The sequence below is a fragment of the Methylobacterium sp. J-067 genome, assembly GCF_022829465.1.
Taxonomy (GTDB): Bacteria; Pseudomonadota; Alphaproteobacteria; order Rhizobiales; family Beijerinckiaceae; genus Methylobacterium; species Methylobacterium litchii.
The window spans coordinates 55,728-147,235 of the sequence record NZ_JAKSXZ010000081.1 but is presented as its reverse complement, the minus strand read 5'-3'; the positions used below and the strand labels follow the sequence as shown (position 1 = coordinate 147,235).

92 protein-coding genes and 1 pseudogene (1 of these 93 only partly in view) are annotated in these 91,508 nt (G+C 70.8%); 32 read left to right on the top strand and 61 right to left on the bottom strand.

Annotated elements, in window-relative coordinates; translation table 11 throughout:
* The 8 genes and pseudogenes from MKK52_RS08695 to MKK52_RS08660 form a co-directional block, all read left to right on the top strand.
* Positions 1-268: pseudogene (locus MKK52_RS08695) on the top strand (hypothetical protein); the annotation flags it as partial.
* 11 nt (positions 269-279) lie between these two features.
* On the top strand, positions 280-2,493 hold the full coding sequence (locus MKK52_RS08690; RefSeq protein WP_243953401.1) for a response regulator: 2,214 nt from the start codon (positions 280-282) through the stop codon (positions 2,491-2,493).
* Between the two features lie 61 nt (positions 2,494-2,554).
* Positions 2,555-3,607, top strand: a complete 1,053-nt coding sequence (cheB, locus tag MKK52_RS08685) for a chemotaxis-specific protein-glutamate methyltransferase CheB (protein WP_243953409.1) — start codon at positions 2,555-2,557, stop codon at positions 3,605-3,607.
* The gene (locus MKK52_RS08680) at positions 3,595-5,310 is read left to right on the top strand and encodes a response regulator (RefSeq protein ID WP_409564634.1); all 1,716 of its coding nucleotides are present in this window, start codon (positions 3,595-3,597) and stop codon (positions 5,308-5,310) included. Before cheB ends, MKK52_RS08680 begins: the two co-directional genes overlap by 13 nt.
* On the top strand, positions 5,303-7,195 hold the full coding sequence (locus tag MKK52_RS08675; protein WP_243953399.1) for a response regulator: 1,893 nt from the start codon (positions 5,303-5,305) through the stop codon (positions 7,193-7,195). Before MKK52_RS08680 ends, MKK52_RS08675 begins: the two co-directional genes overlap by 8 nt.
* A 23-nt stretch (positions 7,196-7,218) precedes the next feature.
* Positions 7,219-8,361 carry a DNA replication/repair protein RecF gene (gene recF / locus MKK52_RS08670; protein ID WP_243953398.1) on the top strand — a complete coding sequence of 381 codons (1,143 nt, stop codon included), beginning with the start codon at positions 7,219-7,221 and terminating at the stop codon, positions 8,359-8,361.
* Positions 8,362-8,418: 57 nt separating this feature from the next.
* A complete protein-coding gene (locus MKK52_RS08665; RefSeq protein ID WP_243953397.1) occupies positions 8,419-8,814 on the top strand; it encodes a VOC family protein in 396 nt (131 codons plus the stop codon).
* A gap of 43 nt (positions 8,815-8,857) precedes the next feature.
* A complete protein-coding gene (locus MKK52_RS08660; protein WP_243953396.1) occupies positions 8,858-9,448 on the top strand; it encodes a histidine phosphatase family protein in 591 nt (196 codons plus the stop codon).
* Between the two features lie 9 nt (positions 9,449-9,457).
* Here MKK52_RS08660 and MKK52_RS08655 read toward each other — a convergent pair whose 3' ends face one another.
* The 9 genes from MKK52_RS08655 to bchO all read right to left on the bottom strand — a co-directional run bounded on the left by MKK52_RS08655 (position 9,458) and on the right by bchO (position 18,028).
* Positions 9,458-10,201, bottom strand: a complete 744-nt coding sequence (locus MKK52_RS08655) for an SDR family NAD(P)-dependent oxidoreductase (protein ID WP_243953395.1) — start codon at positions 10,199-10,201, stop codon at positions 9,458-9,460.
* Positions 10,198-11,145, bottom strand: coding sequence for a 3-hydroxyacyl-CoA dehydrogenase family protein (locus tag MKK52_RS08650; RefSeq protein ID WP_243953394.1), 948 nt, complete (start codon positions 11,143-11,145; stop codon positions 10,198-10,200). Before MKK52_RS08650 ends, MKK52_RS08655 begins: the two co-directional genes overlap by 4 nt.
* 13 nt (positions 11,146-11,158) lie before the next feature.
* Positions 11,159-12,187: a cyclase family protein gene (locus MKK52_RS08645; protein ID WP_243953393.1), complete on the bottom strand. Its 1,029-nt coding sequence runs from the start codon at positions 12,185-12,187 to the stop codon at positions 11,159-11,161.
* 76 nt (positions 12,188-12,263) lie between these two features.
* Positions 12,264-13,373: an aldo/keto reductase gene (locus MKK52_RS08640; RefSeq protein ID WP_243953392.1), complete on the bottom strand. Its 1,110-nt coding sequence runs from the start codon at positions 13,371-13,373 to the stop codon at positions 12,264-12,266.
* A gap of 75 nt (positions 13,374-13,448) precedes the next feature.
* Positions 13,449-14,135: a nickel pincer cofactor biosynthesis protein LarB gene (larB, locus tag MKK52_RS08635; protein WP_243953391.1), complete on the bottom strand. Its 687-nt coding sequence runs from the start codon at positions 14,133-14,135 to the stop codon at positions 13,449-13,451.
* Entirely contained in the window at positions 14,132-14,938 is an 807-nt protein-coding gene (locus MKK52_RS08630; RefSeq protein WP_243953390.1) for an adenine nucleotide alpha hydrolase, read from the bottom strand. The genes larB and MKK52_RS08630 overlap by 4 nt, the downstream gene beginning before the upstream one ends.
* Positions 14,935-16,230 carry a LarC family nickel insertion protein gene (locus tag MKK52_RS08625; RefSeq protein ID WP_243953389.1) on the bottom strand — a complete coding sequence of 432 codons (1,296 nt, stop codon included), beginning with the start codon at positions 16,228-16,230 and terminating at the stop codon, positions 14,935-14,937. The genes MKK52_RS08630 and MKK52_RS08625 overlap by 4 nt, the downstream gene beginning before the upstream one ends.
* 50 nt (positions 16,231-16,280) lie before the next feature.
* Positions 16,281-17,054 (bottom strand): gamma-glutamyl-gamma-aminobutyrate hydrolase family protein, encoded by a 774-nt coding sequence (locus MKK52_RS08620; protein WP_243953388.1) that lies wholly within the window; start codon positions 17,052-17,054, stop codon positions 16,281-16,283.
* Between the two features lie 65 nt (positions 17,055-17,119).
* Positions 17,120-18,028 carry an alpha/beta fold hydrolase BchO gene (bchO, locus tag MKK52_RS08615; RefSeq protein ID WP_243953387.1) on the bottom strand — a complete coding sequence of 303 codons (909 nt, stop codon included), beginning with the start codon at positions 18,026-18,028 and terminating at the stop codon, positions 17,120-17,122.
* Positions 18,029-18,270: 242 nt separating this feature from the next.
* On the opposite strand from bchO, the gene MKK52_RS08610 reads away from it, so the two are divergent.
* The gene (locus tag MKK52_RS08610; RefSeq protein ID WP_243953386.1) at positions 18,271-18,414 is read left to right on the top strand and encodes a hypothetical protein; all 144 of its coding nucleotides are present in this window, start codon (positions 18,271-18,273) and stop codon (positions 18,412-18,414) included.
* Positions 18,415-18,419: 5 nt separating this feature from the next.
* Here the strand turns inward: MKK52_RS08610 and MKK52_RS08605 are convergent, their stop codons facing one another.
* From MKK52_RS08605 to bchF, 16 genes are all read right to left on the bottom strand, one after another.
* Positions 18,420-20,066 carry a magnesium chelatase subunit D gene (locus MKK52_RS08605; protein ID WP_243953385.1) on the bottom strand — a complete coding sequence of 549 codons (1,647 nt, stop codon included), beginning with the start codon at positions 20,064-20,066 and terminating at the stop codon, positions 18,420-18,422.
* On the bottom strand, positions 20,063-21,073 hold the full coding sequence (gene bchI / locus MKK52_RS08600; protein ID WP_243953384.1) for a magnesium chelatase ATPase subunit I: 1,011 nt from the start codon (positions 21,071-21,073) through the stop codon (positions 20,063-20,065). The genes MKK52_RS08605 and bchI overlap by 4 nt, the downstream gene beginning before the upstream one ends.
* A gap of 158 nt (positions 21,074-21,231) precedes the next feature.
* Positions 21,232-22,449: a 5-aminolevulinate synthase gene (hemA, locus tag MKK52_RS08595; RefSeq protein WP_243953383.1), complete on the bottom strand. Its 1,218-nt coding sequence runs from the start codon at positions 22,447-22,449 to the stop codon at positions 21,232-21,234.
* A 134-nt stretch (positions 22,450-22,583) separates the two neighbouring features.
* On the bottom strand, positions 22,584-23,372 hold the full coding sequence (gene puhE, locus MKK52_RS08590) for a putative photosynthetic complex assembly protein PuhE (RefSeq protein WP_243953382.1): 789 nt from the start codon (positions 23,370-23,372) through the stop codon (positions 22,584-22,586).
* Position 23,373: 1 nt separating this feature from the next.
* Positions 23,374-24,438, bottom strand: coding sequence for a magnesium-protoporphyrin IX monomethyl ester (oxidative) cyclase (gene acsF, locus MKK52_RS08585; RefSeq protein WP_243953381.1), 1,065 nt, complete (start codon positions 24,436-24,438; stop codon positions 23,374-23,376).
* A complete protein-coding gene (locus MKK52_RS08580) occupies positions 24,435-24,731 on the bottom strand; it encodes a hypothetical protein (protein WP_243953380.1) in 297 nt (98 codons plus the stop codon). Before MKK52_RS08580 ends, acsF begins: the two co-directional genes overlap by 4 nt.
* Entirely contained in the window at positions 24,731-25,225 is a 495-nt protein-coding gene (puhC, locus tag MKK52_RS08575; protein ID WP_243953379.1) for a photosynthetic complex assembly protein PuhC, read from the bottom strand. The genes MKK52_RS08580 and puhC overlap by 1 nt, the downstream gene beginning before the upstream one ends.
* 10 nt (positions 25,226-25,235) lie before the next feature.
* The gene (puhB, locus tag MKK52_RS08570; RefSeq protein ID WP_243953378.1) at positions 25,236-25,886 is read right to left on the bottom strand and encodes a photosynthetic complex putative assembly protein PuhB; all 651 of its coding nucleotides are present in this window, start codon (positions 25,884-25,886) and stop codon (positions 25,236-25,238) included.
* The gene (puhA, locus tag MKK52_RS08565) at positions 25,883-26,662 is read right to left on the bottom strand and encodes a photosynthetic reaction center subunit H (RefSeq protein WP_243953377.1); all 780 of its coding nucleotides are present in this window, start codon (positions 26,660-26,662) and stop codon (positions 25,883-25,885) included. The genes puhB and puhA overlap by 4 nt, the downstream gene beginning before the upstream one ends.
* Before the next feature lie 18 nt (positions 26,663-26,680).
* On the bottom strand, positions 26,681-28,072 hold the full coding sequence (locus tag MKK52_RS08560; RefSeq protein ID WP_243953376.1) for a BCD family MFS transporter: 1,392 nt from the start codon (positions 28,070-28,072) through the stop codon (positions 26,681-26,683).
* A complete protein-coding gene (gene bchM, locus MKK52_RS08555) occupies positions 28,069-28,779 on the bottom strand; it encodes a magnesium protoporphyrin IX methyltransferase (protein WP_243953375.1) in 711 nt (236 codons plus the stop codon). Before bchM ends, MKK52_RS08560 begins: the two co-directional genes overlap by 4 nt.
* The gene (bchL, locus tag MKK52_RS08550) at positions 28,779-29,672 is read right to left on the bottom strand and encodes a ferredoxin:protochlorophyllide reductase (ATP-dependent) iron-sulfur ATP-binding protein (RefSeq protein ID WP_243953374.1); all 894 of its coding nucleotides are present in this window, start codon (positions 29,670-29,672) and stop codon (positions 28,779-28,781) included. Before bchL ends, bchM begins: the two co-directional genes overlap by 1 nt.
* Positions 29,669-33,373 (bottom strand): magnesium chelatase subunit H, encoded by a 3,705-nt coding sequence (locus tag MKK52_RS08545; protein ID WP_243953373.1) that lies wholly within the window; start codon positions 33,371-33,373, stop codon positions 29,669-29,671. The genes bchL and MKK52_RS08545 overlap by 4 nt, the downstream gene beginning before the upstream one ends.
* On the bottom strand, positions 33,348-34,919 hold the full coding sequence (bchB, locus tag MKK52_RS08540; protein WP_243953372.1) for a ferredoxin:protochlorophyllide reductase (ATP-dependent) subunit B: 1,572 nt from the start codon (positions 34,917-34,919) through the stop codon (positions 33,348-33,350). Before bchB ends, MKK52_RS08545 begins: the two co-directional genes overlap by 26 nt.
* 4 nt (positions 34,920-34,923) lie before the next feature.
* A complete protein-coding gene (locus MKK52_RS08535; protein ID WP_243953371.1) occupies positions 34,924-36,198 on the bottom strand; it encodes a ferredoxin:protochlorophyllide reductase (ATP-dependent) subunit N in 1,275 nt (424 codons plus the stop codon).
* Positions 36,195-36,713: a 2-vinyl bacteriochlorophyllide hydratase gene (gene bchF / locus MKK52_RS08530; RefSeq protein WP_243953370.1), complete on the bottom strand. Its 519-nt coding sequence runs from the start codon at positions 36,711-36,713 to the stop codon at positions 36,195-36,197. The genes MKK52_RS08535 and bchF overlap by 4 nt, the downstream gene beginning before the upstream one ends.
* A gap of 311 nt (positions 36,714-37,024) precedes the next feature.
* Between bchF and MKK52_RS08525 the strand changes: the two genes are divergently transcribed.
* The 8 genes from MKK52_RS08525 (at position 37,025) to MKK52_RS08490 (ending at position 45,344) form a co-directional block, all read left to right on the top strand.
* Positions 37,025-37,843 (top strand): B12-binding domain-containing protein, encoded by an 819-nt coding sequence (locus MKK52_RS08525; RefSeq protein ID WP_243953369.1) that lies wholly within the window; start codon positions 37,025-37,027, stop codon positions 37,841-37,843.
* Positions 37,844-37,872: 29 nt separating this feature from the next.
* Entirely contained in the window at positions 37,873-39,318 is a 1,446-nt protein-coding gene (gene ppsR / locus MKK52_RS08520; protein WP_243953408.1) for a transcriptional regulator PpsR, read from the top strand.
* Positions 39,319-39,441: 123 nt separating this feature from the next.
* Positions 39,442-40,326, top strand: coding sequence for a chlorophyll synthase ChlG (chlG, locus tag MKK52_RS08515; RefSeq protein ID WP_243953368.1), 885 nt, complete (start codon positions 39,442-39,444; stop codon positions 40,324-40,326).
* Positions 40,326-41,648 (top strand): BCD family MFS transporter, encoded by a 1,323-nt coding sequence (locus MKK52_RS08510; RefSeq protein ID WP_243953367.1) that lies wholly within the window; start codon positions 40,326-40,328, stop codon positions 41,646-41,648. The genes chlG and MKK52_RS08510 overlap by 1 nt, the downstream gene beginning before the upstream one ends.
* Positions 41,649-41,651: 3 nt before the next feature.
* Positions 41,652-42,869 (top strand): geranylgeranyl diphosphate reductase, encoded by a 1,218-nt coding sequence (locus tag MKK52_RS08505; protein WP_243953366.1) that lies wholly within the window; start codon positions 41,652-41,654, stop codon positions 42,867-42,869.
* Positions 42,866-43,357, top strand: coding sequence for a TspO/MBR family protein (locus MKK52_RS08500; protein WP_243953365.1), 492 nt, complete (start codon positions 42,866-42,868; stop codon positions 43,355-43,357). The genes MKK52_RS08505 and MKK52_RS08500 overlap by 4 nt, the downstream gene beginning before the upstream one ends.
* Positions 43,357-43,677, top strand: a complete 321-nt coding sequence (locus tag MKK52_RS08495; RefSeq protein WP_243953364.1) for a hypothetical protein — start codon at positions 43,357-43,359, stop codon at positions 43,675-43,677. The genes MKK52_RS08500 and MKK52_RS08495 overlap by 1 nt, the downstream gene beginning before the upstream one ends.
* 89 nt (positions 43,678-43,766) lie before the next feature.
* A complete protein-coding gene (locus MKK52_RS08490) occupies positions 43,767-45,344 on the top strand; it encodes a c-type cytochrome (protein WP_243953363.1) in 1,578 nt (525 codons plus the stop codon).
* A gap of 15 nt (positions 45,345-45,359) precedes the next feature.
* On the opposite strand, the gene MKK52_RS08485 is transcribed toward MKK52_RS08490, so the two are convergent.
* Both MKK52_RS08485 and MKK52_RS08480 read right to left on the bottom strand, forming a co-directional pair.
* Positions 45,360-45,758 (bottom strand): type II toxin-antitoxin system VapC family toxin, encoded by a 399-nt coding sequence (locus MKK52_RS08485; RefSeq protein ID WP_243953362.1) that lies wholly within the window; start codon positions 45,756-45,758, stop codon positions 45,360-45,362.
* Entirely contained in the window at positions 45,755-46,021 is a 267-nt protein-coding gene (locus tag MKK52_RS08480; protein WP_243953361.1) for an AbrB/MazE/SpoVT family DNA-binding domain-containing protein, read from the bottom strand. The genes MKK52_RS08485 and MKK52_RS08480 overlap by 4 nt, the downstream gene beginning before the upstream one ends.
* Before the next feature lie 132 nt (positions 46,022-46,153).
* On the opposite strand from MKK52_RS08480, the gene MKK52_RS08475 reads away from it, so the two are divergent.
* A complete protein-coding gene (locus tag MKK52_RS08475; RefSeq protein WP_243953360.1) occupies positions 46,154-46,327 on the top strand; it encodes a YqaE/Pmp3 family membrane protein in 174 nt (57 codons plus the stop codon).
* Positions 46,328-46,339: 12 nt separating this feature from the next.
* Here MKK52_RS08475 and MKK52_RS08470 read toward each other — a convergent pair whose 3' ends face one another.
* The 5 genes from MKK52_RS08470 to MKK52_RS08450 form a co-directional block, all read right to left on the bottom strand.
* Complete coding sequence (locus MKK52_RS08470) at positions 46,340-47,827, bottom strand: murein L,D-transpeptidase family protein (protein WP_243953359.1); 1,488 nt, start codon at positions 47,825-47,827, stop codon at positions 46,340-46,342.
* Between the two features lie 144 nt (positions 47,828-47,971).
* The gene (locus tag MKK52_RS08465; protein ID WP_243953358.1) at positions 47,972-48,703 is read right to left on the bottom strand and encodes a DUF1796 family putative cysteine peptidase; all 732 of its coding nucleotides are present in this window, start codon (positions 48,701-48,703) and stop codon (positions 47,972-47,974) included.
* Positions 48,700-49,662: an acetyl-CoA carboxylase carboxyltransferase subunit alpha gene (locus tag MKK52_RS08460; protein ID WP_243953357.1), complete on the bottom strand. Its 963-nt coding sequence runs from the start codon at positions 49,660-49,662 to the stop codon at positions 48,700-48,702. Before MKK52_RS08460 ends, MKK52_RS08465 begins: the two co-directional genes overlap by 4 nt.
* Positions 49,663-49,770: 108 nt before the next feature.
* Positions 49,771-51,144 (bottom strand): PleD family two-component system response regulator, encoded by a 1,374-nt coding sequence (locus tag MKK52_RS08455; protein ID WP_243953356.1) that lies wholly within the window; start codon positions 51,142-51,144, stop codon positions 49,771-49,773.
* An 84-nt stretch (positions 51,145-51,228) separates the two neighbouring features.
* Positions 51,229-51,600, bottom strand: coding sequence for a response regulator (locus MKK52_RS08450; protein ID WP_243930743.1), 372 nt, complete (start codon positions 51,598-51,600; stop codon positions 51,229-51,231).
* A 91-nt stretch (positions 51,601-51,691) separates the two neighbouring features.
* Here MKK52_RS08450 and MKK52_RS08445 point away from each other — a divergent pair, with 91 nt between their 5' ends.
* Positions 51,692-51,976 carry a DUF3572 domain-containing protein gene (locus tag MKK52_RS08445; RefSeq protein ID WP_409564633.1) on the top strand — a complete coding sequence of 95 codons (285 nt, stop codon included), beginning with the start codon at positions 51,692-51,694 and terminating at the stop codon, positions 51,974-51,976.
* Between the two features lie 3 nt (positions 51,977-51,979).
* Here MKK52_RS08445 and MKK52_RS08440 read toward each other — a convergent pair whose 3' ends face one another.
* The 6 genes from MKK52_RS08440 to MKK52_RS08415 all read right to left on the bottom strand — a co-directional run bounded on the left by MKK52_RS08440 (position 51,980) and on the right by MKK52_RS08415 (position 60,258).
* Positions 51,980-52,852, bottom strand: a complete 873-nt coding sequence (locus tag MKK52_RS08440) for a cell envelope integrity EipB family protein (RefSeq protein WP_243953354.1) — start codon at positions 52,850-52,852, stop codon at positions 51,980-51,982.
* Between the two features lie 98 nt (positions 52,853-52,950).
* Positions 52,951-54,072 (bottom strand): DUF4167 domain-containing protein, encoded by a 1,122-nt coding sequence (locus MKK52_RS08435; RefSeq protein WP_243953353.1) that lies wholly within the window; start codon positions 54,070-54,072, stop codon positions 52,951-52,953.
* Between the two features lie 493 nt (positions 54,073-54,565).
* Positions 54,566-55,441 carry a peptide chain release factor N(5)-glutamine methyltransferase gene (gene prmC, locus MKK52_RS08430; RefSeq protein ID WP_243953352.1) on the bottom strand — a complete coding sequence of 292 codons (876 nt, stop codon included), beginning with the start codon at positions 55,439-55,441 and terminating at the stop codon, positions 54,566-54,568.
* Positions 55,438-56,523 carry a peptide chain release factor 1 gene (gene prfA, locus MKK52_RS08425; protein ID WP_243953351.1) on the bottom strand — a complete coding sequence of 362 codons (1,086 nt, stop codon included), beginning with the start codon at positions 56,521-56,523 and terminating at the stop codon, positions 55,438-55,440. The genes prmC and prfA overlap by 4 nt, the downstream gene beginning before the upstream one ends.
* A 95-nt stretch (positions 56,524-56,618) precedes the next feature.
* A complete protein-coding gene (ptsP, locus tag MKK52_RS08420) occupies positions 56,619-58,880 on the bottom strand; it encodes a phosphoenolpyruvate--protein phosphotransferase (protein WP_243953350.1) in 2,262 nt (753 codons plus the stop codon).
* 142 nt (positions 58,881-59,022) lie between these two features.
* Complete coding sequence (locus tag MKK52_RS08415; protein WP_243953349.1) at positions 59,023-60,258, bottom strand: aspartate kinase; 1,236 nt, start codon at positions 60,256-60,258, stop codon at positions 59,023-59,025.
* Positions 60,259-60,480: 222 nt separating this feature from the next.
* Here MKK52_RS08415 and ubiG point away from each other — a divergent pair, with 222 nt between their 5' ends.
* Both ubiG and MKK52_RS08405 read left to right on the top strand, forming a co-directional pair.
* Positions 60,481-61,236, top strand: a complete 756-nt coding sequence (ubiG, locus tag MKK52_RS08410; RefSeq protein WP_243953348.1) for a bifunctional 2-polyprenyl-6-hydroxyphenol methylase/3-demethylubiquinol 3-O-methyltransferase UbiG — start codon at positions 60,481-60,483, stop codon at positions 61,234-61,236.
* 46 nt (positions 61,237-61,282) lie between these two features.
* Positions 61,283-61,828, top strand: coding sequence for a YbhB/YbcL family Raf kinase inhibitor-like protein (locus MKK52_RS08405; protein WP_243953347.1), 546 nt, complete (start codon positions 61,283-61,285; stop codon positions 61,826-61,828).
* A 3-nt stretch (positions 61,829-61,831) separates the two neighbouring features.
* Here MKK52_RS08405 and MKK52_RS08400 read toward each other — a convergent pair whose 3' ends face one another.
* Together MKK52_RS08400 and gntA are read right to left on the bottom strand one after the other, a co-directional pair.
* Positions 61,832-62,461 (bottom strand): DUF1989 domain-containing protein, encoded by a 630-nt coding sequence (locus MKK52_RS08400; protein ID WP_243953407.1) that lies wholly within the window; start codon positions 62,459-62,461, stop codon positions 61,832-61,834.
* A gap of 5 nt (positions 62,462-62,466) precedes the next feature.
* Positions 62,467-63,222, bottom strand: coding sequence for a guanitoxin biosynthesis heme-dependent pre-guanitoxin N-hydroxylase GntA (gntA, locus tag MKK52_RS08395; RefSeq protein WP_243953346.1), 756 nt, complete (start codon positions 63,220-63,222; stop codon positions 62,467-62,469).
* A 238-nt stretch (positions 63,223-63,460) separates the two neighbouring features.
* On the opposite strand from gntA, the gene pyk reads away from it, so the two are divergent.
* The gene (pyk, locus tag MKK52_RS08390) at positions 63,461-64,897 is read left to right on the top strand and encodes a pyruvate kinase (RefSeq protein ID WP_243953345.1); all 1,437 of its coding nucleotides are present in this window, start codon (positions 63,461-63,463) and stop codon (positions 64,895-64,897) included.
* Between the two features lie 4 nt (positions 64,898-64,901).
* Here pyk and MKK52_RS08385 read toward each other — a convergent pair whose 3' ends face one another.
* The 7 genes from MKK52_RS08385 to MKK52_RS08355 form a co-directional block, all read right to left on the bottom strand.
* Positions 64,902-65,213, bottom strand: a complete 312-nt coding sequence (locus tag MKK52_RS08385) for a BrnA antitoxin family protein (protein WP_243953344.1) — start codon at positions 65,211-65,213, stop codon at positions 64,902-64,904.
* Complete coding sequence (locus MKK52_RS08380; RefSeq protein WP_313898739.1) at positions 65,200-65,487, bottom strand: BrnT family toxin; 288 nt, start codon at positions 65,485-65,487, stop codon at positions 65,200-65,202. Before MKK52_RS08380 ends, MKK52_RS08385 begins: the two co-directional genes overlap by 14 nt.
* A 39-nt stretch (positions 65,488-65,526) precedes the next feature.
* On the bottom strand, positions 65,527-66,537 hold the full coding sequence (locus MKK52_RS08375; RefSeq protein WP_243953343.1) for an alpha/beta fold hydrolase: 1,011 nt from the start codon (positions 66,535-66,537) through the stop codon (positions 65,527-65,529).
* 31 nt (positions 66,538-66,568) lie between these two features.
* Positions 66,569-67,204, bottom strand: coding sequence for a tetratricopeptide repeat protein (locus MKK52_RS08370; protein WP_243953342.1), 636 nt, complete (start codon positions 67,202-67,204; stop codon positions 66,569-66,571).
* 137 nt (positions 67,205-67,341) lie between these two features.
* Complete coding sequence (ykgO, locus tag MKK52_RS08365; protein WP_238207227.1) at positions 67,342-67,467, bottom strand: type B 50S ribosomal protein L36; 126 nt, start codon at positions 67,465-67,467, stop codon at positions 67,342-67,344.
* Between the two features lie 152 nt (positions 67,468-67,619).
* Positions 67,620-68,090, bottom strand: a complete 471-nt coding sequence (locus MKK52_RS08360; protein ID WP_243953341.1) for a DUF1036 domain-containing protein — start codon at positions 68,088-68,090, stop codon at positions 67,620-67,622.
* Positions 68,056-69,363: a glycerate kinase gene (locus MKK52_RS08355; protein ID WP_243953340.1), complete on the bottom strand. Its 1,308-nt coding sequence runs from the start codon at positions 69,361-69,363 to the stop codon at positions 68,056-68,058. The genes MKK52_RS08360 and MKK52_RS08355 overlap by 35 nt, the downstream gene beginning before the upstream one ends.
* A 256-nt stretch (positions 69,364-69,619) precedes the next feature.
* On the opposite strand from MKK52_RS08355, the gene MKK52_RS08350 reads away from it, so the two are divergent.
* From MKK52_RS08350 to MKK52_RS08320, 7 genes are all read left to right on the top strand, one after another.
* On the top strand, positions 69,620-70,375 hold the full coding sequence (locus MKK52_RS08350; protein ID WP_243953405.1) for an N-formylglutamate amidohydrolase: 756 nt from the start codon (positions 69,620-69,622) through the stop codon (positions 70,373-70,375).
* Between the two features lie 23 nt (positions 70,376-70,398).
* Complete coding sequence (locus MKK52_RS08345; RefSeq protein ID WP_243953339.1) at positions 70,399-70,704, top strand: DUF1244 domain-containing protein; 306 nt, start codon at positions 70,399-70,401, stop codon at positions 70,702-70,704.
* Between the two features lie 105 nt (positions 70,705-70,809).
* A complete protein-coding gene (locus MKK52_RS08340) occupies positions 70,810-71,088 on the top strand; it encodes a DUF2312 domain-containing protein (RefSeq protein WP_243953404.1) in 279 nt (92 codons plus the stop codon).
* A 263-nt stretch (positions 71,089-71,351) separates the two neighbouring features.
* The gene (locus tag MKK52_RS08335; protein WP_243953338.1) at positions 71,352-72,578 is read left to right on the top strand and encodes an ABC transporter substrate-binding protein; all 1,227 of its coding nucleotides are present in this window, start codon (positions 71,352-71,354) and stop codon (positions 72,576-72,578) included.
* An 84-nt stretch (positions 72,579-72,662) separates the two neighbouring features.
* A complete protein-coding gene (locus MKK52_RS08330) occupies positions 72,663-73,535 on the top strand; it encodes a branched-chain amino acid ABC transporter permease (protein WP_243953337.1) in 873 nt (290 codons plus the stop codon).
* A gap of 5 nt (positions 73,536-73,540) precedes the next feature.
* Positions 73,541-75,595 (top strand): ABC transporter permease subunit, encoded by a 2,055-nt coding sequence (locus MKK52_RS08325; RefSeq protein ID WP_243953336.1) that lies wholly within the window; start codon positions 73,541-73,543, stop codon positions 75,593-75,595.
* Positions 75,588-76,307, top strand: a complete 720-nt coding sequence (locus MKK52_RS08320) for an ABC transporter ATP-binding protein (RefSeq protein WP_243953335.1) — start codon at positions 75,588-75,590, stop codon at positions 76,305-76,307. The genes MKK52_RS08325 and MKK52_RS08320 overlap by 8 nt, the downstream gene beginning before the upstream one ends.
* 48 nt (positions 76,308-76,355) lie before the next feature.
* Here MKK52_RS08320 and MKK52_RS08315 read toward each other — a convergent pair whose 3' ends face one another.
* Entirely contained in the window at positions 76,356-77,390 is a 1,035-nt protein-coding gene (locus MKK52_RS08315) for an aspartate-semialdehyde dehydrogenase (protein WP_243953334.1), read from the bottom strand.
* Positions 77,391-77,719: 329 nt separating this feature from the next.
* On the opposite strand from MKK52_RS08315, the gene MKK52_RS08310 reads away from it, so the two are divergent.
* Together MKK52_RS08310 and MKK52_RS08305 are read left to right on the top strand one after the other, a co-directional pair.
* Positions 77,720-78,505 carry a hypothetical protein gene (locus MKK52_RS08310; protein WP_243953333.1) on the top strand — a complete coding sequence of 262 codons (786 nt, stop codon included), beginning with the start codon at positions 77,720-77,722 and terminating at the stop codon, positions 78,503-78,505.
* A 137-nt stretch (positions 78,506-78,642) separates the two neighbouring features.
* Positions 78,643-79,065, top strand: a complete 423-nt coding sequence (locus tag MKK52_RS08305; protein ID WP_243953332.1) for a hypothetical protein — start codon at positions 78,643-78,645, stop codon at positions 79,063-79,065.
* 62 nt (positions 79,066-79,127) lie between these two features.
* Here the strand turns inward: MKK52_RS08305 and MKK52_RS08300 are convergent, their stop codons facing one another.
* The 12 genes from MKK52_RS08300 to MKK52_RS08245 all read right to left on the bottom strand — a co-directional run bounded on the left by MKK52_RS08300 (position 79,128) and on the right by MKK52_RS08245 (position 89,158).
* Positions 79,128-80,162 (bottom strand): biotin-dependent carboxyltransferase family protein, encoded by a 1,035-nt coding sequence (locus tag MKK52_RS08300; protein ID WP_243953331.1) that lies wholly within the window; start codon positions 80,160-80,162, stop codon positions 79,128-79,130.
* Positions 80,159-80,887 carry a 5-oxoprolinase subunit B family protein gene (locus tag MKK52_RS08295; RefSeq protein WP_243953330.1) on the bottom strand — a complete coding sequence of 243 codons (729 nt, stop codon included), beginning with the start codon at positions 80,885-80,887 and terminating at the stop codon, positions 80,159-80,161. The genes MKK52_RS08300 and MKK52_RS08295 overlap by 4 nt, the downstream gene beginning before the upstream one ends.
* Positions 80,884-81,645 carry a 5-oxoprolinase subunit PxpA gene (locus MKK52_RS08290; protein ID WP_243953329.1) on the bottom strand — a complete coding sequence of 254 codons (762 nt, stop codon included), beginning with the start codon at positions 81,643-81,645 and terminating at the stop codon, positions 80,884-80,886. The genes MKK52_RS08295 and MKK52_RS08290 overlap by 4 nt, the downstream gene beginning before the upstream one ends.
* A gap of 14 nt (positions 81,646-81,659) precedes the next feature.
* The gene (locus MKK52_RS08285; RefSeq protein ID WP_243953328.1) at positions 81,660-82,931 is read right to left on the bottom strand and encodes an MFS transporter; all 1,272 of its coding nucleotides are present in this window, start codon (positions 82,929-82,931) and stop codon (positions 81,660-81,662) included.
* 175 nt (positions 82,932-83,106) lie between these two features.
* Positions 83,107-83,928 (bottom strand): putative hydro-lyase, encoded by an 822-nt coding sequence (locus MKK52_RS08280; protein ID WP_243953327.1) that lies wholly within the window; start codon positions 83,926-83,928, stop codon positions 83,107-83,109.
* A 102-nt stretch (positions 83,929-84,030) separates the two neighbouring features.
* The gene (locus MKK52_RS08275; protein WP_243953326.1) at positions 84,031-84,924 is read right to left on the bottom strand and encodes a LysR family transcriptional regulator; all 894 of its coding nucleotides are present in this window, start codon (positions 84,922-84,924) and stop codon (positions 84,031-84,033) included.
* A gap of 65 nt (positions 84,925-84,989) precedes the next feature.
* A complete protein-coding gene (locus MKK52_RS08270; protein ID WP_243953325.1) occupies positions 84,990-85,943 on the bottom strand; it encodes a hypothetical protein in 954 nt (317 codons plus the stop codon).
* A 102-nt stretch (positions 85,944-86,045) separates the two neighbouring features.
* Complete coding sequence (locus tag MKK52_RS08265; protein ID WP_243953324.1) at positions 86,046-86,696, bottom strand: alpha-ketoglutarate-dependent dioxygenase AlkB; 651 nt, start codon at positions 86,694-86,696, stop codon at positions 86,046-86,048.
* Positions 86,693-87,328: a 2,3-bisphosphoglycerate-dependent phosphoglycerate mutase gene (locus MKK52_RS08260; protein WP_243953323.1), complete on the bottom strand. Its 636-nt coding sequence runs from the start codon at positions 87,326-87,328 to the stop codon at positions 86,693-86,695. Before MKK52_RS08260 ends, MKK52_RS08265 begins: the two co-directional genes overlap by 4 nt.
* 123 nt (positions 87,329-87,451) lie before the next feature.
* Positions 87,452-88,249, bottom strand: coding sequence for a 4-hydroxy-tetrahydrodipicolinate reductase (gene dapB, locus MKK52_RS08255; RefSeq protein WP_243953322.1), 798 nt, complete (start codon positions 88,247-88,249; stop codon positions 87,452-87,454).
* Between the two features lie 80 nt (positions 88,250-88,329).
* Positions 88,330-88,827 carry a bacterioferritin gene (bfr, locus tag MKK52_RS08250; RefSeq protein ID WP_243953321.1) on the bottom strand — a complete coding sequence of 166 codons (498 nt, stop codon included), beginning with the start codon at positions 88,825-88,827 and terminating at the stop codon, positions 88,330-88,332.
* 43 nt (positions 88,828-88,870) lie between these two features.
* The gene (locus MKK52_RS08245) at positions 88,871-89,158 is read right to left on the bottom strand and encodes a bacterioferritin-associated ferredoxin (RefSeq protein WP_243953320.1); all 288 of its coding nucleotides are present in this window, start codon (positions 89,156-89,158) and stop codon (positions 88,871-88,873) included.
* A 312-nt stretch (positions 89,159-89,470) separates the two neighbouring features.
* On the opposite strand from MKK52_RS08245, the gene MKK52_RS08240 reads away from it, so the two are divergent.
* Positions 89,471-91,108: a sensor histidine kinase gene (locus MKK52_RS08240; RefSeq protein ID WP_243953319.1), complete on the top strand. Its 1,638-nt coding sequence runs from the start codon at positions 89,471-89,473 to the stop codon at positions 91,106-91,108.
* Here MKK52_RS08240 and ruvA read toward each other — a convergent pair.
* Positions 91,105-91,508, bottom strand: the 3' portion of a protein-coding gene (ruvA, locus tag MKK52_RS08235; RefSeq protein WP_243953318.1) for a Holliday junction branch migration protein RuvA. Its footprint extends 214 nt past the window's final position; only the last 404 of its 618 coding nucleotides appear in the window; the start codon falls outside the window, past its right edge; it ends in the stop codon at positions 91,105-91,107. The genes MKK52_RS08240 and ruvA overlap by 4 nt on opposite strands.

Sequence of the window (91,508 nt, the reverse complement as noted above, 5' to 3'; positions counted from 1 at the left end):
GGTGGGCAAGACGCGCTCGGACACGACGCAGCGGACCATCGAGGAGATCACGGCGCGGTTCGAGGAGAACGTGCAGACGTTCCAGCAGATCGTGGCCTCGACGAACCAGCAGCAGCTCGGGATCGAGCAGGTGATGGGGGCTTTGCAGAACATCCGTCAGGCGAGCCAGCAGACGGCGGCGGGGACGCGGCAGGTCGAGACCGCCTCGGCCAACATGACCGAGCTCGCGCAGGCGCTCATCGCGCTCGCGGAGCGGTACCGCACCTGAAGGCGTAACCCATGGCGACGGACATCCGCCAGCTGCTCCTCGCGGCCTTCGACGTCGAGCACCGGGAGCATATCACGGCGATCCGGGCGGCACTCCGCGCCGACGCGCCCGACTGGAACGACGTGTTCCGCCGGGCGCACAGCCTCAAGGGCGCCTCCCGCGCCGTCGACCTGCCCCCGGTGGAGGCGGTCTCGCACCGGCTGGAGACGCTGTTCGAGCGCGTCCGCACCGGCGGCATGGCGCTGGACCGCGAGGCCGCCTCGGCGGTGGAACTCGCCCTCGACCGGATCGAGGCCTACGTCGCGGGCCTCGACGGCGGAACCGGCCCGGACATGCCGGGCGACGGCCTCGACGCGCTGGGCCGGCTCCTCGGCATGACCCCGAGCGCGCCCCCGGCCCCCGCCGCCCCGGAACCGCCGCCTCCCCCGCCTGCGCCCCCGCCTCAGCCCGCTCCTGCGCCCGCCCCGAAGAAGCCCGCGCCGGAGCGTCCGGCCGAGCCGCAGGAGCCCGCCACCGCCTTCCTGCGGGTGCCGGCGGAGACGGTGGCCGCGCTCCTGCGGGCCAGCGCCGACCTCTCCACGACCCTCTCCGCCAAGGCCTCGGTGGCCGAGGGGATGGGCCGGATCGCCGCCGCCCTGCGCGACCTTCAGGCCAAGGCCGACGCCCTCGATCAGGCCGGGCCGGGGCAGCGGGCGGTGGCCGCCGGCCTCGCGACCCTGGCGCGGGAGGCCGCCGAGCACGCACGGCGGCAATCGGCCTCCCTCGGCGCCGTCGAGGGCGCGGCGGCGCGGGTGCGCGCCGAGACGGAACGCCTCGCCCTGGTGCCGGCCGAGACGGTGCTCGGCCCCCTCGCCCGCACGATCCGGGACACCGCGCGGGAGCAGGGCCGCGAGGTCGATCTCGCCGTCACCGGCCTCGACATCCCGGTGGAGCGCGCGACCCTCCAGGCGCTCAAGGACCCCCTCCTGCACGCGCTTCGCAACGCCCTGAGCCATGCATGGCAGCCGCCGGAGATCCGTCGCGCGGCAGGCAAGCCGGACACCCTCGGCCTCGTGCTGGAGGTCGCCCTGCGCGGCGGGCGGCTGCGGGTGGCGGTCCACGACGACGGGCCGGGGCCGGACCTCGGCCGGATCGAGGCGGTGGCGCGGGAGCGCGGTCTCCTCGCCCCCGAATCCACCCCCGACGCGGAGACGCTGCTGCGCCTCGTCTTCGAGCCGGGCTTCTCCACGGCGGACGCCGTCGACACCCTGTCGGGCCGGGGCTACGGCCTGTCCGTCGCCGCCGACGCGGCGCGCTCGCTCCAGGGCAGCGCCCGGCTGGAGCCGCGCTCCCCCGCCGGCACGAGCCTCGTCTTCAGCCTGCCCCTCTCGGCGGCGCGGCGCAGCCTGCTCCTCGTGGAGGCCGGCGGCCATACCTGCGCCCTGCCCTCGGCGGCGGTGGAGCGGCTGGTGCGCCTGCCCCGCGCCGACCTGCCCCAATCCATGGGCCGCACCGTCCTGCCCGCCGAGGGCGACGGCGAGGCCCTGCCCATCGCCGACCTCGCCGCGATGCTCGGCGCCGCGCCCGATCCCGACGCCGCGCGGCTGACCGCCATCGTCCTGCGCTCGGAGCATGGGCGGGCGGCGATCACGGTCGACCGCCTGAGCGACGTGCGCTCCCTCCTCGTCCTGCCCGCGCCCGAGGTCGGGGGCGATTCCGGGTTGATCGGCGGCACCGCGATCCTGCCGGGCGACCGGCCGGTCCTCGTCCTCGATCCGGACGGCCTCGCCGCGCGCGCCGGAGCCGCCGGAACCCAGGGGCAGGCGCCACGTTCGGACCCGAACACCACGCCGAAACCCGGCGGGCGTGCCACCGGGCGCACGACGATCCTCGTCGTGGACGATTCGATCACCACCCGCACCTTGGAGAAGGGCATCTTGGAGGCGGCAGGCTACCGTGTCGTCGTCTGCGTGGACGGGCAGGACGCCCTCGACCGGCTTCGCGCTGAGGTCGAGCCGGTGGACCTCGTGCTCGCCGACGTGGAGATGCCCCGCCTCGACGGGTTCGGCCTGCTCAAAGCCCTGCGCGCCGACGAGCGCTTCGCCCGGCTGCCGACGGTGCTGATGACCTCGCGCGGCGACGCCGAGGACGTGGCGCGCGGTCTCGATCTCGGGGCCGACGCCTACCTGACCAAGCAGAGCTTCGACCAGCGCAAGCTCCTCGACACGATCGGACAATTGCTGTGACCCGGCCCGCTTTCGCCCGAGACGTCCCCGAAGGAGACCTGCCGTGAGTCCCGTCCGGGTGATGATCGTCGAGGATAGCCTCGTGGTGCGGGAACTGCTGCGCTACATCGTTTCGCGCGATCCCCGGCTCGAACTCGTCGCGGCGGTCGCCTCCGGCGAGGAGGCCCTGGCGTCGATCGCCAGCGCCCGTCCCGACGTGATCTCGATGGATATCCGCCTGCCCGGCATCGACGGGCTGGAGACGACGCGGCGGATCATGGCCGAGCGGCCGACACCCATCGTCGTCATCGCCGACGCGGTGGAGGATTCCTCCCTCCACATCTCGATGAATGCGCTCCGGGCCGGCGCCCTCTCCGTGGTGGAGAAGCCCGTCGCCACGACCCATGCGGGCTACGAGGCGGTGGCGGGCGAGATCTGCACGCAACTGCGCATCATGGCCCAGGTGCCGGTGATCCGGCGCCGGCCGATTGGCGCGGAATGGGCCGGACGCACCGCGCCCGCCGCCGCCCCGTCGCCCATGCCCATCGTCCCGGGCCAGTCGCCCAGCGTCTTCGGCATCGCCGCCTCGACGGGCGGGCCGCCGGCGCTCGCCAAGGTGATCGGCGCGCTGCCCGAGACCTTCCCCCTGCCGATCCTGCTGGTGCAGCACATGGGCCCGGCCTTCATGGAAGGCTTCGCCGCGTGGCTCGACAGCGTCGTCGCCCTGCCCGTCGGCCTCGCCCGCGACGGCGAGCGCGCGGAGCCCGGCCGGGTCTACGTCGCCCCCGGGGATCGCCACCTCGAACTCGGCTCGAACCGGGTGCTGCGGGTGGTCGACACCCCCGCCGTCTCGGGCCAGCGCCCGGCGGCGACGGTGCTGTTCCGCTCCATGGCCCGGCAGGCGGGCGCCTCGGCCATCGGCGCGCTCCTCACCGGCATGGGCGAGGACGGCGCGGCGGGGCTCCTCGACATGCACGGGGCCGGCGCCCAGACGGTGGCCGAGCACGAGAGCACGGCGGTGGTCTACGGGATGCCGGCGGCGGCGGTGCGCCTCGGCGCGGCGCGGGCGGTGCTGCCCCTCGACCGGATCGCCGCCCACGTCATGCGCCTCGCCGTGCCGGGTTGGGTGCCGTGACGGCGCCTGCCGCGGGCGAGCCGGCGCGGATCCTCCTCGTCGAGGATTCCGAGACGCAGGCCCTCGAATTGCGGCTGTTCCTCGAAGCCAACGGCTTCGGCGTGTCGCGCTGCGCCAGCGCCGAGACGGCGCTCGACGCCCTCAACGAGGCGCAGCCCGACCTCGTGGTGGCCGATTACCACCTGCCCGGCATGAACGGCGACGAGCTGATCCGGCAGATGCGCCTGTCGCTGCGCACCCGCGCCCTGCCGGTGCTGATGCTGACGGGCGGCAACGGCGGCGAGCGCCAGGGGCTGGAGAGCGGCGCCGACGCCTACCTGCCGAAATCCGCCGACCGCGACCTGATGATCCTGCGCATCCGCGCCCTGCTGCGCGAGCGCCGGGCGGGGGACGACAACCCCGGCGCGGCGGCGTTCCGCCGGGGCCGCGTCCTCGTCATCGACGCCAGCGCCACCTACCGCACCTTCCTCGCCGGCCTCCTCGGCCAGGACGGGCATCAGGTCACGGTGGCCGCAAGCGCCTCGGCGGCCCTGGCCGCCCTCGACGGCGACGGCAACGCCTTCGATTGCGTGACCCTCGACCTGCTGGGCCACGATTACGACGGGCTGACGCTCTGCGCGGAGATCGGCCGGCGGCGGGAGGGCGCGGCCGGGGCGGGCTTCCACCTCGTCGCCATCTCCGGCAGCGATCCGGCCAAGGACTTCCTTGTCCAGGCCTTCGCGGCGGGTGCCGACGACGTCATTTCGAAGACCGACGCGGAGGTGCTGGCGCTGCGGGTGCGCGGCTACGTCCGCCGCCGCCTACTCGAAGAGGACGACCGCCGCATCGCGGGGGAGTTCGGGCAGCGCGAGCGCGCCGTGGAGCGGGCGCTGGCCGAGGCCGAGGCCGCCGAGGCGCGGGCGAGCCTCGCCGACGCCCTGGAGCGGGCGAACCGCGACCTCGCCGACGCCAACCGCCGCCTCACCGATGCGCAGGCGAAGCTGGTCCAGGCCGCGAAGATGGCCTCCCTCGGCGAGCTGGTCGCGGGCATCGCGCACGAGATCAACAACCCGCTGGCCTTCATCCTGGCGCACCAGGGTACGGTCGAGCGCGTGCTGGGCGAACTCCCCACCACCGGAGATCCCACCGCCGCCCGCTCCATCGAGAAGGCCCGCAGCCGCGTCGGCGCCATGCGGCTTGGTCTGACGCGGATCCAGGACCTCGTCCTGAACCTGCGCAAGTTCTCGCGCCTCGACGAAGGCGAGCGCTCCCTGGTGAACGTGCCCGAGGCGATCGAGACCGTGCTCGCGCTCCTGCAGCACAAGCTCGGGGACCGGATCGCGGTGGAGCGCACCTTCTCCGGGCGGCCGGAGATCCACTGCACCCCGGCGCTGCTCAATCAGGTGGTGATGAACATCCTCGGCAACGCCGCCGACGCGATGCCGGAGGGCGGCACGGTGCGCGTGGCCACCCATTCCGACGACACTTGCGACGAGATCCGCATCAGCGACACCGGCCCCGGTATTCCCGAAGATCTGCGCGAGAAGATCTTTGAGCCGTTCTTTACCACGAAGCCGGTCGGGGCCGGGACGGGCCTCGGTCTGGCGATTGCATACAGCGTCGTTCAGGCGCATAGCGGCTCGCTGACCGTGGAGACGGCCCCAGGGGGAGGTGCCTGCTTCGTGATCGGGATTCCGCGGCAGGCGGCGCGCGCTCATGAGTGACATCGGGGGAGGTCTTTCGGCTCGCACGGGCACGATTCTGGCTGTCGATGACGAGCCCGATATCCTCATCGCCCTCGAGGACCTGTTCGAGGATTCCTACCGCGTCCTGACCGCGAGCCGGCCCGCCGACGCCCTGGACATCCTCCGCGCCGAACCGGACATCGCCGTCATCGTCTCCGACCAGCGGATGCCCGGCCTGACCGGCGACGCCCTGCTCGCCGAGGCCCGCGCCTTCCACGATGCGCAGGCGATCCTCCTCACCGGATATGCCGACATCACCGCCGTGATCGCGGCCCTCAACCGGGGCGGCATCGTCGGCTACGTGACCAAGCCGTGGGACCCCGGCATCCTGCGCGGCACCGTCGCCCAGGCCTACCAGCGCCACCAGCTCGGGCGCGACCTCGCCACCGAACGGGCGCTGCTGCGCGGCCTCCTCGACCACGCCGCCGACGCGATCAGCTTCAAGGACGCGGACGGGCGCTTCGTGCGCCTCAACGCGCGCAAGGCCACCCTCCTGAAGCGCGACCTGCCCGATTGCCTCGGCCTGCGCGAGGCCGACCTGCCCGAACCCAAGGCCCAGGCCGAGGCCTCCGCCGACGACGAGGCGATGCGCCTCGGCACGGTGGCGGAGACCCTCGTCAGCGAGGGGCCGCCCGGCGCCGAGACGTGGAGCCACTTCACCCGCGTGCCGATCCGCGACGCCAGCGGCGCGGTCTCGCATCTCGCGGTGATCGAGCGGGACGTCACCGAGCAGAAGAGCCTGGAGGCGCGGCTGCGCCAATCGGACAAGATGCAGGCCCTCGGCACGCTCGCCGGCGGCATCGCCCACGACTTCAACAACCTGCTCACTGCGATCCTCGGCAGCCTCGAACTCGCGGCGCCGAAGGTCGCCGACCTGCCGCGCGTCCAGCGCCTCATCGAGAACGCCCGGGGGGCGGCCGAGCGCGGCGCGTCCCTCACCAAGCGGCTCCTCAGTTTCAGCCGCGCCCACGACCTTCAGGCGCGGGCCACCGACGTGAACGCCCTGATCGAGGGCATGAGCGAGCTGTTCAAGAGCAGCCTCGGCGGGCTCGTCACCGTGTGCACCGACCTCGCCCCCGACCTCCCCGCCGCGCAGGTCGATCCCGACCAGCTCGAACTGGCGGTGCTCAACCTCTGCATCAACGCGCGCGACGCGATGCCGGAGGGCGGCCGCATCACCATCGCCACGCAGCGGATGGCGATCGACGGCGATCCCGAGATCGGGGACGGGGCCTACCTCGCCATCCGCGTGAGCGACGAGGGCACCGGCATCCCGGAGGAGATCCTGCGCCGGGTCTGCGAGCCGTTCTTCACCACCAAGGCCGTGGGCCAGGGCACCGGCCTCGGCCTCGCCATGGTGTTCGGACTCGCCCAGCAATCGAAGGGGCGGCTCGTCATCGAGAGCGAGGTCGGCAAGGGCACGCGGGTCGAACTCGCCCTGCCCTTCGCCGCCTCGGCGCCGGAGGTGGACAAGGCCAGTGAGCCTGCCGCGCCCGCCGCCGCCCGCCCGGCCCGCATCCTCGTGGTCGATGACGACCCGGAGGTCCGCCACGTCACCGCTTCGTTCCTGTCGGGCTTCGGCTACGACGAGACCGAGGCCGGCAACGGCCACGCCGCCCTCGACCTGCTGACGCGGGAACGGTTCGACCTCGTGGTCGCCGACCTCGCCATGCCGGGCATGAGCGGGGTCGAACTCGCCTCCGAGGTGAAGGCGCGGGTGCCCGGCATGCCGGTGCTGATCCTCACCGGCCATGCCGAGGCGATGCAGATCCCGGCGGACCTGCCGGTGCTGGCCAAGCCGTTCCGCTCGGCGGACCTCGCCACCCGCGTCTCGGCCTTGCTCGATCCCGGCCGGGCGGCCTGACGGCCGGTCTCGGCGCGCCCCGCATGTCCGACGAGTCCCCCTCGGCTGTCCCCGATCAGCGCCTCAGCCGCCTGATCGTGCGCGACTTCCGCAACCACGCCGACCTCGACCTGAAGCCGGCGGCGCGCCTCGTCGCCCTGGTGGGGGAGAACGGGGCGGGCAAGACCAACATCCTGGAGGCGATCTCCCTCTTCGCCCCCGGGCGGGGCCTGCGCCGGGCCGAGTTCTCGGCCATGGCGCGCAACGGCGGGCCGGGGGGCTTCGCCGTCTCCCTCACCCTCGACCGGGACGGGGCCGAACACCGCCTCGGCACCGGCATGGAGCCGCCGGGCTTCGACGGCCGGGCGAGCCGCCTGTGCCGGGTCGATGGCGCCGCCGCCTCCTCGCCCGTGGCGTTCAGCGAGTTCTTCCGGGTGGTGTGGCTCACCCCCGATTTCGACGCCCTGTTCCGGGGACCGGCGGGCGACCGCCGCCGCTTCCTCGACCGCCTGGTGCTCGCCGTCGATGCCGGTCACGGCACGCGGGTCTCGGCCCTGGAACGGGCGCTCCGCTCCCGCAACCGCCTCCTGGAGGAGCCGGGCCAGGATGCCCGCTGGCTCGATGCCATCGAGCGGGAGATCGCCGAACTCGGCGTCGCGGTGGCGCTGGCCCGGCGGGAGACGGTGGAACGCCTCGACCGCCTGATCGCCCAGAGCCGCGACGACGCGCAGCCCTTCCCCTGGGCCTCGGTGCGCCTCGAAGGGGACCTCGACGATCTCGTCGCCGTCTGGCCCGCCATCGAGGCCGAGGACCGCTTCCGGCAGGCCCTGCGCCAGGGCCGCCCCCGCGACCGGGCGGCGGGGCGCACCCTCAGCGGGCCGCAGACCAGCGACCTCGTGGTCCGCCACGGCCCGAAGGACGTGCCAGCGGGCACGGCCTCCACGGGGGAGCAGAAGGCGCTGCTGATCGGCCTCGTCCTCGCCCACGCGCGGCTGGTGCGGGCGATGAGCGGCATCGCCCCGGCGATCCTGCTGGACGAGGTCGCCGCCCATCTCGACCCGCGCCGCAGGCTCGGCCTGTTCGAGGCGCTGGACGCCCTCTCCGGCCAGGTGTGGATGACCGGCACCGACCCGGAGGCCTTCGCCCCGGCGGGGGCGATGATCGAGACCGTCCGCATCGGCCATTGAGCCGCCGGGCGACCGCACCACATTGGCATCAAACCCGACCACGGAAGCGACGAGACCATGGCCAAGCCCGTCCACAGCATGATCCGCGTGCGCGATGAGGCGCGTTCCCGCGACTACTATGCCCGCGCCTTCGGCCTGGAGCCGTCCGACCGCTACGACTTCCCGGATTTCACCCTGCTCTACCTGAAGGATCCGTCCTCGCCGTTCGAGCTGGAGCTGACGGTCAACAAGGATCGGGAGAAGCCCTACGACATCGGCGACGGCTACGGGCACATCGCCTTCGTGGTGGAGGATCTCGAGGCCGAGCACGCCAAGCACAAGCAAGCGGGCTTCACCGTCACCGACGTGAAGACCCTCAAGCACGGCGAGACGCAACTCGCGACGTTCTTCTTCGCCACCGACCCGGACGGCTACAAGATCGAGGTCATCCAGCGTGGCGGGCGCTTCTCGTAACGCCTTCCACCCTCACACGTTTCACAGGCCAGCTTCAGGTACCATGAGAGAGACCACGCGCATCGTCTGCCTCCGGCACGGAGAATCGACCTTCAACGCCGCCCACCGGGCGACGGGGATCGACCCGGACCACCGCGATGCGCGTCTCACCCCCAAGGGTGAGGCCCAGGCGCGCGCCGCCGCCGCCGCGCTTCGGGACATTCCCTTCGACCTCGTGGTGGTCTCGCCCCTCACCCGGGCGATCCAGACGGCCGCCCTGGCGTTCGAGGGGCACCCGAGCGAGCCGCGCATCCTCGTGGAGGTGCTGCACCGGGAATGCCAGGAGAGCAGCTGCGACGTCGGCCGGGCGGCCTCCGAGCTGGCGGCGGATTTCCCGCATCTCGACATCGGGCACTTGCCGGAGGTGTGGTGGCACGCCGAGGACGGTGCGGAGACCACCTTCGGCCTGCCGATCGAGCCCCGGCACCTGTTCGACGACCGGGTGGTCGCCTTCCGGGAATGGCTGCGGGCGCGGCCGGAGCGCACCATCGCGGTGGTGGGCCACGGCACGTTCTTCTACCACCTGACCGGCACGTTCCTCGAGAACTGCGCGACGATCGAACTGGACCTCGACGCGGAGCCCGCCGTCGCCTGAGCGGCGGCGCTACTTCGCGCCGCCATCTACGGTCAGCGTCTCGCCGGTGATGTAGGCGGCACCGGCGCCGAGGAAGAAGATCGCCTCCGCGATGTCCTCCGGCGTCGCCAGTCGCGCGAGCATGGTCCGGTCGAGGGTGGCGGCCTTGCGCTCGGCGGGCCATGCGCTGGTCCAGGGCGTCTCCACGAGGCCGGGCGCCACGGCGTTCACGCGGATCTCCGGCGCCAGCGCCCGCGCGAGGCTGCGGGTGAGGTTGATGAGCCCCGCCTTGCTCGCCGAATAGGCGATGGACGAGCCCCGCCGCCCGAGACCCGCCACGGAGGCGGTGTTGACGATGGCCCCCCGCGTCGTCCGCAGGGCCCCGGCGGCGGCGCGGGCGCAGCGGTACGGCCCGACGAGGTTCGTGGACAGGATCGTGTCCCAGAACGCCTCGGTCATCGCGTCGAGATCCTCGAAGGCGATGGGCGCCGTGGTGCCGGAGGTGCCGGCGTTGTTCACGAGCACGTCGAGCCCACCGAGGCGGTCGATGGCCTGCGCCACCATCGCCTCGGCCTCGCCGGGCTTCGAGACGTCCCCCGGCACGGCTAGCACCGACAGCCGTTCCGCCTCGGCGGGGCCGCGCGCATCGTCGGGCAGGTGGTTGAGGGCGACCCTCGCGCCGTTGCGGGCGAACAGGGCGACGGTGGCGAGCCCGATGCCGGACGAGGCGCCCGTGACGAGCACCCGCTTGCCTGAGAGGTCGGCGCCGATCATGTGCCCTCCATCCGGCCGATTCCGGCCATGGCCGCCTTGAGCGCCAGGAGCTTGCGGTCACGCTCGCGGAACAGGTCGGCCGGGTCGCGGCCGCCCCAGTCGAAATAGCCCTTCCCCGCCATCACCCCCGTCCGCCCCTCGGCGCAGAGGGCGTCCAGGGTCTCCGAGCGGTCGCGCTGCGGTGGGGGCGCGTAGCTGCCGTTGGCGAGCGCCCGCTGCGTGAGTTCGAGCCCGGTGAAATCCGCCTTGGCGAGGTGCCCGAGGATCGGGATGCGCAAGGACAGACCGTGGATGATCGCCTCGTCGACCTCGTGGGGGCTGGCGTAGCCCTCGTCCAGCAGGTGGAACACCTCGGCGCTGATCGCCTGCTGGATGCGGTTGGCGATGTAGCCCGACACGAAGCGCTTCAGCACCACCGGCTTCTGGCCGAGGCCGAGCACGAGGTCGCGAATCGCCGCGATCACCGCCGGATCGGTACCGGGGCCGGGCACCACGTCCACGAGGTCGATGATGTAGGGCGGGGTGTACCAGTGCATCACCAAAGCCCGCGTCTGCCGGGATTCCGGCATCAGCGGGAAGACGTCGAGGTAGCTCGTGTTGCTGGCCAGGATCGTCTCCGGTCCGCACAGCCGGTCGAGTTCGGCGAAGAGGGCGCGCTTGGCCTCCGGGTTCTCGGTGATCGCCTCGATGACGAGGCCCGCCCCCGCCACCGTGGCCGCGAGATCCGCCTCGATCCGCACCGCTTGCGACAGGCGAGCCTCGTCCCAGCCCTCCGGCGCGGCACCGGCTTCGCGGAGCGTCGCGAGGGCGGAGGCCATCAGGCCCGGCACCGCCGCGCGGGTCTCGGGTCGGGTGTCGGTGAGGCGCACCCCGTGCCCGGCGAGGGCGAGGACCAGGGCGATGCCGTGGCCCATCAGCCCGCCGCCGACGACAGCGATCTCCATGGCGCTCTACTCCTCAGACGGTGGCGATGGGGGTGGCGGGCGAGCCGACGGCGCCGGGTAGGCGCAGGGGCGGCGCGGTGAGCAGGAAGCGGTGGCGTCCGTGGGCGCGCAGCCAGTCGGCGAGCGGCGTGAGGTGCCACAACTCGCCGAGATTCACCCCGAGCTTGAACAGGCAATGCTGGTGCAGGGGCAGGATGGCGCAGCCCTCGCCCCTGGCCGGGCGGGCCGGATAGGCCTCGACGGCGTAATTGTCGGCGATGAGGGCGACGAGGCCGGAGCGGGTGATCCAGTCGAGGATGCCGGGGTCGCGTCCGTCGAGCGCCGCGCAGAGGTTGTGCACGAGGTCCGGATCGGGGTTCCCGCCCATCTCCACCAGGCGCTGCGCGAAGCCGGTATGGAGGCAGACCATGTCGCCCTCCTCCACGGTGATCCCGTCCGCGTCGAGGATGCCGCGCAGCATCTCCCAGGACACGACCGTCCTGGCGTCGCCCAGATGGGCGCGCAGGTCGATCATCAACGCCCTGCCCTGCATCCCGGCCTCGGCGAGGCGTTCGATGCCAAGATGCTTCGCCCGCGAGGGATTGTTCGCGTCCTCAGCACTGGTCGGGCCGACGATGTCCCGCCCGCCTCGGAAGCCGTTGTAGAAGGTCGGCCCCGCGCCGCGCCCGTCCGGATCGAAGAGGCAGCCGACATGGGCGAGGGAATCCCACTGCGTCGAGTATTGCAGGTGGATCACTGCGAGGTCGTCGCAGATCACGTCGCTCGCACCGTCCACCTCCTCGCAGACGAGGAAGTTCGTCACCGGCTTGCCGTTGGCGCGCTTCGTCGGGGTGATGCGCGGTGGGTGGCGGCGGGCATTCAGGACGTTGCCGCCTGGCAGGTCGAGGGGCAGGCTCAGGCAGAAGGTCAGGCCCTCGCGTACCTCCGCGACGCCCTGGAGCACCTTCTGCGGCGTCATCAGGTTGAGCCGGCCGCGCTCGTCATCGGGGCCGAAATCGCCCCAGGTCGAGCCCTCCGGCCGGCGGGTCCAGCGCGGGTTCATCGGCGTCTCCCCTCGCGCGCCGTCTGTGCGGCGTCACGGGCACTGTCCCGCGCCCGGAGGCGCGGGACAAGGGGCCTCACTCCATCGTCGGCGCAAGTTTCTGCACGCTTTCGACGTCCTCTCCCAGCCACGCCGCGTTCTTGGCGGTGCCGTCGAAGGTCGCGCTGGTCTTGAACAGCTCGTACTTGCCTTCGAGGGCATAGGGCTTCGAGCGCGACAGCAACTCGGCCACCTTCGCCTTGTCCATCGGCTGGAAGGTCTTCACCGCCTCGAAGGCCTGATCCAGGTCGCGCTGGTTCTGGATGCCGGTGATCACCACCGAGACCGGCAGGTTCAGGGAGAAGTGCAGGTACTCGATCGGCTTGATCGGCGCGTCCGACTTCAGGATCACGCCGTCGCCGAAGGTCTTCATGGCGAGCGGCGCGATGCCCTCGCGCACCAGATGCGGCAGCACGAGGTGGCCGAACGAGCGGAAATGCGCGTCCATCACGTTGAGCGGCATCTGGCAGGAATCGAAGTGGAAGCCCCGCTCCTGCGCGACCGACAGCATCTGCAGGTGGATGCGCGGGTCCTTGTGGCCGGTGAAGCCGATGTAGCGAAGCTTGCCCTGCTTCTTCGCCTCCATGAACCCTTCCATGGCGCCGCCCTCGGCGAAGACACGGTCGGGATCGTCGAAGCGCAGGATCTCGTGGTGCTGCACGAGGTCGATATGGTCGGTGCGCAGGCGCCGCAGGGATTGCTCGATCTGCTTGAGGGCTTCCTCCTTGGTCCGCCCGTCCATCTTGGACATCAGGAAGACCTTGTTGCGGTAGCCGTTCTGCTCCAGGGCGATGCCCATCCGCTCCTCGGAGCGGCCCTGGTTGTAGTCCCAGCAATTGTCCATGAAGGTGATGCCGCGGTCGATGCCGGCATGGACCAGCCGGGTCGCCTCGTCGTCGGTCACGGCGCTCTTGCCGAGGTGGAACCCGCCCATGCCGATGGCCGAGATCTTCTCATCGGTCTTGCCGAAGGTCCGGTAGAGCATCTCGCCCCGGCGCTCACCCGGATCGGTGATGAGCGGCAGGTCGGCCGGGTCCTGCGGGCGGGTGTTGGGCAGTCCGGGGTCGCTCACGGCCGCCCCCGCAGGGCTCGCAGCAGCGAGGCCGGCGCCGAGGGCAGCGCCCTTGAGGAAGTCGCGGCGTTCCATGTCGGTCTCCGTGAGGGTCGCTTCGGGTCTGTCATCGGGGCGCTCCGGGGTGTGGGGATCAACCGCCGCAGGGCGTCATCGTTCGGCGGCGCGGGCGAGACGCTCCGCCGCGTGCAGGAGGCGGAGCGCCGCGCAGGCGGCGCCGTAGCCGTTGTCGATGTTCACGACGGTGATGCCGGGGGCGCAGCTCGCCAGCACCGAGTTCAGGGCGGTGTGCCCGCCCTCCGCGACGCCGTAGCCGACGGAGGTCGGCACCGCGATGACGGGGGAGGCGACGAGGCCGCCGACGACGCTCGGCAGGGCGGCATCCATCCCCGCCGCCACGATGACGATGGGGTGGGCGCGGATCTCCTCGACCCGCTGGGTCAGCCGCCACAGGCCGGCGACGCCGACATCGGCGATGAGGGTCGCGCCCCGGCCCTGGTAGTGCAGCGTGCGCAGGGCCTCGCGGGCGACGGGCACGTCCGAGGTGCCGGCCGCCACGACCGCGACGGTGGGCACCGCCTCCACCGGGCGCGGCTCGCCGAAGAAGGCGGTGCGCGAGACCGGGCAGTAATCGAGGGCCCGGCGGTGGTGGCCCGGCAGGGCGTCGAGCTTGTCGGTATCCAGGCGGGTGAGGAGGAAGCGGGCGCCCCGCTCGGCGGCGGCGTCGAGGATGGCGTCGATCTGCGCCGCCGACTTGCCGGCGCAGTAGATCGCCTCTTCGAGGCCGATCCGTTCGGCCCGGCCGAAATCGAGGAGGAATTCGTCCTTGGTGCTCACGCCGCGTCTCCGGTGAGGAAGGCGCTGCCGACCTTGTAGGGCAGGAAGCGTACGCCGCCGCCGACGAGGCCCGCAGGGGCCGCCGCCGCGATCCGGCCGGCCAGGTCGTCCCGCGTCGATGCGTCGAGGGCGGCGAGGCTCGCGGGGTCGAGTTCGATCGCCACCCCCGCCGCGCGGACGCGGCAGCGCACGGCCCGGCGGGCATCGCTTGCGCCAAGGGCGCCGCCGACCATCCCCTCCACCGCATGGATGAAGGCCAGCATCTCCGGCTCGATCCGCAAGCCAGTCTCGACGCGGCTCGACAGGCAGGGCGCGGAGGGCAGCTCTGCCACGTCGCCGAGGCCGAGATCGCGGGCGAGCGCCCGCACGGCGGCCTTGTCGAGCCCCGCCTCAACATAGGGGTGGCGCACCCCGTGCTCGCGGGCGGCATCGAGGCCAGGGCGGTACTCGCCGAGGTCGTTCAGGTTCGCGCCCGACACCATCTGCCGGTCCGTCACCGTGCGGATCGTGCCGTAGAGGTTCGTCTTGCAGAAGAAGCAGCGGTTCACCGGGTTCGCCCGGTAGCGGGGATCGTCGAATTCCCCGGCCTGCACGACGGTCAGCGCCCAGCCTTCCCGCTCGGCCTCGCGCCGCACCCGCGCCGTCGCCTCGGCGGGCACGGCGGGCGAGGCGGCGTGGACCATGGCGGCGCCGTCCCCGAGCACCCGGTGGCTCAAGGCGGCGAGCGTCAGGCTGTCGACGCCGCCGCTCACCGCGACGGCCAGAGGGCCGATGCCGGCCAGCACCTCTTCGAGACGTGTCATTTCCCGTCTCCCTGGTCGAGGGCGATGCGCTCGGCCGTCCGGCGCAGGCGGGCGCGGGCGGCGTGATCCTCGCCCGCAAGAGCGTCGTCGGCCTCGGCCTTGGCGGTGCGCCCGCCCGGCCGCGCCACCCGCTTCACCCTGACCTCCCGGCCCTCCGCCTCGACGCTCACGCTGTCCCGCTCCAGGGCGATGCCGGCTTCCTTGCGGTAACGCAGGCCGATCGTCGTGGTCTCGCGGAAGCAGGCGCCGATGGCCGCGTCGAGGGCGTCGGCGCGGGCGAGCACGCGGACATGGGTCATCATCCGGCCCTTCTTGCCGAAGACCGGCATCTGCACCGCGTCGAGCACCGCCTCGTGAGCGCGGATGCGGTCGAGGCCCTGCGCCAGATCCTCGGCGGTCTGGTCGTCCACCTCGAACTCGACGATGCCGATCTCCCGCGCTCCGGCGGGCTGGTGCGCGGCGCCTTCCTCGAAGGCGAGAACGCGCAGGCAATTGCTGATGCCCGGCAGGCGCCGTGTGCCGAAGCCGGTACCGGAGCGGGCGAGCACCCGCGCCCCCGGCGCCCGCATGGTCCCGCCGCCGCAGAGATGGCGCAGGATCGCGGCGCCGGTCGGCGTCACGCGCTCGCCGTGGATGCCGTCATCGACCAGGGCGAAGCCGTCGAGGAGCAGCGTCGTGGCCGGCGCCGGGACCGGCAGGGGGCCGTGCTGCGTCTTCACCCGCCCGCCGCCGAGCGGCAGGGCCGAGACGGTCCAGGCGCTCGCACCGAGGGCTGCCACGATATGGGCGGTGGCGACGATGTCGGCGATGGAATCCCACGCGCCGACCTCGTGGAAGGCGACGTGATCCACCGGGATGCCGTGGACCCGCCCCTCGGCCTCGGCGAGATGCCCGAAGATCGCCAGGGCGTGCCGCGCCACCTCCGGCGCGAGGTCGGCCCGGCGCAGGCTATCGCGGATCTCGGCCCAATGCCGGTGGGCGTGATGGTGGTGATGCCCGTGATGGGCGTGATCATGGTGATGGCTGTGATCGTGCCCGTGATCGTGGTGGTGTCCGTTCTCCTCGGCCGGGCGCCCGTCGCGCGTCACCGCGAAGCGGCGGCCGGTGAGGATGCCGTCGGAATGCGCGGAGAGGTTGCAGGCGACGCCGCCAGCCGCATCCGGCGCGGCCTCGGCCAGCGCGGCGCGCACGCTGCGGGCGACCCCGGCCTCGTGCTCGGGGAAGGCGTCGAGGAGAGCGGCCACGACCATGTCGCCGGCGACGCCGCCCAAGGCATCGAGATGGATCTGCATCCCGCCAGAGGTCGGGCGCGCGGCGGTTTTGTCGAGGGCGACATCGCGCCCTATCGGTGCGTTCGTGCCTTCTCCGCCACGGCTTGGCCGAAGGCCGCCACAAGGGGCCGGTTGACGTCGCTCGTGGCGGTGCCGTGCTCGGCATGCCACTGGACGCCCAGCGCGAAGCCCGGCGCCCCGTCGATGCGGATCGCCTCAATGGTCCCGTCCTCCGCGATGCCCTCGACGACGATCCGCTCGCCCTTCTCGCGGATGCCCTGCCCGTGCAGGGAATTCACGCGGATCCGGTCGCGGCCGATCAACTGGGCGAACACGCCGCCCTCCGTCAGCGTCACGTCGTGGCGATCCGCGAACAGCACCTCGAAATCCGGATGCAGCTCGCCGTTCGGCAGGCGCGGCATCCGGTGGTTGAGCCGCCCCGGCAGGTCGCGGATCTCCGGGTCGAGGGTGCCGCCGAAGGCGACGTTCATCTCCTGGAAGCCCCGGCAGATGCCGAACAGCGGCACGCCGCGCGCCACGCAGGCCTCGACCAGCGGAAGGGCCAGGGCATCGCGGGATTCGTCGTAGGGCTCGTGGGCGGGGTCCGCCGGCAGGCCGAAGCGGCGGGGGTGGACGTTCGCCCGGCCCCCCGTGAGCAGCACGCCGTCCACCGTGTCGAGGAGGTCGCCGAGGTCCGTCACCTGCGGGCAGCCGGCGAAGACCAGCGGCAGGGCACCCGCCACCTCGGCCAGGGCGCGCAGGTTGTTGATGCCCACGATCTGGGCCGGGAAGCGGTTTTCGAGCAGGCGCGCATTGCCGATCACGCCGATTACGGGCCTGCCCATCCTCGCACCGCTCTCCCCGTCGCCTGTATTTCGGATACGGAGGTAAGCGCGCCGGGGTTCGGGCGCTACCCCGGGGCCGACACGATCCCGAGCGCCCGCGCTTCCTCAAGCAGGATCTCGGCCACACACTCAGGCGCTTCCTCGTGCGCCAGATGGCCGAGGCCGCGCACCAGCTTCACCCGCGCATCGGGCAGGCGCTTCACCAGGGTGAAGGCGGTGTCGGGCGAAATCGCCTTGTCGTCGCCGCCGACGATCAGGAGCGTCCGCGTCGCGAGCCTCGGCAGGTCGCGGTGCAGCCGGTCGAGATCCCAGTTCGCCATCATGCCGAGGGCCCCCCGCACGTGCCCGGCGCGGGCGAAGAGCCGCCGGTAGAGATCGAGCCCCACCGGGTCGAGGCGCGAGCCCGTGCCCTCGATCAGCCGGCGCACGGCGGCGCTGTCGGCGGTCCAGGCGAAGAAACGCGGGGTGAAGGGGTTCAGGAAAAGCAGCCGCGCCATGCTCGGGAACAGGAAGCTCGCCGCCCCCGGCAGCGGCGCCAGCGCCCCGTTGAACGCCGCGAACAGGCGCGGGGCGACCATCCCGTCGAGGCACATCCGCGCCAGGATCGCCGCCCCGGCCGAATGACCCGCCACGATGGCGGGCGCCACCCCGAGACCCTGCACCAAAGCCGAGACTGCCTTCGCCATGCCCGGCAGGGAGAGCGTGCCGTCCGGCAGCGGATCGGTGAAGCCGTGGCCGGGCAGATCCGGCGCGATCACCCGGAAGGAGCCGGCGAGCAGCGGCGCGAAGCCCCGCCAGGAATGGTTGGCCGCCCCCGTGCCGTGCAGGAGCAGGAGCACAGGCGCGTCGGCCGGGCCGAATTCCTGGACGTGCCAGGAGAGGCCCCCGGCCGTCACGAAGCGGCTCGCCGCGCGGTGGGGCCAATCGTGGCCGTCCCGCTCCCAATCCGGCCGGTCTCGGGTATCGACGCTCACAGCACGGGCCTCGCAAAAATCGCCGGGTGGACCGCCCGATCTTGCCGCATCGCAGCATGGCGGGGCAAGGCGACCGCAGGTCCGGCTTTATCGTTCATGGGCGGAAGTATTTCGTAAGGTATTGGCAAACCATGCGATCTCCGCATGGCACGGGTGATCTGCGGGTGCTTGTTGCGATGCGGGATGAGGCGCACCCTACGGTCACTCAACAAGAAGACGCGCACCCACCTCAGGAGCAGGTCATGATACCTCTCGTCCCCACCAGCCCGCACGCCGCCGCCAGCTTCGCCGGCTGGAACTTCGCCGCCCTCCTGCGCGGGGCGTTCGAATCCTGGATCGCCCATCACCAGCGCCTCGCCGATCTCGGCATCGCCAGCGAGCCGTAGGCCCCTCACCGGATCGCCTTCACGGCGGCGCCGATGGCGCCGCTGTCGAGCCGGGGCAGCGCGAGGTAGCGCGCCGCCATGGCCTCGGCCATGGCCTTTGCGCCGCCGCCCCGGGCGCCGGTATCGACCACCAGGGCCGGGAGCCCCGCCTGCCGGAGGGCGCGGGCCGCCTGCAACGCCTCGTCGCCGGCCCTCGCCCGTCCGCCCGCCCCGTCGCGGGCGACGTTGGCCCGCCCATCCGTCAGCACCACCACGACGGCGTTGCCCCCGCCCCGGCGCACGCCGAGCGCCACGGTGAGCGCGGCGTCGAGCCCGGAGGCCAGGGGCGTGCCCCCGCCGCCGGGCAACCCCGCGAGGCCGCGCTTCGCCCGCGTGAGCGAGCGCGTCGGCGGCAGGACGAGATCCGCCCCCGTGCCCCGGAACGCCACCAGCGCGACCCGGTCCCGCCGGACATAGGCTTCCGCAAGCAGCGCTTCGACGGCACCCTTCGCCTCCGCGAGCCGTTCGAGGGCGGCCGAGCCCGAGGCATCGACGCAGAACACCGTGGTCGTCTCGACCCGGCGGCGCAGCTTGCGGATGCGCAGGTCGTCCCGCCGAATTGCGAGGCGTCCCTCGCCCTGACGCAGGCGCTGCCAGGGGGCGGCGGCGCGCAACGTCGCCAGGAGATCGAGGCGGCCCCGTCTCGGGTCGCCGGGCCGGTGGCCGACCGGCCGCCCGGTCCGCGACACCGCCTCCGGTCTGCCGCCCCGCCCCGCCCTCGCGTCCGACCGGCGCAAGCCGCCGGCGAGCAGCAGGTCGAGGAGGCGCGGGGGAATGGCCGCGCGCACGGCATCCAGCACCACATCCTCCGGCGGCGCGGGCTCGCGCTCCTCGCCCTGCCCGGGCGGGGTTTCCTCGCGCTCGTTCTCCGGCGGTGCCTCCGGCGGCGGCGGGGGTTCGGGCAGGCGCTCGGCGCGGGGGGCGAGGACGAGCCGTGCCGCCGTGACGGCCGCGTTGTCCGTGGCCAGCGCCCGCGCCACCCGCAGGGCCAGGATCGGCGCGCGGGGTGAGGCGATGCCGAAGGCCGACGCGAGGCTGCACAGCATCGCAACCGGATCGGCCTCCTCCACCTCCGGTTCCTCAACCGCGCGACCCTCGGTGAGGGCGACGCGCGGCGGCACGGAATCGAGGTCGATGCGGAAGGCGAGCCTGTCGGCGAGGGCGACGGGCGCGGCCTCGTCGTCCCGGCCTTCGTCGAGGAGCACGAGGCCGAACCGGGCCGATGCACCCTCCGGCCCCGCGCGGCCGGTATCGAGGGCGGCGGCGAGGCGCGCGGCGGTGCCGGGCTCCAGCCGCTCGGCCATGGGCACGACGATCACCCCGCCATCGGCCGCCGCGAGGAGGCCCGTCCGCGTCACCGGCCGCCCGGCGGAGAGGGTCGCGGCGAGGTCGAGCCCGCCGAGCAGCCCCTCGTCGCCGATGCCGGGGGGCATCCGGCGGAATGGGCGCTCCGGCCCGAGGGCGTCGCGCAGGCGCTCGATCCAGGCATCGCGCACGGGGCCAGGCCCGGCGCGGACCACGATGCCGCCGAGGCCATGCGGGTCCTGGGCGAGGAGACGGAGGGCGAGGAGGGCGTCGGCCCAGATGCGCTCCGGCTCGCCGGCCGTGGTCACGCAAACACCTCGGCCAGCGCCCGCTCGACGCGCACCGTCGAGCCCGATTCATCGAGCGGGTTGCGGCGCAGCCGGTGCCGCAGGGCCGCCGGGGCGATCCGGCGCAGATGGTCGTCGGTGACGGTCCCGGCGCCGTCGAGGGCGGCGAGCGCGCGGGCGGTGCGCATCAGCGTGAGTTCGCCGCGCAGGCCGTCCGTGCCCAGCGCGAGGCAGAGGCGGGCCGCCTGTTCCAGGGCCGCATCCGGCACGGTGACGGCGGGAAGCCGCTTGCGCGCTGCCTCGATCCGCTTGCGGATGGCGGTGTCCTCCTTCGCATGGGCGGCGCAGAAGGCGTCCGGGTCGCGCTCGTAGGCGTCGCGGGCGCGGACCACGGCGATGCGGGTGGCGATGTCGGTGGGGGTGGCGACCTCGCAGGCGAGGCCGAACCGGTCGAGGAGCTGCGGGCGCAACTCGCCCTCCTCCGGGTTGCCGGAGCCGACGAGGACGAACCGCGCCGGATGGCGCAGGGACAGGCCCTCGCGCTCCACGGTGTTCACGCCGGAGGCCGCCACGTCGAGGAGCAGGTCCACGAGGTGGTCTTCCAGCAGGTTCACCTCGTCGATGTAGAGGAAGCCCCGGTTGGCGCGGGCGAGCAGCCCCGGCTCGAACGCCTTCACCCCGGCGCCGAGCGCCCGTTCGAGATCGAGGGTTCCGACCACCCGATCCTCGGTGGCGCCGAGCGGCAGGTCCACCACCGGCACGGGCTTCTTTTGGGCCTTGCGCGGGCCTCCTTCCGCGCAGTGCGGGCAGAGGTCCGCCGGGCTCGCCGGATCGCAATTGTAGGGGCAGCCGGCCACCGCGTTCATCGGCGGCAGGAGGGCGGCCAGCGCCCGGATGGCGGTGGACTTGCCCGTCCCCCGGTCCCCGAAGACCAGCACGCCCCCGACCGCAGGATCCACCGCCGCGATCAGCAGCGCTTGGCGCATCTCGTCCTGGCCGACGATGGCCGAGAAGGGAAAGGGGGGCACGTCGGTTCCGGGTTCGGGTCTTGGGACGGGGCGACCGCACCCTGTCTTTGCGAGCGAAGCGAAGCAATCCAGGGATGCGCCACCATGGGTGGCGTCCCGCTGCCCTGGGTCGCTTCGCTGCGCTCGCGATGACGGCGGTGGGTGGGGGGCGGAGAGCCCTACTCCGCCGCCTTCTGCCGGAGGCCGATGCGGCCCCAGATGGTGGAGAGCGCATCGACCAGATGGCCGATATCCTCGTCCGTGTGCAGGGGCGAGGGCGTGATGCGCAGGCGCTCGGTGCCGCGCGCCACGGTCGGGTAATTGATCGGCTGCACGTAGATGCCGAACTCGTCGAGCAGCGTGTCCGAGATCCCCTTGCACAGCACGGGGTCGCAGACCATCACCGGCACGATGTGGCTGTCGTTCGGCATGGTCGGGATGTCGGCGGCCTCCAAGGCCGCGCGGGTCTTGGCGACGCGCTCCTGATGGCGGGCGCGCTCGACGCCGCTCTCCTTCAGGTGGCGGATCGAGGCCGCCGCGCCCGCCGCCACCGAGGGCGGCAGGGAGGTGGTGAAGATGAAGCCCGAGGCGAAGCTGCGCACGAAGTCGCACAGCTTCTCGGAGGCCGTGATGTAGCCGCCATGCACGGCGAAGGCCTTGCCCAGCGTGCCCTCGATCACGTCCAGGCGGTGGGCGACGCCGTCGCGCTCGGAGATGCCGCCGCCGCGCTCGCCGTAGAGGCCGACCGCGTGGACCTCATCGAGATAGGTCAGCGCACCGTGCTTCTCGGCCACGTCGCAGATCTCGCCGATCGGGGCGATGTCGCCGTCCATCGAATAGACCGACTCGAACGCCACCAGTTTCGGGCGGGAGGGGTCGATCAGGGAGAGCTTGCGGTCGAGGTCTTCCGGGTCGTTATGGCGGAAGATGTGGCGCTCGGCCCGGCTGAAGCGGATGCCCTCGATCATCGAGGCGTGGTTCTCGGAATCGGAGAACACCGCGCAGTTCGGCAGGCGGGAGGCGAGCGTGCCCAGAGCCGCCCAGTTCGAGACGTAGCCCGAGGTGAAGAGCAGCGCCGATTCCTTGCGGTGAAGGTCGGCGAGTTCCCGCTCCAGCAGCACGTGGTAGTGGTTCGTGCCGGAGATGTTGCGGGTGCCGCCCGCGCCCGCGCCGCAGCGGTCCAGGGCCTCATGCATCGCGCCGAGCACGCTCGGGTGCTGGCCCATGCCGAGATAATCGTTCGAGCACCACACGGTCACGGGCCGCGTGCCGCCGCCATGGTGGTGGGTGGCGTGGGGGAAGCGGCCGGCGTGGCGCTCCAGATCGGTGAAGACGCGGTAGCGCCCCTCCCGGTGGAGACCGGCGATCTCGGCGCCGAAGAAGGCCTCGTAGTCCATTCCTCTACTCCCCGGTTGCCGCAGGTTCGGCCCGCTTGTTTCGTCAGACTCGTGTCGCTCAAGAACTCGCATACGACGAATTCCAAATCGAGGGGTGCACGGTGCCCGCGTGAGCGAAAACCGTGCACGGTGGATCAGTCCGGCGTGCCGCGCGCGCCGCCGAGGTCCCGCCCGGGCAGGCTCCAGCGCCACAGGGCGGCGGAGGGCAGAGGCAGCATCAGGAACCAGTGCTCCAGGGTCGCGAGCGCCATCAGCGTCGCGAGCACCGTGAAGCCGATCAGTTCATGCGCCAGCACTTCGTCGGCGATCGCCGCCCGCCCGAGCAGGGCGGCGGCGGCGGTGCCGAGGGTGACGGAGACCGGGAACAGCCGGTTCATCGGCGCCCGCGTCAGGTAGCAGGCGAGATAGCCGAGATGGTCCGGCAGGAACTCGGAATGCAGGTTGCGCACCCCGAGGAACAGGTTGAGCCGCGCCGAGAGGTTCATCACCACCAGGGTGGCGTAGGTCCAGAGGGCGAACTTGTTCGGCTGGCCCCAGACGAGCGCGAGGATCGCGAGCCCGCCGATCACGATGGCGAATTCGTGCCACAGGCTGGTCGCCAGCGCCGCGAAGAACCGCTCGCTCCCCCGCAGGGAGGGCGGGCAGGCCACCGGCCGGGGGCCGGAGATGAAGCCCATGTAGTAGCTCATCTCCTGCCAGCCCCAGACGACCAGGGCGGCGGTGAAGGCCGTGTAGGCCCCGCCCGCGCCCGTATCCCCGGCGCTCCCCCGCACCATCACCAGCGCCCCGGCGAGCAGCAGCGTCGCCGCCGCCATGCTCCACGGATGGGTCCGCCGGGGGGCGTGATCGAGGAGCAGGATCACCCCGGTGGAGAACCACCAGAGCAGGACCGCGTAGACGACCGGGGCGGCGTATGTCGCCATTCTACCAGACCGGTTGGAGACGGATGTCGGCCGGCAGGGCGTTGGCCTTCACCGGGAGGAGGTAGAGCCGCGCGAAGGTGAGCGCGGCGCCGGCCGCGTGCAGGCCGTGCGAGACCTTGCCCATCAGCCCGCCCTTGGCCCGCGCCGCCGCGATGGCGCGGGAATGGGCCAGCAGCGTGTCGAGACCGGCCCGGAACTTCGGGTTGTCGATGTCGAGTTCCAGCGGGAACGTCTGCTTCGAGATCTCGGAGGTGATGCGGAAGACCTTGTAATCGTAGTCGGACGGATCGACGCCCAACGCCGCGTGGAAGGCGGGCCGGTGATGGTCGCGGACATACATCGTCGCGAAGACGGCGAGGAGGAAGAAGCGGATCCAGTAGCGGTTCACGCCGCTCGTCAGCTTCGGGTTCGCGCGCATCAGCAGGGCGAAGGCCTCGCCGTGCCGGAACTCGTCGTTGCACCACTTCTCGAACCACTTGAAGATCGGGTGGATGCGCCGCTCGGGATGCTTCTCCAGCTCCCGGTAGATCGTGATGTAGCGGGCGTAGCCGATCTTCTCGGAGAGATAGGTGGCGTAGAAGATGAACTTCGGCTTGAAGAAGGTGTACTTCTTCGACTTCGTGAGGAAGCCGAGGTCGACGCCGATCCCGAAATCCTTGAGCGTGTCGTTGATGAATCCGGCGTGGCGGGCCTCGTCGCGGCTCATCAGGCCGAACAGCTCCTTGATGTCCTTGTTCTTCGCGCGCTTGCGCATCTCCGCGTAGAGCACGCAGCCGGAGAATTCGGCCGTAATAGACGAGACCAGGAAGTCGAGGAATTCCTTGCGCAGCTCCGGCTCCATGGCCGAGAGGTCGCAATCGAACTCCTCGTTGCGGGTGAAGTGGCGCTTGTTCGGGTCGGCCTTCAACTCCGCGATCAGCACGTCCCAGTCGCGGCGCACCGGCTCGACGTTCGTGCGGTCCAGTTCCACGAAATCGGTCGTGTAAAAGCGCGGCGACAGGAAGGTCGTCTCCTGGGCGGCCTTGGTCGACTCGTTGATCGGCAACTTCGGGACGGGAGCGTTCACAGCGTCCTCCGTTCGGAGAAACTGACCTCGTAGAGTTCGGTCAGTTCGAGATGGGCGATGAGCTTGGTCCAGGCGCGCTCCAGCGCGCCGGCCCGGATCACGGTGGCGGTGCGGCGCACCGTCAGGCGCTCGCCGTAGGGCACCTCGGTCGGGGCGTCGTGGACCTGAACCTCGTCGCCGGGCTCGATGTCGAAGCCGGCATCGAGGGTGACATGCGCGTGCAGGCTCTCGGGCGTGTTCTCGAGTTCGACCGTGCAGGGCACGGTGACGGTGCGGGAGCCGGGCCAGCCCATCAGCGGGTCTCCGACACCGGGGCGGCCTGCCCCGGCAGCAGCCGGGCGAAGGCGCCGGAATTGGTTGGGCCGAAGGCTTCGAGGGGCACGTGCCGGCCCGTCGCCTCGTCGGCGAGATCGAGGCGTCCGTCGTCGAAGCGGGTCAGGCTGAAGGGCGGCTCGCGGCCGAGCCCGTCGCGCTGGCGCGCCTGGGCGAGGCCCCGGAGGGTGCCGCGTACGAAGCCGTCCTCGCCGGGGCGGATCCAGGCGACGATCTTCGCATCGGCCGCGTTGCGCAGGGCGATGGAGCCGTCCGCCTGATCCTCGGCGCGGAATTCGAGGCGGGCGACCGGCTTGGCGGGGGGCAATTGCGTCAGGCCGACGCCCTCGCCCCGGCCGATGGCCACGGCGAGCATGGTGAAGCCGAGAAGCGCGCCCGCGCCGATCAGCAGCAGGGCGGGCACCGGGCCGACCTCCGACCGTCGCAGCCCCCGTCCTGGGATGGCTTCACCCATCGCGTCCTCCCTATTCTGCCGCCACGAGGCGAGGCGCCTGCGGCTTGGGCCGTGCGACGATCACCGGCACCAGCGGCTCCCCATCCTCGGCGAAGGCGTTCAACGCCTGCACCAGGAGACGGGCGACCGATTCGGCCTCCGGCACCGACCGAAGCATGGGCTCGGTGCGCGAGACATGCCAGGGCCTCGCATGCGGCCAGAGGTGAAGGTAGGCGATCCGCAGCCCCGGCTGCAACCGCAGCGGAATGTCGCCGCTGCCGTCGCTGAAGCCGCGCAGGGCGCCGTTCTCGATCTGCGCGAAGGGCAGGTTGTGCGTCACCGGCAGGGCGATGCCCGCGTGGAGCACGACCCGCCGGTTGGTCATCGTGTAGACGGTGGTGCGGTGGGTGAGCCACGACAGCCCCCACAGCAGGGCGAGCGCGGCGGCGCCCGTCAGCAGGATCGCGCCCGCCGTGACCGCCGCGCGGACCGGCGAGCCGGCTCCGGCGGCGAAGACGCTCGCCCAGGCGCAGAACCAAAGGGCCACGAGGCGGGCGTGGAACACCCGCACGAAAACGCCGGTCGTGGTCGGTGCGCCCTGCCAGAGCAGCCGCTCGCCGCGTGGCAGCGGGCCGGGCATCCCCCGCAGGGTGCCCTCGGGAAGGAAGTCGCCGCCGCTCACAGGATCGGCTCCGCGCGCTCGGGCGTGGCGTAGAGCGTGCCGGCGCCGAAGTAGCACATGATCCGCTCCTCCTCGAGGAAGGTGACGAGATCGGGGTTCTTGGTCGTCGGGATACCCGCGAACTGTTCCGCGAGCAGCGCCTCGGACTTCACCGTCCGCGTGAAGCGCCCGGCCCGGCAGAAGACCGAGGGCATCAGCCGGCGGGAGCCGTCCGTGAGTTCCACCTCGTAGTAGCGCACCAGGGACTCGCCCCGGTCGACCCACAGGTCGGCGACGACGCCCGCCACCGCGTTGTCGGTGCCGAACACGGTCATGCCGATCGGGTTAGGCCCCTGCTCGTGGACCACGAAGTTCGTGGCGACGCGCAGGGGGGCCATCCGGTCCTCGCCCTCCCAGGTCTTGTCCGTCACGTCGTGGCGGATGACGTAGGAGCCGGGGCCGACGCCGGCCGCGAGCGAGCCTTCGGTGCGCTCGTAGGGCGCGCCGGGCCAGGGCTCGACCTTGCGGGCCGGGATGCCGGTCTCGATGTCCGTGCGGCCCTGCATCGCCTGCGGGGCGAAGGTCTCCTCGCCGCCGGGCAGGCGGAAGGTCTTCGACGGGGGAATCAGGAACGGGTTGTGCGCATGGCGCAGGCCCACCGCCTCGTCCTCGAGGGGGTAGCCCTCGCGGCGGTCTTCCCGGCGCAGGTAGAAGACCAGCCCCGCGAAGAACAGGAAGAACGCGTAGAGTACGACCTGCGCGACGTCGACATATCCGGTCAAGGCACCCGTTGGCATGTGATCCTCCCCCTGGCTTCAGGCGGTTCTCTCGATGAGCCGGCGACGCTCGCTGCTGCGCACCAGCGGCCCGAGGGCCACGAGGGCTGCGAAGAGCAGCGCGATTTCGATGTGGTAGACGATGAGGTAGCCGATGGCCGGCTCGTTCATCCCCTCGCCGAGGATGCCGGTCTGGGCGATGGCGGCGCCGACATCGCGGACGATGCCGCTGGCGGCGATGGAGAGCCCGGCGGCGGTGGCCTGCACCGCGCCCCAGGCGCCGAGGGCGAGTCCGGTATCCTCCGGCCCCGCCTTCTCCATGGAGGCGGTGAGCGTGCCGTGGGCGAACAGGCCGCCGCCGAGGCCGATGAGGGTGACGCCGACGGCGAACAGGTTCTGCGAGGCGAGGGGCGCGGCGAAGACCACCGCCGAGAAGGCGAGGATGCCGATGCCGGCGCCGGCCGCCGAGACCCGGAACGGGTCGCCGCCCCGGTTCAGCCAGCGCGCGGCGATGAGCAGGCCGAGGCCGCCGCCGGCCGCCAGCATGGCGGTGAGCGCGGTGGTGGCCGCCACCGGCAGGTGCAGGATCTGCCCGCCATAGGGTTCGAGCAGGATGTCCTGCATCGAGAAGCCCGCCGTGCCGAGGCCGATGGCGATGAGCCGCCGCCGGGCGTGGCCCTGGCCGGCATAGGCGTGCCAGGAGTCCTTGAAGTTCTGGCGCGGGGCCTCGCGGCTGCGGTTGGGGTCGCGCGGCTCCTGCTTCCACAGGGCGAGGCCGTTCAGCACGATGGTGACGAGGGCCGCGCCCTGGATCACCTGGATCAGGCGCACCTGCGAGAAGTTCGACAGCGCCAGCCCGAAGATCACTGCGCTCGCCATCATCCCGACGAGGAGCGCGGCGCAGAGCAGCGCCACCACCTTCGGCCGGGCGTGCGCCGGGGCGAGATCGGTGGCGAGCGCGAGGCCGACCGTCTGCGTGGTGTGGAGCCCCGCGCCGACCAGGAGGAAGGCCAGCGCCGCCGCCACGTCCCCGACCCAGAGCGGGCCGGTCGTGTCGCCGGACAGGATCAGCAGGGCGAAGGGCATGATCGCCAGGCCGCCGAATTGCAGCAGCGTCCCGAACCAGATGTAGGGCACCCGCCGCCAGCCCAGCACCGAGCGGTGCGTGTCCGACCGGAAGCCGACGATCGCCCGCAACGGCGCGAAGACCAGCGGCAGCGACAGCATCACCGCCACGACCCAGGCCGGCACGCCGAGTTCCACGATCATGACCCGGTTCAGGGTGCCAATCAGCAGCACGGCAGCCATGCCGACCGTCACCTGGAACAGGGCAAGCCGCAGCAACCGCCCCATCGGCAGCTCGACGGTGGCCGCATCCGCGAAGGGCAGGATGGCGGGGCCGAAGCGCATGAGGGTGCGGGTGAGGTTCATCGTGACGCGCTCCGCGTCAGCGCCACGGCGTTCGACAGGTAGAACCCACTGTTCACCCGGTGGCTCTGCGCCCAGGTGAAGCCGTCGAGCGCGCGCTCGGCGGCGATGCGGCGCTTCAGGCCGCGCTCCGTCACCGGCACGATGGCGGGCGAGCGGTCGCCACGGGGGAAGAGCTTGCCGGCCGCGTGCATCACGGTCAGCAGGGCGGTGCGCGGCGCCACGGTGAACAGCACCGAGCCGTCCGTGCGCTCGGCGAGCCGGGCCAGGGCGCGGGCGATGTCGGCGGCGCGGTAATGGATCAGCGAATCCATCGCGACCACATGGTCGAACCGGCCGAGGCCTTCATCGAGCATGTCGCCCACGCGGAAGTCGATGCGCCCGGCGCCGGTGATCGCGGGAAGGCGCTCCCGCGCCAGCCCGATCAGTGTCGGCGACACGTCGATGGCCACCACCTCCGCCCCGCGCTTGGCCGCCTCCACCGAGAGCGCCCCGGTGCCGCAGCCGGCATCGAGCAGGCGCAGGCCGGTCATGTCCTCCGGCAACCAGGAGAGCAGCGTGCCGCGCATCGCGTCCCGCCCGGCGCGGACAGTCGCCCGGACCTTGCTGACCGGCGCGTCCGAGGTCAGCCGCGACCACGCCTCGACGGCGGTGCGGTCGAAATAGGTGGTGAGTTCGCCCCGGCGGGCGTCGTAGCTGGCGCTGGCCATCAGTCGAACCCCAGGAACTCGAACAGGTCGCGGTCCTTCATCGGGGCCGCCTCGCAGGGCTCGCCACCGGCCCAGAGGGTTTCCGCGAGGCGCATGTACTCGGCGGTCACGGCGTCGAGTTCGGGGGACGAGTCCATCTCGAACAGCGTCGACTTCTTGAGGCGCGAGCGGCGCACCACGTCGAGGTCGGGGAAGTGGGCGAGGCGCTTGAGGCCGACCGCATCGTTGAAGCGGTCGATCTCGTCGGTCTTGGCCGAGCGGTTGGCGATGACGCCACCGAGGCGCACGCCGTAGTTCTTCGACTTGGCGTGGATCGCGGCGACGATCCGGTTCATCGCGAAGATCGAATCGAAGTCGTTGGCGGTGACGATCAGCGCCCGGTCGGCGTGCTGGAGGGGCGAGGCGAAGCCGCCGCAGACCACATCGCCCAGCACGTCGAACACCACGACGTCGGTGTCCTCGAGTAGGTGATGCTCCTTGAGGAGCTTCACCGTCTGGCCGACGACGTAGCCGCCGCAGCCGGTGCCGGCCGGCGGCCCGCCCGCCTCGACGCACATCACGCCGTTGTAGCCCTCGACCACGAAATCCTCGACCCGCAACTCCTCCGAGTGGAAGTTCACGGATTCCAGCGCGTCGATCACCGTGGGGGCGAGGCGCTTGGTGAGGGTGAAGGTCGAGTCGTGCTTCGGATCGCAGCCGATCTGGAGCACCCGCTTGCCGAGCTTCGAGAAGGCCACCGACAGGTTCGACGAGGTGGTCGACTTGCCGATGCCGCCCTTGCCATAGACGGCGAAGACCTTCGCGGTGTCGATCTTGAGATCGGGATCGAGGGCGACCTGCAGGCTGCCTTCCTCTTTCCGCACGGGGACGGGGTTTCGGATGGCGATGTTCATGCGGCCACTCCTGCTGTGACGCCTTCGAGCCGGTCTTCCAGTTCCTCCTCCGCCCGGTCGAGGGCGTCGCGGGTCTCCGCGTCGGGGGTCCAGAAGCCACGTTTGTGAGCCTCGATCAGCCGTTGGGCGACCTTGGCGGAGGCGGTGGGGTTGAGGGAGGCGATGCGCTCGCGCATGGCCGGATCGAGGACGAAGGTCTCGGTGATGCGCTCGTAGATCCAGGGCTGCACCGCGTTGGCGGTGGCCGACCAGCCCACCGTGTTGGTGAGATGCGCCTCGATCTGGCGGACGCCCTCGTAGCCGTGGCCGAGCAGGGGCTCGTACCACTTGGGGTTGAGCATCCGGGTGCGGGTCTCCAGCGCCACCTGCTCCGGCAGGGTGCGGACCCGGCCTTCGCCGCGGGTCTGGTCGCTGATGTAAATCGGCACCGCCTCGCCCTTGGCGCGGGCCACGGCGCGGCCCATGCCGCCGAGGCCGTCGAAGTAGTGATCGACGCTCGTCACCCCGACCTCGACGGAATCGAGGTTCTGGTAGGCGAGATCGACGGAGGCGAGCACCGCCTTCATCAAGGCCCGCTGCGGCGCCGGCTTGCCCGAGCGGTCATAGGCAAAGCTCTTGCGGCGGGAGAACGCCTCGCACAGCTCGTCCTCGTCGTCCCAGGCGCCGGAATCCACGAGGTGGTTCACGTTGGCGCCGTAGGCTCCCTCCGCGTTGGAGAAGACCCGGAGCGCCGCCGTGTCGATGTCGCAACCCTGCTCGGCCTGGATGGCCAGGGCATGCTTGCGGACGAAGTTCTGCTCAACGGGCTCGTCGGCGGTGGCGGCGAGGAAGCAGGCTTCGGCGATGAGCTTGGTCTGCAACGGCAGCAGATCGCGGAAGATGCCCGAGAGGGTGACGACCGCGTCGATGCGCGGGCGGCCCAGCGTTTCGAGCGGGATCAGCTCGGCGCCAGCCAGCCGGCCGTAGCCGTCGAAGCGCGGGGCGGCGCCGAGGAGCGCCAGCGCCTGGGCGATGGGGCCGCCCTCGCTCTTGAGGTTGTCGGTGCCCCAGAGGACGATGGCGACGCTTTCCGGCAGGGGTTTCCCCTCCTCGGCGTGCCGGGCGAGGATGCGGGCCACCTGCCGCGCGCCGTCGGCCACCGCGAAGGCGGAGGGCAGGCGGCAGGGGTCGAAGCCGTGGATGTTGCGGCCGGTGGGCAGGATCGCCGGGCTGCGGAGCAGATCGCCGCCCGCCACCGGGGGCACGAAGCGCCCGTCGAGGGCGGTCAGGATGCCGGCCACCTCGTGATCGTTTGAGAGCAGCGCGTCGGTCTGCGCGAGGCTCGCGAAGGCGGCGCGATTCTCGTCGGTCGCGGGCAGGCCCGAAAGGCGCATCGCCGCCTCGGCGCCCTCCCCCGCCACCAGGGCGAGGATCGCAGCCCGCTCCGGCTTCAGCCCGTGCGAGGCTTCCGCGACGGCGGCAAGGAGGTCGGCGCGCTCTTCCGCCGGCACACCCTCGCCCACGACGTGGAGACCGTACGGGATCAGCGTCTGTTCGAGTTCGCTGACGGCGGCCCAGAGGCTTCCGACGCGGGCGGTGAGGTCGCCGTCCCAGGCGGGCTCGGCCGGCACGAGATCGACGCCCGCGCCCTGCGCCTGGATGAGGGCGGCGAGATCGGCGCGCTCGATGGTGGCCTCGGCGTCGAGGCCCCGGAAGCGTTCGATGCTGCTCTTGAGGTCGAGGAGGCCGCGATAGAGCCCGGCCGCCGCGAGGCTCGGGGTCAGGTAGCTCACCAGCGTCGCCGCCGAGCGGCGCTTGGCCAGCGTGCCCTCGGAGGGGTTGTTGGCGGCGTAGAGGTAGACGTTCGGCATGGCGCCGATCAGCCGCTCCGGCCAGCAGGCCTCCGAGAGGCCGGTCTGCTTGCCGGGCATGAATTCGAGCGCCCCGTGGGTGCCGAAATGCAGCACGGCGTCGGCGCGGAAATCCTCGCGCAGGTAGCGGTAGAAGGCGCTGAAGGCGTGGGTCGGGGCGAAGCCGCTCTCGAAGAGCAGCCGCATCGGGTCGCCCTCGTAGCCGAAGGCGGGCTGCACGCCGACGAACACGTTGCCGAACTGCGCGCCGAGCACGAACAGGCCCGCGCCGTCGCTCTGGTGGCGGCCCGGCGCCGGGCCCCATTGCGCCTCGATCTCGGCGAGGTGCTTTTCCCGGCGGACATGGTCCTCGGCGGGGATGCGGGCATGGACGTTGGCCTGCGTGCCGTAGCGGCCGGCATTGCCGGAAAGGATCGCGTCGCGCAGGGCATCGACGCTGTTGGGCACCTCGACGCTGTAGCCCTCGGCCTTCATCCCCTTCAGGGTGTTGAGGAGCGAGGCGTAGACCGAGAGGAACGCGGCGGTGCCGGTGGCGCCGGCATTCGGCGGGAAGTTGAACAGCACCACCGCGACCTTGCGGGCGGCCTTCGCGGTGCGGCGCAGGGCGACGAGCCGCGCGACCCGCTCCGCCAATTGCGCGACGCGCTCGGGATGGGCGCGCATGTCGCGGGCGTTGTCGGCGCCCGAGGCGATGGAGCGTCCGCCGAACACGGTCGGCGCGGTGGCGCCGTCGAGTTCGGGGATGGCGACCATCATCGTCGCCTCGACCGGGGAGAGGCCGCGCGCGCCCGCCTCCCATTGCTCGATCGTCTGGAATTCCAGGGCGTGGGCGGCGAGGTAGGGCACGTCGAGACGCGCGAGCGTCGTCTCGGCCGCCTTCGAATCGTTGTAGGCCGGGCCGCCGACCAGCGAGAAGCCGGTGAGGGAGACCAGGGCGTCGATGGTCGGCCGCCCGTCGGCCATGAAGAAGGCCTCCACCGCCGGGCGGTTGTCGAGGCCGGCGGCGAAGGCCGGCACCACGTCGAGGCCCCTGGCCTCCATGGCTGCGATCACCCCGTCGTAATGGGCGGTGTTGCCGGCGAGCACGTAGCTGCGCATCAGCAGCAGGCCGACGCGGCCCTTCGTGCCCTGGCGCCGGGGCAGGCGCGCGGCATCCTCGGCCACGCGGCCCGCCATGCGGGGGTGGTAGAGGCCGGTCTCGGGATAGTGCAGCGGCGACGGGGCGGCGGGGAGATCCCGCCAGACCGCCCGCTCGCCGGCCGCGTAGCGCTGCACGAGGAAATGGATCAGCGCGGCGACGTTCTCGTCCGAGCCGGCAAGCCAGTATTGCAGGGTCAGGAAATAGGCGCGCACGTCCTGCGCCGAGCCGGGGATGAAGCGCAGGATCTTCGGAAGCTTGCGCACCAGCGCCATCTGGCGGGCGGCGTTGCCCTCGGCGCCGGGCTTGCCGCGCAGCTTCTTGAGGAAGTCCAGCGCGCTGCGCTTCGTGCCGCTCATGTCGAAGCGGTTGAGCCGGGTGGTCTTCACCACGTCGCCCGCCGAGAGGCAGCCGATCATGGCATCGCAGGACTCCCGCCGCGCCTTCAGGGCGGGGAGGATCGCGCGGACATGCTCGTCGAGGAACAGCATCGCCGAGAGGACGATGTCGGCGCGGGCGATGTCGGCCTTGCAGGCTTCCAGCGCGGCGGGGTCGTTGTCCCACTCGGCGGCGGCGTGGAAGGCGAGGTGCAGGCCCGGCATGGCGCCGCGCAGCCGCAGGCGCGCCCGCTCCACCGCGCTCGCCAAATGATTGTCGAGCGTGACGATGACTACGCGGATGTCTGGCCTAGCGGCCGAAATGCGCTTTTGCATCGTACAAGGTCTCGAGGGTGATGAGCGGGAGCCGCCGCTCGCGGGCAAAGGTCTCCGTGTTGCTGCGCGCTTTCCCGCGCACGAAGAACGGGATCTTCTTCAGTTCCTTCTCGGCGTCGGGCGCCCAGGTGAGGACGATCGGGCCGTTGGCCTCGGAAACGGGTGCCGGTGTCGGAGGGGGAGAAGCCGGCACCCGTTCCACGGCCTCGGGCCGCACCACCGGCGCGGCGCCGAGATGCGACGGCCCGACGCCATCGTGGAATTCGGGATCCTCCCGGAACATGCCCAGGAGATGCTCTTCGAGACCCATCATCAGCGGGTGGACGAGGGTGTCGAACAGGACGTTGGCGCCCTCGAACCCCATCTGCGGCGAGTGGCGGGCCGGGAAGTCCTGCACATGGACCGGCGCCGAGATCACCGCGCAGGGCAGGCCCAGCCGCTTGGCGACGTGCCGCTCCATTTGGGTGCCGAGGACGAGTTCCGGCGCGGCGGCGCGGATTGCGGCCTCGACGTCGAGGTAATCGTCGGTGATCGTCGCCTCGATGCCGTGGGCCTCCGCTTCGGCGCGGACCTCGCGGGCGAACTCGCGGGTGTAGGTGCCGAGCCCAACGAGCTTGAAGCCGAGTTCCTTGGTCGCGACCCGGGCGAGGCCGAGCGCATGGGTGGCGTCGCCGAACACGAAGACGCGCTTGCCGGTGAGATACGTCGAGTCGACCGAGCGCGAGTACCAGGGCAGGCGCGAGCCTTCGCCCTCCAGGACCGGCGCCGGATCGACGCCGGCCAAGGCCGCGACCTCTTCCACGAAGGCGCGGGTGCCGCCGACCCCGATGGGGATGGCTTTCGTGAAGGGCTGGCCCAGCGCGCGCTTCAGGTGCTCGGCGGCCGAACGGGCGGTCTCGGGATAGAGCACCACGTTGAAGTCGGCCGCGCCGAGGCGGGCGAGGTCGGCGGGGCTCGCGCCGAGCGGCGCCACGACGTTCACGTCGATGCCGAGCTCGGCGAGGATGCGGCGGATCTCGATCAGGTCGTCCCGGTGGCGGAAGCCCAAAGCCGTCGGCCCGAGGATGTTGCACAGAGGGCGGCTGCCGGCGGGGCGCTTCTCGACCTGGCCGGAGAGGGCGCGGACCAGCCGGTAGAAGGTCTCGGACGCCCCCCAGTTCTCTTTCTTCTGGTAGGCCGGCAGTTCCAGCGGGATCACCGGCACCGGCAGGTCCAGCGCCTTGGCGAGGCCGCCCGGATCGTCCTGGATCAGCTCGGCGGTGCAGGAGGCGCCGACGATCATCGCCTGCGGCTGAAACCGGGCGTAGGCCTGCGCGCAGGCGGTCTTGAACAGTTCGGCCGTGTCGCGGCCGAGGTCCTGGGCGCGGAAGGTCGTGTAGGTGACGGGCGGGCGGTGGTCCCGCCGCTCGATCATCGTGAACAGCAGGTCGGCATAGGTGTCGCCCTGCGGCGCGTGCAGCACGTAATGCAGCCCCTTCATGGCGGTCGCCACGCGCATCGCGCCGATGTGGGGAGGGCCCTCGTAGGTCCAGAGGGTGAGCTGCATGGCCCTACACCTCCAGCAGCGCGCGCCGGCCGAGCGGCCGCGCGAAGAGTTCGGCGAGGTCGCCCGCCTGCTCGTAGCCCTGGACGGGGGTGAAGAGCAGTTCGATCGACCACTTGGTCGTCAGCCCTTCCGCCTCCAGCGGGTTGGCGAGGCCGAGGCCGCAGACCGTCAGGTCGGGCCGGGCGGCGCGGCAGCGGTCCATCTGGTCGTCGAGGCTCTGGCCTTCGGTGACGCGGGTGCCCTCCGGCAGAAGCTCGATCTCGGCGGCGAGATGGGCTCGGTGCAGGTAGGGCGTGCCGACCTCGACCAGTTCCGCCCCGACCTCCCGCGCCAGGAACCGCGACAGAGGCACTTCGAGCTGCGAATCGGGGAAGAAGAACACCCGCTTGCCGCCGAGCTTTTCGCGATACGGGGAGAGCGCGGTCTCGGCCCGCGCCCGGCCGGCGGCGGTGGCGGCGTCGAAGGTCGATTGCGACACGCCGAACGCGTCCGCCGCGGCTGCGAGCCAGCCGGTGGTGCCCTCCGCGCCCAGCGGGAACGGGGCAGCGAGCCGCTTGGCGCCGCGCTCGTCGAGCGCCCGCGCCGTACCGGTGAGGAAAGGTTGCGCCAGGAGGTAGCGGGTGTTCCGCCCCACCGCCGGCATCGCATCGGCGTGACGGGCCGGCAGGAAGCGCACATCCGCGATGCCCATCGCGGCGAAGAGGCGGAGGAACTGGTCCTCGACCACGTCGGCCAGCGCCCCGACCACGAGGAGCGAGGGTGCGGCGTCGGGCGATTCGGCCGGCAGGTCCGGCACTAGGGCGGCGAGGCAGGCGTCCTCGCCCTCGGTGAAGGTGGTCTCGATGCCCGAGCCCGAATAGTTCAGCACCTTCACCGACGAGAGCTTGGCCGAGAGGCGCTGCGCCGCCCGGCTGAGATCGAGCTTGATGACCTCGGACGGGCAGGAGCCCACGAGGAACAGGAGCTTGATGTCCGGCCGCCGCTCCACGAGGCGCGCGACCACCCGGTCCAGCTCCTCGTTGCAATCGGCCAGCCCGGCGAGGTCGCGCTCGTCGATGATGGCGGTGGCGAATCGCGGTTCGGCGAAGATCATCACGCCGGCTGCCGACTGGATCAGGTGGGCGCAGGTGCGCGAGCCGACGACGAGGAAGAAGGCATCCCGGATTTTCCGGTGCAGCCAGACGATGCCGGTGAGCCCGCAGAACACGGCCCGCTGGCCGTCCTCCCGGTGGAGGTCGATGCCGCCACAGCCGGGCGTATGGGGGAGCGGGGCGTTCACGACAGCACCCCCGCCGGGTGCATGGCCGAACCGGTGCTCTGCAGCCGGGCGGCGCGCAGCTTCAAGATGAACTGGGCGGCGTTGACGACGTAGGTGGCGTAGGCCGCCAGCGCGAGGAGCAGCAGGCCCCGTTCGCCCAGTGTTCCGGTGGTCAGGGCCGCGAGGTAGGCGGTGTGGAGGGCCAGCACGAGCATGCTGACCATGTCCTCCCAGTAGAAGGCCGGAGCGAACAGGTAGCGCCCGAACACGTCCTTCTCCCAGATCGAGCCCGTGACCATGATCGCGTAGAGGGCGAGCGTCTTGACGACGACGGAGGCCTGGGCGGCGTCGGCGCCCTCCCCCGTGAGCAGGGTGCGCAGGACGAGGCCGAGACTCACGAGGAAGATCGCGAATTGCAGGGGGGCGAGCACGCCCTGCACGAGCGTCCACGGCGAGGCATCCCGCCTCAGCCGCTCGTCTGCCGTGTAGAGCGGAAGTGCCGGCCGGGTGTCGCGACCGAGGTCCTGCCGACCCATGGGTTCGCCCTCGCCTGCCAATCCGGTCCGTGACCCGTCCCGGTTGGCGTCGAACCTATCGAGCCGCCCGAAAGTGTCAATCCCGCTTGACGCTCTGGACTGGTGACACTTTTACGAGAGGTGTCCGCAACGACGCGTTGCCAAAGTCTAATTCTGGGCTAGTGTGGTGCTGTCGAGGTTCGGTTCCCGCCTGTGCTGCCGGGTCCGCCCGTTTCAGCCGTGGGACGGCAGGTTTTAAGCGACAAGCCAAGTATGACGACGCGATCCTAGAGAGCGGGCCGTCAGAGCCCGTCATGCCGGGAGGGATGCCGATGGACGATCTGGGGCACCTCTGTGACGACGGCTATTCGGGCATGACGCTCGACCGGGACCGGAACGACGACGACCGGGACGTGCTGTCCTGGCTGGTCGAGGCCGAGATCCTTCCCCGCCTCATGCTCGCCCACAGCCGTCCGGCGCGCACCGTGCCGGTGGCGCCGCTGCACGATCCCGAGGCGCTGGCGGCGGTGCTGCTGCATCCCGGTTCGTTCGATCTCGACACGGCGGTGGAGGCCCTGCTCGGCTGCGGCCTCACCCTCGATAGCCTGCTCCTCGACATCCTCGCTCCGGCCGCCAAGCGCCTCGGCACGATGTGGGAGGAGGATACCTGCGACTTCCTCGCGGTGACGGAGGGGCTTGGCCGGCTCCAGGCGCTCACGCGGCGCCTCTGCGCGGGCATGGAACGCTCGGCGGCCCCGAGCGGACGCAGTATCCTGTTGATGCCGTGCCCCGGCGAAACCCACGTCTACGGTCTGTCGATCCTCGCGAGCTTCTTCCGCGAATCGGGGTGGGAGGTGACGAATCTCGGCCATTCCGATGCGGACGCGGCCGAACTCCTCAGCTCCGGCTGGTACGACATGCTCGGGTTGTCGCTCTCCTGCGATGTCTGCGCGCCCGCGCTCCAGGCCCTCGTCCCGGCTCTTCGGCGCGCCTCACGCAACCCTTCGCTGTTCGTGTTGGTTGGCGGACCGTACTTCGCGCGCACCGGCGCCGATCCGTCCACCTTCGGCGCCGACGCCTACGCTCCCGATGCGTGGTCGGCGCCCGGTCTTGCGGAAGCCATGCTGGACAGACCGGCACTGGCTTGCTGAAAGGTAGTCCAATCGACGCACTGCGACAGATTCTCGTGACGCCACGACCACGCACCGCCGAGCCGGCCTCGAACGAGGCCCTGCCCAAGGTCGCCGCTCTCCTCGGCGGCAACGCGGCGGGGCTCGCCGTGACCGCTGCTTCAGACCTGTCGCTCATCGTGGATGCGGACGGGGTGATTCGCGGTGCGACGGGCGCGGCGGAGTTCGCCGAGGAAAAGATCGGCGGCTGGCTCGGCCGGCGCCTCGTGGACACCGTCACCATCGAGAGCCGCACCAAGGTCGATGAGTTGCTGCGCGATGCCGGGCCGGGGGCAGTCACCCGCTGGCGGCAGGTGAATCACCCCTCGCCCACCGGCATCGATCTCCCGATTCGCTACGCCGCCCTGCGCCCCGAGGCGGACGGACCGATCCTCGTCCTCGGGCGGGACATGCGCACCGTGGCGGCCCTGCAGCGTCGGCTGGCCGACACGCAGCAGACGCTGGAACGCGATTACGACCGCCTCCGTGCGGCCGAGACCCGCTACCGCCTGCTCTTCCAGATCTGCGGCGAGGCGGTGCTGGTGGTGGATTCCACGACCCGCCGGGTCATCGAGGCGAATCCTTCCGCCGCGCGGCTGCTGGGCCGGGCCGTGCGTCGCCTCATCGGCGTCGATGTGGTGGAATTGTTCGATCCGGCGAGCCTGCGGACCCTCGAAGCCCAGCACGGGTCGCTGCGCGCGACCGGTCAGGCCGCCGATATCCGCGCCGCCTTGCTTCAGGGACGGGGCGAGGTGACGATTTCGGCCTCCCTCTTCCGCGGCGAGGGCGGGACCAGCGCGATCCTGCGGCTGATCCCCGAACAAGGCGCATCCGACGGTCTCAACCAAGAGAATTCCGCCGCCCTGCCGACCCGTGCCCTGATCGAGGCAATGCCGGAGGGCTTCGTCATCACAGATTCGGGGCACAAGGTGGTCTGGGCGAACGCCGCCTTCCTCGAACTGGCGCAGCTGGCCGCAGAGGGGCAGGCGCGGGGCCGCCCCATCGAGGAATGGCTCGCCCGCGACGAGACCGAGGCGCGCACCCTGTTCGCGACCTTGCAGGATCACGGCTCTGTCCGCCGATTCGCCACCGTGGTGCGCGGCGCCTATGGCGGCATGGAGGATGTGGAGGTCGCCGCCGTGGCGTCGGCCGGGTCTCCCGCCTGCATCGGCCTCTCGATCCGGGCGCTGCCTCCTCGCTCGGCGCTCAATGTCGGCACCCGCGCCGAGCCGCGCTCGGTGGAGCAGATGGCCGAACTCGTCGGCCGCGTCTCCATGAAGACCCTGGTCCGCGAGACCACCGACCTCATCGAGAAGCTGTGCATCGAGGCTGCCCTGCGGATCACACGCGACAACCGGGCGTCGGCGGCCGAGATGCTGGGCCTGTCGCGGCAGGGTCTCTACGCCAAGATGCGCCGCTACGGCGTCGGCGATCTCGATGCCGGCGACGACGTCTGACCAGTAGACGAATATTATATCCGTCACGCCGATGGGTTTCACGCCGGCGGTAAACCACCGCGACATGACGCGCGAGGTGTCATTCTGACTTGACACCTCGCGGGGCTCGCATAGCCTCCCGCCATGGCCGCCACGCCCGCTCCCAGTGCCGTCATCGAGCTCCTGAAGCCGCTTACGTGGTTCGCGCCGATGTGGGCGTTCGCCTGCGGCGTGGTCTCGTCCGGCGTCCCCGCGCACGGCCAATGGCCGGTGATCGCGGCGGGGATCGTGCTGGCGGGCCCCTTGGTTTGCGCCACGAGCCAGGCGGCCAACGATTGGTTCGACCGGCACGTCGATGCCATCAACGAGCCGAACCGGCCGATTCCGTCGGGCCGGATACCCGGCCGCTGGGGCCTCTACCTCGCCCTCGGCTGGACCGCCCTCTCCCTCGTCGTCGCGGCGGCCCTCGGGCCGTGGATCCTCGGCGCCGCCCTGTTCGGGCTGGTGCTGGCGTGGCTCTATTCCGCGCCGCCCCTGCGCCTGAAGGGCAATGGCTGGTGGGGCAACTCGGCGGTGGCGATCTGCTACGAGGGCCTACCCTGGTTCACGGGCGCGGCGGTGATGGCCGCCGCCATGCCGGATTGGCGGGTGCTCCTCACCGCGCTGCTCTATTCCATCGGTGCCCACGGCATCATGACCCTCAACGACTTCAAGTCGGTGGAGGGGGATATCGCGACCGGCGTGCGCTCCCTGCCGGTGCAGCTCGGCCCGGCGCGGGCCGCGCGCTTCGCCTGCCTCGTCATGGCGCTGCCGCAGGTGGTGGTGATCGGCCTGCTTTTCGCCTGGGGGCGGCCGTGGCACGCCGCGATCATCGTTGCGCTGCTCGCCGGGCAGGCGGCGCTGATGGTCCGCTTCCTCGACGATCCCCGCGGCCGGGCGGCCTGGTACAACGGCACTGGCACGACCCTCTACGTGCTGGGGATGCTCGCCACCGCCTTCGCCCTGCGCCCGCTGGTGGGAGGCGTCTGATGGCCCGCGAACCCGCGCAACTGTCCTGGCCGTCGATCCTGCGGCTGGGCCTCGTGCAGACCGCCCTGGGCGGCGTCGTGGTGCTGATGACCTCGACGCTGAACCGCGTGATGGTGGTGGAATTGGCCCTGCCGGCCCTGGTGCCGGGGCTGCTCGTGGCGATCCACTATGCCGTGCAGGTGCTGCGCCCGCGCTGGGGCTATGGCTCCGACCGGACGGGCCGGCGCACCCCGTGGATTCTCGGTGGTATGGCCGCCCTCTGCCTCGGTGGCTTCGGCGCGGCCTGCGGCACAGCGTTGGCGCAGACGCATCTCGTCGCCGGCTTGGCGCTCGCCGCCCTCTCCTTCCTCCTCGTCGGCCTCGGCGTCGGGGCGGCGGGCACCTCGCTCCTCGTCCTGCTCGCGGGCGGCGTCGCCCCGGCCCGGCGCGGCGCGGCGGCGACCCTCGTCTGGGTGATGATGATCTTCGGCTTCGCGCTCACCGCGCCGCTCGCCGGGCATTTCCTCGAACCCTTCACGGTGATGCGCCTCGTGGCCGTCTCGGGCGGGGTGTCCCTCATCGCCTTCTGCGTCGCGGCCCTGGCCGTCACAGGCATCGAAGCGCGATTGCCGGCCGCGCTGCCGGAGGCCCCGGAGGCCAAGCCGCCCTTCATGCAGGTTTTGAGCAAGGTGCTGGCCGACCCCGTCGCTCGGCGCTTCACGATCTTCGTCTTCGTCTCCATGCTCGCCTACAGCGCGCAGGAACTGATCCTCGAACCCTATGCCGGGCTGGTCTTCGGCATGGGGCCCGGCGCCACGACGAAGCTCGCCGGGCTCCAGCATGGCGGTGTGCTCGTGGGGATGCTCCTCGTGGCGGCGGTGACGCTGCTGGCCAAGGGCACCGCCCTCGCCTCCTTGCGGCTCTGGATCGCCATCGGCTGCGGCGCCTCGGGCCTCGCCCTGTTCGCCATCGCGGCGGGCGGACCCTCCGGGCCGGACTTTCCCCTGCGCGGCGCGGTCTTCGCCCTCGGCCTCGCCAACGGAATCTACGCGGTCGCCGCCATCGGCTCGATGATGGCGCTGGCCGGAAGCGGCGGCGAGCGCGAGCGCGGCACCCGCATGGGTGTCTGGGGGGCGGCGCAGGGCGTCGCCTTCGGGAGCGGCGGGGTGCTCGGCGCCTTCGCCGTCGATGCCATGCGCCTCGTCGTGGCCGATCCGGTCCATGCCTACGCCACCGTCTTCGTGGCCGAGGGCATGCTGTTCCTCGTGGCGGTCGCGGTGGCCCTGCGCCTCGACGCGGCGCCCTCCTCCTTCCCGCTCAATCCGGCATTCGAGGCGAGGTGAGCCATGACCCGACACGATAGCGTGGTCGAAACCTTCGACGTCGTGGTGGTCGGCGGTGGTCCGGCGGGGGCGACGACGGCCCACGACCTCGCCGCCGGGGGCCGCTCGGTGCTGCTCCTCGACAAGCCGGGCCGGATCAAGCCCTGCGGCGGCGCGATCCCGCCCCGGCTGATCCGCGATTTCGCGATTCCCGACCATCTCCTCGTCGCCCGCATCCGCGCCGCGCGCATGATCGCGCCGAGCGGCAAGGAAGTGGACATGCCGGTCGGCGACGGGTTCGTCGGCATGGTCGACCGCAAGGATTTCGACCCGTGGCTGCGGGAGCGCGCGGCGCAGGCCGGCGCCGACCTCCGCGAGGCCGCCTTCGACCGTCTCTCGCGGCCGGATACCGGCCCGGCCGTGGTTCACTTCACCACCGGCAAGGGCGAGAGCCTGGAACACCACAGCGTCCGCGCCAAGCTGCTGATCGGCGCGGACGGGGCCACATCGCCGGTCGGTCGCGCCGAGGTGCCGGGCCACGACAAGATGCGGCAGGTCTTCGCCTATCACGAGATCGTCCGGGTGCCCCGCGCCGGAGAGGCGGGCGAGGCGGCCATCGGACCCGCGCGCTGCGACGTGTTTTACCAGGGCCGCCACTCGCCGGATTTCTACTCGTGGATCTTCCCCCACGGCGAGACCGCGAGCATCGGCACGGGCAGCGCCCGCAAGGGTTTCTCGCTCCGCTCCTCGATCCGCGCCCTGCGCGAGGCGACCGGCCTCGCCGAGGCCGAGACGGTGCGGCGCGAGGGGGCACCCCTGCCCCTGAAACCCCTGAAGCGCTGGGACAACGGACGCGACGTGTTGCTCGCCGGGGATGCGGCAGGTGTCGTGGCGCCGGCCTCCGGCGAGGGCATCTACTACGCCATGCTCGGCGGGCGCCTCGCGGCGGAGGCGGCGGAGGCGTTCCTCGCCACGGGCGACGCGAAGGCGCTCGGCCTCGCCCGCCGCCGCTTCATGAAGCAGCACGGGCGCGTGTTCCTGATCCTCGGCATCATGCAGTGGGTCTGGTACCGCAGCGACGGGTTGCGCGAGCGCTTCGTCTCGATCTGCCGCGACAAGGACGTGCAGCAGCTCACCTGGGATTCCTACATGAACAAGGAATTGGTCCGGGCGAAGCCGGCGGCCCATGTCCGCATCTTCTTCAAGGACCTCGCCCACCTGTTCCGCTGGGTGTCGCCGTGAGCGCCCTGGCGCAGGTGGATTGGCGCACGGCCCTCGTCGCCGCCGTCTGCGCCGTGCTGGTCGCGGTGGCCGGCGGCGTCGCGACGCGCACCGACGGCTGGTATCAGCGCCTGCGCGTGCCGGCGTGGAAGCCGCCGGATTGGGCCTTCGGACCGGTCTGGACCACGATCTTCGCCATGACCGCGTGTTCCGGCGTGCTCGCCTGGACGGCCGATCCGGCCGGCCGGCCGCTGATCGCCACCGTCTTCGCCGTCAACGGCGTGCTCAACATCGCGTGGAGCGTGCTGTTCTTCCGCTTCCGCCGGCCGGACTGGGCTCTCATCGAGGTCGCGATGCTGTGGCTCTCGATCCTCGTGCTGATGCTCGCCGTGGGCCGCACAAGCCTCACCGCCGCGCTCCTGAACATCCCCTATCTCGCCTGGGTCGGCGTCGCGTCCTGCCTCAACCTGCGCATCGTCCAATTGAACCCGCGCCGGAGCCTCGCGTGATGGAGGGGCTTTTCGCCTCCGGCCGCATCGTGGATCTCATCCTCGTCGGCGTCGCGGCCGAAGCGGTGCTGCTCGCCCTCCTCTGCCGGGGGGCGGCCCGGTTCGCACCCTTCGGTGCGACCATCGTGGCCGGGGCCGGGTTGATGCTCGCCCTGCGCGCCGCCCTCACCGGCTCGGCCTGGCCGGTGGTGGCGGGCTTCATGCTCGCCGGGCTTGTGGCCCATGTCGCCGACCTGATCCTGCGCCGGAACAGCCTGCGCCCTGCGGCATCCCCGCACGGCGCTCCACAAAAGGACGCTTGGCCGCAGGTTCGCCGCTAGCGCAGCAGGAACAACAGTTTCCGACCCCGCGTTCACGCGCGGCAACCGTTTTGAATTCTTCTGAAGTCCTCGCCCCGGAGGTGCAGGCCATGCAGCGCAGCTTAGTCCTTGCGTCCGGCTTGCTCGCCGGCACCATCCTCGGGGCGCCCGCCTGGGCGCAGGACAGCCAGGACCCCGTCGAGCGGGGCAAGTATCTCGTCACGATGGGCGATTGCGCGGCCTGCCACACGGCGCCCGGCGGAAAGTATCTCGCCGGCAACTACGCCCTGAGCATGCCCTTCGGTGTCATCATGACCCCGAACCTCACCCCGGATAAGGAGACGGGCCTCGGCAACTGGAGCTATGACGATTTCGATAAGGCCTTTCGTCACGGCTACAGCAAGAATGTCGGCTATCTCTATCCGGCCTTCCCGTTCGGCTGGTTTACGAAGGTCACCGACGAGGACACGAAGGCGATCTGGGCCTACCTCCAGTCGGTCCCGGCGGTGAACGAGAAGCGGCAGGAAAGTCAGATTCCGTTCCCGTTCAGCGTCCGCACGGCCCTCGTGACGTGGCGCACTGCGTTCTTCACCGAGGAGCGCTTCAAGCCCGATCCGAATGCCAGTGCCGAGGTGAACCGCGGCGCCTACCTCGTCGAGAGCCTTGGCCATTGCGCCATGTGCCACAACGAGAACAAGCTCGTCGGCAACTCGAGCTTCGCGGGCCGCTTCGGAGGTGGCGTCATCGACGGTTGGTACGCCCCGAACATCACCCCGGACGGCCACCAGGGCATCGGCGCCTGGACCGACGAGCAGGTGGTTACCTACCTCAAGACCGGCACCGCCCCCGGCGACCGACCGGGCGTCGCCGCCGGCCCGATGCGCCAGACCATCATGGAATCCCTCTCCAAGGTGAAGGAGGAGGACCTGAAGGCGATGGTCGCCTACCTGCGCACGGTGCCCGCCAAGCAGACCTACAAGGCGAAGGACCTCGCCGCCTTCGACACCAAGGACGCCCCCGGAGCCTCGACCTACCTGACCTATTGCTCGTCCTGCCACCAGCCGGATGGCAAAGGCATCGAGGGCGCCGTGCCCGCGCTGGCCGGCAACACCTCCGTGCAGTCCCATGGGCCGGAGACGGTGCTGCGGGTGATCTATGGCGGCCTCGCCGCGCAGAGCGGCCTCGCGCCGATGGTCGCCATCGGCCAGCAGATGACCGATGTCGAGGTGAAGAACGTCACCGACTACGTCCGCAACGCCTGGGGCAACAAGGCGCCGGTCCTGTCCGGCTCCGAGGCCTCCGACGCACGGGCGGCGACCAAGACGATGCTGTCCGGCACGGCGCCCTGCGCCGAGATCGAGCAAGACAAGCTCAAGACCGCCTTCGATAAGCTGAACATCCAGGACAGCCTGAAGGGTCTGAAGCAGCAGGACTTCGTGCCGACGCTGGCCAGGCTGGCGCCGCAGATCAAGGCCGAGCAGACCGGCGTGACCGACGACGACATCGTCAACGGCCTCACCACCGCCTTCTGCAAGGTCGGCCGCGACGATCCGCAATACGCGAACCCGAGCTGGCCGGCGGTGATCGGCACGTTCTCGAACGTCGCCTACAGCCAAGTGAAGAACCCGGAGAAGCAGGCCGCGAACGTGCCGACCTCCATGCCGGGCGCGACCACGCCGCCGAAGTAGCGTTGACGCGACGGCCTACGAAAGGACGAGCGCCGGTTTGCCCTGGCGTTCGAGGAGCTTCACCGCCTTCGCATCGAACGAGACGAAGGTGTCGCCCCCGAGCCATCGCCCCTCATAGGCGATGGCGCCGTCCGCGAAATCGCCGCCGGCTTCCAGGACCTCGAGCCCGGCTTCGACGGCCGGGCGGTTGATCACGACGTTGCGGGCCTCGCTGAGTTGGCGGATCGCCCGCGCGATATCGAGGCGCGGCACGCCGTAATGGCGATGGAGCACCCAGGCCAGTTCACAGAAGCTGTGTATGCCGATCGCCACGGTATCGGCCTCCTCGACGGTGCGGACCGCGATGGCGTTCTGCTCCGCATCGTCGGCCATCAGCAGCCGAACCAGCACGTTGGTGTCAGCGGTGATCTTCACGGTTGTCCGCGTCCGGCCTCGGCGCCCATGGCGGCGATGGCCTCGTTCAGGTCGTCGAGGGAGAGCGCCGCGCCGTTGCCCTTGCCCTTCAGGCAGCCGCTCAGATCCTGCCAGCCGCCGGCAGGCTTGGCGGCGCGAAGCTCCGCCCGGCCATCGGGCAGGAATGCCAGTTCGATCTTGTCGCCGGATTTGATGCCGAGGTGCTGGAGCACTTCCTTGCGGAAGGTCACTTGGCCCCGCGCCGTCACGGTGAGAATCGCCATTCGCCTGTGCTCCTCTCCGCAAGAGGTAAGGCGAATTTGCATTGCCAGCAAGGCGGCGAAGCTCCCGGCGGAACCGGCAACGCTTCGCATCGTTGCTGCAGCGCAACCGCCCTCTCCTCCCACGGAGTTCCCGTGTCCAGCCTGATCCGTATCCTGCTCGCGATCTTCTTCCCGCCCATCGCCGTGCTCGTCACGACGGGCTTCGGCATTCAGTTCCTGCTGAACATCGTGCTCTGGATTCTGGGCTGGCTGCCCGGCACAGTCCACGCCCTGTGGCTGATGAACCGCGACCGGCCGCTGCTTTGAGGAGCCAAGCCGTTACGGCTTCGCGTCCGCCTTCTTCGCCTCGACCTTCTTGGTCTCGGTCTTCTTGGCTTCGGCCTTGTGCTCCGGGTGTTCCTTGCCCGCATGAACGGGCTTGGCGGCGCGCTTCACCGCCGGGGGCTCGATCCGGGCTGCGAGCTTGATCGGCTCCACCGTCGCCGCGTCGGTGGCGGGGGTGACGACCGGGGCCGGCTTGTCCTTCGTGAACAGCTTGCCCAGCAATTGCTGGTAGCCGTCCGAGTCGCCGTCCGCGTCCGCCACGGCGATCCGCGCGGGCTTTTCCGGTTCGGCGACGGGCTCCGCGGGGCGGGCGGCCATGAGCGTCGTCGGCGCCGGCCGCACCGGACCCTTCGCCTTCTCTCCCGGCTTGGCGGCGGCCATGGCCTTCGGGGTGGTAGAGGCCGTGGTGGTCGGCGACGGGACGGCGGCGAGCATCACCGGACGGCCCTTCACGTCGATCTCGACCTCCTCCGGCCCGGCGGCCAGAGTCTCGGGACGGCTCACCTCACCGAGGTTGTGGCGGCTGTATTCCTTCGCGTCGTAGGGCAGGACCGTCTCGGTGCCGCCGAGGCTCGCGAAGGTGGTCGGGTTGTCCTGCGGGCGGAAGACCGCGTTCTGGCCACCGTCCTGATAGGCCATGCGCACCGCCGGGGTGCCCTTGGCCACCAGTTCGGCGATCTCGCGCTCGTCCTCCGCGCGCTTCTGCGCGACGAGGGGCTCGACCTTCGGCTTACACGAGCCGGCCGCGACATCCGCCCCGCCGAACACGTAGCGGGTGCCGCAGGCGCCGATCTTCGGCTCCTCGCGCAGGGCCTCGAAATAGTCCGACCCTTCCTTCAGGTTGCGCCAGAACGGGGCGTTCGGGTCGTTCCTGAACTTGGCCATGTTCTTGGCCGTCATCCGGAACGGGTAGGACTGGAACTGGAAGCTGCGCTGACCGCCGATGAAGGCTTCGCGGGCGATGGCGTAGATCTCGGCGATCGTGGCATCCGTCATCGCGAAGCAGCCGGCCGACGAGCAGGTGCCATGCACCATCAGGTAGCGGCCGGAGCGGCCGTTCGCCCGGTCCACGGCGTTCGGGAAGCCGGTGTCGAACGACAGATAGTACGAGGAATTCGGGTTCATCAGGCCCGGCGTGATCGTGTAGAAGCCCTCGGGCGTCTGGCGATCCCCTTCCCGCGTCTTCGGGCCGAGCTGGCCGGACCAGCGGCAGATCGGGAAGGTCTTGAGCAGGGCGTACTTTCCATCGCCGCCCTTCTTCCACACCTCCATCTCCGCTTCCTTCTTGTAGGCGCGGATCAGGATCGGGTCGGATTGCTGCATCCCCTTGGTCTGCATCAGAGCCAGGGTCTGCGGGGCGATGGGTGCGATGCTGCGGGCCGTGGGACCGTTGATCCCGCTGCCATCCTGGCAGGCGCCGAGCAGTAGGGCGGTCAAGGCAGCGGCCGCCAGCATCCTCGCAAAGGCGGGACGCGCCGTCATGGGGAACCTCGTCCTCGAACTCTCGCCCGGAGGCCGTTGGTATCGGCCGGCTTCGGGCGTCACTCCCCAACCGTCTACCTGCGTTAAGCTTGCGCCTTCGTTACCGCAATGGCGCCGTTGCAACACGGCGCCGCGATCTGTGGATCACGCCAGCCGCGCGGGACTCCGGTCGGCCTCGGCGCGAAGGATCCCGAGCAGGGCGGCGTCGTCGATTGGATCGGCGAGGCGCAGGCCGACCGGCTCCGTAGGGCTGTGGATCGTCAGGCAGCGCAGGCTCGCGGAGACATCCACGGCCTCGGTCACTTCAACCTGCGCGTGGCCGGGCATGAGCTGCACGAAGGTGAGATGGTTGGTGCTCGCCCGCCGGCCGAGGAGCGCATCGATCTCCTCCACCACCGGGCGGGGGGTGTAGAGATGGGTCATCATCCACAGGCGATTGCGCGTGCCGGGCGTATCGAGGGCCACGCGCATCCGGCGCACGCCCTCGGTGAGGAAGGCGTAATCAGCCGGGTCGGCGGCCGGATCGTGGTGGTTGAACACGCATTCGAGGCCATGCCGCTCGCGGTAGAGGCGGTGGCGGCCCTTCCAGATGCCCTCCCCCCGGCGCTCCGGCGCGGGGATGCTCTGCAGCTCACCCCGGTCGGTGAGCGCGGCGAAATCGTCCTCCAGGCAGTCCTGCACCATGCCCGGCAGGGTGAAGATCCAGTCGAACGGGCCGGACCACGTGCGCAGGTCCAGGGTCTTAAGGACATGCGCCATCTGGCAATTGCAGCCGAGGGAGATCGTGTTGAAGGCCCCCGGTTCGCGGGTGTCGCGGCGGCCGAAGCGACGGCCGAGCCGGCCGAGCGCGCCGCGCAGCCCGGCCGCTGCCGTCACAGGCGCCTGCCGATCTCGAGGAACTTGTCGGCCCGGCGCCCACGGATCGCGGTCCCGTCGAGCCCGTCGAACATGGCGAGGGATTCGGTGATGGCCTGACCCGCCGCCTGCACCGCGCCCTCGCGGTCCCGGTGCGCGCCGCCGACCGCCTCGGGGACAATGGCGTCGATGACGCCCAGCCGCAGCAGGTCCTGCGCGGTGATCTTCATGGCGGTGGCCGCCTCGTGCGCCCGGCCGCCGTCGCGCCACAGGATCGAGGCCGCGCCCTCCGGCGAGATCACGCCGTAGATCGCGTGTTCCAGCATCAGCACCCGGTTGGCGGTGGCGAGTGCGATGGCACCGCCCGAACCGCCCTCCCCGATCACCAGCGCGACGTTGGGCACCGACAGGCCGAGGCAAGCTTCCGTGGACCGGGCGATGGCCTCGGCCTGCCCACGCTCCTCGGCCTCGATGCCCGGATAGGCGCCGGCCGTGTCCACGAAGGCGATCACCGGCAGGCCGAACCGGTCGGCGGTCTCCATCAGGCGCACGGCCTTGCGGTAGCCCTCGGGGCGGGCCATCCCGAAATTGTGGCGCAGGCGGGCCTCGGTGGTGGCGCCCTTCTCCTGGCCGAGGACGCAGACCGGGCGGCCGTTGAAGCGGCCGAAGCCGCCGACGATGGCTTCGTCCTCGCCGAAGGTGCGGTCGCCCGCCAGCGGGGTGAATTCGGTGATGAGCCCGGCGCAGTAATCCACGAAATGCGGGCGCTGCGGGTGGCGGGCCACCTGCGTCTTCTGCCAGGGCGTGAGGGCGGCGTAGATCTCCGCAAGGGCCTGGCGGGCCTTCGCTTCCAGCCGGCCGACTTCCTCGCTGATCGAGACGGCGCCGTCCTGGTTGCCGACGGCGCGCAGTTCTTCGAGCTTCGCTTCGAGCTCAGCCACCGGCTTCTCGAAGTCGAGATAGGAGCGCGTGACCGCCATGGAGTTCCGTAACCGAGTCGTGGGATGTCGCACGCCCGGTGGGGAGCCCGGCCGCGGCCGGCGCGAGGTGTTGGCGCAAAGGCCGACGCTGTCAACCTCTGCGGCGGGTCAGGCCGCCTGGGCGACGACCCGGTTCCGTCCGCCTGCCTTGGCCTCGTACAGGCCCTCGTCGGCCCGGCGCAGCATGTCTCCCGGCGAGGCGTCGTCGGCGCAGCGGGTCGCGACGCCGATGGAGACGGTGACGGACAGACTGCGCGTGTCGCGCTGGACGGCGAAGGGCACGGCCTGGATCCGCTCGCGGATGCGCTCGGCAATGGCGTGGGCTTCGGCAAGGCCGGAATCGGGCAGGATCACCACGATTTCCTCGCCGCCGTAGCGGGCGACGATGTCGATGGGCCGCGTGTGCTGGCGCACGCGCTCGGCGAAGGCGCGCAGCACCTCGTCCCCGGCCTCGTGGCCGTAGGTGTCGTTGATCGCCTTGAAGCGGTCGATGTCGAGGATGAGCGCGGCCAGCGGCCGGTGGCGCATCGCCTCCTCGGAGAACAGCACGCCGAGATGATTGTCGAGGTAGCGGCGGTTGTGCAGGCCGGTGAGGCCGTCCGTCACCGCCATCTGCAGGGAGGCCTGCATGGCCCCGCGCAGCACGTCGGAATAGCGTTTGCGGCGGACCTGGGTGCGGGCGCGGGCCAGCAGCTCGTTCCGGTCGACGGGACGCATCAGGTAGTCGTGGACGCCGAAATCGAGGCCCCGGACGATCCGGGCGCGGTCGTGCGCCTCCGCCACCATGATCAGCGGCATGCCCCGCGTCCGGTCGAGGGAGCGAAGCTGGCTGCACAGCCGCAGGCCGTCATGGCCCTGCAGGTCGAGGCTGACCAGGGCGAGGTCGAAATCGCCCTCGGCCGCCACCTGGATCGCGACGAGCGGGTCGGCCTCCACGGTCACGCGGTGGAGCTGGCTGAGCGCCATGGCCATCCGCTCCGTGGCGCCGGGGCGATCCTCCACGAGGAGGATGCGCGCGTCGAGGCCGGTCTCGGCGGCGGCGGTGGTGAGGGGGTCGCCCATCCCGATGGCGCGGGAGGCGAGCGCGCGCTGGCGCAACTCGTCGGTGACGGCCTTCAGGCGGACGAGGCTGCGCACGCGGGTGAACAGCGCGGTGTCGTCGACCGGCTTGGTCAGGAAGTCGTCGGCGCCCGCATCGAGGCCCTTCAGCCGGTCGGAGGGCTGGTCGAGGGCGGTGACCATCACCACCGGGATATGCGCCGTGACGGGATTGCTCTTGAGGCGGCGGCAGACCTCGAATCCGTCCATGCCCGGCATCATCACATCGAGCAGGACGATGTCGCAGAGGCCCTTCTCGCAGATCGCGATGGCATCGGGGCCGTTCATCGCCGCGAGGGTGTCGAAATACTCCAGGCCGAGCTTCGTTTCGAGCAGTTTGACGTTCGGGAAGAGGTCATCGACGATCAGGACGCGGGCCGACATGCTACCTCGCTTGCGTCGCTCGCCGTCGCCAACCCTCGGGCGCGACTCAAGGTCTCGCGACGGGGGAGACGGCCCTGCGCCGCATCATTTCGGTTCAAGATACGCGCGAACGGTTGCCAAAAACTTCGCGACGGAGATGGGCTTGGACAAATAGGCCTCGCAGCCGCCCTCGCGAATCCGCTCCTCGTCGCCCTTCATGGCGAAGGCCGTGATGGCAATGATCGGAATCGACTTCAGGTCGTCGTCTTCCTTCAGCCACTTCGTGACTTCCAGGCCGGACACCTCGGGCAACTGGATGTCCATGAGGATCAGGTCGGGATGATGGGCGCGCGCCAGCTCGATCGCCTCGATGCCGTTGGCGGTCTTCAGGGTCGCGTAGCCGTTCGCCTCCAGGAGGTCGTTGAACAGCTTCATGTTCAGTTCGTTGTCCTCGACGATGAGCACCGTCTTCGACATGGTTCCTTGCCTCGGTCAGAGCCGATCATGATTAAGGACCCATCAGCCCCATTGCGTCGGTTTTAAGGGTTACATGTTGACGAAAGGCAAATTGCACCAAGCGGATGACCCTGCGGAAGGCATCGCCCTCGATGTTCTGCTGTGGATCCTTGGGGATGAAGACCGGCTTTTTCCTTTCCTCGCCGCCACCGGACTCGATCTGGAGGCGGTTCGGGCCGGCGCCAAGGACCCCGCGTTCCTCGCGGGCGTGCTCGATCATGTCGCGGGGAACGAGCCGGTGCTGCTCGCCTGCGCGCAGGCCCTAGAGATCAAGCCGGAGCGGATCGTCGCTGCGTGGCAGCGCCTGTCGCCCTGGCCCGACGACGAGTGGGCGTGACGCCTACGGCGTGCAGCCCTTGCCCGCCTTCGGCGGCGTCGTGTCCAGATCGAGGGTGGTCATCGTGCCGGCCAGGACGAACTCGCCGTAATCGAGCTTGATCCGGCCGCTGACGCCGTTCTCGTAGAGGTCGAAGCTCAGGGTGTAGATCGGCGTGCGCTCGCCGGCGCCCTCGGTGTAGTAGGTGAGCTTCACCGGCCAGCGCTTCACCGAGGCGATGGGCCCCGTCTGAAGCGGCTTCTCCAGATCGGTGCCGGAGACCGCCTCGTGGCCGATCACCGCGAAGGTGTCGTAGACCTTCCGGCCGTCGTCCGAACCGTCATAGACCTTGACCGAGAGCGTGGTCTGCCCGGCCCGCGCCATCTCCACGAGCTTGCGCATATGCGCGCTCGGGAACAGCACTGGCCCCGAGGCGGTGATGGGCTTCGGCTTGCCCTTCAGCTTCACCGTGAGCCCGCTGGCATCCTCCGTGGCCGTGCCGTCCACGGGGGCCGCGTTGTCGCCGTCGGAGACCGTGGTCGTCTTGAAGCGGAATTCCCGCGCGTCGCCGCTCTCGAAGGTCGTGCTGCGCAGGTCCGAGACGCGGGTGCCGGTCTCGCCGGAGGTCAGCTCCGTGACCTGCCGCGTCTGCATCGTGTAGCCCCGGCAGGCATCCCCCCGGAAGTCGAGGACGATGCGCCCGCGCGCCGCTTCGACGGCGCGGGTGCTCGTGCTGCCGCTGAGGGAGAGGTCGTAGACCGCCCGGTGGTTGGCCAGGACGACCGGGGCCTGCGCGGGCGCTTGCGCCTCGGAAGGCTCCGGAGTGGCGGGGGCGGCGAGCGCGGGGCTCGCGAGCACCAGCAGGCCAGCGAGGAGACGTCGGGGCAGAGCGGCCATCGGAATCCAGGGTTTCACGGCCGAGGCGAGATAGACAGCCCTGGGGTGCAGGACAATCCCCGCCGCCCTCCCATGACGGCGGGGCGGCGGGGGAAGGCTCACTCGGTGGGCGTCTCGTCGGAGGACGGGGCACCGCCCTCACCCGCCTCGGCGGCGGCGCTTTCGAAGCGCGGACGGCGGCGGCGGCGGGGCTTCGCCGCGGGCGCCTCGTCGGCGGCGGCGGCCTCGGCGGCCGGCGGCGACTCGGGCTCCGGCGAGGCGGTCGGGACGGCCGGGGAGGTCGAGGCGATCGGGCGGGCGGGCGCCATCAGGAAGGCCGGCAGGGCTGCGGCCTCCTCGGTGACGGCGGCCGGCTCCTCGCGACGGCGCTCACGGCGTGGCGCCGCCTCGGGACGCTGGAACTCGGCGCGCGGCGTCTCGGGGCGGAACTCGCGCCGCTGCTCCTGGCGCTCGGTGCGGTCTTGGCGCTCGGTGCGGTCCTGCCGCTCGGGACGGTCCTGGCGCTCCTGCCGGAACTCCTGGCCCTCGCTGCGCTGGTAATCCTGGCGCGGACGGTCCTGCCGGTTGTTCTCCTGCTGGCCGCGATACTCCTGGCGGTCCTGCCGGTCCTGGCGCGGATAATCCTGCCGGTCCTGCCGGTTGTAATCCTGCCGGTTCCCGTCCTGCCGGTTCTCCTGGCGCGGACGGTCCCGGTTGTAATCCTGGCGGTCCTGCCGGCCGTTGTCCTGGCGCCCATTGTCCTGGCGCGGCTGGCCGTCGAAGCGGCGCTGGTCGCGGTTCTGGAAACGGTCGCGGTTCTGGCGCCCGTTGTCCTGGTAATCCTGGCGGCCCTCATAGGGCTGCGGCTGGTGGCCGGGGTCGCCGTACTCGTCCTGGCCGTAGCCCTGGCCGTTATAGGCCTGCCCGTTCGGCTGGCCGCCCTGGCCCTGGGCCTCCTCGTCGCCCTCGTCCATCTCCTCGTCGAAGGCACGGGCGGCATAGCCGCCGGCGACCGGGCGCGTCTGCTCCTGCGCACCGGAGATGATGCGGAAGTAATGCTCGCCGTGCTGGAAGTAGTTCTCGGCGGCGACGGGATCGCCGGCCGCCAGAGCGTCGCGGGCGAGCTGCGCGTACTTGTCGGCGATGTGCTGAGCGGTACCGCGGATCTTGACGTCGGGGCCGTTCGATTCGTACGAGCGCGTCAGCGGATTGGGACCCTTGGGGCGATTACGCCCGCGCATCCGTCGATTCTGGTTCGGTCTCATCGGTCTTCAGTGACCCTCAGTTCACGCCAGACAAGTCAAAGGGACGTTCGGGGTCGCGCACGGCTCCGGTGCGTCGTCCCGACCCGTACTGCCCGAAAGCAGCCGTGCAACACCTCGCACGAACCTCACCGTTCGCCTGAGCCACCGCTTGCGTCGCAGGCCGAGGCATCGGCGCGGACCACAAGGCGATTGTCAGATTCGAGCGGTACCGGACCGGCGCGCGAGCCTCGCGTACACCCTGTTCCGGATCTTGAGGGGGTCGGCGAACTACGTGGCGGCCGTGGTCTCCACCGACCCTATCGCGGCTCGTCTTAACGAAACGTTCGCGATCTTCAAGCGGAGTCTACCGTCTCATGCGCGCTGCAACAAGCTTTTTTCGGTTTGCGGCTCCTCGCGGACGCTACGCAGGCTGCGGGCGACGGCTCGACTTGTATTCGGAGGCTCGATCTGGGCGCCCTCTCGGCCAAATTCAATGCACGAAGCTGAGAGCACGGTCGCGTCCAGCAAGATCCTGAAACAATCCCGTGCTGCGAAGCCCGCTGGCCACCCCGATTGCTCGGACGGACTCGGCCTGATCGTATCCGATCTCGAGGATCGCGGGCGCGCCGGGCGCCAGTATCCCGCCCTGCCCGAGGGCGCCGAGGATCTGGCGGTAGGCGCCGAGACCGTCCGCCCCGCCGTCGAGGGCGGCGCGGGGGTCGTGCTCGGCCACCTCCCGGTCGAGCCCGGCGATGATGGCGGCGGCGATGTAGGGCGGGTTCGACACGACGAGATCAAAGGGCCCCCGCAGGGCGGCGCACCAATCGCCCCGCACGAAACAGGCCCGCCCGCCGACGCCGTTCGCCTCGGCGTTGGCGCGGGCGGTGTGCAGGGCCGCCTCCGAGCGGTCGAGGCCGAAGCCGGTGGCGTTCGGCAGTTCGCTCAGGAGCGCCACGAGGATGCAGCCCGAGCCGGTGCCGAGATCGAGGATGCGGAGGGGCGCCCGCCGGTCGGGCAAGGCGGCGAGCGCCGCCTCCACGACGGTCTCGGTGTCCGGGCGCGGCACCAGGGTGTCCGGCCCGAGGGCGAAGGGCAGGCCCCAGAATTCCCAGGCGCCGAGGATGCGCGCGACCGGCTCCCCGGCCACACGCCGCGCCAGGGCCTCCGACAGGCGGGGCGCCTCCGCCCCAATGGGGCGGTGGCCGTCGAGGGCGAGATCGCGGGAGGACAGGCCGAGCAGGCCGAGCACGAGGAAGCGCGCATCCCCCTCGGCCTGCGCGATGCCGGCGGCGGCAAGGACCGCGCCCGCCCGGCGGATCGCGTCGCGCAGGGACAGGGAAGCGTCGAGGCCGCCCTCCCCGCTCACGCCATCCCCTCGGCGGCCAGCAGTTCCGCCTGGTGCTCGGCGATGAGGGCGTCCACCACCTCGTCCAGGGCGGTGCCGGCCATCACCTCTTCGAGCTTGTAGAGGGTGAGGTTGATGCGGTGGTCCGTCACCCGCCCCTGCGGGAAATTGTAGGTGCGGATCCGCTCCGAGCGATCACCGGAGCCGACCTGCGCCTTGCGGTCGGCGGCGCGGGCGAAATCCTTCGCGGTGCGCTCGGCGTCGTAGAGCTTCGCGCGCAGGAGCGACATCGCCCGCGCCCGGTTCTTGTGCTGCGAGCGCTCCTCCTGGACGAAGACCACGATCCCCGTCGGCAGGTGGGTGATGCGGATCGCCGATTCCGTCTTGTTGACGTGCTGGCCGCCCGCCCCTTGCGCCCGCATCGTGTCGATCTTCAGGTCGGCATCGTTGACGACGATGTCGACATCCTCGGCCTCCGGCAGCACCGCGACGGTGGCGGCGGAGGTGTGGATGCGCCCTTGCGTCTCCGTGTCGGGCACGCGCTGCACCCGGTGGGCACCGCTCTCGAACTTCATCCGGGCGAACACGCCCCGGCCCTTCACCTCGGCGATCACCTCGCGGTAGCCGCCGACCGTGCCCTCGCTCTCCGAGACCAACTCGACCCGCCAGCCCTTCGTCTCGGCATATTTGGCGTACATGCGGAACAGGTCGCCCGCGAACAGGGCCGCCTCGTCCCCGCCGGTCCCGGCGCGGATTTCGAGGATGGCGCTCTTCTCGTCCGCCGCATCCTTCGGGAGCAGCATCAGCTGCAGGGCACGGTGGGCGGCCTCCAGGGCCTCCTCGGCCGGCGGTTTCTCCTCGGCGGCGAAGGCGCGCATCTCCGGGTCGGTGCCGGCCTCCTCGATCATCGTCTCGATGCCCTTCAGGTTATCGAGGGCGGAGCGGTACTCGCGGATCGCCGCGACCACGGGATCGAGGTCGGACAATTCGCGCGAGAGCTGCACGACCGTCTCGGCATCGCCCTCGCCGGAGGCGAGCTGCGCGGTGACGAGATCGTGCCGGACGAGGATGGCGTCGAGGCGTTCGGGGGGAAAAGGTATCATCGCCCGGTTGTTCTGTGGGGACGTCGGTGTGTCGGCCCGGTTCCGCGAGGGGGTACAACCACGGCGAAAGGTTTCGCAAGGTGCGGCGGGCGTCGCTAGATCGGGACGCCGTTGTCGCGGGCGTAGGCGGTGAGCAGCGGCCGCAGGGTCTGGCCGTCGTGCATCGTCGTCATCTCGGCCTCGATCAGCCGGGCGACCTCCCCCGCGTCGAGGCTGAGCACCATCGCCTTCAGGGGGCCGATGGCGGCGGGCGACATCGACAGGTTGCGGAAGCCGAGCCCGATCAGCGCCATCGCGTCGAGGGGGCGCCCGCCGATCTCGCCGCAGACCGTCACCGGGCAGCCGGCCGCGTTGGCCCGCTCCGCGATCAGCCGGAAGGCGCGCAGGGCCGCCACGGAGAGCGGATCGAACCGGTCGGCCACGCGCCGGTTCTCGCGGTCTACCGCAAACAGGAACTGCATCAGGTCGTTGGAGCCGACCGAAAGGAAATCCGCCTCGCGGGCGATCTCGTCGATCTGGAACAGCAGCGAGGGCACCTCGACCATCGCCCCCAATTCGCAGGGCTGGGGCAGCTTGTAGCCGTGCCGGGCGAGATGGGCCTTCTCCCGGTCCACGATCTCCCGCGCCTGCACGAATTCGTGCACGGTCGCGACCATCGGGAACATGATCTTGAGGGGCCGCCCCTCGGCCGCCTTCAGGAGGGCCCGCAGCTGCATCCGCAGGAGCGCCGGCCGGTCGAGGCCGATGCGGATCGCCCGCCAGCCCAAAGCCGGGTTCTCCTCCTCCAGCTTGGCCATGTACGGCAGGATCTTGTCGCCGCCGATGTCGAGGGTGCGCACCGTCACCGGCCGCCCGCCCGAGGCCGCGAAGGCCTGGGAATAGAGCGCCTGCTGCTCCGCCGCCGAGGGCATCCGCTGGGCGACCATGAACTGCAACTCGGTGCGGAACAGGCCGACGCCCTCCGCCCCGGTCTCGTCCAGATGGCTGAAGTCGATGAGCAGCCCGGCATTGAGGTTGAGGCCGACCTTCACCCCGTCGCGGGTGATGGCGGGGACGTCCCGCAGGGCGCGGTACTGCTCCTGCCGCCGGGCGCGCAGGCGCACCATCTCGGCGTAGGAGGATTCGATCTCCGGCCCTGGCCGGACATGGATCTCGCCCGCCACGCCGTCCACGATGATCGCGTCGCCGGATTCGCAGAGCGCCGTGGCGTTCTCGACCTCGCCCACGGCGGGGATGCCGAGCGCCCGCGCCACGATGGCGACGTGGCTTGTCGGGCCGCCCTCCTCCAGCACGATGCCCCGGAGCGTCCCCGCTTCGTAATCGAGGAGCGCCGCCGGCCCCATGGTGCGGGCGACGAGGATCGCGTTCTCCGGCAACGGCGCCGTGCCCGCCGCGCCGGGGCCGATCAGCGCCCGCAGCAGGCGGTTGGCGAGGTCGTCGAGATCGTGCAGGCGCTCGCGCAGGTAGGGATCGGACTGGCGCAGCATCCGCGCCCGGTTGTCCGACTGCACCCGCTCCACGGCGGCCTCGGCGGTGAGGCCCGAGGCGACGGCCTCGCGCATCCGCCGCAGCCAGCCCTGGTCGTGGGCGAACATCCGCACGGTTTCCAGGACCTCGCGGGATTCGGCGGTGCCGATCCGGTCGCCCCGCTCCACCAAGGCATCGATGGCCGAGCGCACGCCCTCGATGGCTGCATCGAGACGGGCGACCTCGCGGTCGACGTTCTCGGCGATGAGGGTCTTCACCACGAGGCGCGGCTCGTGCAGCACCACGTGGCCGAGCCCGATCCCGTCCGAAAGGGCGACGCCCCGCGCCATGACCGGGCGGCGGTTGGCGGTGCTCGCCTGCGAGCCGAGCCCGTCGAGTTCGCCCGAGGCGATCATCTCCGAGAGCACCATCGCGGTGGTCTGGAGCGCCTCGATCTCTTCCTCGGAATAGACCCGGTAGGTCTTGTTCTGGACGGTGAGCACGCCGAGCGTGTGGCCCGCCCGCAGGAGCGGCACGCCGAGGAAGGCGTGGTAGATCTCTTCCCCCGTCTCCGGCCGGTACGAGAAGGCCGGGTGCTTCTGCGCGTCCGAGAGGGCGAGGGGCTCGGCGGTGGAGGCGATGAGGCCGACGAGGCCCTCGTCGGCGCGCAGCCGCGTGAGATGCACCGCCTCGCGGTTCAGGCCCTCGGTGGCGAAGAGTTCGAGGATGTTGTCGTCGCGCAGGACGTAGACCGAGCAGACCTCGGCCACCACGTTCGCAGCGATCAGCACGACGATCCGGTCGAGACGCGCCTGCGGGCTCACCGGCTCCGCCATCGCTTCGCGGAGGCGGCGCAGCAGAAGGCGCGGGCCTCCGAGCGCAGCGGGCATCGTATCGTCGTTCCAGCGTCGGCGGGCGGCCGTGGCGTCGGCCCCCTGCAACCTTGGCGCCAATCGCCCCGGGACGGCAATCCGTCCCGGGGCGTTTAGTTCATCAAAGCACGGCTTATCAAAGGCCGGCGGCCCTCGCGCCTCAGGCTTGGTCGAGCCCGTAGAGCGAGTGGAGCGTGCGCACCGCAAGCTCTGTGTAGGCGGCGTCGATCAGGACCGAGAACTTGATCTCGGAGGTGGTGATCGCGCGGATGTTGATGCCCTTGGCCGCGAGCGCTCGGAATGCCTTGGCGGCGACGCCGGCATGGCTGCGCATTCCGACGCCGATGGCCGAGACCTTGACCACGTCCGTGGCGCCCTCGATCTGCGCATAACCAATATGTTCGCGGGCCTGATCGAGGATGGCGCGGGCGCGCTCGTACTCGGCGGAGGGCACCGTGAAGGTCATGTCGGTGGTCGACTGGTCGCCCGAGACCGTCTGGATGATCATGTCGACGTTGATGTTGGCATCGGCCAGCGGCCCGAAGATCGCGGCGGCGACGCCGGGGCTGTCCTTGACGCGGCGCAGGGTGATCTGCGCCTCGTCCCGGGAAAACGCGATCCCGGTGATGATCTGCTGTTCCACGATGTCGTCCTCGTCGCAGATAAGGGTACCCGGGCGCGCGGCGTCCGGCGGGTCGAAGGAGGAACGGACGGTGGTCGGCACCCGGTGCACCATCGCGAGTTCGACGGAGCGAACCTGCAGCACCTTGGCGCCCAGCGAGGCCATCTCCAGCATTTCCTCGAAGGTCACGCGCTCCATGCGCCGGGCCTTCGGCACGACGCGGGGGTCGGTCGTGTAGACGCCGTCCACGTCGGTATAGATGTCGCAGCGCTCGGCCCCGATGGCCGCCGCGATCGCCACGGCCGAGGTGTCCGAGCCGCCGCGCCCGAGGGTCGTCACCCGGCCGCTCTCGGGGTGGATGCCCTGGAAGCCGGCGATCACCGCGACCTCGCCCCGCGCGAACCCGGCGTCGAGGTTGGCGGAGGGGATGTCGGCGATGCGCGCGGATCCGTGCGCGTCCGAGGTGAGGACCGGGATCTGCCAGCCCTGCCAGGAGCGGGCCGCGATGCCCTCCTTTCGCAGGGCGATGGCGAGGAGGCCGGCGGTCACGAGTTCGCCGGAGGCGACGACGGCGTCGTACTCGGCGGTGTCGTAGAGGGCGTTCGCGTCCTTCACCCAGTCGATCAGCTCGTTGGTCTTGCCGGACATCGCCGAGACGATGACGGCGACCTCGTAGCCGGCAGCGACCTCGCGGGCGACATGGCGCGCGACGTTGCGGATGCGCTCGACGTTGGCGACGGACGTACCGCCGAACTTCATTACCAGACGGGGCATTCTTCGAACGTTTCCAAGCCCGTGCAGCCGGAGCGGGCATCCCGCCGAAGACCGGCCAGGGCCCGCCCCCGGACGGGTTTCGCGGGTACTCGGGCCTGCCTGCACTGTCAATTGCCGGTCAAGCATGGCCCCCGCCCGCGAGGCCGCGCCGCAGGCCCGGCGTCTTGCGCTCGGGCGCGGGATGGGGTGGAGGTCGCGGGAGGGTCCTTGAGGTGAAGCGGCATGGTCTCGGCGGGTGAAGGCAAGGGCGGGTTCGTGGACCGGGAGGAGGTCGCGCGGTTCGACGCCATGGCCGCCACGTGGTGGGACGAGGCCGGGCCGATGCGGGTGCTGCACCGCTTCAATCCCGTGCGCGTCGGCTACATCCGCGACGCCCTGTGCCGCCATCACGGCCGCGACCCGGCGGTGCCCTTCGCCCTCGATGGCCTGACGATCTGCGATGTCGGCTGCGGCGGCGGCGTCCTGTCCGAGCCCCTGGCCCGGCTCGGCGCCACCGTGACGGGGCTCGACCCGGCCGAGCGCAACCTCGCCGTCGCCCGCGCCCATGCCGAGGCGGCGGGCGTGCCGGTGGATTACCGGGCGCGGACCATCGAGGAGATCGTCGCCGCCGGCGAGACGTTCGACGCCGTGCTCATCATGGAAGTGGTCGAGCACGTCTCCGACATGCCGGCCTTCGTGCGCAGCGCCTGCGCGGCGGTGAAGCCCGGCGGGCTGCTTTTCGCCGCCACCCTCAACCGCACGATGCGCTCCTTCGCGCTCGCCATCGTCGGGGCGGAATACGTCCTTGGCTGGCTGCCGAAGGGCACGCACAACTGGGAGAAATTCGTGAAGCCGGACGAACTCGCGGCCGCGATCCGCTCCGGGGGTCTCGACGTCACCGACACGACCGGCGTCGTCTACAACCCGCTGACCGACGGCTGGCGCATGGGGCGCGACACGGCGGTGAACTACATGCTGAGCGCCGCCCGCCCCGCTTGAACCGTGGGACCCTTCCGTCGTTGACCGGCGACAGAAGGAGTGCCCGATGCTTGAGAAGATGCCCCGCGTGCTGGGCGAGGCCCTGTCGGGCCTGAAGGCCGGTCTCGACGGAACCACCTACCTCTCCGAATTCCCCGGCGTGGCGGAGACCATCCGCGTCGGCAGCGATGCCTTCGCCGACCGCGCCGCCCTGCCACCGCGCTTCACCGCCGATGGCGAGGGCGTCTCGCCGCCCTTGTCATGGGACGGCCTGCCCACGGGCGCCGTGTCCGTCGTGGTGATCGTGGAGGATGCCGGCAGCCCGACGCCGCGCCCTCTCGTCCACCTCCTCGCCTGGAACCTCGACCCCGCCGCGTCCCTCCCGGAGGGCGCCACCGGCCCGACCTTCGGCAAGAACAGCTTCATGAAGACCGGCTGGCTGCCGCCGGACCCGCCCACCGGTCACGGCAACCACGAATACCTGTTCCAGGTCTACGCGCTGTCGCAGCGCCTTGACCTGGAGGAAGGCTCCGGCCGCGAGGCGCTGGTCGATGCGATGCGGGACAAGGTCCTCGCGAAGGGCGGCCTGATCGGCACCTACGCGCGGACCTGATCCTCAGCCGGCCGGGTCGATCCGGTAATGGATCGGCTTGAAGCTGCCATTGTTCGATTGCAGCGCGGAGCAGGCGGTGAGGCCGACGATGAGGTCGGCCTCCGCCACGAACGCGATATGGTCCCCCGCCTTGCTGAGGGGCGGTTCGACGGTCAGGGCGCCCGTCGTGCCGTCCACGGGCACGTTCATGAAGCAGTTGAACGCCACCGGGATGCGATCCGGCGCGATGCCGTAGGGGTCGAGCGCCGCCGCGAGGTTGCCGAAGCAGCCGCGATGCGGGTTCGTGTCGCCGTAGATGATGCGGAACGTGTCCGCCGAGCAGGGCGTGAGCAGGAAATCGTGCCGCCCCACCGTGTCCTCCACGATCCGCAGGAGCACGTTCGAGCGGTTCGAATAGAGCGGATCGCCGGTCGTGAGGTAGATCTTGCTCGCGTAGTCGAGGGTGCGGCCGTTCGAGATCACCTCGTCCAGATCGTGCCGGTTGAAGGCCACGAGGTCGGCGACCTGCTCGCCGCGCGGGTCGATCACCGTCAGCCTATCGCCCTTGTTCAGGGTGAAGGCCACGCCGGAGCGCGGTGAAATCTCATGGTGCTCGCCGCTCACGTCCGTCCCTCCGGTCCCCGTGCCCACCATCTGGGTCACGCGCCGCTTCCGATCAGGGGGAGATCGAACGGGTGGATCGATTCCCGCATCTTGGCGAGGTCCGCCGGGGCGCGCTCCGCGCGCGGGGTGAAGGGGCATTGCCATTCCGGGCCGACCTGCCGCCCGCTGTACTGGCGCGCCTCGGAGGTCTCGCCGTGGCGGGAGAGCATCGGGTTGATGCTGCCGGCCAGAGCCTCGTCGCGCTGCAGGATCGAGGCGCGCAACTTCTCATAGCGGCCCTCGTTGCGAAGCCGCTCGAACTGCGCGTGCAGATTGAACACCATGACCGGCGAGGGGAACCGCCGGGCCGGGCGGCTCGCGTTGGGATGCAGGCCGACGACGAAGAAGGCTTCACCGCCGAAGCTCAGGGAGAAATGCGGGTTGTCCGGATCGGTGGCGACGCGCCCGTCATGGGGCTGGCCGAGCCAGGAATCCTTGTCCGACAGCGATTGCGCCCGTTGCCACAGGCAGGTCTCGAACGCCTCCTCGGAGAGCCGCTCGGGCTCTTCGAACACCACGGCGAAGCTCTGGAACAGGTCCGGCGCCTCCCGATAGCTGGCAATGAACGACAGAAGTGCGGGGTAAATCCGCATGTCGTCCCACCCGGATCGGATGTCGCGTGCGACGACGATCCTCAATTTTCCGCGAGACAGCGCCGATTTCGCCCCGACGCAGGGAAACGGCGGATCTTGGATGAACGCTCGCAAAGCCTGGGCTTGCGGATGCTCACGGTCGTCGCGGGGAAATTCCATTGGTGGTCTGCTACTCGATTACTCAGGAACGCTTACGCCTTGGGCGGTACCTGCCCGGCCCTTCGGCAACCTCACGCCCCGGGCAGCGTTCCGGGCTGCGACCAAAGGATCTGTGGGTAGCTTTTCGTGCCGGGAAGACGCCGCGGCTTGACGGCGTGGCGCGGCCGATGCTCAGACCGCCGGAACGGACCAAGGGGTCGCCGCGGGCGGCCGAGACGAGTCCGGGAGGGCCGCCGTTTTGAAACGTTCCCGTCGCACCAAGATCGTCGCGACCCTCGGCCCCGCATCCGACACGCCGGAGATGATCGAGCGGCTGTTCCGGGCCGGCGCCGACGTCTTCCGCCTCAACATGAGCCACCTCTCGCGGGAGAAGCTGCCCGAAAAGGTCGAGGTGATCCGGGCCATCGAGCGCGAAGCCAAGCGGCCGATCGGCATCCTCGTCGATCTCCAGGGGCCTAAGCTGCGGCTCGGCGTCTTCGCCGAGGGCGCGGCGATCCTGGAGAAGGGCGCGACCTTCGTCCTCGACGGCGACACCACGCCGGGCGACATCGGCCGCTGCCACCTGCCCCACCCGGAGATCCTGCAGGCCCTGGAGCCGGGCCACGCGATCCTGCTCGATGACGGCAAGCTGCGCCTCACCGTGCTGAAGACCACGGGCGACCGCGCCGTGACCCGCGTCGAGGTCGGCGGGCGCATCTCGAACAAGAAGGGCGTGTCCCTGCCGCACACGGTCCTGCCGGTGCCGGCCATGACCGAGAAGGACCGCCTGGACCTCGAAGCCGGGCTCAATGCCGGGGCCGACTGGATCGCGGTGTCCTTCGTGCAGCGGCCCGAGGACGTGGCCGAGGTGAAGAAGGTCTGCGCCGGGCGCGCCCTGGTGATGGCCAAGATCGAAAAGCCGCAGGCCCTGGCGCGGCTCGACGAGATCATCGAGGTCTCGGACGGGCTGATGGTCGCCCGCGGCGACCTCGGCGTCGAGATGCCCCTCGAACAGGTGCCGGGGGTGCAGAAGCGCCTCACCCGGGGGGCGCGCCGCTCCGGCAAGCCGGTGGTCGTCGCGACGCAGATGCTGGAATCGATGATCACCGCGCCGGTCCCGACCCGCGCCGAGGTCTCGGACGTGGCGACCGCCGTCTACGAGGGCGCGGATGCGGTGATGCTCTCGGCCGAGAGCGCGGCCGGCGCCTTCCCCATCGAGGCGGTGACGACGATGAGCCGGATCGCCGAGCAGGTGGAGCGCGACGCGCTCTACTGGTCGATCATCCGCGCGCAGAAGGACACGCCCGACCACACCGCCGCCGACGCCATCGCGGCGGCCGCGCACCAGATGGTCGACGCCCTGGATCTGCGGTCGATCATGGCCTGGACGAATTCCGGATCGACGGTGCTGCGCCTGACCCGCGAGCGCCCGAACGCCTCGGTGATCGCCCTGACGCCCCGCCGCGAAACGGCGCGGCGGCTGGCCATCGCCTGGGGCGTCCACCCCATCGTAACGAAGGATGCGAGCGACGTGGACGACATGTCATTCCGCGCCGCCAAGTTCGCCGTTCGTGAAAAATTCGCGGCGGTGGGCGACCGGATCATCGTCGTCGCCGGCCTGCCCTTCGGCACGCCGGGCGCCACGAACCTCGTGCGCCTCACCTTCATCACGCGGGAGCACGCCGAGAAGGCGTGAGGGCTTAAGCCCGGTTCCGGAGCCCGGCGGCCAGCACCTCGGCCATGCGGACCTGCCAGCCGGGGCCGGTGGCTCGGTAGCCCTCGACCACGCCGGGGGGCAGGCGGAGCGAGACGAGCACCTTGCTGGCCTCGGATCGCGGCCGCCCCCGGCGGCCGAGCCGCGCCAGCAGAGCGGGGTCCAGCACCTCCGAGGCGGGCTTGGCCTGCGTCGCCTCCTCCGGGGTCGCGTCCGGGCTGTCGGGGTCGCGGGCGATCATCGCCTGGATGCGAGCTTCCTCGGCATCGGAGATCGGGGGCGCCTTACGCTTCGTCATAGATCTTCCTCTCCATGCGGCTGGCAGGGCGGAGGCTGATGGCCGAGATCGCCTCGGTTCCCAGCGGGCTGAAGACGAGCGTCACGAGCGCATCGTCGAGGAAGCCGATGGCCTTGAGTCTCGGCGTGCCCGTTCGGCTTGCACGGGTCGGCAGGATGACAGCCGTCTCCCACTCGAACCGGTCACGGGCATCGGCGAAATCGAGGCCGTGACCATCTGGCTCCGGGAGGAGGTTCCTGGCCCGCTTCGCCTCATCCCAAACCATCGCCGTCATGCCATTATTGTAGCTACAACAATTGGCGGCGCAAGAGGTTCACGGCAACGCGGCAGGCACTGCGTCGCGCCGGATGGTCGCCTCGAGGTCGGACACCGCGCCGGCCAGGGCTTCCGGGGCGGTGTAGTGGATCATGTGTCCCTGCCCCGTGAGCAGGACGAGGCGGGCGCCGGGGATGGCGCGGGCCAGGGGTTGGGCCTGCAGGTCCGGCCGCACGATTGGATCGGCCGCACCGGAAACGACGGTGGTCGGCACGTGCAGGGTGCCGTAGCGCGGGCTCATGGCGGCGAGGCTCGGCGTCAGGCCCACGAGGTCCTGCACGTTGGCGAGCAGCGTGTGCGGCCGCAGGACGAGGGCGGCGCGAGAGGTCTCGATGTAGCCGGGCACCGGCTCCTCGGGCTTGAACACCCGGTTCCCGGCCTCGCGGAGATAGGCCAGGGCGATGGGCGGCCCCACCGTCCGGCTCAGCACCCAAAGGATCGGCGGCTTCAGCGCGAGGCGCCAGTACCACGGCAGGGTGATCGGCCCCGGCATCGGCATCCCGACCGGTGCCGCGAGGACGAGGCCCGCGACCCGCTCCGGGTGGTCGAGGGCCAGGGCCAGGGCCAGCGCCCCCGCCCAGGAATGGCCGAGGACGATGGCCGGGCCGACCCCCATCGCCGCGAGGGCGTCGGCGATCAGCGTCGCCTGGGCCTGCGGCGCGGCGTCGGCGCCGCCATGGGGGCGGTCGCTCCATCCGAAGCCCGGCCGGTCGAAGGCGATGACGCGGAACCCCCGCGCGGCCAGCAGATACCCGACGCCGCCCATCGGGTCGGCAGCGTTGGCCGAGGCCCCGTGCAGCAGCACCACCGGCTTGCCGTCGGCGGGCCCGGCCTGGATCGTGGCGAGCCGCCCGCCGGGCACGTCCACGAACGGCCCGGCCGGCGGGTAGAGGGCGCCGACCCGCAGCGAGATGACGAGGCTCGCCACCGCCCCGAGGGCGAGGACGAGCCCCGCCACCGCGAAGGGCAACGCGAGGAGGACGAGCAGGAGACCGGAGGCGCGCGCCATCACAGGCCCACCGGGGCGCCGGTGCGGGCGATCACAGGTCGCGGCCGTCCACGTCGGGGGCGAGGCGGTCCACGGCGTCCTGCACCTTGTCCATCTTCGGATAGAGCGCCAGTGCCCGGCGGAAGGCGGCCAGCGCGCGGCCCTTGTCGTCCATCGATTCGTAGATCTTGCCCATGGCCGACCACGCCTCGAAATGGCGCGGCTCCAGCACCAGGGCCCGCTGCAGGTCCGCCAGGGCCTCGCTTTTGTCGGAGAGCAGCCAGAACACGGTCGCCCGGCGGTTCCATCCCTCGGACCAGGTCGGGTCGAGGGCCGTCGCCCGGTCCATCAGTTCGGCGGCCAGCGCGAAGTCGCGGCCGGTCATGGCCTGCCGTGCCCGGTCGGTGAGGAGATCGACGGTGGCACTGCCGGAACGGTCGAGGCGCTGCTCGATCAGGCGGGCGATGCCCTTGGCCTCGGCCGGGTCGTCGCTGGCCTTCAGCCGGGCGAACAGGTCGTCGAGGCTCGGCGGCTTCGGAACGGGCTTGGCCGCCGGTTTCTCGGGTTCTTGTCTCTCGGGCGCGGACCGGGGGCTGGGCCGTCCCATGCCGTCGGACGGGGCCGCGACGGCCGCGCCCGCCAGGGGCAGGACGGCCAGAAGAAGCAGGAAGGGGTTCGCGCGCGCCATGGTTGTAAGCTGCGGCGGACAGGCGCTCCCGTCAACGCGCCGTCGTGCCGCGCGGGCCGACGCGCGAAAGCCGCGCCCTGGCGGACGCGGCTTCGCAAACCATCGCAATGCGCCCGACCGGAGCCGGGCGGCGGTCTTCAGCCCTGGCGGGCCTTGAAGCGCTTCTGCGTCTTGTTGATGATGTAGACGCGGCCCTTGCGGCGCACGAGCTGGTTGTCGCGGTGGCGGCCGAGCAGGGACTTGAGGGAGTTGCGGATCTTCATGGGTCTCTCGGCCCGCGAGGGGCCGTCCAGGAACGGGGTTCGTCGAAAACGTCCGGCCGGTCTCCGGTCGCGCAAGGCGCGCCCGGCGATGACGGCTCAGGCATCGCGGGATCGGCGCCGCCATATCAGGATTCGTCCCCCGGAGGCAACCCTCAAGGCTTGTCCAATGGCTTGGCTGTCGAACGATCCGGCTCGGTGAGCTGGATCGTCCAGTTCTTCTGCTCGCCGGTATCGACCTCGAAGAAGCCGTTCCGGTCGAAGCCGCGGGCGAGGCAATCCTCGATCCCCCGGATCGTGAACTCCGCGTCGCGGGTGCACATCAGCGAGCGCCCGCCCCATTCGCCGCCGCGCGTGTAGTCCACGGCGAAGACGTAATAGAACCGGGCCGCCAGGGAGCCGGAGAGCAGCGTCTCGCAGCCCTTCGGCTTCAACTCCCACCAGCCCTCCGTCACCCAGCCCTGCGTGTCGCGGTAGCCCAGGGACACCCCGACCTTGCTCTCGGTCTGGTTGCAGAGACGGAGGTCGGCCCGCGCCGGCCCCGCGCCGAGGAGCGCGAGGCCGAGGGCGAGCACGAGGGGGCGCAGGCGGTCAGCCGACGAGGATGATGCGGCAGTCGTTGACATTCGTGCAGGTGGGGCCGGGATTCACCAGATCGCCGAGGGCGGCGAAGAACGCGGTGGAGTCGTTCTGGTCGAGCATCGCGGCCGGATCGAGGCCGGCGGCGCGGGCGCGTGCCAAGGTCGTCGGATCCACGAGGCCGCCGGCCGGGTCGGTGGCGAGGCCGCGCCCGCCATCGGTGCCGTCCGTGTCGGCGCTGATCCCGCTGATGCCGGGGGTGCCGTCCAGCGCGATGGCGAGGGCCAGGGCGTATTCCTGGTTCGGGCCGCCATGGCCCTCGCCCCGGATCGTCACCGTCAATTCGCCGCCGGAAATGAGCGCCACGCGCCGGCCGGCATCCTTGTAGCGCTTGGCCTCTACCGCGTGCTCGGCGGCGACGGCGCGGGCCTCGCCTTCGAGGTCGGAGCCCAGCATGACCGGCTCGTAGCCGGCCTCCCGTGCCGCCGCCGCCGCCGCGTCGAGGGCGTCCTGCGGGCGGGCGATGATCTTGTAGGTGCTGTTGGCGAAGAGCGGGTCGCCCGGCTTCGGCGATTCATTCGCCGGATCGTTCAGCAGCCGCTTGGCCGCCTCGGGGAGCGGGATGTTCCGGCGCTCGCAGATTTCGCGGGCATCGGCCAGGGTCGAGGGGTCGGGCACGGTCGGGCCGGAGGCGATCACGGCGGGATCGTCGAAGGGCACGTCGGAGATGGCGAGCGTCAGCACCGAGCGGGCGTTGCGCGCGGCGCGGGCGAGGCGCCCGCCTTTGATCCGGGAGATGTGCTTGCGCACCGTGTTGAACTCGCCGATCGGCGCGCCGGAGCGCAGGATGGCGCGGGTGATGCCCTGCTTCTCGGTGAGGGTGAGGTCGCCCGCCGGGGCGATCCAGTTGGCCGAGCCGCCGCCGGAGAGCAGCACCAGCACCTCGTCCTCCGGCCCGGCCGCCGCCGCGAGGCGCAGCACCTCCTCCGTGGCGTCGATGCCCGCTTGGTCGGGGACCGGATGGCCCGCCTCGACCATGTGGATGCCGGGCGCCTCCTGGCCGTAGCCGTGGCGCGCCACGGCGAGGCCGACGATGCGGTCATCGCCGAGGCCGTGCTCCTGCCGGTAGAACCGGCTCGCCACGGCGCTCATGCTGCCGGCGGCCTTGCCGGCGGCGAGGATGATCAGTCGGCCGGGGCTCGGTGGCGGCAGGTGGGCCGGCAGGCAGAGATCCGGGTGGGCGGCGCGGATCGCGGCGGTGAGGAAGGCGTCCAGATGGGCGCGCTGGGTTTGGACGTCGGTGGCGGGGGTCTCGGACATGGCGTGCAACGGGCTCCCTCGGCGCCGTGGCCCGGGGGGCGGCGCGCAGTTCTTGATTGCCGGGGCCCTCCCGTCGGCGGGAGCGCCCGACCAGGCCGTGCGATCCCCGCCCCTCCCGGGGCGGCGGGCCCGTTCCTTGCCGTGAGCGCACGATCCTTGATAGGTGCTGTGCCCGAGCCGCCGCGCGACGGCAAGCGTGCCGCCCGCGCTATCCGCCGCGCTCTTCGCCCTTCCCGTCCCGGCCAGCGAGTTTTGCGTGATCCGCCCGGAGCCTGACGCGCCCTCCCACCCTTGCGAGATCATCGAGGGCGACCCCGCCTGCGGGCTGGTCCTCGCCTGCGACCACGCTTCGAACTTCGTGCCGCCCGACATCCATCTCGGCGTCGCGCCGGAGGAGTTCAGCCGGCACATCGCCTACGACATCGGCGCCGCCGGCGTGACGCGGGCGCTCGCCCGGGCGCTAAACGCGCCGGCCGTGCTCACGCACTTCTCGCGCCTGATCATCGATCCCAATCGTGGGCGCGCCGACCCAACCCTCGTGATGCGCCTCTCGGACGGCGCCGTGGTGCCGGGCAACGCCCGGATCGACGAGGCCGGCAAGGCGGCGCGCATCGCCCGCTTCTACGATCCGTTCGATGCCGGCATCGCTGGCGCGCTGGCAGGGGCCGAGGCCGCGGGGCGGGTGCCGTCGCTCGTGACGATCCACAGCTTCACGCCCTATTGGCGGGGCGTCCCCCGGCCCTGGCATGTCGGCATCCTCTACGACCGCGACGACCGCCTCGCCCGGCCGCTCATCGACGCCCTGAAGGCCGACCCGGCGGGGCTCATCGTGGGCGACAACGATCCCTATGGCGGCGGCCTGCCCGGCGACACGATCGACCGCCACGCTACGGTGCGCGGCCTGCCCAACGCCCTGGTGGAGATCCGCCAGGACCTCATCGCGGGCGAGGACGGGCAGCGCGAATGGGCGGACAGGTTCGCCCGCATCCTCGCGCCGCTCATCGCCGCCTGACCCGTCACGGAAGGACCCATCCCATGGCCGAGATCGACCAAGCGACCCAGACCGAGCTCGAGGCGGCGGTGTTCCGGCGGCTCGTCTCGCACCTGCGCAACCGCACGGATGTGCAGAACATCGACCTGATGAACCTCGCCGGCTTCTGCCGGAACTGCCTGTCGAACTGGCTCAAGGACGCCGCCGACGAGAAGGGCATCGCCCTCACCAAGGACGAGAGCCGCGAGGCGGTCTACGGCATGCCCTACGAGACGTGGAAGGCGCAGCACCAGACGGAGGCGAGCCCGGCGCAGCAGGCGGCCTTCTCCACCCGCGAGGGCGGCCACTGAGTGGGGACTCCCGCAATAAGAATCGGGTAAGCTTGACCGCTTAACCAGCGGGTCCGAGGCGCCCGATCTGGCGCAACAGCGGAGATCTCCATGAACGCGCATTCGATGCCCCGAGCGGGCACGCCGGCCTCCGGCGACGTCTCCTCCGCCGAGGGCGTGGCCGCCGACGAACTCAAGCAGTTCATCGAGCGGCTTGAGCGCCTGGAGGAGGAGAAGGCCGGCATCATGGGCGACATCAAGGAGGTGTTCGCCGAACTGAAGGGCCGCGGCTTCGACTCGAAGGCCGTCCGCACCATCCTGCGCATCCGCAAACAGGACCACAGCGAGCGCCAGGAGCAGGAAGCCATCCTGGAGCTGTACCTGCAGGCCCTGGGTATGGCGTAGCCAATATACCAGGAACCCCGGGAGATGGGACGTCTCCCGGGATCTTTCCTGTATCCATTACGCAGAAACCTCTTCCAGACCTTGACGTTACGGTGACGTTGCCTTCAAAGGTGCGTTACCGCACGAAAGTTGCCACGCTGAAGGGCAGACCGCGCGGGCACCGAACCGCGACGACGTAGCCCTCGACGGCACACGGCGCGGCCGGTCGTACGACTCAAAGACCGTCAGAGCCGTAACGCCGTCCCGGCATGGGAGAGGAAACGATGATCGTGACCAAACGCGCCTTGGTGGGTGCGCTGCTTTGCGCGACCGCGCTCGGCGTCGCCCCCTTCCACGCCGCCTTCGCCGCCGACGCGATCAAGATCGGCCTGACCGGACCCTATACCGGCGGCTCGTCCTCCATGGGCGTCTCGATGCGCGACGGCGCCAAGCTCGCCGCCGCCGAGATCAACAAGAACGGCGGCGTCCTGGGCAGGCAGATCCAGCTCGTCGAGCGTGACGACGAGGCCAAGAACGAGGTCGGCGCACAGGTCGCGCAGGAGCTCATCAACAAGGAAAAGGTCGTCGCGACCGTCGGCTTCATCAACACCGGCGTGGCGCTCGCCGCCCAGCGCTTCTACCAGGAAGCCGAGATCCCGGTGTTCAACAACGTCGCCACCGGGACGGTCATCACCGAGCAGTTCAAGGCGCCGGATTACGACAACAACTACGTCTTCCGGAACTCCGCCTACGACGTGCTGCAGGCCGGCATGATGGTGGACGAGGCCCTGCGCCAGGGCTTCAAGAAGATCGCGGTGCTCGCGGATTCGACCAATTACGGCCAACTCGGCCGCGAGGACATCGAAAAGCAGCTCGCCGCCAAGAAGATGAAGGCGGTCGCCGTCGAGAAGTTCAACATCAAGGACGTCGACATGACGGCCCAGCTCCTCAAGTCGAAGGAAGCCGGCGCCGACGTGATCCTCGCCTACGGCATCGGCCCGGAACTGGCGCAGATCACCAACGGCATGGCCAAGCTCGGCTGGAAGGTGCCGATGATCGCCTCATGGCCGGCGTCGATGCAGAGCTTCATCGACATCGCCGGCACGAACGGCAACGGCGTGGTGATGCCGCAGACCTTCATCGAGGATAAGTCCGTTCCGAAGCGCGCCGCCTTCCTCGACGATTACTACAAGGCCTACGGCGTTTCGAAGATTCCGACCCCGGTGGCCGGCGCACAGGGCTACGATTCGATCTACCTGATCGCCGCCGCAATCAAGCAGGCCGGCTCGACCGACGGGCCGAAGATCCGCGCGGCCCTCGAGAACCTGAACACCAAGGTCGAGGGCGTGGTGACGACCTACGATCACCCGTTCACCGACAAGGACCACAACGCGATCTCGCGGAACATGGTCGTGTTCGGCAAGGTGCAGGACGGCAAGATCGTCTACGCGAACCCGGACGACGCGAAGAACGCGAGCACCGTCCGCGTGAAGGAAAAGTCCTCGAACTGATCGTTCGGGGTTGGGCGCCCCGGGTGAGAGCCCGGGGCGTCGTTCGCGACTATTCCCGCTGCCCGTTCATCAAGACGGCCGTCCATGACCATCTTCCTGCAACTCGTGGCCTCGGGCGTCGCGGTCGGCATGATCTATGCCGCCATCGCCTTCGGCTATCAGCTCACCTTCGCCACGTCGAAGACCCTGAACTTCGGCCAGGGTGAGGCGCTGGCCGTCGGCGCCCTGTTCGGTCTCACGCTGGTGCCCTTCACCGGCTACTGGCTGATGATCCCCCTCGTCCTCGTCTTCGGCTTCGGCCTCGGCGCCGTGGTCGAGCGGCTGGCGGTGCGGCCGGCCATCGCGATCAAGTCCGAGTACGGGTGGATCATGGCCACCATCGCGCTCGGCATCATCTTCAAGAACGTCGCCGAGAACATCTGGGGCCGGGACGACCTGCCCTTCCCCTCCCCGCTCCCCGACGCGCCGATCGAGATCGGCGGCGTGCGCATCCTCCCCATGGAGATGCTGATCGTCGGCGGCGCGCTGCTGATGATGCTCGCGGTCGAAATCTTCAACCGCAAGTCGATCTGGGGGAAGGCGGTCGTCGCCACCTCGAACGACATCGACGCGGCCGGGCTGATGGGTATCAACACCAAGCGCGTCATCACCCTCTCCTACTCGATCAGCGCCATGACCGCCGCCTTCGCGGGCGTGCTGGTGGCCCCCGTCACCCTGACGGGCGCGACGATGGGCTCGGTGCTGGCGCTGAAGGCCTTCGCCGTCGCGATCATCGGCGGCCTCGAATCCGGCCTCGGCGTCATCGTCGGCGGCCTCATCCTCGGCGTCGCGGAGACGCTGACCGGCTTCTACATCTCGACCGGCTACAAGGACGTGCCGGGCCTGATCCTCCTCCTCGTCGTGCTCTCGATTCGCCCGGTCGGCCTGTTCGGCAAGGCCGTGATCAAGAAGGTCTGACCGCCATGGCGAACACCGCCCTCGCGCCGGCGGCCGAGCCCGCCGCCACCCCAACCGTCAGCCGTGGCATCGGCTGGGTCGGGGGTTTGCTGCTCGTCGCCTTCCTCGCCGGCTTCCCGCACGTCATCACGAGCACCTATTACGTGCACCTGATGATCTTGATTGCGATCTACGCCATCCTGATCCTCGGCCTCGACATCGTCGTCGGCTACACGGGCCAGGTCTCGCTGGGCCATGCCGGCCTGTTCGGCATCGGCGCCTACGCGGCGGCGGCCCTGTTCTTCCACTTCAAGATCGGCATCTGGCTCGGCCTCGTGGCCGGGATCGGGCTCACCGCCGCCTTCGGCGCGATCCTGGCGGTGCCGGCGCTCCGGGTGAGCGGGCCCTACCTCGCCATGGTGACGCTGGCCTTCGGTACGATCATTCAGATCTTCATCAACGAACTGACGCCGATCACCAACGGCCCGCTGGGCATCACCTTGCCCCCGGTGCGCGTCCTAGACTTTTCGCTGATCGGGATGCAGGCCCCCTGGGGCTCCGCCGGCCGCAAGCTCGAATTCTACTACCTCGTCTGCGCCTGCCTGCTCGCCACCATCGTTCTGGTGAACCGGGTGGTGCGCTCGCCCTTCGGCCGCGCCTTCGAGGCCCTGCGCGACTCCCCCATCGCCTGCGATTGCATGGGCGTCTCGGTCTACCGCTACAAGGTCTATGCCTTCGTGGTCTCGGCGGGCCTCGCTGGCCTCGCGGGGGCGCTGTTCGCGTGGTCCGAGCGCTACGTCTCGCCGAACACCTACAGCTTCGAATTGACGGTGCTGTTCCTGCTCGCCGTCACCATGGGCGGACGCAAGTCGCGCTCCGGGCCGCTCATCGGCTCAGTGATCATCGTGATGATGCCGAATATCCTGGCGGATATCGGCCTCGTGCGGATCATGGCCGGCATCATCGCGGCCGCCGCCGTGGTCGTCGGGGCGCAGGCCTTCCTGCGCAAGCGTGAGAACCGCTACGCGATCCTCATCCCCGTCGCCCTCTGCATCCTGTTCTTCCCGGCCACGATGGCGATGGAATCCGTGACCGACTACCGCCTGACGGTGTTCGGCCTGCTGATCCTGTTCGTCGTCTATTACCTGCCGGACGGGATCGTGGGCTTCCTGCGCCAGATGATCCCGGCGCTGCGCCCGTCGCACACCGCCGAGGGCCGCAGCGTGTCGGCCGAGGGGTCGGCGCTCATCGCCCAGCGCGGCGATGCCGGGGCCGAGGCGCTCCTCAAGGTCGATCAGGCGCTGATGCAGTTCGGCGGCCTGAAGGCGCTGGCTGGCGTCGACCTGACGGTGAAGCCCGGCACGATCCACGGGCTCATCGGCCCGAACGGCTCGGGCAAGAGCACGATGATGAACGTGCTCACCGGCATCTACAAACCCACCGCCGGCTCGGTGACGCTCGCCGTGGCGGGCGGCCAGCGCCTCGACGGGCGCACGCCCTCCGAGATCGCCCTCGCGGGCGTGGCGCGGACCTTCCAGAACGTGCAGCTCTTCCGCGAGATGACCGCGCTGGAGAACGTGCTGGTCGGCCTGCACCATACCTTCAAGGGCACGCTGTTCGACGCGATCCTCGGCACGCCCCGGCGCCGCCGGGAGGAGCGGGAGGCCCGCGCCCGCGCCATGGCGATCCTCGACTTCATGGGGCTGCACGCCCTGGCGCAGACGGAGGCGCGCAACCTCCCCTACGGCAAGCAACGCCTCTTGGAGATCGGCCGCGCCCTGGCGCTCGATCCGGTGCTGCTGCTCCTCGACGAGCCGGCGGCGGGCCTCACGGCGCCGGACATCGCCGACCTCGTGGCGATCATCCGCAAGATCCGGGATGCGGGCATCACCGTCATCCTGATCGAGCACCACATGGACGTGGTCATGGGTCTCTGCGACCGGGTGAGCGTCCTCGATTTCGGCCACAAGATCGCCGAGGGCGGCGCCCGCGAGGTGCAGGCCGACCCGAAGGTGATCGAAGCCTATCTCGGTGCCCCCGGCGAAATGGGCGGCACCACCACGGAGGCCGCCCATGCTTGAGGTCCAGGGTCTCCACGCCGGCTACGGCCTGGTCGAGGTGCTGCACGGCCTGACCTTCCAGGTGCCGAAGGGTCAGGTGGTCACACTGATCGGCTCCAACGGCGCCGGCAAGACGACGACCATGCGGGCTCTGTCGGGCATGATCCGCCCGCGCTCGGGCACGATCCGCCTGAACGGCAAGGACATCGCCGGGCTCGAAAGCCACGATGTCGCCCGCGAGGGGCTGGCCCATTCGCCGGAGGGGCGCCGGGTGTTCCCGACGCTGTCGGTGGAGGACAACCTGACGCTCGGCGCCTTCCCGCGCCTGACGGGCTCCCGGCCGAAGGGCGACATCGCCGCCGACCGGGACCGGGCCTTCGCCCTGTTCCCGCGCCTGAAGGAGCGCCGCAACCAGTTGGCCGGCACCCTCTCGGGCGGCGAGCAGCAGATGCTGGCCATGGGCCGGGCGCTGATGCTGAAGCCGGAGATCCTCCTCCTCGACGAGCCCTCGATGGGCCTCGCGCCGAAGCTGGTGGAGGAGGTTTTCCGTATCATCCGCCAGCTGAAGGACGAGAAGGTGACGATGCTCCTCGTGGAGCAGTTCGCCATGGCGGCGCTGGGCGTGGCGGACCACGCCTACGTGCTGGAGAACGGCCGCATCCGTTTCCAGGGCCCGGCGGCGCAACTGAAGAACGATCCGGCGGTGCGCGCCGCCTATCTCGGTGGGCATTGACGCGATGTGATGTCCTCCCCCCGTCGCAGGGGGAGGACGGAGGGGGGCCTACGCCGCCGACTTCGGCTTGATGAGCTTGCGGTTCACGAGCACTTCGGCGATCTGCACCGCGTTCAGGGCGGCGCCCTTGCGCAGGTTGTCCGAGACGCACCAGAAGTTCAGGCCGTTCTCGATCGTCGCGTCCTCGCGGATGCGGGAGATGTAGGTGGCATCCTCGCCCGCCGCCTCGTGGGGGGTGATGTAGCCGCCGTTCTCGCGCTTATCGATCACCAGGATGCCCGGCGCCGCGCGCAGGATCTCGGTCGCCCGCTCGGCCGATAGAGGCCGCTCAAACTCGACGTTCACCGCCTCGGCATGGCCGATGAAGACCGGCACGCGCACGGCGGTGGCCGTGAGCTTGATCTTCGGGTCGAGCATCTTCTTGGTCTCGGCGACCATCTTCCACTCTTCCTTCGTGTACCCGTCCTCCATGAAGACATCGATGTGCGGGATCACGTTGAAGGCGATGCGCTTGGTGAACTTGCCACCCTGCTTGATCTCGCCGGCGGTGAAGACGGCGCGGGTCTGCTGGAACAGCTCGTCCATCGCCTCCTTGCCGGCGCCGGAGACCGACTGATAGGTCGAGACCACGACGCGCTTGATCGTGGCCGCGTCGTGTAGCGGCTTCAGGGCGACGACGAGCTGGGCGGTCGAGCAGTTCGGGTTTGCGATGATGTGGCGCTTGGTGAAGCCGGCGACAGCGTCGGCATTCACCTCGGGCACGATCAGCGGCACGTCGGCGTCGTAGCGGAAGGCCGACGAGTTATCGATCACGACGCAGCCCTGCTGGCCGATGCGGGGCGACCACTCCTTGGAGGCCTCGCCGCCGGCCGACATCAGGCAGATGTCCGTGTCGGAGAAATCGTAGGTGTCGAGGGTTTTGACCTTCAGGGTCCTGTCGCCGAAGGAGACCTCCTGACCCTGGCTGCGGCGCGAGGCCAGCGCCACGACCTCGTCGGCGGGGAAAGCCCGCTCGGCCAGGATATCGAGCATCTCGCGGCCCACGTTGCCCGTGGCGCCGACGATGGCGACCTTGTAACCCATCTCTCGTCTCCGCGCGACCTGAACCCCGAACGATCCGGGGGTTGCGCCTCTCCTCGGGGTTGTGCCGGCGGCGGGATCGTTCGCGCCGGTCCGTCTCGCCCGCAAACGGGCGCGGCCGCAGACCCGGTCCCCAGCGGGGCCGGCATCGACGGCCAGGGCATCAGCAAGGCACAGGAAGGCAGGAGCCTGTCAAGGCCACAGGGCCGCGCCGCCGCGACGGCAAGCAACGATTCACCCTGTCCCGCGAAAGCCCTGCCCCGGAAACCCTTCGGTCGTTGCGCCCCGTGCAGGGTGGCGCCGGCCGGGGCGCCGAGGGACACGGGATACACATGCGGATCGGAGCCATCGACGACGCGGACGAGGGGCCTTCCGGGCGCGGGTTCTCCGCGATCGGTTTGCCCGTCCGCATCGCGGTGGGGTCCCTGGTCGTCGCCCTCATCGCCATCGCGGCGCGGATGCCCTCCGCCCCCGCGCCGGTTCCGATGCTCAACCGGACGGGCGAGGTGCCCGCCATCGTCGGCACCGCACCCTTGCGCCTCACCGAGCCCGGCATCGACCCCGTCCGCGTCGAGCCCGGCCGCATCGACCCGAAGACCGGCCTGCGCGAGGACGTGCTCGGGCGCGGCAGCTTCTCCGCCCTCGAGGCGCCCGTGCTGCGGCTCGCCGTGACGCGGGGCATCGGCGCCGAACGGGCGCCGGGCCTCTACGTCCTCGTCGCCCGCCGGGCGGCGATGGCGGCGCGGGGCGAACTGCCTCTCTCCCTGTCGCGGATGGTCCCGCGCGGCGTCGTCGCGACCCGCTTCGGGCCCGCGGAGATTGCGGAGGTGACCCTCTCCGGCCCCCTCACCCGCACCTGCACCGGCTTCGTGCTCGCCCAGGCGGGCCTGCGCATCGACGGGTTCCTCTGCGCTCCGCTCGGGAGCGCGGCCGAGCCGAAGGCGCTCGCCTGCACCCTCGACGCCCTCGACTTCGACGATCAGTCGGACCCCACCGCCAGCGCCCTGTTCCGGCAGGCCAAGGGCCGCAGCGCCTGCGAGGCCGCCGGCACAGCGGCTGCCGACCCGACCGGGCGAACCGGTTCCATCGAGCGGCGCCGGCCATCCACGAAAAATTGAGGCGCCAATGTGGCAAAGCGCACAAGCGCAGCCATTCAAGCGGAACTATGACCGGTCTCGAACGTCTTCTCCACAAGGGCGGCGAACTGTTAAGCTTCGGCCGCCACAATGATGGCACTCTCATCCGAAGGACGGCCATGCGCTCCCTTAAGATCGCCCTCCTGGGCGCCCTCACCGCTGCCGGCCTCTCCGCCGTGACCGCTGCGCCGGCCCAGGCGCAGGACGGCATCGCCCCCGGCCCGTTCTACCGCGTCAGCCGCCCGCTCCCGATCCGCGTCCGTCCGCGCTCGTGGCTCGATGCCGGCAATGTCCCGCTGTCCTCCGGTGTTCCCGGCGCCGGCGGCTCGCGCAACCCGGCCCTGAACCCCTACCTGATCGCGGCTTCGAACGCCCTGACCCCGCCCTACGGCCCGAGCGACCGTTACGGCGCCGGCATCCTGCCCGATCCGATCACCAACGGCCCGTTCATCGGCGCCCGGTCGAGCGCGGTGCGCAACGTCGACCTGTCCTTCGTGGACCGGCTCGACCCGACCTCGCCGCTCTACGGCCGCCCGTACTAAGGTTCGGCGGTTTCCCAACACAGGGCGCGGATCCGAAAGGGTTCGCGCCCTTTTTCGTGCGCTCAAGCAACCTTCGCGATGCCGTCCCGCCCGTCGGTGACGCCGCCGACGAGGTTCAGCCCCAGCAGGAATTCCGCCGGGAAGTCGGTGCGCAGCATCGGCTCGCGCGGGACCTCGCCGCGCAAGGCCTCCGCCTCGGCCCGGCGGGCCGCGACGGCCTCCGCGACGGAGACATTAGCGAACGCGATGCGGGTGCCGCCTTGGGCCTGCGCCAGCCGCCCGAGATCCGGCCCGATCACCGTGGCGATCTTCGGATAGCCACCGGTCGATTGCCGGTCCGCCATGAGGATGATCGGCAGGCCGTTGCCCGGCACCTGGATCGCCCCCATCGCCACCCCGTCCGAGACGATGTCGTGACCCTTCGCATGGGTGAGCGGCGTACCCTCGAGGAAGCAGGCCATCCGGTCGCCGCGCGGCGAGACCGTCCACGGCCCGGCGAGGAAGGCGGCGACCTGATCGCCCGAAAAGTAATCGTCCTGGGGGCCAAGCACGACGCGGATGCGCGATGGGTCGCGGTCGAGCCAGGGCGCGAGCAGCCGCTGCGGCGCCCCGTCGCCCACGCGGGCCTCCGAAACGCCGAGGCGATCCCCGGCCCGCAGCCCGCGCCCGTCCAGGCCGCCGAGGCCGGAGCGGGTGTGGGTGGCGGTCGCGCCGAGGACCGGCGCCACGTCGAGCCGGCCCGCCACGGCGAGGTAGCCCCAGGCGCCGGTGGGCCCCGCCCGCACGGTGAGGGTCTGGCCGGGTTCCAGGGTGAGCGCGCAGGCCGGCGGCAGCGCCTCGCCGTCGAGGGTCGCGCGGAAGCCGCCCGAGACCAGGGCGAGGCCGAGCGGCCCCTCCGGCGCGGTGACGGTGAGGCCCCCCGTCGAGACCTCGATCGCCGTGGCATCGAGGGGGTTGCCCACCGCCCGGTTGGCGGTGGCGAACATCAGCGGGTCCATCGGCCCGGCGGCGGTGATGCCGAAGCGGAGGTAGCCCTTCCGGCCGCCGTCCTGAAGGGTCACGCCGGGCCCGGCGGCCTCGATCGCCAGCACGCTCACGAAACTCCCTCCTCCCGCCGGGCGACCCGCTCGCCCGCCGCCTCGCGCTCCGCGAGCCGGGCGAAGGTCGCCGCGTCGATGGGTTCGAACCGGATGGAATCGCCGGGGCTCACGAAGAAGCTCTCCTCCCGCTCCGGCGCGTAGAGACGCGAGGGCGTCGCGCCGAGCACATACCAGCCGGTCGGCATCGGCACGGTGGCGACCGCCGCGAGGCCGCCGCCGATCATCACCGCATTGGTTGGATGCGGCGGGCGCGGGCTCGGGCGACGCGGCACCGCCAGGGCCTCCGGCAGGCCGCCGCAATAGGCGAAGCCCGGCGCGAAACCGTACATGTAGACGCGGAACGTCGCCCCCGCATGGAGCGCGGCGACCTGCTCCGGCGTCCGGCCGATCTGCGTGGCCACGGCCGCGAGGTCTTCCCCGTGAGGCGCCTCGTAGCAGCAGGGCAGGATCCACCGGGTCGGGGCCGTGTCCCGTTGAGATGCGCCGCCCGCCAGTGCCAGGACGCGGCCCGCCAGGGTGTCCCGGTCGAGGATGAGCGGGTCGTAATGGATCATCAGCGAGCGGTAGGTGGGCACGGTCTCGGCGATGCCCTCCGGCCTTTCGGCCAGGAGCGCGTCGTCGAGGGCGAGCACGCGGTCGCTGATCGCGGGATCGACGCGCGTGCCGAACTCGACCACCAGGGCCGCCTCGCCCGCGTCGAGGATGCGGGGCGCCGCGCTCACGGCTTGAACGGCGCGAGGGTGACGCCCGCGCCTTCCAGCGTCGCCCGCACCGCGCGGGCGGTGCCGACCGCGTGGGCCGAATCGCCGTGGACGCAGATCGAGCGGATCGGCGTCGGCAGGTGCTTCCCAGACGCGGTGAGGATCGCGCCTTCCTGGACCATGGTGAGAACCCGGCTCGCCGCCTCCTCTTGGTCGGTGATGAGGGCGCCGGGGAGGCTGCGCGAGATGAGCTGCCCGTCCTCGGTGTAGCCGCGATCCGCGAAGATCTCCTGGTGGACCTCAAGGCCTGCCGCCTCGCCGGCCGGGACCTGGGCGGTCAGCGCGATGGCCAGCAGCGCGAGGTTGCGGTCCACCGCCCGTACCGCCCCCGCGATGGCATCGGCCACGGCGCGGTCCTCGGCGGCGAGGTTGGCGAGCGCCCCGTGAGCCTTCACGTAGGTGATGCGGTGGCCGGCATAGGCGGCGAGCGCGGCGGCCGCGCCGACCTGATACGCGACCAGCCGCTCGATCTCGGCCGGGGTGAAGGGCATCCGCCGCCGGCCGAAGCCCCACAGGTCGGGGAAGCCCGGATGGGCGCCCACCGCCACGCCTTTCTCCTTCGCGAGGCGGAAGGTGCTCGCCATGATCTCGGGATCGCCGGCGTGGAGGCCGCAGGCGACGTTGGCCGAGGTGACGACGGCGAGCATCGCCGCGTCGTCGCCGCAGGCATAGGCCCCGAAGCCCTCGCCGAGATCCGCGTTGAGATCGACGCTCGCCATTGTCGTCACTCCACTCAGGCTATCGCCGCCGGGGCGGGCTCAGTGGGCGACTCGACCTGTGTGTCGAGTTCGCGCCCGGCCGTCTCAGGCAAGAGAAGCGCCGCCACGATCACGAGGCAATAGGCGCAGGCCGCCACGACGCCGATGGCGACGCCCAGCGTCAGCGATGCGCTGAGAGAACCGACGAGGGCGGGGCAGACGGCGCCGGTCGCCCGGCCGAAATTGTAGCAGAACCCCTGCGCCGAGCCGCGCACCCGGCTCGGGAACAACTCGCTGAGGAAGGCGCCCATGCCGGAAAACACGCCGGAGAGGAAGAAGCCCAGCGGGAAGCCGAGGAACAGCATCGCCGTGTCGGTGATCGGGATCAGCGTATAGGCGAGCACGAGGAGGCCGGCGCAGAAGCCGAATAGGATGAAGCCCCTGCGGCGGCCGATCCGGTCGGAGAGGTAGGCGCTCGTTAGATAGCCGAGGAACGAGCCGAAGATCAGCATCAGCAGGTAGCCGCTGGTGTTGAGCACCGAGAGGTTGCGCTCGGTCTTCAGGTAGGTCGGCAGCCACGTCGTCACGGCGTAGTAGCCGCCCTGCATCCCCGTCGCGAGGAGGCTCGCCAGGGCTGTGCGGCCGATGAGGTCACGGGAAAATATGTCGAGGAAGTTGCCGCCATCGCCGACGATGCGCATCTCCGCGCGGGTCTGCCGGTAGACCTCCGGGTCCTCGATGTTGCGGCGGATCCAGAAGATCAGGATCGAGGGCGCGGCTCCCAGCCAGAACAGGATGCGCCATGCCTGGGCCGGCTCGGCCAGGGCGAAGACCGCCCAGAAGGCGATGGCCGCGCAGGCCCAGCCGACCGCCCAGCTCGATTGCACCAGCCCGACCGCCTTGCCCCGGTAGCGGGCCTGGATCGTCTCGGCGATCAGCACTGAGCCGACCGACCATTCCCCGCCGAAGCCGAAGCCCTGGAGGGCGCGGGTGACGAGCAACTGTTCGTAGGAGTGGGCGAAGCCGGAGAGCACCGTGAAGACGGTGAACCACGCCACGGTGACCTGGAGGATCACCACCCGGCCGTAGCGATCCGCGAGGATGCCGGCGGCCCATCCGCCGATGGCCGAGGTGACGAGGGCGGCGGTGGCGATGTTGCCCGCCTCGACCTTGGTGAGCCCCCACACCACAACGAGCGTCGGGATGAGGAAGGTATAGACCATGTAATCGAAGGCATCGACGCCGTATCCGGCGAAGGCCGCACCCAACACCCGGCGCTCCGGCGGGCTCGTGTCTTTCAACCACATGGTCTGGCTCCCTCAGGATGGATCGGTGGTCAGGTCATTCTTCGAATGGGGCGTTTGTCGCCGCCGTCTTTGCGAGCGAAGCGAAGCAATCCAGGGCAGCGGGACGCTTCAGGACGTGGCGGAACCCTGGATTGCTTCGTTCCTCGCAATGACGGTGGGGGGCAGCGATGGCGCCCTAGCGGTACGGCAGGTCCCGGTTCAGCAGGTCGGTGATCAGCATGAAGCCGGGGGAATGGGTGATGCAGAGGGGCAGGCGCGCGGCCATCGCCACCGCCTGGGGCGTCACCCCGCAGGCCCAGAAGACCGGGATCTCGTCGGGCGCGATGGCGACCGGGTCGCCGAAATCGGGCTTGCCGATGTCGCGGATGCCGATCAGGCTCGGGTCGCCGAGATGGACCGGAGCGCCGTGGACGGCCGGCACCCGGGCCGTCACCTGCACCGCCTTGATCGCGTCGGCGGCCTTCATCGGCCGCATCGAGACCACCAGGGGACCGTGGAACGGCCCGGCGGGCATGGTCGAGATCGTGGTCCGGTACATGGCGACGTTGCGGCCTTCCGCGACGTGGCGGAGCGGGATACCCGCCTCGATCAGCGCCGCCTCGAAGGAGAAGGAGCAGCCGAGCACGAAGGTCACGAGGTCGTCGCGCCAGTGCCGCGTCAGGTCCGGGACCTCCGCGACCAGCGCGCCGTGCTCGTAGACCCGGTAGCCCGGCACATCGGTGGCGATGTCGAGGTCGGCGCCGAGGGCGGGCAGGTCGCGGGCGCCGGGCTGCGAGACGCCGATCACCGGGCAGGGCTTCGGGTTCTGCTGGCAGAAGCGCTGGAAATCCGGGGCGAGCGCCGCCGGCAGGATCATGAGGTTGCCCTGGACGTGGGCCGGGGCGAGGCCGGAGGTGTGGCCGCGCCATTCACCGTGGCGGATCGCCCGCCGGGCGGCGCGGGCGTCGTCGAAGGCGAGGGCCGCACGGGGGGCGTCGGGTTGCGCGAGCACGCTCATGTCTCCCAGTCGGGCGGTCGATTTGCCGCTTTATGAGACACGATCCCACCCTGCCGCTTTGCGCGCCAATCGTCATTGCGAATGGCGGGCGATAACTCGGCCTTATCGGGCGGCGGTCCAGTCCCGCGCGACCTCCTCCGCGATGCGGGCGGCGTCGGCCACGAAATGCCCCTCGGGGCGCTTGGCGTGGGTGGCGGTGAAGGTGAGGTCCGAGAGCGCCTGCTCGGTCGGCAGGATGCGCAGGGCGCCGGAGGCCAGCTCGTTCCGGACGATGGCCGGCGGGATCACGCAGATGCCGAGCCGCTCGACGCCCATCTTCACGATGGTGGCCAGCGACGCGCTGGTGTGAATCTGACTCGGCAGGAGGTTCGCCTTCAGCACGAGGTCGCGCAATTCCACATAGGGGCTGGTGTTGCGGGGATAGGTGACGAGGGGGTGACGCATCAGCGCCCCGAGGCTCAGGGGCTCCGCGTCCGGTACGAGGCCGGGGGCCGCGATCCAGGCGACCGGCACGGCGAAGAGCAGGCGGTTCACGAGGCTTGGGCCGGTGATCGGGCCGACGAGGAAGGCGAGGTCGAGCTCGTTGGCGACCAGGGCCGCCTGCATGTTCGGCGAGATGTCGACGGTGATGTCGACACTGATCCCCGGATGCACCGCCCGCATCCGCTCGATGAAGCGCGACAGCCAGAGATGGACGATGGTCTCGGAGACGCCGAGGCGCAGCGTACCCGTGGTCCGGCCGGTCTCGTCGAGGGCCGAGGCCATCTCGGCCTGCAGGGCGAGGAAGCGTTCCGCGAAGCCCAGCAGCACGCGGCCCCGCTCGGTCAGCGCCACGTCGCGGCTGCGGCGCTCGAACAGGGTGCCGAATTCGTGCTCCAGGGCGGCGATGCGCTGCGAGACGGCGGGCTGGGTCGTGTTCACCTGCTCGCTCGCCCGGCGGAAGCTGGAGAGCGTGGCGACCCAGTAAAACACTTCCAAGCTGCGGAAATCCGCCATCGCGCGACCGTCCGGCACCGTCACCGGGGCCTATGCAGGTCTCAGGCCCCGGTCACGGATGGGTCTCACTTGATCTGGATGCTGTCCACCACCTGCCGGAAGGCGGCGAGCACGCCCTCGCGCTGGTCCTCGCGCACCACGCCTACGGCGCGGAGATAGCCGTCCGGGTTGAAGCGGATCGTCTGGGCGACCACCACCTGCTTGTTGGTGGGCATGTCGGTCGCCCGCGCCACGATCTCGTGCCAATCGACGCCGTTCGAGCGGTAGCTTTGGGCGCGCTCGATCACGAAGTCCTTCATGGTCTGGTTGGCGTAGAGGGCCGTGCGGGCGAAGGCGTCGCGATGCTCGGCCGTGGGCGGGGGCTGTACCGCCTGAGCGATCACGAGGATCGGCTGCTCCAGATTCTGCATCTGGTCCTTGGGGCCCTTGGTCAGCAGGACCGAATTGCCGGCCAGCACGCGCACCGGCCGGAACCCCGCCGGGTCGGTGATGCGGAAGGGCAGCGCATCGACCTGCTGCGTCAGCGACAGGGGTGCGCGGACGGCGATGTCGGTGACGAGCTTGCGCATCGTCTCCTCGGTCTCGGCGTCGGGCGTCGCCTGGGCGATGATGAGGCCGGTGACGGTCGGGGTGCCGACGACGGTGATCCATTTGCGGATCGTCTGGCCGGGATTGGCCGGGTCGCTCGGCTGCTCGCCCGTGTAGAGCATCGCCTCGTTGTCGCCGACCTTGATCGGCTCCTTCTTGGAGACGGCGAAGCCCTGGTTGCGCAGGTTGGCGTCGGTGAAGCCGCTCACGAGTTCCGGGAAGGCGTTCGGCGGCAGTTCCACCACCGAGAGGGTGGCGCCCCCACCCTCCCGCTCGAAGCCCGAGAACCGCTTCGACAGCACCATGTCCGACGGCGGCTCAAAGCCGAAGCGGGAGCCCGGCGGGAACACCCTGTCCGCCGCCGACGCGGACATGAGCCCGGCGGTGAGGATCAACGCCGCGAGAGGCCACCTGAGATCGCGCAACGGCATGAAACTCAACGCTCTCCACCTGCCGTCCACGGGGGACGGACGGGAACGATGGGTCCGACGCCGCGTGCCCGGAGTCAAGCGACCCGCGCCGGTTCCGGCGGTTCACGTTACCGCATGGCGCGGCCTCACCCGCCGGAGGGTAAGGTTGCAGCGTCCACCTTCGGGCAGCAAACCGGGGAGGAGATCCTGCGCCAGCAGGCCGGGCTCGGGGTAGAGGCGGTCGATTCCGTGGAAAACCAGCCGCGAGGCCCCGCCGATCACCACCGCGTCGCCGGGCTGAAGCCGCACGGAGCGGGTCGGATCGGTGCGGGCGAGCCCGCCATAGCGGAACAGGGCCGGCGCCCCGAGGGACAGGGAGAGGACGGGGGCGGAGAAATCCTCCTCGTCCCGGTCCTGATGCAAGCCCATCCGCGCCTGCGGCCCATAGAGGTTGATGAGGCAGGCCTCCGGCGGGGGCGCGTCGGCCGCCAAACGGTCCCACGCCGCGAGCGCCGTCGGCGGGATCGCCGGCCAGGGTTCGCCCGTCTCTGGGTGGGTGGGCTGATAGCGGTAGCCATCCACGTCCGAGACCCAGCCGAGCGGCCCGGCATTGCCCATGCGCACGGAGAACGGCTTGCCCGTGCGCGGCATCCGGGGGGTGAAGGGCGGCGACGCCCCCAGGACGGCCGCCACCTCCCCCGCCAGCCGCATCCGGGCCGCCTCGTCGAGGAAGCCCGGATGATGGATCAGGCCGGGGCGGAGTTCGACGCTCACGCGTCGTCGATGTCGCGTTCCAGAACGGACTTCGAGGCCACCGTCGTGTCGCCCTTGAGGCGGTAGACCAGCGGCACGCCGGTGGCGATCTCCAGGCCGGCGATGGTCGCCGGGCCGAGATGGTCGAGCACCATCACCAGGGCGCGCAGGGAGTTGCCATGGGCGGCCACGAGCACCCGCTGCCCGTCCATGACGCGCGGCAGGATGGCCTCGATGTAGTAGGGCAGCACCCGGGCGGCGGTGTCCTTCAGGCTCTCGCCGCCGGGGGGCGCCACATCGTAGGAGCGGCGCCACGTGTGGACCTGCTCCGCGCCCCACTTGGCGCGGGCGTCGTCCTTGTTCAGGCCGGAGAGGTCGCCGTAATCGCGCTCGTTGAGGGCCTGCGAGCGCAGCACCTCGATGTTCGACAGGCCCATCTCTTCCAGCATCAGGGCGCAGGTGCGCTGGGCGCGGCCGAGATTCGAGGTGAAGGCGACGTCGAAGCCGTAGCCCTCGCCCTTCAGCCAGCGCCCGGCCTTCACCGCCTCCTCGACGCCGCGGTCGGTGAGACCGGGGTCGCGCCAGCCCGTGAACAGGTTCTTGAGGTTCCACTCGCTCTGGCCGTGGCGAGCGAGGACGAGCAGGCGCTCCATAATCGGGTCTCTTCGGTCTCTGGTCGGCGGCGGATATGCCGCTGTTGCGAGGGGCTCGTAACAGCCCCAGGCCGGAGCCCAAAGGGTGGTGATCCGCTTACGGTTATAAAAGAGCGTGGCCGTTCACAGGTCGAGCACGTCCGCCATCGAATACAGGCCCGGCGGCTTCGGCTGCGCCCAGAGCGCCGCCTTCACCGCGCCGTTCGCGAACAGGCCCCGGTCGGTGGCGTGGTGGGTGATGGTCAGCGTCTCGCCGGCGCCCGCGAAGAAAACGCTGTGGTCGCCCACCACCGAACCGCCGCGCAGGGTCGCGAAGCCGATGTCGCCGGACTTGCGCGCGCCGGTATGGCCGTCGCGGGTGGAGACGCGCACGGCGGGCAGGTCGACGCCCCGCCCCTCGGCGGCGGCCTCGCCCAGCAGGAGCGCCGTGCCGGAGGGGGCATCCACCTTCATCCGGTGGTGCATCTCCAGGATCTCGATGTCGAAGTCCGCACCGAGGGTCGCCGCGACCTTGCGGACCAGGGCCGCCATCAGGTTCACGCCGAGCGACATGTTGCCGGAGCGCACGATGCGGGCGTGGTAGGACGCGGCCTTCAGCTTGGCGAGGTCGTCGTCAGACAGGCCGGTCGTGCCCACGACGTGCACGATGCGCGCCTGCGCCGCGAGTTCGGCGAAATGCACCGTCGCGGCCGGCGCGGTGAAGTCGAGCACGCCGTCGGCGGCGGCGAAGGCCCGCAGCGGATCGTCCGTCACCGGGACGCCCAACGCCGGCAGGCCCGCCAGGGTGCCGGCATCCTGCCCGATTGTGGGCGAGCCCTCCCGCTCGATGGCAGCCGCGAGGCTGCATCCCTCGGCCTGCGCCACCGCGCGGATCAGCATCCGCCCCATGCGCCCATCGGCGCCGACCACGACGAGCCGCATCGTGAACCTGTCCGTCTAAGAATGTGCCATGGGCTCCGCCCGGAGGCGGAACCCATTCGCGTGAAGGAAGCCCCTGAGACTCACTCCTTCTCGGGCGCGATCTGCTCCAGGCCGCCGATGTGCTTCTGCGCGTAGAGCGGCAGGCCGACCTGCTTGATCAGCTCCAGTTGGGTCTCGAGGAAGTCGATGTGGCCTTCCTCGTCCTCGGCCAGATCCTCGAACAGGCGCTTCGACACGCGGTCGTTGATCGAGTCGCAGTATTTGGCGGCTTCGAGGTAGAGCGAGCGGGCCTCGTTCTCGGCGGCGAGGTCGCTGTGCAGGATCTCCTCGACGTTCTGGCCGATGCGCAGCGGGTCCAGTTCCTGCAGGTTCGGGAAACCGTCCAGGAACAGGATCCGGTCGATGAACCGATCGGCGTGGTTCATCTCCTCGATGGATTCCTTGCGCCAGAACTTCGCGAGTTCGACGTAGCCCCAGTCGTTGAGCATGCGGAAATGCAGCCAATACTGGCTCACCGCGGTCAATTCGCTGCGCAGGCCGCGATTGAGATACTCGATGACCTTGGTGTCGCCCTTCATCCCCATACTCCCCGAGATTGTCCTCGGAGGACGACCCGCCCCATCAGGCGCCGACCCGCTCCTCCGCTTTTTGGACCTTCACCAGAGTACAAGCGCTAGCGCAAGCGGTCGTACAGGCATGGGCGGGTTCTGCGGAGGGGATGTCTTCGCCCACGACGGCGCCGAGGGCGCTGCGCATGATCTCGCGGATCGTGCGGGCGCAGCGGCCGCATTTCGGGCTGCAACCCAGGCAGGCATAGACCTGCGCGGGAGTGCGCGGACAGCCGGGTCCGGGGCCGAGGCAATCGCGGACGGCGCCGTCCGACAGGACGTTGCAGGAGCAGACGATCATGCGATCGTTATATCCATGTTCCGGTCGTGCGCAGTTTGGAATTCTTAAAAACTACAGGAGTTTCAATCCCTTAGCGCGAGGGGGAGATGACAGCGCCGAGCCGTTTGGTCAAGCGCGACCTCTTCACGCCCCCGCGATGGAAGGCCTGTCCGGCCCCTCCGCAGGAGGGATCGCACGGCCACATGACGCCCCGGTGTCACAGGTTGTCGATCCGTCACCAATACATGTTCTAGCTTCATCGGCGGCGGTTGTGCCGCATCGGTTTCTCAAGCAGCGTGTGAGAACTTCAACCGGAAGTTGTGGCGACACGTCGTGACCCGGAACGACCACAGATCGCGGCTGTTCGCCGAACTGAAAGCCGAGAACGCGCGGCTTCGCGCGGTGCTGCTCGCGATCAATCCGGGTGGGGATTCGGCCGAGCCGGGTCTCACCGTCCCACACAACGGCCGGCAAGAGCCGCGCGTCGAGCGGGCGCTCACGGCGGCCCTGTGGGAGAGTCAGGCGGCGCTGGCCCGCAGCGAGGAGCGGCTGAACCTCGCCTCGGCAGCCTCGGGCTTCCTGGCATGGTGGGATTGGGACATCCCCGGCGACCGCTTCTACACGAGCGAGTCCTTCGCCCGGCTCTCCGGCGCGGAGCCCGGCGCGGCGCCCGCCACCGCCTTTCTCGACGGCATCCATCCCGAGGATCGCGGCTGGGTCCGGGCCAGGATCGCCCGGGGCATGGCCGAGGGCGGGGATTTCGCCGAGGATTACCGCCTGTGCCTGCCGGACGGCACCGTGCGCTGGGTCCATGCGCGCGGGCGCTTCTCCCGCGACGCGGTGGGGCGGCCGGAGCGGTTCGCGGGCGTCGCCCTCGACATCACGGAGCGCAAGGCCACCGATCTGCGCAAGGACGCGCTCCTCGCCCTCGGCGAGGCCCTGCGCGATAGCGACGACGTCGAGGCCATGGCCCGCGCCGCGGCGCGGATCATGGCGGGGGCGCTGGGGGCCGTGCGGGCGGGCTACGGCACGGTCGATCCCGACCGCGAGACGGTGCACATGATGCCCGGCTGGCACGCCCCCGGCGCCATCGAGATCGCCGGCCTCTATGCCTTCCGCGACTACGGCAGCTTCATCGAGGATCTGAAGCGCGGCGAGGTCGTGACCATCGCCGACAGCCTCACCGACGAGCGGGCCCTGGCGGGGGCGCTCCTGGACCTCGGCATCCGGGTGCTCATCAACGTGCCGATCCTGGTGCGGGGCCGGCTGACCGCCCTCGTCTTCGCCCATTTTGATCGTCCGCATGCGATCACCGACAAGGAGATCCTGTTCATGCGCACGGTCGCCGACCGCACCCAGGCGGCGGTCGCCCGCGTCGAGGCCGAGGACGAACGCCGGATCCTCACCCACGAGCTGTCGCACCGGCTGAAGAACACCCTGACGCTGGTGCAATCCATCGCCAGCCAGACCCTGCGCAACGCCCCGGACGTCGAGACCGCACGGGACGCCCTGTCGCTCCGGCTGATCGCGCTGGGCCAAGCGCACGACATCCTCCTCGCCGGCCGGCGGGATGCCGCCGACCTCGGCGACGTGGTGCGCGGCTCCCTGGGCCTGCATGCGGACGGGCCGGAGCGGTTCCGCCTCGACGGGCCCTCGCTGCCGATCGGGCCGGGGGCGGCCCTGTCCCTGGCGCTGATCCTCCATGAGCTGGCGACCAACGCCGTCAAGTACGGTGCCCTCCGCGCCGAGAACGGCCGGGTCGCGGTGGACTGGACGGTGGAGGGGACGGTGCTGCGCCTGTCCTGGCGGGAATCCGGCGGGCCGGCGGTGGTGCCGCCCACGCGCAAGGGGTTCGGCACGCGGCTGATCGAGCGCGGGCTGGCGGGAGGCGAGGTCCGCACCACCTTCGACGCGGGCGGCCTGAGCTGCGTGCTGACGACCGCGCTGAGCGAGATCGGCGCGAGCGCCTAGCGGGCGAGTTCCCGCAGGGCGAGGCGGATCAGCACCTTGGCCTCCGCCCCCTCCCCCGCGCCCTTCATCACGGTGGCGATGGCGGCCGAGGCCTGAGCTGGCTGGTAGCCGAGGTTGACGAGGGCCGAGATCGCGTCGGCCACCGGCTGAGGCGCGCGGTTCTCCTCCACCGCGCCGGAGAGCGCGACGAGGGCCGGGTCGATGGGCGCGAAGGCCGGTGTCTTGTCCTTCAATTCCGCGACGAGGCGCGCGGCGAGGCGCGGCCCGACGCCCGGTGCGCGGGCGACGGCCCCCTTGTCCCCCGTGGCGATGGCGCTGGCGAGCGCCGGCGGCTCCAGCACCGACAGCAGCGCGAGGGCGACCTTGGCGCCGACGCCCTGCACCGTCTGGAGCAGCCGGA

What these genes read in the sequence shown, in the direction of transcription:
- prfA (WP_243953351.1), bottom strand. Translation starts at nt 56,523, where the DNA reads ATGATACCTTTTCCCCCCGAACGCCTCGACGCCATCCTCGTCCGGCAC.
- MKK52_RS08495 (WP_243953364.1), top strand. Translation starts at nt 43,357, where the DNA reads ATGGAGGGGCTTTTCGCCTCCGGCCGCATCGTGGATCTCATCCTCGTC.
- MKK52_RS08690 (WP_243953401.1), top strand. Translation starts at nt 280, where the DNA reads ATGGCGACGGACATCCGCCAGCTGCTCCTCGCGGCCTTCGACGTCGAG.
- bchF (WP_243953370.1), bottom strand. Translation starts at nt 36,713, where the DNA reads ATGGGTCGGCAGGACCTCGGTCGCGACACCCGGCCGGCACTTCCGCTC.
- MKK52_RS08665 (WP_243953397.1), top strand. Translation starts at nt 8,419, where the DNA reads ATGGCCAAGCCCGTCCACAGCATGATCCGCGTGCGCGATGAGGCGCGT.
- dapB (WP_243953322.1), bottom strand. Translation starts at nt 88,249, where the DNA reads ATGCGGCTCGTCGTGGTCGGCGCCGATGGGCGCATGGGGCGGATGCTG.
- MKK52_RS08625 (WP_243953389.1), bottom strand. Translation starts at nt 16,230, where the DNA reads ATGCAGATCCATCTCGATGCCTTGGGCGGCGTCGCCGGCGACATGGTC.
- recF (WP_243953398.1), top strand. Translation starts at nt 7,219, where the DNA reads ATGTCCGACGAGTCCCCCTCGGCTGTCCCCGATCAGCGCCTCAGCCGC.
- MKK52_RS08655 (WP_243953395.1), bottom strand. Translation starts at nt 10,201, where the DNA reads ATGATCGGCGCCGACCTCTCAGGCAAGCGGGTGCTCGTCACGGGCGCC.
- bchL (WP_243953374.1), bottom strand. Translation starts at nt 29,672, where the DNA reads ATGAACATCGCCATCCGAAACCCCGTCCCCGTGCGGAAAGAGGAAGGC.
- MKK52_RS08275 (WP_243953326.1), bottom strand. Translation starts at nt 84,924, where the DNA reads ATGGCGGATTTCCGCAGCTTGGAAGTGTTTTACTGGGTCGCCACGCTC.
- MKK52_RS08355 (WP_243953340.1), bottom strand. Translation starts at nt 69,363, where the DNA reads ATGTCCGAGACCCCCGCCACCGACGTCCAAACCCAGCGCGCCCATCTG.
- MKK52_RS08640 (WP_243953392.1), bottom strand. Translation starts at nt 13,373, where the DNA reads ATGGAACGCCGCGACTTCCTCAAGGGCGCTGCCCTCGGCGCCGGCCTC.
- MKK52_RS08280 (WP_243953327.1), bottom strand. Translation starts at nt 83,928, where the DNA reads ATGAGCGTGCTCGCGCAACCCGACGCCCCCCGTGCGGCCCTCGCCTTC.
- MKK52_RS08560 (WP_243953376.1), bottom strand. Translation starts at nt 28,072, where the DNA reads ATGAACCTCACCCGCACCCTCATGCGCTTCGGCCCCGCCATCCTGCCC.
- chlG (WP_243953368.1), top strand. Translation starts at nt 39,442, where the DNA reads ATGGCCGCCACGCCCGCTCCCAGTGCCGTCATCGAGCTCCTGAAGCCG.
- MKK52_RS08660 (WP_243953396.1), top strand. Translation starts at nt 8,858, where the DNA reads ATGAGAGAGACCACGCGCATCGTCTGCCTCCGGCACGGAGAATCGACC.
- MKK52_RS08315 (WP_243953334.1), bottom strand. Translation starts at nt 77,390, where the DNA reads ATGGGTTACAAGGTCGCCATCGTCGGCGCCACGGGCAACGTGGGCCGC.
- MKK52_RS08450 (WP_243930743.1), bottom strand. Translation starts at nt 51,600, where the DNA reads ATGTCGAAGACGGTGCTCATCGTCGAGGACAACGAACTGAACATGAAG.
- MKK52_RS08320 (WP_243953335.1), top strand. Translation starts at nt 75,588, where the DNA reads ATGCTTGAGGTCCAGGGTCTCCACGCCGGCTACGGCCTGGTCGAGGTG.
- MKK52_RS08260 (WP_243953323.1), bottom strand. Translation starts at nt 87,328, where the DNA reads ATGGAGCGCCTGCTCGTCCTCGCTCGCCACGGCCAGAGCGAGTGGAAC.
- bchB (WP_243953372.1), bottom strand. Translation starts at nt 34,919, where the DNA reads ATGCAGCTCACCCTCTGGACCTACGAGGGCCCTCCCCACATCGGCGCG.
- MKK52_RS08505 (WP_243953366.1), top strand. Translation starts at nt 41,652, where the DNA reads ATGACCCGACACGATAGCGTGGTCGAAACCTTCGACGTCGTGGTGGTC.
- MKK52_RS08375 (WP_243953343.1), bottom strand. Translation starts at nt 66,537, where the DNA reads ATGGCGCGCGCCTCCGGTCTCCTGCTCGTCCTCCTCGCGTTGCCCTTC.
- MKK52_RS08675 (WP_243953399.1), top strand. Translation starts at nt 5,303, where the DNA reads ATGAGTGACATCGGGGGAGGTCTTTCGGCTCGCACGGGCACGATTCTG.
- MKK52_RS08460 (WP_243953357.1), bottom strand. Translation starts at nt 49,662, where the DNA reads ATGGCGGTCACGCGCTCCTATCTCGACTTCGAGAAGCCGGTGGCTGAG.
- MKK52_RS08400 (WP_243953407.1), bottom strand. Translation starts at nt 62,461, where the DNA reads ATGGTGGGCACGGGGACCGGAGGGACGGACGTGAGCGGCGAGCACCAT.
- MKK52_RS08650 (WP_243953394.1), bottom strand. Translation starts at nt 11,145, where the DNA reads ATGGAGATCGCTGTCGTCGGCGGCGGGCTGATGGGCCACGGCATCGCC.
- MKK52_RS08360 (WP_243953341.1), bottom strand. Translation starts at nt 68,090, where the DNA reads ATGTCAACGACTGCCGCATCATCCTCGTCGGCTGACCGCCTGCGCCCC.
- puhA (WP_243953377.1), bottom strand. Translation starts at nt 26,662, where the DNA reads ATGCCAACGGGTGCCTTGACCGGATATGTCGACGTCGCGCAGGTCGTA.
- MKK52_RS08440 (WP_243953354.1), bottom strand. Translation starts at nt 52,852, where the DNA reads ATGGCCGCTCTGCCCCGACGTCTCCTCGCTGGCCTGCTGGTGCTCGCG.
- MKK52_RS08435 (WP_243953353.1), bottom strand. Translation starts at nt 54,072, where the DNA reads ATGCGCGGGCGTAATCGCCCCAAGGGTCCCAATCCGCTGACGCGCTCG.
- MKK52_RS08330 (WP_243953337.1), top strand. Translation starts at nt 72,663, where the DNA reads ATGACCATCTTCCTGCAACTCGTGGCCTCGGGCGTCGCGGTCGGCATG.
- MKK52_RS08335 (WP_243953338.1), top strand. Translation starts at nt 71,352, where the DNA reads ATGATCGTGACCAAACGCGCCTTGGTGGGTGCGCTGCTTTGCGCGACC.
- cheB (WP_243953409.1), top strand. Translation starts at nt 2,555, where the DNA reads ATGATCGTCGAGGATAGCCTCGTGGTGCGGGAACTGCTGCGCTACATC.
- puhE (WP_243953382.1), bottom strand. Translation starts at nt 23,372, where the DNA reads ATGGCGACATACGCCGCCCCGGTCGTCTACGCGGTCCTGCTCTGGTGG.
- MKK52_RS08385 (WP_243953344.1), bottom strand. Translation starts at nt 65,213, where the DNA reads ATGACGAAGCGTAAGGCGCCCCCGATCTCCGATGCCGAGGAAGCTCGC.
- bfr (WP_243953321.1), bottom strand. Translation starts at nt 88,827, where the DNA reads ATGAAGGGCGACACCAAGGTCATCGAGTATCTCAATCGCGGCCTGCGC.
- ubiG (WP_243953348.1), top strand. Translation starts at nt 60,481, where the DNA reads ATGGTCTCGGCGGGTGAAGGCAAGGGCGGGTTCGTGGACCGGGAGGAG.
- ykgO (WP_238207227.1), bottom strand. Translation starts at nt 67,467, where the DNA reads ATGAAGATCCGCAACTCCCTCAAGTCCCTGCTCGGCCGCCACCGCGAC.
- MKK52_RS08290 (WP_243953329.1), bottom strand. Translation starts at nt 81,645, where the DNA reads ATGGCGAGCGTCGATCTCAACGCGGATCTCGGCGAGGGCTTCGGGGCC.
- gntA (WP_243953346.1), bottom strand. Translation starts at nt 63,222, where the DNA reads ATGGAATTTCCCCGCGACGACCGTGAGCATCCGCAAGCCCAGGCTTTG.
- MKK52_RS08620 (WP_243953388.1), bottom strand. Translation starts at nt 17,054, where the DNA reads ATGGGCAGGCCCGTAATCGGCGTGATCGGCAATGCGCGCCTGCTCGAA.
- MKK52_RS08285 (WP_243953328.1), bottom strand. Translation starts at nt 82,931, where the DNA reads ATGTGGTTGAAAGACACGAGCCCGCCGGAGCGCCGGGTGTTGGGTGCG.
- bchM (WP_243953375.1), bottom strand. Translation starts at nt 28,779, where the DNA reads ATGGCCAGCGCCAGCTACGACGCCCGCCGGGGCGAACTCACCACCTAT.
- MKK52_RS08370 (WP_243953342.1), bottom strand. Translation starts at nt 67,204, where the DNA reads ATGGCGCGCGCGAACCCCTTCCTGCTTCTTCTGGCCGTCCTGCCCCTG.
- MKK52_RS08380 (WP_313898739.1), bottom strand. Translation starts at nt 65,487, where the DNA reads ATGACGGCGATGGTTTGGGATGAGGCGAAGCGGGCCAGGAACCTCCTC.
- MKK52_RS08325 (WP_243953336.1), top strand. Translation starts at nt 73,541, where the DNA reads ATGGCGAACACCGCCCTCGCGCCGGCGGCCGAGCCCGCCGCCACCCCA.
- MKK52_RS08645 (WP_243953393.1), bottom strand. Translation starts at nt 12,187, where the DNA reads ATGAACCCGCGCTGGACCCGCCGGCCGGAGGGCTCGACCTGGGGCGAT.
- MKK52_RS08310 (WP_243953333.1), top strand. Translation starts at nt 77,720, where the DNA reads ATGCGGATCGGAGCCATCGACGACGCGGACGAGGGGCCTTCCGGGCGC.
- hemA (WP_243953383.1), bottom strand. Translation starts at nt 22,449, where the DNA reads ATGGACTACGAGGCCTTCTTCGGCGCCGAGATCGCCGGTCTCCACCGG.
- MKK52_RS08510 (WP_243953367.1), top strand. Translation starts at nt 40,326, where the DNA reads ATGGCCCGCGAACCCGCGCAACTGTCCTGGCCGTCGATCCTGCGGCTG.
- MKK52_RS08480 (WP_243953361.1), bottom strand. Translation starts at nt 46,021, where the DNA reads ATGGCGATTCTCACCGTGACGGCGCGGGGCCAAGTGACCTTCCGCAAG.
- MKK52_RS08470 (WP_243953359.1), bottom strand. Translation starts at nt 47,827, where the DNA reads ATGACGGCGCGTCCCGCCTTTGCGAGGATGCTGGCGGCCGCTGCCTTG.
- MKK52_RS08345 (WP_243953339.1), top strand. Translation starts at nt 70,399, where the DNA reads ATGGCCGAGATCGACCAAGCGACCCAGACCGAGCTCGAGGCGGCGGTG.
- MKK52_RS08455 (WP_243953356.1), bottom strand. Translation starts at nt 51,144, where the DNA reads ATGTCGGCCCGCGTCCTGATCGTCGATGACCTCTTCCCGAACGTCAAA.
- MKK52_RS08490 (WP_243953363.1), top strand. Translation starts at nt 43,767, where the DNA reads ATGCAGCGCAGCTTAGTCCTTGCGTCCGGCTTGCTCGCCGGCACCATC.
- MKK52_RS08245 (WP_243953320.1), bottom strand. Translation starts at nt 89,158, where the DNA reads ATGATCGTCTGCTCCTGCAACGTCCTGTCGGACGGCGCCGTCCGCGAT.
- MKK52_RS08580 (WP_243953380.1), bottom strand. Translation starts at nt 24,731, where the DNA reads ATGGGCTGGCCCGGCTCCCGCACCGTCACCGTGCCCTGCACGGTCGAA.
- MKK52_RS08630 (WP_243953390.1), bottom strand. Translation starts at nt 14,938, where the DNA reads ATGACACGTCTCGAAGAGGTGCTGGCCGGCATCGGCCCTCTGGCCGTC.
- MKK52_RS08340 (WP_243953404.1), top strand. Translation starts at nt 70,810, where the DNA reads ATGCCCCGAGCGGGCACGCCGGCCTCCGGCGACGTCTCCTCCGCCGAG.
- MKK52_RS08405 (WP_243953347.1), top strand. Translation starts at nt 61,283, where the DNA reads ATGCTTGAGAAGATGCCCCGCGTGCTGGGCGAGGCCCTGTCGGGCCTG.
- puhC (WP_243953379.1), bottom strand. Translation starts at nt 25,225, where the DNA reads ATGGGTGAAGCCATCCCAGGACGGGGGCTGCGACGGTCGGAGGTCGGC.
- MKK52_RS08270 (WP_243953325.1), bottom strand. Translation starts at nt 85,943, where the DNA reads ATGCCGTTGCGCGATCTCAGGTGGCCTCTCGCGGCGTTGATCCTCACC.
- ptsP (WP_243953350.1), bottom strand. Translation starts at nt 58,880, where the DNA reads ATGCCCGCTGCGCTCGGAGGCCCGCGCCTTCTGCTGCGCCGCCTCCGC.
- MKK52_RS08415 (WP_243953349.1), bottom strand. Translation starts at nt 60,258, where the DNA reads ATGCCCCGTCTGGTAATGAAGTTCGGCGGTACGTCCGTCGCCAACGTC.
- MKK52_RS08610 (WP_243953386.1), top strand. Translation starts at nt 18,271, where the DNA reads ATGATACCTCTCGTCCCCACCAGCCCGCACGCCGCCGCCAGCTTCGCC.
- MKK52_RS08545 (WP_243953373.1), bottom strand. Translation starts at nt 33,373, where the DNA reads ATGCAAAAGCGCATTTCGGCCGCTAGGCCAGACATCCGCGTAGTCATC.
- MKK52_RS08525 (WP_243953369.1), top strand. Translation starts at nt 37,025, where the DNA reads ATGGACGATCTGGGGCACCTCTGTGACGACGGCTATTCGGGCATGACG.
- MKK52_RS08305 (WP_243953332.1), top strand. Translation starts at nt 78,643, where the DNA reads ATGCGCTCCCTTAAGATCGCCCTCCTGGGCGCCCTCACCGCTGCCGGC.